This is a genomic window from Xanthobacter sp. DMC12 (assembly GCF_056314105.1).
Window position 1 is genome coordinate 338,930 of the sequence record NZ_JBQUYZ010000002.1, and the last position, 112,925, is coordinate 451,854.

A 112,925-nucleotide genomic window follows, 5' to 3' on the forward strand; every position below is an offset into this window, starting at 1 on the left:
CTCCTCAACCGCACCACGCGGCGGGTGACGGTGACGCCGGACGGGGCGGCCTATTACGAGCGGGCGCTCGCCATCCTCCACGACATCGAGGAACTGGACGGCTCCCTTTCCTCCGCCCAGGCGGCCCCGCGCGGCAAGCTGCGCATCGACATTTCCCCCTCGCTGGCGACGCAACTGCTGATGCCGGCCCTGCCGGACTTCTTCGAGCGCTATCCCGATATCGCGCTGGACGTGGGCTGCACGGACCGGCCGGTGGACCTGCTCGGCGAGAATGTGGACTGCGTCATCCGCGTCGGCGAGATCCGCGATCCGAACCTTGTGGCGCGACGCATCGGCGTGCTGCGCTTCGTCACGGCCGCGTCGCCGGGCTATCTCGCGCGTTACGGCGTCCCGAAGCACCCCCTCGACTTCGAGGAGACGCACAAGTTGATCCGCTATTTCAGCCAGCAGAGCGGCCGCTACCACCCCTTCGATTTCACCCGCGGCGACGAAGTGGTGGAGCTGACCGGGCGCTACAGCGTCGCCACCAATGATGGCAATGCCTACATCGCCGCGGCGCTGGCCGGCATGGGCGCGATCATGTCACCCACCTTCCAGGTGGAGGAGCACCTCGCCTCCGGAGCGCTGGTGCCCATCCTGCCGGACTGGGAGGCGGGCGAAATGCCCATCCATGTGGTCTATCCGCCGAGCCGCCACCTCACCAGCCGGCTGCGGGTGTTCGTGGACTGGGTGGCCGAACTCTTCGCCCGCTCCGAGGTCACCCGCCGCCGGGCGGCGTGAGGGCGCGGACTAGTCGTCCGAATAGCGCTGCTCGGCCCACGGGTCGCCGCGCATGTGATAGCCGCGCTCCTCCCAGAAGCCGGCCTTGTCGCGGGCGATGAACTCGATCGCCTTGATCCACTTGGCGCTCTTCCAGAAATAAAGGTGCGGCACCACGAGCCGCGCGGGGGCACCGTGTTCCTGAGTCAGGGGCCGGCCTTCCCAGCTATGGGCGATGAGGGCGTCCTCCGAGGCGAAATCGGCCAGCAGAAGATTCGTCGTGTAGCCGTCATAGCTGTGCAGCATCACCGCCGCCGCATGGGGCGCCGGGCGCACGACCTCCAACAGGTCGCGCGTCAGCACCCCTTCCCACGTGTTGTCGTAGCGCGACCAGGTGGTGACGCAATGGATGTCGCTGAGGCTGCGGCTCTGGGGCAGGGCGGAGAACGCCGCCCAGTCCAGCGAGAGGGCGGACTCCACCGCGCCGGTCACGTCCAGGCGGAAGGATTCCCGCGTCACCACGGGCTGGAGGCCGAGGTCGAGCACCGGCCAGTCGCGCACCAGATGCTGGCCGGGCGGCAGACGCTCGGCATCCGGGCGGGCGATGCGGCCGGTGAGGAAGCGTCCTTCCTCGGCCCAGCGTTGCTTGGTGGTGGTGAGCTTGGTGTCGGGCGGAAGCGCGTCTTCGCTCATGGTGGGCAGCTCCAGGCGAATGGAGCCGCATGATGCCACGTCGGTGGTCGCGGAGGAAATCAGGTTACCGACGAAATCGCCCGGCTTGCCCTGTCGCCGCTTGTGTGGGAGAGGCACGCCCGAAGGACCGGTGACACCATGAGCATGGCCGAGACCAGCGGGGCGGCCCCCGCCGCATTCCCTGATCTTCTGCCTGCCTTGCGGCCGCTCCTGCCGGAGCTGCGCGGCACGCTCACCGCCAATGCGCCGCTCGCGGACTTCACTTGGTTCCGCGTCGGCGGCCCGGCCCAGATCCTGTTCCTGCCGGCCGATGCCGACGACCTCGCCTATGTCCTGAGCCATCTCCCGCTAGATCTTCCGGTGACGGTGATCGGCCTCGGCTCCAACCTCATCGTGCGCGACGGCGGGGTGCCCGGCGTGGTGATCCGCCTCGGCCGCGGTTTCACGGATGTCGCCGTGGAGGGCCCGCGCATCGTCGCCGGCACCGGCGTGCCCGATGTGAAGGTGGCCCGCGCGGCGGCGGATGCGGGGCTGGCCGGCTTCTCCTTCCTGCGCGGCATTCCGGGCGCCATCGGCGGCGCATTGCGCATGAACGGCGGCGCTTATGGCGGCGAGACCAAGGACGTGCTGGTGGAGGCCGAGGGCGTCACCCGCGCCGGCGCCAAGGTGCGCTTCACCAATGCCGAGATGGGCTTCACCTACCGCCATTGCGGCGTGCCGGATGACGTGATCTTCACCCGCGCCCTCTTCGAGGGCCGCCCCGGTGATCCCACGGAGATCGCGGCCGAGATGGCCAAGATCACCGAGAGCCGCGAGGCGACCCAGCCCATCAAGAGCCGCACCGGCGGCTCCACCTTCAAGAACCCGCCCGGCACCAGCGCCTGGAAGCTGGTGGACGCTGCCGGCTGCCGGGGCCTCACCATCGGCCGCGCCCAGGTGTCGGAGCTGCACACCAATTTCCTCATCAATCTCGGCGGCGCCACGGCGTCCGAGATCGAGGGGCTGGGCGAGGAGGTGCGCCGGCGGGTGAAGGACAATTCCGGCGTGACGCTGGAATGGGAGATCAAGCGCATCGGCCTTCCGCTCTCCCCCGCCTGAGCCATTAGCAAAACCTAAAACCGGACCGCGCCATGGTGCTGGCGCAAAGCTGCTCTCTTCAGGGCGGGCGCCGGCGCGCGCCGGTAACGGAACGGGAATGACGTCGATGGCCAAACACGTGGCGGTGCTGATGGGCGGCTGGTCCTCCGAGCGGGAGGTCTCGCTCAATTCGGGCGCCGCCTGCGCCGCCGCCCTGGAAGGCGCCGGCTACCGGGTGACGCCCGTCGATGTGGGCCGCGATGTTGCCGAGGTGCTGGCCCGGCTGAAGCCGGACGTGGTGTTCAACGTGCTGCATGGCGCGCCGGGCGAGGACGGCACCATCCAGGGCATCCTCGAAATCCTGCGCATCCCCTACAGCCATTCCGGCGTGCTGGCGTCCGCCCTCGCGATGGACAAGGCGCAGGCGCGCATCATGCTGGCCGCGGCCGGCGTGCCGGTGGCCAGGGGCGGGCTGGTCAGCCGTGCCGCGGCCGCCAAGGCCCATGCCATGGAACGGCCCTACGTGCTGAAGCCCAATACCGGCGGCTCCAGCGTCGGCGTCTTCATCGTGCGCGAGGACCAGGAGCACCCGCCGCAGGAATTGACGCGCGAGGACTGGACCCTCGGCGAAAATCTTCTTGTGGAGGAATTCATTGCCGGGCTCGAGCTGACCTGCGCCGTGATGGGCGACAAGGTCTTCGATGTCATTGAAATTGAATCGACCCAGGCGTTTTACGATTACGAAAGCAAGTATGCACCGGGTGGCTCGCGCCACATCCTTCCGGCCCGCATTTTACCCGAAATTTACCAACGGGTGCAGATGTTAAGCCTCACGGCGCATCGAGCTCTCGGGTGCCGGGGGGTGTCGCGGAGCGATTTTCGCTTCGACCCGTCGAAGGGCGATGCCTCCGGCCTCGTCTGTCTCGAGGTCAACACCCAGCCCGGCATGACGCGGACGTCTCTGGTGCCAGAACTGGCCGCTCACGCGGGCATCTCATTCGGCGAGCTTGTGACATGGATGGTGGAGGACGCGTCGCTGGATCGCTAGGACCCCGCCCCGGCGCGGGCAGGCGACCCCCGCAGCGCCCCGGAGAGCGCCCAGGAGCAGGCTATGGGTCACGGCCCGATGCCGTCCCCCGCGCCGCTGCGCCGCCCCCCGGGCGGCACAAGCGCCTCGCCATCGATCCCCGGCCGGCCAGCCGCTTCGCGCTGTTCCTGCGCCGCCTGTCGGTGCGCATGTCCACCTCGCGCCTCGGCCGGCGCAGCGCCAGCCTCCTCGCCATCGCGGTGGTCGGCGGCTTCTCCGCCTACGGCACCGTGCTCGGCGGGCATGTGGAAGAGGCGAAAAGCATCGTCATCGACGTGGCGGACGCCGCCGGCAACCTCGCCGGCTTCAAGGTGAAGGAAGTCAACATCGCCGGGCACAATCACGTCACGCCCGCGCAGATTCTCGCGACGGCGGGCATCAAGTCCTCCACCTCCATCCTCTTCCTGAACGCCGACGAGATGCGCGCGCGGCTCGAATCGCTGCCGTGGATCGCCAGCGCCAGCGTGCGCAAATTCTATCCCGACCGGATCGAGATCGCCGTCTCCGAGCGCCAGGCCTATGCGCTCTGGCAGGTCAACGGCGAGCTGAAGGTGATCGCCCGCGACGGCATTCCCATCGCCCCCTATTCGGACGATCCGCGCTACGTGCAACTGCCCATCGTCGTCGGCGAGGGGGCGCAGAACCATGTGGGCGAGATCGTCGACGTGCTCGCCCGTCTGCCCGCCCTCAAGGAGCAGGTGCGCGCCGCCATCTTCGTCGCGGAGCGGCGCTGGACGCTGAAGACCCGCAACGGCATCGACGTGCGCCTGCCGGAAGAGAATCTGGAAGGGGCGCTGGTCGCCCTCATGGACCTCGACCGCGAGAAGAAACTGCTCAGCCGCGACATCACCATCGTCGACCTGCGCCTGCCGGATCGCGTGGTGGTGCGCCAGTCCGACGCTGCCGCCGCCGCCCGCGCCGAAATGCTCAAGGCCCGCGCCAAGGCAAAGAAGGGAGGCCCCGCATGAGGGGACGGCTCGCCCAGGGCTTCGCGCCGAAGATGCGCCCGCTGCCGCCGAAGAAGGGTGGCATCGTGGGGGTGCTCGACATCGGCACCAGCAAGGTGGTCTGCGCCATCGCCCGGCTGAAGCCGCGCGGCGCATCCGACGTGTTGACGCGGCGCACCCACGCCATCGACGTGCTCGGCATCGGCCACACCCGCGCCCACGGAATCAAGGGCGGCGCGGTGGTGGACATGGCCAAGGCCGAACTCGCCATCCGCCAGGCGGTGGACATGGCCGAGCGCGCCTCGGGCGTCCAGATCGCCTCGGTGGTGGTCGGCGTCTCCGGCGGCCGGCTCGCCTCGCAGCATTACGAGGCGGCGGTGCGCCTCTCCGCCCCGGCGGTGGAGGAATTCGACATCCGCCGCGTGCTGGAAGCCGCCTCCACCTACGCGGTGGGCGACGGCCGCGCCGTGATGCACGCGCTGCCCGTGGGCTATTCGCTGGACGGCCGGCGCGGCATCGGCGAGCCGTGCGGGATGCTCGGGCGCGAACTCGGCGCCGACATGCATGTCATCACCGCCGACCTCACCGCGCTGAAGAATCTCGTGCTGTGCGTCGAGCGCTGCCATCTCTCCATCGAGGCCATGGTGGCGGCGCCCTATGCGGCGGCGCTCTCCTCGTTGACGGACGATGAGATGGAACTGGGCGTCACCCTCATCGACATGGGGGCCGGCACCACCACCTTCTCCATCGTCGCCGGCGGCCATTGCCTCTATGTGGACGGCGTGGCGCTGGGCGGCCAGCACATCACCAACGACGTGGCCCGTGGCATGCCCGCGCGCCTTGCCGATGCCGAGCGCCTGAAGGCGCTGCACGGGGCCGTGGTGGCGGTCTCCTCCGACGACCACGACATGCTGACCGTGCCGCCCTTGTCGGGTGATTCGCGCGACCAGCCGCACATGGTTCCCAAGTCCCGGCTCGTCACCATCGTGAAGCCGCGGGCGGAGGAAATCGTCGAACTGTTGCGCGATCGCCTCAGGGCCTCCGGCCATGCCGGGGATGCCGGCCGGCGCATCGTGCTCACCGGCGGCGCGGCGCAGCTTCAGGGGCTTGCCGATCTGGTGGCGCGGGTCATCGGCCCGCAGGTCAGAATCGGCCGCCCGCTTGGCGTTTCCCGTCTTCCCGAGGCGGCGCGCGGCGCGGCCTTCGCGGTGACGGCAGGTCTTCTCGTCTATCCGCAGGTGGCAGGGCTCGAACACTTCGAGCCGCGCCGGCGGCAGGCGGCAGTGGGCGAGGGACCGGGCTATTTCGGTCGCGTCGGCCGCTGGCTGAAGGACAGCTTTTAGACATGGTTAACGAAAGCTGCCGTAACAAAGAGGTCATCAAGGATTCGCGAGCGGCGGACAGGGCCGATCGGGACGGAGCAATAGCATGACGATCAACCTTCAGATGCCCGACATTCGTGAGCTTCGTCCCCGGATCACGGTGTTCGGTGTGGGCGGCGCCGGTGGCAACGCCGTTAACAACATGATCACCTCCGGGCTCCACGGCGTGGAGTTCGTGGTGGCGAACACCGACGCCCAGGCCCTCGCCCTCACCAAGGCCGAGCGCGTGGTGCAGATGGGCGTGGCGGTGACCGAGGGTCTCGGCGCCGGCTCCCAGCCGGAAGTCGGCCGCGCCGCCGCCGAGGAAGTCATCGACGAAATCCGCGATCACCTGTCCGGCTCGCACATGGTCTTCATCACCGCCGGCATGGGCGGTGGCACCGGCACCGGCGCTGCCCCCGTGGTGGCCCGCGCGGCCCGCGAGCTCGGCATCCTGACCGTCGGCGTGGTGACCAAGCCCTTCCACTTCGAGGGCCAGCGCCGCATGCGCGTCGCCGAGCATGGCATCAGCGAGCTGCAGAAGAGCGTCGACACCCTCATTGTCATCCCGAACCAGAACCTGTTCCGGGTGGCGAACGAGAAGACCACCTTCGCCGACGCCTTCGCCATGGCCGACCAGGTGCTCTATTCGGGCGTCGCCTGCATCACCGACCTGATGGTGAAGGAAGGCCTCATCAACCTCGACTTCGCCGACGTCCGCGCCGTGATGCGCGACATGGGCAAGGCCATGATGGGCACGGGCGAAGCCTCCGGCGACAAGCGCGCCATCCAGGCCGCCGAGGCCGCCATCGCCAACCCGCTGCTGGACGAAACCTCCATGCGCGGCGCCGGCGGGCTGCTGATCTCCATCACCGGCGGCAAGGACATGACGCTGTTCGAGGTGGACGAGGCGGCGACCCGCATCCGCGAGGAAGTGGACCCCGACGCCAACATCATCCTCGGCGCCACCTTCGACGAGATGCTCGATGGCATCATCCGCGTCTCGGTGGTGGCCACCGGGATCGACCCGGCGGTGATCCCCGAGCAGCTCCAGCCGGTCGCCGACCGCTTCCCCGACCTTGGCGGCCGCAAGATCTCGAACGCCGGACGGGCCGCCGTGGAAGCCACCCGCGAGGCGCAGATCCGCAGCGCCGTGGCGGCGATCCAGGCCGAAGACCTCATCGCCATGGAAGACGCCGCCCAGAAGGGCCAGGCGCCGCAGGCCTATGGACAGCCCCAGGGCTACGCCCAGCCGCAGGCCTATGCGCCTCAGGCCTACGCCCCGCCGGCTCAGCCCCAGCAGGCCCCGGCCGAGCGCGCCGTCGCCATCGACGACGTGACCATCCGCACCGCGCCGCCCAAGCCCACCTATTTCGCCGAGCCGGAGCCCGCGCCCCAGCCCGCGCCCATGGTGGAGGACGAGTTCGCCCCCTACATCCCGCCGGCCGGCCAGCGTCCGCGCTCCCCGCGCATGCCCCGCGTCGACGAGCTGCCGCTGCCCGCGCAGAACCAGATCCGCGCCCAGCGGGGCGAGCCGCCGGTGGAGCAGGCCCAGCCGGACAAGAAGCGCATGACCCTCCTCCAGCGTCTTGCGCACGTTGGTCGCCGCGAGGAGCCGGAAGCCGAGCCCGCCCGCCGCGAGCAGCCGAGCATGCGCGCCCCCGAGCGCCGCCCCGAGCAGCGCCCCGATCCCCGCGGTGAAGGCCGTGGCGAGCCGCGCGATGCCCGCCCGACCATGCCCTCGCGCGGCGGTGAGCCGCCGGTGTCCGAGTTCGCCAAGCGTCCGCCCATGCGCCCGGCCGCCGAGGTGCCCTCGCGTCCCGGCCCGCACCATGACGACGACCAGCTGGAAATCCCGGCTTTCCTCCGCCGCCAGGCGAACTGAAGTTCGATGAAGGCTTAGCCGGCGCCGGTCTCCCCGGTGCCGGCTCCCGGCCGCCCTCCCGCCCATTACGCGTCCATTCCGCGGCAGCCGGTCATGCGCCGAAGCGCTGGCTTCAGCACGTCGCAACCCTGTGGCTTTCGCGCCACATCTCTCCCGATTCGTGTGGCTTCACCCCCGCGGAAGGCTGTAACAGAGGCCTCTCCGGCGCCTTGAAACTTGCCGCTAACTATCTGATAGTTAATGGGAAATTGAGAAAGGGCGTTCGTAACAGAGGGTAAGCAAGCGTGATTTGGCGTCACCCCCCGTGACGACTAGGGTGCACCCATCCTGAGGCACCGACTCGCCGACCGTGTTGACAATTTCTTTGTACAACCGGGGCGAAAGTTGGGACCCAAGGTGAAGGTTTGAGGGAAGCAGTGCGGCAAGCGGGTCACACCCGTTAGCCGGAAACTTCCCCGAAACGGGACGCACCAAAGATGCAGACCACTCTGGCTCGCGAAATCGCACTCAAGGGTGTCGGCGTTCACGCCGGGGTCGAAGCGACCATCACCCTGAAGCCCGCGTCCGCGAACACCGGTGTCGTCTTCATCCGCTCCTTCGCCGATCAGGCGCCCCGCAAGGCCACCGTCAGCCGCCGTTCCGTGCAGGCCACCGACCTCGCCACCGTTCTCGGCGATCGCTCCGGCGCCCTTGTCTCCACCGTCGAGCACGTCCTTGCGGCCCTCAGCGGCCTCGGCGTGGACAATGCCACGGTCGAGATCGACGGACCCGAGGTTCCGATCCTCGACGGCAGCGCGGGCGATTTTGTGGCCGCCATCGACGCCGCCGGCGTCGCCGAAGTGCGCGGCCGCCGCAAGTTCCTCAAGGTGCTCAAGCCCGTCCGCGTCGAGAACGGCGCTGCCTTCGGCGAGCTTCTGCCCTACGAAGCCGGCTTCCGCCTTGAAGTTGAGATCGAGTTCGGCCACGACATGATCGGCCGCCAGCGCTTCGCCGCCACCATGTCGCCTGCCGTGTTCCGTCGTGAGCTGGCTTCGGCCCGCACCTTCGGCTTCCTCAAGGATGTCGAGCGCCTGCGCTCCGCCGGCTACGCCCGCGGCGCCGCCCTGGAAAACACCATCTGCCTCGACGAGAGCGGCGTGCTGAACCCCGAGGGCCTGCGCTTCTCCGACGAATTCGTCCGCCACAAGGCGCTCGACGCGGTGGGCGATCTCGCCCTCGCCGGAATGCCCCTGCTGGCCCGCTACCGCTCCTTCCGCGGCGGCCACAAGCTGAACTTCCAGGTGGTGGACGCCCTGCTGGCCGACCGCGCCAACTATGCCATCGTCGAGGCTCCGGTCCGGCCCGTCCGCGAGACCGTTGGTGCCGAGATCGGCGTGTCGAGCCCGGTGCCGGTGTTCGCGCCGGAAATCTGATCTTCCGGGTCTTCCTTCCGCGTATTTTGCAACTGCGGCGCCCCCTCGGGCGCCGCTTTTGTTTGGGCCATAGTCGCTTACGTCATCGGCCTGTGTCTTGGGTGGCGTGCGCTCGCGAAGTGTTAACCCCATTCCGATTTAGATGCCGCGCGCCCCTCGCGCTGCGTGAGCCGGCGTGGCGGGGCGGCCACACACCGGCGCAGCAGGCGCGGGGAAGCGGTCGCCGCCACATTGCCGACTGAAAGCACCGATAGCGCGGAGGGGCCGTTTCCTGCCGTGGCCATGGGCGCGGGGGCCGAGGCATTCGGACCTGTCGCGGGCATCGCCCGCGGCGGTACGCGGCAGGGGCAAGCAGGGGAGCGTGCCGAGGAATGGGGCGGAGGCGCCCGGCCGGGAGACAGCCGGCCGTGCGGTTTTCCCGGCACGATCCTTCGGGTACAAGCAACGCCGTAAGGCGCGGGACGGAAGCTGAACCGTGATGCGATTCTTGAACGATGTCCTGCCCATGCGCGCCTTTCTCCGCGGCGGCGCGCTGGTGCTCGCGCTGGCCATGGGCCTCCTCGTCTCCGGCTGCGCCAGCGACAAGGATGACACCATCCCGCCCGATGAGCCGGCCGAGAAGATCTACAACGAAGGCCTGACCCTGCTGCGCAGGCAGGAGCCCGAGAAGGCCGCCAAGCGATTCGAGGACGTGGACAAGGCCCACCCCTATTCGGAGTGGGCCCGCAAATCGATGCTCATGACCACCTACTCCTATTTCGAGGCGGGCAAGTACGACGAGGCGATCGGCGTCGGAAGGCGCTACATCGCGCTCTACCCGGGCTCCGCCGACGCGGCCTATGCCCAGTATCTCGTCGCCTCCGCGCTCTACGAGAACATTCCCGACATCACCCGCGACCAGCGCAAGACTCGGCAGGCGCTCGATGCCCTCCAGGACGTTGTGCGCAAGTATCCGAACACGGAATACGCCGCCACCGCGAAGCGCAAGATCGAGGTGGCCCGCGACCAGCTCGCCGGCAAGGAGATGGCCATCGGCCGTTACTATCTGGAGCAGCGCAACTACACGGGCGCCATCAACCGCTTCAAGGTGGTCGTGACCCAGTACCAGACCACGCGGCAGGTGGAGGAAGCCCTCTATCGCCTGACCGAGTGCTACATGGCCATGGGTATCGTTGGCGAGGCGCAGACCGCCGCCGCCGTGCTTGGCTATAACTTCCCCGACAGCTCGTGGTATAAGGACGCCTACAAGCTGGTTCAGTCCGGTGGGGCGGAGCCGCAGGAGAACAAGGCGTCCTGGATCAGCCAGGCGTTCAAGAAGATGGGGCTTGGCTGATCATCCATGCTGGCGACGCTCTCGATCCGGGACATCGTCCTCATCGAGAAGCTCGATCTCACCCTGTCCGAGGGCCTCACGGTCCTCACGGGTGAGACGGGTGCTGGCAAGTCGATCCTGCTCGATGCCGTATCCCTCGCCCTCGGCGGGCGGGGCGACGGCGCCCTCGTTCGACACGGCCAGCCCAAGGGGCAGGTGACGCTCACCTTCGATCTCGCACCCGACCATCCCGCCCACGCCATCCTCGCCGCCGCCGAGCTGCCCGACGAAGACCAATTGGTGATTCGCCGCATCCAGATGGCCGACGGGCGCACCCGCGCCAGCGTCAACGAGGAGGCGGTGAGCGTGCAGACGCTGCGCCTCATCGGCGCGAGCCTCATCGAACTGCACGGCCAGCACGCCGACCGCGCCATGGTGGATGCCGCGAGCCACCGGCTGCTGCTCGACGCCTTCGGCACCCTCACCCCCAAGGTCGCTGCCGTGGGTGACCTGTGGCGCGCGTGGCGGACTGCGCTCACCGAGGCGAAGGACGAGCGGGAGCGGCTGGAAATCGCCGCCCGAGAGGCCGATTTCATCCGTCATGCGGTGGAAGAGCTTTCCGCCCTCTCTCCCGAGCCGGGCGAGGAACTCGCATTGTCCGAGCGGCGCACCTCCATGATGCGCTCGGAGAAGATCGCCGGCGATCTCGACGAGGCGCTGGATGCCGTCTCGGGCGGCAGTTCGCCCATACCGTCCCTGGCAGCCGCCGTGCGCCGGCTGGAACGCCGGGCTGGCGACGCACAGGCGCTGGTGCGTCCGGCCGTCGAGGCCATCGATCAGGCGCTCGATGCGCTGGAGACGGCGCGCCAGCTTCTGGAATCCGCCCGCGCGGACGCCGACTTCGATCCCCGTGAGCTGGAGCGCATCGAGGAGCGGCTGTTTGCGCTCCGGGCCGCTGCCCGCAAATATCACGTCGGCGCCGACGACCTTCCCGCCTTGGCCGCCCGTTACCAGTCCGATCTGGAGCGCCTCGACCGCAGCGCGGCGACGCTCGCGCGTTTGGAAGCAAGCGTGACTGCGGCGGAGGCCGCCTATCGGGCCGCGGCGGAGGATCTGTCCCGCGCCCGCCACAGCGCGGCCGCCGTCCTCGACAAGGCGGTGGCAGCCGAATTGCCGCCGCTCAAGCTGGAACGGGCGAGCTTCATCACCCGCGTCACCAGCGATCCCGCCGCGGCAGGACCGGCCGGGCACGACCAGGTGGAGTTCTGGGTCCGCACCAACCCCGGCACACGGCCCGGTGCAATGATGAAGGTGGCCTCCGGCGGCGAGCTGGCCCGCTTCCTCCTGGCGCTGAAGGTGGTGCTGGCGGATCGCGGCTCGGCACCGACGCTGATCTTCGACGAGATCGACACCGGGGTGGGCGGTGCCGTGGCCGACGCCATCGGCCAGCGCCTCGGCCGTCTCGCCGAGCGGGTGCAGGTGCTGTGCGTGACCCACGCGCCGCAGGTGGCCGCCCGCGCACGCAACCACCTCCTCATCGCCAAGGCGAGCGCCCAGGACGTGGTGGATCCCGACGCGCCCGTGACTACCCGTGTCAACGCCCTCACCGCCAGCACGCGGCGCGAGGAGATCGCCCGCATGCTTGCCGGCGCCACCGTGACGCAGGAAGCCCGCGCCGCGGCCGACCGCCTGCTGAAGGCGGCGCGCTAGCGCCTCTCAGTCCGCGTCGGGCTTCGATTGCCGCATGGATTTCACCTGTCCGCGCCGGTCCTTGGCGGCGAGGCGCCGTTCCTTGGAGGCGAGGGTGGGGCGCGTGGGCCGCCGCACGGGCATGACAACCGTGGCGGCACGGATCAGCTCCACCAGGCGCTCGATGGCGTCTTCCCGGTTCCGCTCCTGGGTGCGGAAGCGCTGGGCCTGGATGACGATGACGCCATCCTGCGTCATGCGTCGGCCGGCGAGGCGGGCAAGGCGCATCTTCACGCCCTCCGGCAGATTGGGCGAGCGCGCCGCATCGAAGCGCAGCTGGACCGCGCTCGACACCTTGTTGACGTTCTGCCCGCCGGGCCCGGACGCGCGCACGAAGGCGAGCTCTATCTCGTCCTCGGCGATGGCGATGCGGGGCGTGATCTCGATCATGGCGCCATCTCCTGAGGGCGCAGCTTATGCACGGCCCGGCGCGGCCTGCCAACGCTCAGATGGCGTGGCGATTTGCGGTCGGCCCGAAATGCTCCACGTAGCGCGGGCTGATGACCGACACCGGCAGGATGATGAGCACGTCGGTGGTGCCGAACTGGTGGTCCACCACCGCGCCGTCGCCGACGAAGCCGCCAAGCCGCAGATAGCCCTTGATGAGGGGCGGCAGGGCCTGAAGCGCCTTCTTCATGTCGATGTCGGCCTTGGCCATGCGGTCCATGGAGACGTGCCGCCCTTCGACGGCCCGCGCGCGCCACTCTTCCGGGGCCATGGCGTTGTGGTGGAGGAAGGACAGCGGCAGGTCGAGTTCCGCCGGGTCGGTGCCCTCGAGGCTGGCGCAGCCGAACATGGCGTCGATCTTGTTGCGCAGGATGTAGGTCCACACCCCGTGCCACAGCAGCTCCACCGTGCGCTTGTTGCGGTAGGGCTTGAGCACGCAGGAGCGGCCGAGCTCCAGGAAGCGCAGGGTGGGATGGGCGGCGATGACCCCGCCCACGTCGAACTCGCCCTGAGTGTAGAAGCCGCCGTGGCGGTTCGCCACCTCCTGCCGCAGCAGGCGATACGTGCCGACCACCTTGGGCTTGCGCCGGCCGAGCACGATCTTTCCGGCGTCGTGGTCGAGCACCAGGATGTGGTCGCAGATGGTGTCGAAGCTGTCCATGTCGCGCCGGGCGAGGCGCGTCGGAGCGTCGGGGGTCGCCGACATTTCCTCGTAGAACACCTTGTAGCGCAAGCGCTGGGCGCGGCGCACGTCGCGGGCGGTGCGGGCAAGCCGCACCTCCAGCGCGCCGAGCCGGCCGAGAACGATGCTCTCCGGCTCCGTCGGGACGGCATCCCGGTGGCGCAGGCCCGAATAGGCGCGGAAATCCGTCACCAGCTTCTGCGGCCCCGGCATCGCCGGGCGGCCGGCGGGCTGCTGCGCCCGAAGGAAGGGGAAAGCGCCGGGCTCGGTGCCGAACAGGGGGGCGGCGCCCTCGCGGCCAAAATCCTTCTTGAGGTCCTTGGCGAAGTCGCGGGCGAAATCCCGCGCGGCGTCGCGGGCGACGTCGAAGCCGCGGCCGAACAGGGCGGGCAGGTTGAAGCCGGGATCCGGTTGTCCCATTCTTTTCATCGCAACGACCCCCACTCCGGGCCGCCGCCGTTGGCGGGCGCGCCTCACCCAACGCTTGGTATCGCCCTGCCGCCGCGTACCGCCCGGGCGTTCTGCCCGGCTGGTGCGCCTCAATGGCTGCGATGAGCGACCTGGAAGATGCCCCGCTTCGGGCGGGTGCCCAGGACTTGAACGCCAGCATCACCATAGTTTTCCGACGTGACTGTGACAATGGGCGACCCCCGGGCGCCACTGCGCATCGATCGCGCCTTGCCGCGACGGCATCCTAGGTGATAGCCGCAGGCTTCCGGCGCGTCAGCGCCTGTGATTCGTCTGGGGGACGACATGATTTCCACGCGCATGCAGCTTTCGGTCGCGCTCTTTGCCGGCTTCACTTTCCTCGCGCCGGCGGGCGTGCAGGCGCAGCAGCGCCCCACGGCGGTCGAGGTCACCCAGGTGCTCGTCCAGGGCATCGGGCAGGTCAACGTGCTCACCTACAAGGCCAAGTTCGTGTCGGCCGATCCCGCCACGCGCCGCGTGGTGCTCGAGGATCCCGCCGGCCGTCGCTGGGCGGTGGTCGCGCCCCCGCTGCTCGGAGACCTCTCCCTATTCCGGGTGGGTGAGAACCTTCTTATCCGCGTGGCACCGGGCGTCGTCACGGCGCTCGGCAAAGCGCACCAGGGCCGTCCGGGCGAGGTGATGGCCGAGGTGGCCATCAACGACGGCCTGCCGGGCTGGCCGGAGGGCTTCGGCATCCGCGAGGTCACGCTGACCTCCATCTTCGTGGGCGTCGATCCGGCGGCCGGCACCGTCACCTTCGAGGGGCCGGACGGCAATGTCCGCGTGGTGCGCGCGGCCAACGACAAGGTGCTGGCGGACGTGCAGAAGGTGCAGCCGGGCGACCTCGCCCAGATCACCTATATCGAGGGCCTCGCCGTCAACGCGATGCGCTGAGCCGGCGCTCCACGAGAGGCTCGTCCGGCATTGCGATGGTGCCGGACGCTCCCCGGTGTGCGCGGTGGGTCTGCGCCGCCGCCAACCTTAAGCTGCCGCCCTCGGCCGCTCGGCTGCCGCGCGATAGGCGAGGGCTTCTGCCAAATGGCGGCGGCCCACCCCCTCCGCGCCGTCGAGATCGGCGAGGGTGCGCGCCACCTTCAGCACGCGGTGATAGCCGCGCGCGCTGAGCCGCATGGCGTCGGCGGCATCGCGCAGCAGGATCGCTCCGCTGGAATCGGGCGTCGCCACGGCTTCCAGCAACGGCCCGGAGGCCTCGGCATTGGTCCGCACATCGGGGCGGCCCAGGGCGGCATAGCGTTCCAGCTGAATCTCGCGTGCCAGGGCGACCCGCGCCGCCACTTCCCGCGAACCTTCGGCAGGCGCCGGCAGCACGAGGTCGGAGGCGGAGACCGACGGCACCTCCAGATGGATGTCGATGCGGTCGAGGAACGGCCCGGAGAGCCGCGCCTGATATTCGTCGGCGCAACGCGGCCCGCGCTTGCAGGTGAAGCCGGGCTCGCCGGCGCGGCCGCAGCGGCAGGGGTTCATGGCGGCGATGAGCTGGAAGCGCGCGGGATAGGTGACGCGATGGTTGGCGCGGGCGATCAGCACCTCGCCCGTCTCCAGCGGCTGGCGCAGGGAATCGAGCACCTGTGGCGTGAATTCCGGCAGTTCGTCGAGGAACAGGACGCCGTTGTGGGCGAGCGAGACCTCGCCCGGCTTCGCCTTGGCCCCGCCGCCCACCATGGCGGCCATGCTGGCCGAGTGATGCGGGGCGCGGAACGGGCGGCGGTCCATCAGCGCGCCGTCCTCGATGGTGCCGGCCACCGACGCGATCATGGACACATCCAGCATCTCGACCGGCGACAGCGGCGGCAGGATGGAGGGCAGGCGCTGCGCCAGCATGGACTTGCCGGCGCCCGGCGGGCCGACGAACAGGAGATTGTGGCCCCCGGCGGCTGCCACCTCCAGGGCCCGCTTGGCGGTCTCCTGGCCCTTCACGTCCCGGAGGTCGAGCATGATGTCCCCCGGCGGCTTCATCCGCGGCTCGGGCCGGCCCATCACCTGGCGGCCGGTCATATGGTTGGCGAGCTGGATCAGCGACTGGGGGGCGAGAATTTCCATGTCGGGGCTGGCCCAGGCGGCCTCGGCGCCGCACGGGGCGGGGCAGATGAGGCCGTGGCCGCGGGCATTGGCGCCGATGGCCGCCGGCAGCACGCCGGCCACGGCCGCGATCGCGCCGTCCAGCGCCAGTTCACCCACCACCGTGAAGCCTGCGAGGGCATCGCCGGGGATGGCACCGATGGCGGCCATCAGGCCCAGCGCGATGGGCAGATCGTAATGGGAGCCCTCCTTCGGCAGGTCGGCGGGCGCCAGATTCACCGTGATGCGCCGCGCCGGAAGGGCAAGCCCTGACGCGATGAGCGCGGCGCGCACCCGCTCCTTGGCCTCGGTCACCGCCTTGTCGGGCAGGCCGACAATGGTGAAGGCCGGCAGGCCCGCGGCCACATGCACCTGCACATCCACCGGGCGCGCCTCGACGCCCTCGAACGCGACTGTCGCCACCCGCTGGATCACAGCCGCCCCCTGCCTGCTGCCCGTCTGCACCTCAAGGTAGCGGAGCGTGGGCGTGCCCGCAAGAACGAAAGAGGAACGATCGTGCTTGCGCCCTGCGCCGCCCCGGCTATGCTGGAGGTAGCAAAGGGATCAGGGAGAACCGCCATGGCCGCCGAGGGTGCAGGCGCGCGCAGTCATGAGGCCCATGTGGTCGAGATGTTCGGCCCGCAGGCCGCCGCCTATGTGGCGAGCGCGGTCCATGCGCGCGGCGCGGACCTCGATGCACTCAAGGGCCTCGTGGAAGAGGCGCAGCCCGCCCGGCTGCTGGACCTCGGTTGCGGCGGCGGGCATGTGAGCTTCACCGCCGCGCCGTTCGCGGGCGAGGTGGTGGCCTACGATCTGTCCGAGGAGATGCTGGGTGCCGTCGCGGCGGAAGCCAAGGCGCGCGGCCTTGCCAACATCGCCACGCAGCAGGGCGGCGCCGAGCGCCTGCCGTTCGCTGATGCGAGCTTCGACATGGTGGCGTCCCGCTACAGCGCGCACCATTGGCGCGACGTGGCCCGGGCGCTTGCAGAGGTGCGGCGGGTGGTGAAAGAGGGCGGGCAGGTCATCGTGATGGACGTGATCGCCCCCGAATGGCCGGTCGCCGACACCTTCCTGCAAACTGTGGAATTGCTGCGCGATCCCTCCCACGGGCGGGACTACAGCGCCTCCGAATGGACGCGCTTTGCCGAGGAGGCGGGGTTCCGGGTGGTGCGCACGGCACACCGGCGCCTGAGGCTAGAGTTTGCCTCCTGGGTGGCGCGCATCCGCACGCCGGAGCTGCATGTGGCCGCCATCCGCTCGCTGATGGCGGGCGCGAGTGCGGACGTGGCAACCCATTTCGAGTTCGAGCCCGACGGCTCGTTCTCCATCGATACGCTGACGCTGGAGCTGGAGACCGCCTGAGCCGGCCTATTTCTTCTCCAGCATCAGGCGGCCCTGCTTCTGGATGAGGTCCTTCGCCTTGCGGGCGATGAGATCCAGCATGAAGGGCAGTTCCACGGAAAGATGCACGGCATCGTCCGCCACCTGAAGCTTGCCGCTCGCGGTCTGGCCAAGGGCGGCGATGCGGAAGTCCAGATGCTCACCCGTCCAGGTTTCCTCCAGGATGGAGATGTGGCGGGAGAAGCGGTCGCGCACGCCGGTGAGCCCCGTCTGCAGGCGCCGCGTCGCCTCGGCCTTGCCGAGGCGGTGGGGGATGGAGGCGGTGAAGGGCTGTCCCATGAATCGGTCCTGCAATGTCCGGCGGTGTGTCCTGACGGAATAACGCCCGCAGCCGCATAGCGGTTCGCGCGGCGGGCCGGTGGCGCTGCCGCATCGGTCTTGATGGGAAGGCCGGGCCTTCAGGCGGCGCGGCGGGCCTCGATGCGGTCCCAGATCTGCGCGGCGATATCCGGCCCGCCCAGCCGCTTGATGGCGCGCAGGCCCGTGGGGGAGGTCACGTTGATCTCGGTCAGGTTGCCGTCGATCACGTCGATGCCCACGAAGATGAGCCCCTTCTCCCGGAGTGAAGGGCCGATGCGGGCGCAGATTTCCAGCTCGCGGTCGGTGAGGTCGGTGGGCTTCGCTGCGCCGCCACGCACCATGTTGGAGCGCAGGTCGCCCTCGCTCGGCACCCGGTTCACCGCGCCCGCCGCCTCGCCGTCCACGAGGATGATGCGCTTGTCGCCATGCTTCACCGCCGGCAGGAAGCGCTGGATCACCCACGGCTCGCGGAAGGTGGCGGAGAAGAGGTCGTAGAGCGAGCCGAAATTGAGGTCGTCGGCGGTGAGACGGAAGACAGCCGCCCCGCCATTGCCGTAGAGCGGCTTCATCACCACGTCGCCGAACTCGGCGCGGAACGCCTTGATCTCGTCGAGGTCGCGGGAGATCAGGGTCGGCGGCATCAGGTCCGGGAATTCGGTGACGAAGATCTTCTCCGGCGCGTTGCGCACATGGCCGGGGTCGTTCACCACCAGCGTCTTGGGGTGGATGCGCTCCAGAAGGTGGGTCGCCGTCACATAGGCCATGTCGAAGGGCGGATCCTGGCGCATCAGCACCACGTCCATCTCGGTGAGGGGAATGCGCTCGCGCGCGCCGAGGGTGAAGTGGGCACCGGCCTCGTCCTTCACGGTCAGCGGCTCTACGGCCGCGAACACTTCGCCGTCGCGCATGGCCATGCGGTCGGGCGTGTAGTGGAACAGCGCATGGCCGCGCCGCTGGGCCTCCAGAAGGAGGGCGAAGGTGGAATCGCCTTGAATGTTGATGCTGGCAATGTGGTCCATTTGGACCGCGACCTTCAGGGCCATGGCAATCTCCCGCTGGCCTCTCAGGCCACGCTCTCTGTCGGCTCTATCTATAGGCGGGCGCCGCCCACCGCCACTCGGCTCACAATTCCATCTCGAAGGCGCCGGGCAGGTGCTCGGCCTCGCCCGTGCGGGCGAGGAGCACCGCGTCGAAGCGCATGTTCAGCGTTGAAAGCTCGGGGTGCTCGGCGAGGTAGGCTTCCGCCGCCGCCGCGATGCGCCGGCGCTGGCGGGGCTGGAGGGAGAAGGCGGCATCGTCCAGCCGCGCCCGCAGCTTCACTTCGCAGAACACGAGCAGATCGCCCTGCCGGGCGACGAGGTCGATCTCCCCCGCCTTGGTGCGCACCCGCCGGGCGAGGATTTCAAACCCGCGGGCGCCGAGCAGGATCGCGGCGCGCTCTTCCGCGGCGACCCCGCGATCGTGAGCCGCGCGGCGGCGCAGCTTTCCCGCGTCGGGCGGAGGGCTGGCCGGCGCTTCAGGCATCCTCGCCCGGCGCCTCGGCCTCTTCCCCGCCCTTCGCCTGCGTGAGGGCGAGGGCGCGCGCATAGACCTCCCGCTTCGGCCGGCCCGTGGCCCCGGCAACGGCCGCGACGGCATCCTTCAGGGACGTATCCTTCAGGGCGCGCAAGAGCGCCGCGTCCACGTCCGCATCGCCGGCGGCCTCTTCCAGAGGCGGCCCGATGACGAGGACGATCTCCCCCTTGGGGTCTTCTGCGTCTGCATAGTGCGCGGCGAGGGCGGGCAGATCGGCGCGCCGCACCTCCTCGAACGCCTTGGTCAGTTCGCGGCACACGGCGGCGCGGCGGGGGCCGAGCACCTCGGCAAGGTCCGCGAGGCTCTCGGCGAGGCGCGGGCCGGTCTCGTAGAACACGAGGGTGCCCGGTACGGCGGCGAGGGCGGCGATGCGGTTGCGCCGCTGGCCGGACTTGGGCGGCAAAAAGCCGTCGAACAGGAAGCAGTCGGTGGGCAGCCCCGCCGCCACCAGCGCCGCAAGCAGAGCCGAGGCGCCGGGCACGGGATGCACGGGGAAGCCCAGTTCCGCCGCCTCCACCACCAGCTTGAAGCCGGGGTCCGACACCAGCGGCGTGCCGGCATCTGAGATGAGCGCCACCCGCTCCCCGGCGGCGAGGCGGGCGAGCAGCTTCGGCCGGGCGCTGGCGCCGTTGTGGTCGTGATAGGCGACGAGGTGGGTCTGGATGCCGTAGCGGTCGAGCAGCCGGCGGGAGATGCGGGTGTCTTCGCAGGCGATCACATCGGCCGCCGCCAGTGTCTCCAGCGCGCGCACCGTCACGTCGGCGAGGTTGCCGATGGGGGTCGCGACCACATGCAGTCCCGGGGCAAGGCCGGGGGCGGGCAGGGTGGAGCCGGCGAGGAGGAAGGTTTTCACGGCAGCCGCGGCGCGGCCTTCGGGGCGGCTGTGCGGATGCGGACGATGGGGCGTGGTCATGGCCCCACCATAGTCCCGCCCGCGCCGGACGGGAACGGCTCCCCCTGCATGGCTTTACGCCAAGTTGCTTTACTCCATGTGTCGCGCCGCCGCGACCACCGCCTGACCGAAGGCGAGGCCGCCGTCGTTGGCCGGGACCTGTGAAGGGATGAGGGGCGTCAGCCCACGCACCCGAAGCCGGGTGACGGTCTCCGCCAGCAGTCGGGCATTCTGGAACACGCCGCCGGAGAGCGCGACGGCCGGGGTGCCGGCCTCGTCTGCCGCCCGTGCGGCGAAGGTGACGAACGCTTCCGCCAGCCCGGCATGGAATGCAGCGGCGATTTCAGGGAGCGGCCGGGCAGCGGCGCGATCCGACACAAGCGCGCGCCAGAGCGGGGCGGGATCGATCTCGGTGAGGTCGCCCTGTGCCGAGATGTCGAAGGGGTAGGGCTCCGCCTGCCGTTCCGCGATGGCCTCCAGCGCCATGGCCGCCTCTCCCTCGTGGGAGAGCCGGTCGGGCGCGAGCCCGAGGAGCGCTGCGACGGCATCGAACAGCCGGCCGGCGGACGAGGCGCGGGGGGCGTTGAGTCCCTTGTCCATCATGGCGCGCAGGGTGGGCACCGGCTTGCCGGCGAACAGCGCGGCGAGGCGCGCATCTGCGTCCACCGCTGCCCGGCCGAGCGCCCGGTCGAGATGCGCGAGCAGCACCCGCCACGGCTCGCGGCTCGCCGCATCCCCACCGGCGAGGGGGACGGGCGAGAGGCGGGCGATGCGGCGGCTCTCGCGATAGTCGCAAACCAGCACCTCGGCACCCCACACGGTGCCGTCGTCGCCCAGCCCCAGCCCGTCGAGGGCGATGCCCACCACCTTTCCGTCCGCCTGCCGCCAGCCATTCTCGGCCATGGCGGCTGCGATGTGGGCATGGTGATGCTGCACGCGCTCCAGCTTCAGCCCGCGCGCTTCGGCGAGGGCGGCGCCGAGGCGGCTGGCGCGGTAGTCCGGGTGAAGATCGGCCGCGATCACCTGCGGCACATGGGCGAAGAGGGCGGAATAATCGGCCAAGGCGGTCTCGAAGGCGTCGCCCGTGGCCGGCTCGTCGAGGTCGCCGAGATGATGGGAGAGGAGGGCGCGGGCACCGTGGGTGAGGCAGAGCGCGCTTTTCAGTTCGCCGCCCATGGCGAGCACCGGCGGGGCGTCGGCGAAATCCTCCGGCAAAGCGAGGGGGAGGGGCGCAAGGCCCCGCCCCCGCCGCATCACGCGGAGCCCTCCGGCGGCGTGGCGCGCCACACTGTCATCCAGCCGGCGGGCGATGGGGCGGTCGTGCATGAGGAAGGCGTCCACGATGCCGGCGAGGCCGGATCGGGCTTCCTCGTCCCGGAAGATCTGCGGCTCGCTGGAGCGATTGCCGGAGGTCATCACCAGCGGGCGCCCGGCCGCCTCCAGCAGCAGATGGTGCAGCGGGGTGTAGGGCAGCATCAAGCCGAGGTGGCTCTGGCCCGGCGCAATCCCGGGGGCGAGGTCCGCATCCGGTCGCGTCGGCAGAAGGAGGATGGGCGCGGCGGGGGTCAGCAGGGCCGCTTCCTCTTCCGGCAAGATGACGCAAAGGCGGTGCGCTGTGGCAAGGTCCGCCATCACCGCCAGCGGTTTGGTGGGGCGGTGCTTGCGGGCGCGCAGGGTGGCGACGGCCTCGGGGTTGGTGGCGTCACAGGCGATGTGGAAGCCGCCGATGCCCTTGATCGCGAGGATATGGCCGGCGCGCAGAAGTTCGGCCCCGTCGCGGATGGGGTCGGACGACACCATCTCCGCCCCCTCCCGCTCCAGCCACAGGCGTGGGCCGCAGGCGGGGCAGGCGATGGGCTGGGCGTGGAAGCGCCGGTCAGCCGGGTTCTCGTATTCCGCACGGCAGGCGGGGCACATGGCAAAGCCGGCCATGGTGGTCGCGGGCCGGTCGTAGGGGAGCCCTGCGACGATGGAGAAGCGCGGGCCGCAGTCCGTGCAATTGGTGAAGGCGTAGCGGTGCCGCCGGGCGGTGGGATCGGCGATCTCGGCAAGGCAGGCCGGGCAGGTCGCCACATCCGGCACCACGCCGATGGAGACCGTGCCAGCGCCGCTCTCGATGATGCGGAAGCCGGGCTCGGGCCGTTCGGCCGGCTTGCGCTCAACCCGCTCGATGCGCGCCAGCGGCGGCGCCTCCGCGATGAGCGCGGCAGCGAAGGCGTCGAGGGCCGCGCGCGGCCCGCCCGTATGGATCAGCACCCGCCCGCCTGCGTTGGACACTGTGCCGTTGAGCCCGAGGCGCAGGGCGAGGCGATAGACGAAGGGCCGGAAGCCCACTCCCTGCACAATGCCGGAAATCTCGATGATCTCGCCCTGAGCCGCTCCCATGGCCGCTCAATGCACCGTGCAGACCATGCAGGGATCGAACGAGCGCACGATGTGCTGCACGGCGAGCGGCGTCGTCTCCCCCTGCCGCACCGGCGCGCCGACGAGGGCGGTTTCCAGCGGTCCCGGCTGGCCGGAGGCGTCGCGGGGGGAGAAGTTCCAGGTGGTGGGGGCAATGATCTGGTAGCGGGCGATGCGGCCGCGCTCCACCACCATCCAGTGGCCGAGCGCGCCCCGCGCCGCCTCGGTGAGGCCGAAGCTGCGGCCCGCCTGCGGCATGGCGCCCTGCGCGCACCAGGGTTCGCCGGGCCTCAAGGCCCGCACCCAGCCTTCCATGGCGATGAGCGTGCGCGCGGTCTCGATCAGGCGGCCGACCACTCGGGCGCGCACGTTGGCCCCTTCCTTCGTGGCGAGGTCGCGGGCGAGGGGCTGTCCGGCGATGACCTGCCGGGCGAAGGCGCCGGTCTCGAAGGGCAGGCCGGCGAGGCGGGGCGCCTTGCACCAGGTGTAGCCGGTCTCGTCCGCGCCATCGGGAAAGGTCGAGCCCTCGAAGGGATGATGCGGCACCTCCCGCCCCTCCATGCGGGCGAAGGAATGATCCTCGGCGATGGCGGCGGGATCGACCGTCCCCAAACGTCCCGCCGCGAAGGTCCCGCCCGCATAGAGCCGGCCCTCTTCCTGCGGATAGGCGCCATAGGAGAGGAAGCGGTCGTCGGCCCGGCCCAGCGCGGCGAGGTCGAGGTCTTCGGCGATGGTGAGGAACAGGCGGAAATCGCCGTCCGGCCCCGTGCGGCGCCAGGCGTCCAGCTCTTCCGTGTCGGCCAGCGCGGCGATGCGCTCCAGCGGGGCGCCGTAGAGGCCGGCCTCAAGGTCCGCGCGCACCGCGCCGAGGGTGGCGAGCAGACGCATCTTGTCCCGCGCATCCGCCCCCTTGGCGACCCCGCCGGGCTGGAGCGCCAGCGTGTGCGGCCAGCGGCCGGCGAGAAGGCCCATGACGTGGAGCAGCGTCGTGCGGGTGGCGAGAGCATCGCGCACGCTCACCCCCTGCGCCGCCTTGAACCGCCGCTCCGCCTCCGCGAACCACGGCCGGTCGGCATAGGCTGCGCGGGCGAAGTCCGGCATGAAGAAGACGTGGAAATGGGTGAGGTGGTCGGCCACATTCTCGGTGGCGAGGATGAGGTTGGTGGCGACGCGCCCGTTGTCGGTGGGGACTACCCCCTCCAGCGCCGCCAGCGCCAGCGCCGCCGCGTGGGATTGTGACACCGAGCAGATGCCGCAGATGCGGGGCGCGATGACGAGGGCGTCACGCGGGTCCCGCCCTTCCAGGATGCGCTCGAAGCCGCGAAACAGGGGCGAGGAGACGAAGGCCTGCTTGACGGCCCCGTCCGCCACGTCGAGGCGCACCTCCAGGTCGCCCTCCACGCGGTTGAAGGGGCCGACCACCAGCCGTTTCGTGCCGTTGCTCATGGTGCCCGGCTCATCGCTTCTTGATGTCCCGGACGGCAGGTGGGGTCACCACGTGGTCGCTCACAGCATTGCGGCGCAGGCGCTCGGGCGTCGCGGCCTTGGCGAGGGAGGAGAGGGCGATGAACCACGCTTTCGGCATGTCGGTGGGCAGGCCCACGGGGATGCCGCCGATCTTCGGCGTCTCGATGAAGGCGTGGCCCGGCTCCTCGAACTCGGGCGCGGTGCAGTTGATGCAGGCGTGGCCGCCGCGGGTGCAGGAGCCTTCGCCGTTCCACAGGCGGGTGTTGCAGTCCGCGTGGGCCTGGGTGCCGAGGCAGCCGAGATGCTCCATCATGCAGCCGAGGTCGCTCATCTTCTCGGCGCTGGCCTTGTACTCGTAATATTCGTTGCGCGGGCAGCCGTGGTGGACGAGGTGGTCGGCGTAGAAGCGCGGGCGGCCGTAGCTGTCGAGGTCGCCACCGTGCAGCAGGCCGGCGGAGAGCAGCATCAGCGTTTCCGTCACCCAGTTGGGATGGGTCGGGCAGCCGGCCACATTGATGACCGGCAGGCCGGCGCGGGCGCGGAAATCAGCGCCGAGCGCGCCCCCGGGCCGGCGCCCGTCATATTGCAGGCCGCAGGCGTCGGCCGGATTGACCCCCGCCGCCGTCACTCCGCCATAGGCCGCGCAGGTGCCCACCGCCACCACGTGCTCCGCCACGGCGGCGAGCCGGCGCACCCAGTCGATGGTGGCGGTGTTGGTACCCGCGAGCATGTGGAAGCGGCCGGTGCCGTTCGGCCCCCGCAAAAGCGCGCCCTCGATGCACAGGGCATCGAGCCTTATATCGCCGGAAAGCACCGCCTCGAAAACGGCGATGGCCTCGTCTCCCGTCTCCTCGGAGAGGGTGGGGTGCCACAGGAAGCGGATATTGGCGGAGGCGAGCGTCGCGGCGAGGTCCGGCGCCTCGGCGCAGAGCAGCGACATGGTGCAGCCGCCGCAGCCGCCCGACTGCAGCCAGAGCACGGTGAAGGGCGCGTTCAAGTCCCGCATCATGGCGCCGCCGGCAGCACGAGGGAGAGGATGGCACCGCCCTCGGGGTGGTTCGCGGCTTCGAGCCGCCCCTCGTGCTCCTCGGCGATGCGGTAGCAGATGGAGAGGCCGAGGCCGGTGCCCTTGCCCACCGGCTTGGTGGTGAAGAAGGGGTCGAAGATGCGGTCCATGAGCGCGTCGGGAATGCCCGGCCCGGTGTCACGCACGCGCACCGCCACCTGGAGCCCGTCCGGCGTGTGGAAGCGGGTGCCGGTGATCTCGAGGCGACGGTCGGGGCGCCCCTCCATGGCGTCCACGGCGTTCTGCACGAGGTTCATCATCACCTGATGGATATGGCCGGGATGGCCCACCGCTTCCAAGCCCTCGGGCACGGCGACGGTGATGGGCAGGTCTGGCATCTGGGATTTGGCCACCCAGTCCACCGCCGAGCGCACCACGCCGGCGAGGTCGAACACCTCCCGCGCCTCGCGCCGGTCGGAGGAGAAGCGGCGCAGGTCCGCCACGATGTCGCGCACGCGCTCGGCACCCTCCAGCATGCCGGAGAGGGTGGCGGGGATGTCGGACAGCGCACGGTCGATGCGCAATTCGCCCCGCGCCTTCGCCAGCGCCGCGCCGTCCGCGCCCGCATGGACCTGATCGAGATAGGCGATCAGCCGCTCGGCATAGCGCTTCATCGCATGGGCGTTGCCGTAGACGAAGGAAATGGGATTGTTCAGCTCATGGGCGACGCCGGCCACCAGGCGGCCGAGGGAAGCCATCTTCTCGGCATGGACCAATTGCTGCTGGGTGCGCTTCAGGTGCTCGTGGGCCTTGGCGAGGGCGCCGTAGGCGGCGCGCAGCTCGCCGATGGGGCGGCCCACCAGCACGATGCCCACCGCGCGCCCGCGCGGATCGAACCGAAGCGCGCCGTTGACGGCGATGGCGAGCGGCCCGTCCGGCGTCGCCAGAGTGAACTCGCGATCGGCGATGCGCTGGCGCCGCGCGACGGTGGCGAGCACGTCCGCCGCCGTGGTCTCGGAGGAGGCATCGAGCAGATCGGACAGGGGACGGCCCAGCAGAGCCTCGGCCCTCTGGCCGAAGGCGCGTTCCGCGGCGAGGTTCACCTGCTCCACCCGGCCGGAGAGGTCGCACGCCACCAGCACGTCGGTCATGGAGCCGAGGAGGCCGGCGATGAAGCCCTGCGCTTCTTCCAGCGCGGTGTTCTTGGCCTCCAACTCCACCTGCTGGCGGACCAGCTCCGCGTAGGTCTCGTCCATCTTGCGGATGACGGCGATCCACGCCTCGTCCGCATCGATGGCGCCGAAGTCCGCCCCCGCCCGCGGCAGGGGGAGCGCGCTGTCGGGCAGCGGATCCCTCAGTGTATCCTTGGGCCCGGACATGGGCATGAGCGGTCCCCGGCGGAAAAGTGACCGCGAAGGGTAATCCCGCTTGCGGTACCGGCGCAATGCGCCCCTCAGCGGGACTCCACGCCGTCCCGGAGCGCGCGCAGGCGGTCGTAGACGTCGGGGAAGGCGTCGAGCTTGGTCACGCCCACCATGCGGATATAGGCGGTGGGTCCGAAGCGGATCCACTGCACCACCTTGATGGGCACGCCGGTGCGGGCGTCGGCGCCGGTGGCCATCACCTCGAAGCCGGCCTGTCCATTGATGCGCTGGGGCTCGGCGCGGTCGAGCTTGAGGTCCTTCACGCCGGGAATGGTGGAGAGGGCGCGCAGCGCGAACTGGCGGCGCTCGTCGTCGCGCGGCGCCCCGCCGGCGATGGAGACGACGAACACCGGCTGGTCGGGGCCGTCGAGGGCATCCTTCGGTCCGTCGGTGAGCAGCAGCGTCGTGCCGCCCAGCGCCCGCACCGGGCGGAAGCCGGCGAGGTTGGTAACCGCGAAGGGAAGGGAGCCCGCCTGATCGGCCACGTTGCGGAAAGTGATGCTCGCCAAAGCCTCCCGCACCACCTTGTCGGGATAGGCCGCGGCGCCCGTCTCCGGCACCTGCACGGTGACGATGCCCGTTCCCTTGTCGCTGCCCACCAGCAGCACCCATTTGCGCACGGTGACCGGCCCGGCGGTCTGCCGGCCGATGAACAGGACCGCCTTCGCGTCCTTGAGCGGGAAGTCCTCGCGGTCTTCCAGGGTCACGCCCCTCGTACTCAGGGCCTGTGCGCTGAAGCCGGGCAGGAGCTGATCATAGGCATCGGCCGGCATGTCCACGATCAGGATGGAGGACTTGGTGTCGTCGTCCTCGAAGCCGGCGAACTGGTTACTCTCCACCATGCCCGGCGGCGGCACGAGGCCGAGGGCGGAGCCGCGCGGATACATCAGCTCCACGGCTCCAGCCGGCAGCGCCAGCGTGACGGCGAGCAAAAGGGCGAAGGCTGCGGAGAAGAAGGCGGAGAAAGAGGCGGACTTGGAGACGAGGCGCATCGAGGGCTCCGGCGGGAACCCGGCCCAAGCGGGCCTTCGCCAGCGGGCCGGTTCAACTGTGTCCGGTGATAATCCGGCTTTTCTGTGAATGACGTGGCGGAAAAGTGGCCGATCACGCGGCGGTGACGCGTCGCAGCGTGAGGTTGAAGCGCCCACCCTCCGCCAGCAGGCGGGACGTGCCGGGCAGCAGGCGGTCGATGCCGTGGAACGCGAGGCGGCTCGGTCCCGACAGCAGGAAGACGTCGCCCGAGGCGAGGTGGATGGAGCGCGTCGGCCCCCGCCGCGTCTCGCCGCCCACGCGGAAGACGGCGGTGTCACCCAGCGACACGGACAGGACCGGCGCGGTGAAATCGGCCTCGTCGCGGTCCTGATGCAGGCCCATGCGGGCGTCGGGCGCATAATAATTGATGAGGCATGCCTCGGGCGGCGGCGCCCCGCCGGCAAGGCGCTCCCATAGTTCCAGCAGCCGCGGCGGCATGGCTGGCCAAGGGCGGCGCGTGTCCGGATGGAAGCTCTGGTAGCGGTAGCCGGTGGCATCCGACACCCAGCCGAGCGGCCCGCAATTGCTCATGCGCACGGAAAACGGCTGGCCGGAGCGAGGCATGGTGGGGGTGAAAAGAGGTGCGTCGTCGAGCACCAAGCGGATGTCGGCGAGCAGCGCCGCCTGGGCTTCCCGGTCCAGCGCCTCGCGGAACCAGAGGGCGCCGGGCTGGAGTTCGAGGGCGCCCGCCAAAGATCCCGTCATCCCTCAAGCCACGCGATGGTGGCGAATTGAAGAGGAAGCGGCAGCGGCATGGTGGCTTTCCCTTGTCCCGGCGCCGGTTTTAACAAGGTAGTAACTATATATTTCATCTGAAGTTTCGGCCATATGCCGACAGAATCCACGCGGACGATGCCTCCCGGTGCTGGGGTCGGGAAGAGGAGTTGTCGTCATGCGCAATCATCTCCTGTCGATTGGTCTTGTCTCTCGCGGCGTCGTGCTGTCCGGCCTCGCCGCCGTCGCTTTCGTCCCGCTGGTCGTCGCCGGAAGCGTCGCGCCCGCCGCAGCCCAGACCACGGTGGCGGTCCCGGGCGGCTATGTGACGTTCACGCCGGTGCAGCGGCGCTACATCGAGACCTATGTGGTCCGCCACCCGGTTCCGCCTGCGTACATTCCCGGCGGCTTCGTGGCGGAGGTTGGCGCGGTGGTGCCGCCGGATGTGGACCTGCGCCGCTTCGGTCCCGCACCGGAGCCTTATGGCCGCTACGGACAGGCGGTGGGGCGGCCGGGCTATGGCCAGCCGGCCTACGAGCCGGATTTCGGCGACGATGACGGCTATCAGACCTTGGACCAAGCGGGCTATGCGCCGGACCCCGGCCTCTCCCAATACCGCTACGTCACGCTCCCCGGCAACGAGGCGGCGGTGGTGGAGCCGCGCTCGCGCCGGATCATCCTGATCGTGGAGTAAGCCTCGCGCCGCGTGGCGGCGGCGCCGTGCCTCGGGCATAGTGCCGCCGGCCATCCGGCCGTTCGAGGGAGGCGCCATGGGCCCGCACGGGAAATTCTACTGGAACGAGCTGATGACCGACGACGTGGAGAAGGCCCAGGCCTTCTATGCCGCGACGCTGGGCTGGACCTTCAGCGAAATGCCCATGGACGGCGGCCACGCCTATTATGTCGCGACCCTCGGCGGCGAGCCGGTGGCCGGGATGATGGACAAGACCGACATCTTGCCGCCGCAGGTGCCGCCCCACTGGTTCAGCTACATCAATGTGGACGACGTGGCCGCGCGCGTGGAACGGCTGAAGGCGGCGGGTGGGCAGGTGATCCGCGAGCCTTTCGACATTCCCGGCGTCGGCCGCATCGCCATCGTCTGCGATGCCACCGGCGCGCCGTTCGGCATGATGACCGCCGCCGATCAGGACTGACCGGGCGTCAGGCGAGCAGGTCCGTCGTCGCCAGCCGGCGGACCGCGACCCGCTCCATGTCGGCAAGGGCGGCCGCGAGCGAGCCGTCCACGTCGATGGACCGGCAGGCGTCCTCGATCACATAGGTGGTAAAACCGTGCCGGGCGGCATCCACCGCCGACCACGACACGCAGAAATCGAGGGCGAGGCCGGCGAGATACACCGTATCGATCCCTCGCTCCCGGAGGTATCCAGCGAGGCCGGTGGGGGTGGTGCGGTCCGCCTCGTAGAAGGTGGAATAGCTGTCGATGGCCGTGTGGTGGCCCTTGCGGACCACCAATTGGGCGTGCGGCACGTCGAGGCCAGGCGCGAAGGCAGCGCCCGGCGTGCCCTGCAGGCAGTGGTCCGGCCAGAGGATCTGCGGGCCATACGGCAGGTCGATCATGTCGTAGGCCGCCCGGCCCGCATGGGTCGAGGCGAAGGAGACGTGGCCGCGCGGGTGCCAGTCCTGCGTCAGGATCACGTTGCGGAAGCTTGTGGCAAGCCGGTTTGCGAGGGGCACCACCTCGTCGCCGGCGGGTACCGCAAGGGCGCCGCCAGGCAGGAAGTCGACCTGCAGATCCACGAGCACGAGGGCGGCGTGCGGATCGGCGCCGGGACCCGGCCCGGCGGCTGGCTTCGAGGGGGCCATCCGATTTCCTCGCGCGGCTGTGAAAAATGGAGCGTGGCGCCTGCTACCACGCCTTGCGGGGCCAAATCACCCCCCCTATATGCGCCTCGATCGCCGTTTTCGCGGCGAACCCCAATTCTAAGTTTCAGGGGGCCGGCGGACCGGTCGCGGGAGGGGCTCGCGACGTTCCACCTCGGGTGCCGAAAGGGCCCGGTCGGCCTGCCGGCAAGGAGAACCATATGGCCAAGATCATCGGTATCGACCTCGGCACCACCAATTCCTGCGTCGCGGTGATGGAGGGGTCCACCCCGAAAGTCATCGAGAACGCCGAGGGCGCGCGCACCACGCCCTCCATCGTCGCCTTCACGGAGGACGGCGAGCGTCTCGTCGGCCAGCCTGCCAAGCGGCAGAGCGTCACCAATCCCGAGCGCACCTTCTTCGCGGTGAAGCGCCTCATCGGCCGCCGCTATGACGACCCGACCGTCGCCAAGGACAAGAACCTTGTGCCGTACCAGATCGTGCGCGCCGACAACGGCGACGCCTGGGTGGAAGCCGACGGCAAGAAGTATTCCCCCTCGCAGATCTCCGCCTTCATCCTGCAGAAGATGAAGGAGACGGCCGAGTCGTTCCTGGGCGAGAAGGTGGAAAAGGCGGTCATCACCGTCCCCGCCTACTTCAACGACGCCCAGCGCCAGGCCACCAAGGACGCCGGCAAGATCGCCGGCCTCGAGGTGCTGCGCATCATCAACGAGCCGACCGCGGCGGCGCTCGCCTACGGCCTCGACAAGAAGTCGGCCGGCACCATCGCGGTCTATGACCTCGGCGGCGGCACCTTCGACGTGTCGGTGCTGGAGATCGGCGACGGCGTGTTCGAGGTGAAGTCCACCAACGGCGACACCTTCCTCGGTGGCGAGGACTTCGACATGCGCCTCGTCGGCTACCTCGCCGACGAGTTCAAGAAGGAGCAGGGCATCGACCTGCGCAACGATAAGCTCGCCCTCCAGCGGCTGAAGGAAGCCGCCGAGAAGGCCAAGATCGAGCTGTCGTCCGCGACGCAGACCGAGATCAACCTGCCGTTCATCACGGCGGATGCGACCGGCCCGAAGCACCTCACCATGAAGCTCACCCGTGCCAAGTTCGAGGCGCTGGTGGACGACCTCATCCAGCGGACCGTCGAGCCCTGCCGGCTCGCGCTGAAGGATGCCGGCCTCACCGCCGGGCAGATCGACGAGGTCGTCCTCGTCGGCGGCATGACCCGCATGCCCAAGGTGCAGGAAGTGGTGAAGCAGTTCTTCGGCAAGGAGCCCCACAAGGGCGTCAACCCGGACGAGGTGGTCGCCATCGGCGCCGCCATCCAGGCGGGCGTGCTCCAGGGCGACGTGAAGGACGTGCTGCTGCTCGACGTGACCCCGCTGTCGCTGGGCATCGAGACGCTGGGCGGTGTCTTCACCCGCCTCATCGACCGCAACACCACCATCCCCACCAAGAAGAGCCAGGTGTTCTCCACGGCGGAAGATGGCCAGACCGCGGTGACGATCCGCGTGTTCCAGGGTGAGCGCGAGATGGCGGCGGACAACAAGATCCTCGGCCAGTTCGACCTCATGGGCATTCCCCCGGCGCCCCGCGGCGTGCCGCAGGTGGAGGTGACCTTCGACATCGATGCCAACGGCATCGTGCAGGTCTCCGCCAAGGACAAGGGCACCGGCAAGGAACAGCAGATCCGCATCCAGGCCTCGGGCGGCCTGAATGACGCCGACATCGAGAAGATGGTGAAGGACGCCGAGGCCCACGCGGCCGAGGACAAGAAGCGTCGGGCCCTGGTGGAAGCCAAGAACCACGCGGAAGCCCTCGTCCACTCCACCGAGAAGGCCGTCGCCGAGCATGGCGACAAGGTCGGCGCGGCGGAGAAGGGTGCCATCGAGGCGGCGCTCAATGACCTCAAGTCCTCGCTGGAAGGCGACGACGTGGAGGCCATCACCGCCAAGACCAACACCCTGGCCCAGGCCTCCCTCAAGCTCGGCGAGGCCATGTACGCGGCCCAGCAGGGCGGCGCGGAGCCCGGCGCGGCCAAGAAGGACGACGTGGTGGACGCCGAGTTCACCGAGGTCGACGACGACAAGAAGAAGTCGGCCTGATCCTTCGCCCAAACGGACGAGAGTCCAGAAAGATGCCTGCCCCGGCGCGAACCGGGGCAGGCATTGGATCGCGGTATGACGATGAAGCGTGCGGCAACGGTCTTGATAGGCGCCGCAGCGGGCGCCTTTATCGTTTCATCGGCAGGTGCGGACCAGCCAAGGCGCCTGACCGCCCAATATCATTACGACCGGGCGATCACCGCGGAAATGGTGCTCCTCGACGCGATCAAGACCAACAAGCCTCGTCGCCTCATGACACTTCATCTCGCGCTACTCGACGAGTTCGATGTGCTGCGCGGCAAGGCGGTGGTGGACGAGGGTGGCATCTTTTGTACAGGGTTGATCGCGTCTTTGGCCGCGGTTGCCCTCCTCGCCCATGAGCATTTGGACAAGCGCACGTCGCCGACAAGTATGGCCAATGGCGCCTGGATGAATTATCGGCGAAGCATGGCGCAATGCGAAAAGCAGCCCGGAGTGACGATCATCGATCGGACGCTGCCGGAGAAATTGAGTGAGGTCTTCTGAGGCCATGGCCAAGCGCGACTATTACGAAACCCTCGGCTGCGATCGCGGCGCCGACGAGACGGTGCTGAAGGCCTCCTACCGCAAGCTCGCCATGAAGTGGCATCCGGACCGCAACCAGGGCGATGCGGAAGCCGAGGTGATGTTCAAGGAGGTCAACGAGGCCTACGAGGTCTTGAAGGACCCCCAGAAGCGCGCCGCCTATGACCGCTTCGGCCATGCCGCGTTCGAGAACGGCGGCGGCGGCCCCGGCTTCGGCAACGATTTCGCGTCCTCCTTCGCCGACATCTTCGACGATCTCTTCGGCGGCGCCATGGGCCGCGGGCGCGGCGGCGGCGGTGGCCAGCAGCGCGGGCGTGGCTCCGACCTGCGCTACAACATGGAGATCACGCTGGAGGACGCGTTCGTCGGCAAGACGGCGCAGATCAAGATCCCCACCTCGGTGTCGTGCGAGGCCTGCAACGGCTCCGGCGCCAAGCCCGGCACCCAGCCGAAGGCCTGCCGCACCTGCGGCGGCGCCGGCAAGATCCGCCACGCGCAGGGCTTCTTCACCCTGGAGCGCACCTGCCCCACCTGCCAGGGCCGCGGCAGCGTCATCGAGGACCCGTGCGGCGCCTGCGCCGGCGCGGGGCGCGTGACGCGCGAGCGCACCCTCTCCGTGCAGATTCCGCCCGGCGTCGAGGACGGCACCCGCATCCGCCTCGGCGGCGAGGGGGAGGCCGGCGTGCGCGGCGGGCCGGCGGGCGACCTCTACATCTTCCTGTCCATCGAGCCGCACGCCTTCTTCCAGCGGGAAGGGGCGGATCTCTATTGCCGCGTGCCCATCTCCATGGTCACGGCGGCCCTCGGCGGCTCGGTGGAGGTGCCGACCATCGACGGCGACAAGACCAAGGTGAAGATCCCCGAGGGCACCCAGTCGCAGAAGCGCTTCCGCCTCTCCGGCAAGGGCATGCCCATCCTGCGCTCGCGCTCCGCTGGCGACATGTATGTGCAGGTGGTGGTGGAGACGCCGCAGAAGCTGACCAAGCGTCAGAGGGAACTGCTCGCCGAGTTCGACAAGGAAAGCTCCGGCGAGACCCATCCCGAATCCGCCGGCTTCTTCGCCAAGGTGAAGGAGTTCTTCCAGGGCGCGGCCGGCGAGGGGGCGTGATCCCCGCCGGCGGTCAGCCGGCGCGCGCCGCGGCCACGCACTGCGCAATGCCGTCCGCATAGGACGTCTTCGCGATGGGGCCTATGGCCCGTTCGAGGGCACTGCCGTCGAAGATGACCGGCGTGGTCATCAGATAGTGCATCTCGACCAGCTCGCGCATGACCGGATCGAACAGGCCGGCGAGGCGCAGCATCGTCTTGCCCGCCACCATCAGCTTCGGCGTGCTTCCCGCAAGGGCATAGGCCTGCCGCGCCACCTCCCGCACCGTGATCGTTCCGGCGCCAGCGAGATTGTAGGTGCGGCCGAAGGTGTCCTCCCGTTCCAGCAAGGCCCGCACCACCGGCCCCACGTCCGGCACGAAGACGAATTCGTGCGGGGTGTCGATGGGCCCCACCACCTTGGCCCGGCGCCCCGTCACGGCGGCGGCGAAAAGGTCGGCGAGGAAGCTGCGCTCCACGCCCGGGCCGTAGAAATCGGGGAGGCGCAGGATCGCGCCCTGGAGCGCGCTACGCGCGTCGGCCTCCATGAGGATGTCCTCCTGCTCCTTGCGCATCCGCCCCTTGAAGGTATGTGGGTCGCGCGGATGGCTCTCGTCCACCCGCTCCGCTTGCGGCCGGCCGAAGGGATAGGCGGTGCCGATGAGCAGCACCCGCCGCACGCCTTCCGCCTCGGCCGCCTCGACCACGGCCCGCATGAGACGGGGGTGGAGGTGGAAGGCGTCATAGGGCACGCCCACCATGTGGACCAGCGTATCCATCCCGCGCACCGCCGCGCGCAGGCTTGCGGCATCGTCCGGGTTCCAGATGCGCGGTGAGGCGAGGGGGAGCGCGCCGAAAGCGGCCGAGAGGCCGGCGGCGGAGCGCCCGGCCACCGCGAACGGCGTGTCGGCCGCGCTTAGGGCCTGGGCGATGCTCGCGCCGATGGCGCCGGTTGCGCCCAGGAGAGCGATTCGGGGCGCGTCGGCCGCTTGCACGGGAGAGGGGGAGATCATATTGGTAAAGTCCTGAACAGTGTTCACTAAACATCGTTCATAAACTGAACATCGTTCATGTCAAGCGCCAAGGGTCCGTCGTGTCCGAAGTGAAGTCGTCGTCCCCGCCCGCCGGCGGTTCGCCCCGCGCCCGCCGGAAGGAGGATGCCCGCGCACGCATCCTCGCCGCAGCGCGCCGCATCGTGCTCGACCAGGGGTTCGAGGCGCTCACCATGCGAAGGATCGCCGACGCCGCCGGCTATTCCGCCGCGGCGCTCTATCTTCATTTCGAGAATCGCGAGGCCATCGCCCATGAATTGGGCGAGGCCGGCATGCGCGCGTTGCTCGATGGCCTTGCCGAGGCCGGGAAGAGCGCGGACCCGCTGGACCGGCTCAAGGCCCTGGCGCTGGCCTATGCGGCGTTCGGGCGCGCCGAGCCCGAAACCTACCGGCTGATCTTCATGGAGCCGGGCTTCGCGGCCACCGCTCTGGGGGGGAAGGACGCGGCCGGGGCGGCGGCGTTTGCGCTCATCGGCGGCGTGTTCCAGGATCTCGCGACCGCCGGTCGGCTGAGGGAGGGGCTCGACCCGGAGGGCCTTGCCCTGACGTTCTGGATCGTCCTGCACGGCGTGGTCAGCCTGAAGCTGACCTGTTCCGCCTTTCTCGTCGCGCCCGAGGAGGATCTTCTTTCGGGAGCGCTCGACAACCTGCTACACGGGGCCTTGCGCGCGGACCGCGAACCTTGACCCCGCCCCCTTTCCCGTCTAAGCGCCTGATATCCGACCCGCTCGGGCGCCCGAGGTGCAGTTGATGCTCCAGTCCCACGACCACCGCAGGCCGCTTCAAAAGCCCCTGCTCCAGAAGCCGAACCTCAAGGATGAGGTGCGTTTCCTGCAGTCGTGGTTCCAGAATCCGCTCAAGACCGGCGCGGTCGCGCCCTCGAGCCCGGCACTCGCCAAGATGATGGCGAGCTATCTCGATCCCAAGATGGACGGCCCGGTCATCGAGCTTGGACCCGGCACCGGCCCGGTCACCAAGGCGCTGATCCAGCGCGGGTTTGCCCCCGAGCGCCTGTTCCTGATCGAGTACAACCCCGAATTCTGCGCCCTGCTGCGCCTGCGCTATCCCGGTGTCACCGTCATCAACGGCGACGCCTACCAGCTCGGCAAGACGCTGAAGGACCGCCTGCCCGGCAAGGCGGTGGGCACCATCTCCTCGCTCCCGCTCTTCACCATGCCGGAGAGCGAGCGCCATCGGATGGTCAACGAGGCGTTCGACCTCTCCCATCCCGGCACGCCCTTCGTGCAGTTCACCTATGCGGTGGTTTCCCCCGTGCCGCTGCTCCCGGGCGCCATCGAGGGCGAGCGCTCCCCGCGCGTGTGGCGCAACATTCCTCCGGCCCGCGTCTGGGCCTATCGCCGGCCCTGATCCTCTTTCCGGCCGGTCCGGCGCCGGACCTCAGTTTCGCCGCCGCGAGCCTCGCGGCTGCAAGTCTCGCCGGTGCCGCCCGTGACGGATTTCCTCTATCTGACCCATCCGCAGGTCCAGGTGGACCCGGCTGTGCCCGTGCCGCGCTGGGGGCTGTCGGCCGTTGGCCGTGCGCGCACGCTGGCCTTCGCCGCGCGCTTCGATCTCTCCGGCATCAGCCATGTGATCTCCTCCACCGAGGAGAAGGCGAAGGAGACGGCGGCCCTCATTGCCGCGCCGCTGCGGCTTCCGGTCGTGATCCGCGACGGCATGGAGGAGAACGACCGCTCCGCCACCGGCTACCTGCCCGAAGCCGAATTCCAGCAGATGGCCGACGCCTTCTTCGCCCGCCCCACCGAGAGCGTGCGCGGCTGGGAGCGGGCGGTGGACGCGCAGGCCCGCATCGTCGCGGCGGTTGAGGCAGCGCTGGCGACCCTCGGCGGGGCCGGGCAACGCCTGCTCTTTGTTGGCCATGGCGGGGTGGGCACCTTGCTTCTGTGCCACCTGGCGGGCTACCCCATCTCCCGCGTCCACGACCAGCCACCGGTCGGGGGCGGCTGCTGGTTCCGCGCCGGTCCGGCGCGGCGGCCGGACCGCTGGCGCGCAATGGAGGAGACGGCATGACGCAGGTTGCTCAGGACACCCCGATCCGCGCGGATGTCCGCGACAAGCTCATCGTCGCCCTCGACTATCCCTCCGTCGCCGCCGCAGAGGCCGCCGTCGCGCAGCTCGGCGATGTGGTGAGCTTCTACAAGATCGGGCTGGAGCTGGCGGTCTCGGGGGGCATCGACCTTGCCGGCGACCTCATCGCCGCCGGCAAGAAGGTGTTTCTCGACCTCAAGCTCCACGACATCGGCAACACGGTGGAGCGGGCGACCGCCGCCGCCGCCGAGCGGGGCTTCGACATCCTCACCGTCCATGCCTACCCCATGACCATGGCTGCCGCCGCGCGCGGCGCCGCCGGCAGCAAGCTGGAGGTGCTGGGCGTCACCGTGCTCACCTCCTATGACGATGCGGACCTCGCTGCGACCGGCGTCGTCGGCGGTGTGACCGAGACCGTGCGCCTGCGCGCCGGGCAGGCGCGGGAGGCAGGCATCGCCGGCGTCATCTGCGCCCCCACGGATGCCGCCATGGTGCGCGGCATCCTCGGCCCCGACATGCGGGTGGTGACGCCGGGCGTGCGGCCCAAGGGCGCCGCCGTGGGCGACCAGAAGCGCTTCGCCACGCCGGCCGAGGCGCTGGCGGCGGGCGCCGACCGCATCGTGGTGGGCCGGCCGGTGACGGCGGCCGAGGACCCGGTGGCGGCGGCGCGGGCGATCCTTGCCGAACTTCAGGGTGCGTGACGGGGGCGGAGCGATGGCAAAGGGCTACTGGTTCCTCAATCTCGATGTGGTCAATCCGGTGGACTACATCACCTATCGCGAGGCGAATTTGGCCTTTGCGCGCTCGCACGGCTTCCGCTTCGTGATCCGTGGGGGCGATTTCGAGCAGCTCGAAGGCATCAAGCGCCATCGCAACGTGCTTGTGGAGCTGCCCTCCTACGAGGACGCGCTAAGCACCTACAACTTGCCCGAATACCAGACCGTGCGCGACCTGCGCCGGGCCACTGCCATCGCCGACCTTGCCGCGGTGGAGGGCTTCGAGGGTCCGCAGTTCTCGCCGGAGCCGCCGGAGGGCACGCCCGAGCACCCTCGCGGCTACTGGATGGTCAAGGTGGATGTGACCGACCCTGATCGCTACAAGGACTACGCCGCGGCGGCCGCCGAAGCCTTCACCGAATACGGCGCGTGGTTCCTGGTGCGCGGGGGGCGCAATCATCTCCTGGAAGGCCGCGGCCGTTCGCGGTATGTCGTCACCGCATTCAAGGATGTGGCGACGGCGCGCGCCTGCTATTTCTCGCCCGCCTACCAGAAGGCGCGGGCCATCCGGCAGGAAGCGTCGGAAGCCGACTTCCTCATCATCTCCGGCTATACCGGGCACGAGCTGCCCCCCGCCTGAACGCGACCATTCAAAGGACCTCACCCGTGACCGATCTGCGCATCGTCATCGCCGGGGCCGGCGGCCGCATGGGCCGCACCCTCATCCGCGCCATCGCCGAAAGCGAGGGGCTGAAGCTCGTGGGGGCGCTGGAATATGCCGGCTCCGCCCATCTCGGCGAGGATGCCGGCCTGATGGCGGGCGCGGGCCCGAACGGCGTCACCGTGGAAAGCGACGTCGCCCCGGCGCTCAACGGCACCGACGTTGTGATCGACTTCTCGACCCCCGCCGCCACGGTGCGCCTCGCCGGCCGCCTGGCCGAGGCCGGGATCGCCCATGTGATAGGCACCACGGGCCTGTCCAACGAGGACAACGCCGCCATCGCCGATGCGGCGCTGCGCACGGTCATCGTCAAGTCCGGCAACATGAGCCTCGGGGTGAACCTGTTGGCCGCCCTCACCCGCCGGGTGGCGGCGACGCTGGGCGACGATTTCGACATCGAGATTGTCGAGATGCATCACAACCGCAAGGTGGATGCGCCTTCGGGCACCGCGCTGCTCCTCGGCGAGGCGGCGGCGGCGGGCCGCAAGCTCAAGCTGGACGACTGTTCCGAGCGCGGCCGTGACGGTCTCACCGGGCCGCGGGTGAAGGGCAATATCGGCTTCGCCAGCCTGCGCGGCGGTTCCGTGGTGGGCGAGCACATGGTGATCTTCGCTGGCGCCTCCGAGCGCATCGAGCTGGTTCACAAGGCCGAGGACCGCACGCTCTTCGCCAATGGCGCGCTCACCGCCGCCCGTTGGACGAAATGCGGAGAGACCAAGCGGGAGCCGGGGCTCTATTCCATGGCCGATGTGCTCGGCCTCGCCGATTTCTGAGCGTCTGGAGACTTTTCATGTCGGATCGCATCCTCGTCCTCGTCCGTCACGGGCAGAGCGAGTGGAACCTGAAGAACCTTTTCACCGGCTGGCGTGACCCAGGCCTGACCGAGCAGGGCGTCGCGGAGGCAAAGCGCGCGGGCGCGCTGCTGAAGGCCGAAGGCCTGAAGTTCGACGTGGCGTTCACCTCGCTCCTGTCCCGCGCCCAGCGCACCCTGTCGCTGGTGCTCGGCGAGATGGGGCAGGAGGGCGTCGAGACGCTGACCAGCCAGGCGCTGAACGAGCGGGACTATGGCGACCTCTCCGGCCTGAACAAGGACGACGCCCGCGCCAAGTGGGGCGAGGAGCAGGTGCACGTGTGGCGTCGCTCCTACGACATTCCCCCGCCCGGCGGCGAGAGCCTGCGCGATACGGTGGCCCGCACGCTGCCCTATTACAATCAGGAGATCCTGCCGCGCGTGCTGAGGGGCGAGACCACGATCGTGACCGCCCACGGCAATTCGCTGCGCGCCCTCATCATGGTGCTGGAGAAGCTCTCTCCCGAAGGCATCATGAAGCGCGAGGTGCTCACCGGCGTGCCGATGGTCTACCGCCTGCGGGCCGATTCCACCGTCGAGGACCGGCGCGACCTCGCCGCCTGAGGACGGCCCTCTGAGGACGCCTTTGGAGGCGGCCGGCTCGCCGGCCGCTCCCTTCTGAAAATGCGCTCAGCTGCGCCGCGCGGCGACGAACCGGGCGGCCTCGGCGAGGATTTCGCCGCGCGCGCCGAACGGCGCCAGCGCCTCGGCGGCCTCCGCCACCAGACGGTCCAGCAGCCGGCGGGCCTCGGGCAGGCCGAGGCGGGAGACCAAGGTCGCCTTCCCGGCGGCGGCATCCTTGCCCACCTTCTTGCCCACCTCTTCCGCCGTGCCTTCCACATCCAGAATGTCGTCGGCGATCTGGAACGCCGCGCCCAGCGCCCGCCCATAGGCGAGGAGCGCCGCGCGCTGGCCCGCATCGGCGCCGCCGAGGAGCGCGCCCGCCTCGGCCGAGACGGCGAGCAGGGCGCCGGTCTTCATGGCCTGCAGGTCGCGGATGGCGTCCTCGCCGTGGGCGAGGGGCGTGCCGCCGGAGAAGCGCCCTTCGGCGGCGAGGTCCAGCATCTGACCGCCCACCATGCCGCCGATGCCCGCCGCCCGGGCCAGCGCCCGCACCAAAGCGATGCGCACGGCCGGGTCGGGATGGGCGTCCTCGCCCGCCAGGAGGTCGAAGGCGAGGGTCAGCAGCCCGTCGCCGGCCAAGATGGCGGTGGCCTCGTCATACGCCTTGTGGACCGTGGGCCGGCCGCGGCGCAGGTCGTCGTCGTCCATGGCCGGCAGGTCGTCATGGACGAGGGAATAGCAATGCACGCACTCGATGGCGGTGGCGGCGGTCACGGCGGCGTCCGGCGCGAGGCCGAACAGGGCCGCCCCCTCGATCACCAGGAACGGCCGCAGCCTTTTACCGCCACCCAGCGCGCCGTGGCGCATGGCGGCCATCAGGCGCTCCGGCCGCAGCCGTTCGCCGGGGAGCGCCGCATCGCCGAGCGCGGCGGCGAGCCGGGTTACGGTGAGGGTGGCGGCGGCGTCGAGACGATCCTTGAGGGAAGAGGTCACCGGGTGGCCTAGCGTGGCTGAGAAGGGCAAGGTGGGAACGCCCGCGCCGGGCGCACCGTTGACGGGGCCACCGGGTGCCTCAACCAGGGGGCAAGGTCAAGCCGCATGGCGGCGGGGAGGACTGGGGATGATCCGTCTGGTGCTTCGGGTGGTGCTCGTCCTCGCCGCCATCCCGCTGCTGCTCGCCGTCCTCTACAACGTCGTCAACCCGGTCTCCACGCTGATGATCGGCCGCTGGATCACCGGGGAGCGGGTGGAGCGCATCTGGACCCCCATCGAGAAGATGTCGCCGGCGCTGGTGCGCACCGTCATCGCCTCGGAGGATGCGAGCTTCTGCCAGAACATCGGCATCGACATCGGCGAGCTGCGCGAGGCCCTTGAGAAGGCCGACGATCTGGAAGACACCCGCGGCGCCTCCACCATCCCCATGCAGATCGCCAAGAACCTGTTCCTGTGGCCGGGGCGGGACTACATCCGCAAGGCCATCGAGATGCCGCTCGCCATCTGGCTCGACCTGGTGGTGAGCAAGAGGCGGCTGATCGAGATCTATCTCAACATCGCCGAATGGGGGCCGAACGGGGAGTTCGGCGTGGAGGCCGGCGCCCGGCGCGCCTTCGGCATCCCGGCGGCGCAGGTGGAGGCGCGGCAGGCGGCGCTGCTGGCGGTGATGCTGCCCAATCCCCACCGGCGCGATGCCGGCAATCCCACCGCCGGCGTCCAGCGCCTCGCGTCCCGGTTGCAGGCGCGGGTGCCCAAGGAGGGGCCGGAACTGGTCGCCTGCCTCGGTCCGCTGCGCTGAACCCGCACGCGGCTTGATTGTTGGCCCGACACGCGCCACATGGGGGACGTCGCGCCGTTCCGGCTGAACCGCCGGGCCCGGCGGTATTTTTCTCCTGCCGGCCCGCCTGAATGACCCAATCGCAAGTCCCTTCGCCCGCGCCTGCCTCCGCGCCCGCTCCCCGCAAGATGAGCCCGTGGCTCAAGATCGGCCTGGAGATCGGCCCGCTGGTGCTGTTCTTCATCGCCAATGGGCGGGGCGGCATCTATGTGGCGACCGGCGTCTTCATGGTGGCGACGCTGCTCGCGCTCGGCGCCATGTGGGTGCTGGCCCGGCGCATCGCGGTGATGCCGCTGGTGTCGGCGCTGGTGGTGATGGTGTTCGGCGGCCTGACGCTGTGGCTGCAGGACGACCATTTCATCAAGCTGAAGCCGACCATGGTGAATGCTCTGTTCGGCGTGCTGCTGCTCGGCGGGCTCTGGTTCCGTAAGCCGCTCCTGCCCTATGTCTTCGACGGCATGGTGAAGCTCACTGACGAGGGGTGGCACAAGCTCACCATCCGCTGGGGCATCTTCTTTCTGGTGATGGCGGTGCTGAACGAGATCGTCTGGCGCTCGGTCTCCACCGACACCTGGGTCACCTTCAAGACCTTCGGCTACCTGCCGATGACCTTCGCCTTCGCCATCGCCCAGGCCCCGCTGATGAGTCGCTATGAGCTGAAGGACGGCTCCGGCGCCAAATGATGCCGGATAGAATTTCACACGCCCGCCGTTGACGGCGGCGCGCCCAGTCCCCATAAGCCCGAAAGAGGGCGCTCCATGCTGACGAAAAAGGGAAAATACGGTCTCAAGGCGGCGGTCCACCTGGCGCGTCTGCCGCCGGGCGGCTCCACGCAGGTGGCGGACATCGCCGAGGCCAACAATATCCCGAAGAAATTCCTCGACGTGATCCTCGGCGAGCTGCGCAACGCCGGCTTCCTGTCGTCCAAGAAGGGCAAGCTCGGTGGCTACCGGCTGGCCAAGCCCGCGGACGACATCATCGTCGGCGAGATGATCCGCGCCTTGGATGGCCCGCTGGCGCCCTTCCCCTGCGCCAGCCGCAACGCCTACGAGCCGTGCGAGGATTGCGACATCGCCACTTGCGAGGTGCGCCTGCTCATGGTGCGGGTGCGCGACGCCATCGGCACGGTGCTCGACACCTACACCCTCGCCCAGATGCGGGACCTCTCCCAGGAACAGCTCGCCTCTTTCGTGGACTACATCTGAGCCCCACCCTTCCTCACTGCTGCGCGGCGAGGAAGGTGCGGAAGCGGGCCAGCGCCACGGCGAAGAACAGCGCGCCGATGCCGAAGGTGGCGGCGAAGCGCGGCCATACCGTCTCCAGCCCCGCGCCCCGGTAGAGAATGGCCTGCGCGAAGGCCACGAACTGGGTGGAGGGCGAGGCCTGCATGGCCACCTGCAGCCATTGCGGCATGCTCTCCAGCGGCGTGAAGCCGCCCGACAGCATGTTCATGGGCAGCACCACGAGGAAGAACAGCAGCCCGAACTGCGGCATGGAGCCGGCCAGCGTGCCGAGGAAGATGCCCAGCGACGCGGTGAAGAAGAGATAGAGCGCGGCCCCCGCCAGGAACAGCGGGATCGAGCCCGCGATGGCGACGCCCAGCACCCCTTTCAGCACGGCGATGAGGCTGACCAGGGTGGCGACGAGGATCACCGCCCCGTTCGCCACCACCTTCGCCAGCATGATCTCGGACGGACGCACCGGCAGCACCAGCAGGTGCTCCAGCGTGCCGTGCTCGCGCTCGCGGATCAGCGCCGCACCGGCCAGCAGCACCGAGAGCATGGTGATGTTGGTGATGAGACCCATGGTGCCGGTGAACCAGGAGGATTCCAGCCCCTGGTTGAAGGCGGCGCGGATCTGGAGGTTGACCGGGCTCGCCACGCCTTCGGAATGGCGCAGCACGAAGCGGTTCACCTCGGTCTGGAAGATGGCGGAGATGTCGTTGGCCCCGAGCCCGGCCTGCATCAGCGCCGTGGCGTCGATGAGCAGTTGCACCTCGGGGCTGCGGCCGGCGAGCACGTCCGCCTGGAAGTTGGGCGGGAAGTTGAGCACGAAGGTGTAGCGCGCCGCATCCATCACCGGGTCCACGTCCTGCGGGGCGATGGGCACCGGGCGCTGGAAGGAGGGCGGCAGCAGCGCGTCGAGGATGGCGTTGGAGAGGGCGGAATTGTCCTCGTCCACCACCGCCACGGCGGCGCGGTTGAGATCGTGCTTCATGCCGTTCGCCTGCAGCACGATGGCGAGGGTGAAGGCGTAGACCACCAGCACCAGCAGCGCCCGGTCGCGCCACAGGCCGAGCAGTTCCTTGCCCACCAGCCAGTGGACATTGGCCAGCGGCAGGCGGCGGGGCGTCTTCGCCTTGAGGGGGGAGGGGGCGGGCGCGGCCATGTCAGGTCTCCTGCTTGCGCAGGATGAGGAAGGCGATGGCGAGCAGCGCCGGCCAGAAGGCGGCGGTGGCCAGGATGAAGGGCACAAGCTCGGTGAAGCTCAGCCCCTTGGTGAAGGCGCCGACGCTCACCCGCATGAAATAGGTGGTGGGGAAGAAGGTGCCGAGCACCCATCCCCCGCCCTCCAGCGAGGCCACCGGCTGGAGCATGCCGGAGAATTGGGTGGCGGGCATCATGGTGCCGATGGCCGTGCCGAACAGCGCCGCCACCTGCGTGTTGGTGAGGGTGGAGGAGACGAGCCCGATGGCGGTGGTCGCCAGCACATAGGCGAAGGCGCCCAGCGCCAGCCCGAGGAACGAGCCCTTCAGCGGCACCCCGAACAGGAACAGCGCCATCAGCACCATGACCACGAAGTTGAACAGCGCCACGCCCACATAGGGCGCCTGCTTGCCCAGGAGGAATTCCAGCTTCGTCACCGGGGTGACGTAGAGGTTGGTGATGGAGCCCAGCTCCTTCTCCGTCACCACCCCGAGCGCGGTGAGGATGGCCGGGATGAAGATGAGCATCAGCGCGATGTTGGCCGGCACCATGGCATCGAGGCTGCGGAAGGACTGGTTGTAGCGGTAGCGCATCTCCAGCCCGGCGAAGGCGGAATAGGCGCGCCCCGCCGCCTGCGCCGCATCGGCGAGGAAGAGGGTGTGGACCGCCTCCACATAGCCCTTGATGGTCTCCGCCCGGAACGGCATGGCGCCGTCAATGGTCACCAGCACTTCCGTCTGCCGCCCGGAGCGCAGGTCTGCGCCGAAGCTCGGCGGCAGCTCGATGGCGAAGGCGATGGCGTTGGATTTCAGCCGCTGGTCGAGGTCGTCCGGCGAGGTCAGCGGCGGCTGGATGCGGAAATAGGTGGAGTGGGCGAAGCCGTCGATATAGGCGCGGCTTTCCGGGGTCTGGTCGCGGTCGAGCACGGCGAAGCGCAGGCGGTCCACGTCGAGCGTGATGCCGTAGCCGAAGATGATCATCAGGAACGCGGTGCCGAGCAGCGCGAAGGCGAGGCGCACCGGGTCGCGCTTCAGTTCCAGCGTCTCGCGCCAGGCATAGGCGGCGAGCCGGCGGGGCGAGAAGGCGGACGGCTTGCCACCGGGTCGGGGCTGGGGCGGCGGCAGCCGGGCTTCGGTGCCGGCGGCGCGGCCGCCCATCTCCATATAGGCGACGAACGCTTCTTCGAGGCTGGCGGCCTGCTTTGCCGCCTTCAGCGCCTCCGGCGTGCCGGTGGCGATGACGCGGCCAGCGTGCATGAAGGAGATGCGGTCGCAGCGCTCCGCCTCGCCCATGAAATGGGTGGAGACGAAGATGGTCACGCCCTCCTCGCGGGAGAGCCGCTGGAGATGGTCCCAGAAGCCGTCGCGGGCCACCGGATCGACGCCGGAGGTGGGCTCGTCGAGGATCAGCACCTCCGGCTCGTGCAGCACCGCCACCGCCAGCGACAGGCGCTGGCGCACGCCCAGCGGCAGGCCGTCAGAGAGGTCGTCGAGATGGTCGGTGAGGTCGAAGGTGGCGACGAGATCGGCGATGCGCTTTTTCGCTGCCTCCTCGGGCAAAGCGAACAGGCGCGCGTGCAGCTCCAGATTCTGCCGGACGGTGAGTTCGCCATAGAGCGAGAAGGCCTGCGACATGTAGCCGACGCGCCGGCGCGTCTCGATGTCCTTGGGGTCCACCGGCACGCCGAAGAGCAGCGCCTCGCCGGAACTCGCCGGCAGCAGTCCGGTGAGCATCTTCATGGTGGTGGACTTGCCGCAGCCGTTGGAGCCGAGGAAGCCGAAGATCTCGCCGCGGCGGATGGTGAAGCTCACATCGTCCACCGCGACGAAATCACCGAAGCGGCGGGTGAGGCCGCGGGATTCGATGGCCACCGGCGCGTCGGCCGGAATGGCCGCCACCGGCAGGGCTGCTTCGCCGTCGCCGCGCTGGCCTTCCGGGAGCAGGGCGATGAAGGCGCGCTCCAGGGTCGGCTGGCCGGTGCGGGCGAGATGCTCGGCGGGGCTGCCGTCGGCGAGGATGCGGCCGTTGTCCATCAGCACCACCCGGCCGAAGCGGGCGGCCTCCTCCATATCGGCGGTGGCGACGAGGAGGGTGAGGTGCGGGCGGTCGGCGCGAATGGTGTCCACGAAGTCCCAGAACTGCCGTCGGGAGAGGGGATCGACGCCGGTGGTGGGCTCGTCCAGCAGCAGAAGGTCGGGGTCGTGGACCAGCGCGCAGCACAGGCCAAGCTTCTGCTTCATGCCGCCGGAGAGCTTGCGCATGAGCCGGTCGGCAAACGGGTCGAGCCCCGTGGCGGCGAGCAGCGGCGCGACGCGCGCGCCCTTGGTGGCGGCATCCTCGCCGAACAGGCGGGCGAAGAAGGCGATGTTCTCGGCCACCGAGAGGTTGGGGTAGAGGTTGCGTCCCAGCCCCTGCGGCATGAAGGCGATGCGCGGCTGCGCCTCTTCCCGCGCGCGGCGGGACGAGAAGTCCGCCCCCAGCACCTCTACCTGGCCGGTCTGCATGCGTTTCGCCCCGGCGATGAGGCCGAGCAGGGTGGACTTGCCCACCCCGTCCGGCCCGACGAGGGCGACGGCGGCGCCTTCCTCAATGGCAAGGTCCACCCCGTCCACCGCCTGCGTCTTTCCATAGGCGTGGCGGATGCCGGCGAGCCGGACGGCGCTGGCGCGCGCCGCCTCAGCGGCCTCGCTCACTTTTGCGCTCCCGTATCCTTGGCTCCCGCGTCCTTGGCGTCGGCATCGGCGGCGTCGCGCACGAGGTCGGACTCAAGCCACGCGGGCCACTGGGCGGCGGGATCGAGCCGCACATAGCCGACGCCGGTGACGCCGGTCTTCACATGCTCCAGATACTTCTCGACCAGCGGCCGGGAGATGCGCAGCTTCACGCGGAACATCATGCGGTCGCGCTCGCGCTGGGTTTCCACCTGCTTGGGGGTGAACTGGGCGCGGGCCGAGACGAAGGAGACGGCGGCCGGCACCGCGCGGTCGGGCAGGGGCTCCAGCAGCAGCCGCGCCGGTGTGCCGAGGCCGATGCGCCCGGCGTCGGCGGCGGGCATGAAGATGGTCATGTAGACGTCGGAAAGGTCGATGAAGGTCATCACCTTGCCGCCCGCGCCCAGCACCTCGCCCGGCTCGGCGAGCCGATAGATGACCCGGCCCGACTTGGGGGCGATGAGGGTGCCATCGGCCACGAGGCGCTTCAGGCGGTCCACCTCGGCTTCCGCCGCGCGGATGGCGCTCTCGCTCGCCGCAAGGCTCGACTGGGCGGCGGCCAGCGCGGCGGCGGCGGTGAGCTTGGTGGTGCGATACTGGTCCACCTTCTGCTCGGTGGCGAAGCCCTTGGCGACGAGGGTTTCCTGCCGCTCCAGCTCCTTGGTGGCGAGGTCCAGCTCGCCCTTGCGCTGCTCCACCACATGGAAGGCCGTGTCACGGGACTGGCGCGCCTGCGCGGCCTGCGCGTCCGCCGTGCGCAGGGCCGCCTCGAGGTCCGAGACGTCCATGTGCGCGACCACCTGGCCCTGCTTGATGAAGTCGCCTTCCTCGGCGAGCACGTCCAGCACCCGGCCGGCGGCCTTGGTGGCCACGTCCACCTCGGTGGCCTCGATGCGTCCGTTGCCCTCGGCAAAGCCGGGGGGCAGGGCGCGGCTGCGGTGCGCGAGATACCACGCTCCGGCGCCGCCTGCGGCCGCGAGGGCGACGATGACGGCAAGAATGGCGAGGGAGCGCTTCATAGGGACACCTTCAGGGGGCTGGCACGCCCCCGCGATGCCGATCGAGAATGGCACTCCCGCGGGGCGTCGGGGACCGTCTCTGTGTCAACACTTTACCGCAGCGCACACGTCTGGCGTTGATTGAGGTCAACGGCTGTTCACCCGCCGTCCGCCTCCCGCTGCAAGGCGATGGCGCCCGCCGGGTTGCGCACTTTGGCACCGGCGATGAGGTAGAGGAAGACATCGCGTTTGGCCGCCTTCTTCCCCTTCGCTTTCTTGTCGGGCGTACCAATCTCGGGCAGCCCATCGGGCACCTTGCCGTCCTCCCACGCCTTGGCCGCCTTCGCCCAGCGGGTGAGATCGGCGGCGCCATAGCCGGTCTCGATCTCCTCCTGGGTCTGCTGGAGGCGGGCGTAAGTGAAGTTCGCCGTCAGGTCGGGGATGGCGGGATAGGTCTCGTGGTCGGCGAAGACGATGGCGACGCCATGCTTGCGGGCCAGTTCCACGAACTCGGGCACCACGAACGAGGGGTGGCGCACCTCCAACGCATGGCGCAGGGCGACGCCTTCGTGCGCCTTCGGCAGCAGCGCCATGAAGGCGGCCATGTCGTCCGGGTCGAACGCTTTCGTCGCCGCGAACTGCCAGTTGATGGGGCCGAGCCGGTCGCCCATCTCGACGATGCCGCTGGCGATGAATTTGCCGACGCTCTCCTCCGCCTCCGCCAGCACGCGGCGCTGGGTGACGTAGCGCGTCGCCTTGAGCGCGAAGACGAAGCCGTCCGGCACTTGCCGCGCCCAGTCGGCGCAGGATTTGGCCGAGGGTGTGCGATAGAAGGTGCCGTTGATCTCGATGGTCTTCAGCACGGAGGCGGCGTGCCGCAGCTCCTTCGCATGGGGCAGGCCTTCCGGATAGAAGACGCCGCGCCACGGCTCGAACGTCCAGCCGCCGATGCCGACGCGTATGGCCATCTCTTCCTCCTCTGGCGTCCCGGCCGTCACGGCAGCGGCAGGACGTGGGAATATTTCACCTGTTCCAGCGCGAAGGAGCTTTCGATGGAGGCGATGCCGTCGAGCCGCGTGAGCTTCTCCTTCAGGAAGCGCTCATAGGCATCGAGATCGGCCGCCACCACCCGTAAAAGGTAATCGCGCGGGCCGGTCATCAGATAGCATTCCAGCACCTCCGGCCAGCCCCGTATGGCCGCCGAGAAGGCATCCAGCGCCTCCTCCTGCTGGCGTTCCAGCTTGATGGAGACGAACACGCTCACCGGCAGCCCGGCCTTGCGCTGGTCGAGGACCGCGGCATAGCGCGAGATCAGGCCTTCCTCCTCCAGCGCCTTCACGCGCCTGAGGCACGGCGACGGGGAGAGGCCCACTTCGCCCGACAGTTCCGCGATGCTCTTGCGCCCATCCGCCTGCAGCGCGGCGAGGATCTTCCGGTCGATTGCGTCGAGGCGCATGATCCTGCTCCGGTGGCTGCGGTCCGCAGCATTTTATGGCGCAGATCGCGGCGAGGTAAGGCCGATTCGGCCGGAAACGCCGCTTCGGCCACGCTACACTCGGCGCCGGGCCGATGCTCCGGTCCCGAAAACATCCGCGCCGAGGAAACGCCATGGCCTCCCCCCGTTCCACCCCACCCGCCCTCAAGACCCCGCCGTCGGCCGCCGATCTCGCGGTTTTGGCCGAGCTGGAGAAGAAGGTGCTGTGGCTGGCGAGCTGGATGATCCACAACGCCAACCATCTGCGGCCCGGCACGGACGGCCTCAAGGTCGGCGGTCATCAGGCCTCCTCGGCTTCGCTGGCCGCCATCATGAGCGCGCTCTATTTCCACGTGCTGCGCCCCGAAGACCGGGTGGCGGTGAAGCCCCATGCCAGCCCCATCTTCCACGCCACCCAGTATCTGCTCGGCCGGCAGGACCGCGCGCGGCTGGAGAATTTCCGCGGCTTCAAGGGCGCCCAATCCTACCCCTCGCGCACCAAGGATGCCGACGACGTGGACTTCTCCACCGGCTCGGTGGGCCTCGGCGTGGCGCAGACGCTGTTCGCCAGCCTCGCGCAGGATTACGTCCACGCCCACGGCCTCGCCGGCGACCGGCCCAAGGGGCGGATGATCGCCCTCGTGGGCGATGCGGAGCTGGACGAGGGCAACGTCTTCGAGGCCCTGCTGGAGGGCTGGAAGCACGAGGTGCGCAACACCTGGTGGATCATCGACTACAACCGCCAGAGCCTCGACGGCGTGGTGCGCGAAGGCCTCTACGAGCGCTTCACCGGCATCTTCGAGGCCATGGGCTGGCAGGTAGTCGTGCTGAAGTACGGCACCCTGCAGCAGGCCGCCTTCGCCGAGCCGGGCGGGGAGGCTTTGAAGCGCTGGATCGACACCTGCCCGAACGCCGAATATTCGGCCCTCACCTTCCAGGGCGGGGCCGCGTGGCGCAAGCGCTTGATGGACGATCTCGGCGACCAGGGGGACGTTTCCGCCCTCATCGCCCGGCGGACCGATGCCGAACTCTCCGCGCTGATGACCAATCTCGGCGGCCACGACATCGCGTCCCTCATCGCCGCCTTCGATGCCATCGACCACGACCGCCCGGTGGCCTTCCTCTGCTACACGGTCAAGGGCTTCGGCCTGCCGCTGGCCGGCCACAAGGACAACCACGCCGGCCTCATGACCCCGACCCAGATGGAGGCGCTGCGCGCGTCCATGAACGTGGGCGCCGGCCGCGAGTGGGAACCCTTCGAGGGGCTGACGCACCCTGAAGGCGCGCTGCGCGCCTTCCTCGATCGCGTGCCCTTCGCGCAGGGCGGCCCGCGCCGCTATGCCGACCCGGCGCTCGCCGTGCCCGCGCTCGCCCCGCCGCCCAATCCCAGCATCTCCACCCAGGCCGGCTTCGGCCTCATCCTGCAGGATCTGGCGAAGGGCGACAGCCCGCTCGCCGACCGCATCGTCACCACCTCGCCTGATGTGACCGTCTCGACCAACCTTGGCCCGTGGGTGAACCGGCGCGGCCTCTTCGCCCATGAGGCGCTGGCCGACGTGTTCCGCCGCGAGCGCATTCCCTCCACCTTCGCCTGGGAGTTCTCGCCCAAGGGCCAGCACATGGAGCTCGGCATCGCCGAGATGAACCTGTTCCTGACCCTCTCGGCCTTCGGCCTGTCCCATTCCCTGTTCGGCGCCCGCCTCGTGCCGGTGGGCACGCTCTATGACCCCTTCATCTGCCGCGGGCTCGATGCGCTGAACTATGCCTGCTACCAGGATGCCCGCTTCATCCTCGTCGCGACGCCCTCCGGCATCACGCTGGCGCCCGAGGGCGGGGCGCACCAGTCCATCGCCACACCGCTCATCGGCATGGCGCAGGATGGCCTCGCCGCCTTCGAACCGGCCTTCGTGGACGAGCTGGCGGTGCTGATGGAATTTGCCTTCGACTATGTGCAGCGCGACGGGGAGGGCGCCGCCGACGAGCGCAACTGGCTGCGCGACGAGACCGGCGGCTCGGTCTATTTCCGCCTCTCCACCCGCCCGCTGGAGCAGCCGAAGCGCGTGTTCACCGAGGCGCAGAAGCGCGCCATCGTGGATGGTGCCTACTGGCTGCGCGAGCCGGGTCCCAATTGCGATGTGGTGATCGCGGTGCAGGGGGCGGTGACGCCCGAGGCCATCGATGCGGTGGCCCTCATCGCCGAGGACCGCCGCGATGTGGGCCTCCTTGCCGTCACCTCCGCCGACCGCCTCAACGCCGGCTGGACGGCGGCCGCCCGCGCCCGCGAGCGCGGGTTCGCGGCGGCTGAGAGCCATGTGGAGCGGCTGCTGGCTCCCCTGCCGCGCCATTGCGGGCTCGTCACCGTCATCGACGGCCATCCCGCGACGCTCGGCTGGCTCGGCGCCGTCGCCGGCCACCGGGTGCGGGCGCTGGGCGTGGAGCATTTCGGCCAGACCGGAACGCTCGCCGATCTCTATGCCCATTACGGCCTCGACACCGCCGCCATCATCGCCGCCGCGCAGGGCATCTCGTCCGGCCGGCCGCTGCGGCACCTGAAGGCGGTGTGAGGGGCCGCGCCTCACCTACTGGTGGCGCTGGACTCCGGCGTTTCCCTGCTCCGGCTGCGAAGATCCGTTCATGTTCCCGCGTGACCTTCGCGCGACCGCTTGTCCTCCGCCCAAACGTCCGCTAGAAGCGCACGACCACGCCACCGGCGTCATGGATATCCTCGCGGATTTCCTCCGGCGCCGGCTCTGCGGAGAGGTGGCAGAGTGGTCGAATGCACCGCACTCGAAATGCGGCATACGGGCAACCGTATCGGGGGTTCGAATCCCTCCCTCTCCGCCAGTTTCCCTGTAGGCGCCTGATTTCACTGGCGCCAATCGGCCAACTCGTTCGCGCAGCCCGTCTTTGGTACAGCAAGACGGTACAGCACGGTAGCCAATTACAAGCTCCCCATCTTATGCGAGGGCGGGCCGCCTACGGCTCGGCCGAAACCGGTCTTTCGTTCGTCGACTTGGATCATGCCGGTGGCGCAGACATTCTCCTGTCTTCTCAGCACGGCTGCGACGGCATGGGTAAAGGAGTGGACTGCTCGACCGGCGGCTGCAAGCTGATCATCTGGAAGCAGGTCGGTCCCCGGGAGTGGCGGCGGGTGTTCGAGGAGACCGTCGCGCCCGCCCCTTTGATCGCCACGGATAGCCAGAACCGGTTCGGCGGCTTGATCGTCACACGTGGGACCTGATCTTGATTGTCCCAAATCCACCCAGGCGTGCTGTATCGGCCAATTCCTGATAAAGTGGAGCCTGTAAGTAGAGAAACGAAAGCTATTTAATAATAAATAACGCCTTCCTTCAGTGCTGTATTTTAAAATAACTCAATCAATATTTACAGATCCAATCCGATTTGAAATCATTTCCCAAGGCTTTCAACAAGCAAATCCCCTGTAGCAAGGATGTGAATCCGCAACGTATCGCAGGCGCGCTCAATGTCCCTCATTTCGCAGCGCTGCAATATTTCACGATGCTCGATCTGTGATTGCTCGGAGTGATGGGTCTCCTCCCATGTAAAGCGCAGGTACCTCTCGAAATTCAGCCGTAAATTCTTGATGAGCTCAAGCGTGCGCTCCTTGCGTGCGGGCGCGTAGAGAAGCTCATGAAATCGGGCGTTCAGAAGAATTCTGGCGTCTACGGTGCCGGCGGCGTCGAGATCGTCCAATGTGCGCCCGCACTGCTGAAAGTCGGACCTCACCATGTTGGGGATCGACCATCGCAGGGCCTGGCATTCCAGCAGGGCGCGCAATTGGGTGATTTCCCAGGCTTCGTCGGCGCTCAGCTTCGCCACGCTGACCCCGCGCCGCGGCTCCGCCTTGAGGAAGCCTTCGGCCGTGAGCTGGCGAAACGCTTCGCGGACGATCATCTGGCTGACGCCATATTGCGTGGCCAAGGCATCCTGCCGGAGCCTTTCCCCGCCTTTGAGCCGATTGTGCATGATCGCGTTGCGCAGTTCATCGCACACGATGGCCGAGGCCGTGCGGCCGAGCGTCGGCGTCTCGCGGCTTTTATCCACCTCATGCAGATCGACCATTCCGCCTTCACCTTCAAGCGATAGTGCCTCGCGTCCGCAGTGCGGCACGATACCCGTGTCTTGGTGAGTGATAGCCCCGGTTCGATCCTGACGAAAGCCCTGTAGGGCCATTCCGTGCCGTTTGCGGGGCGACATGGCGCGCAGGTCCTTGACGGGGCGGAGCCGTTTCCGTAATTAGCGATTATCGCTAATTTAGACGGACAGCTTCTCTCCATGATCCGCCTCGCCGACTTTGATGCCGTGACCTTTGACGTCTATGGCACGCTTATCGATTGGGAGCCCTCCATCGCCGCCTTTCTCGGCCGCTGGGCGGAGCAATCCGGCGTCGTCGCCAGCGATGAGGATCTCATCATGGCGTTCGACCGCGCCCGCGCGGACATCCAGAAAGAACGCCCCGCACACCTTTATCCTGAGGTTCTGCGGCGCTGCTTCGACCGCATCGCCAGCGAACTGCAACTGCCTGCCGACCCTGACCTTCGCGAAGCCTTCGCCGCCACCCCCCATCACTGGCCCGCGTATTCCGACGTGCCTCAGGGGCTGAAGGCGCTGCAGGCCCGCGCCAAGATCGGCGCACTGTCAAATATCGATAATCCGTCCCTCGCATCCTCCTGCGCGAAGATGGGCGTTACCTTCGATATCGTGGTCACCGCAGAGCGCGTGGGCGCCTACAAGCCAAGCCCGGAGCATTTTCAGACTGCGCTCGCGGACCTCGCCGTACAGGGAATCGATCCCTCGCGCATTCTTCATGTGGGCCAGAGCCTGCGCGCCGACATCACACCCGCCAACCGGTTCGGCCTGACCTCCATCTGGATCAACCGGCCCAACCGTCTGCTCGGCCTCTCCGGCGAGGGGGCGGCGGAGGCGCGGCCGGACCTCACCGTCTCGAGCCTTGCGGAAATGCTCGAAGCCATCGGTTGAGTGCCCACATAAAAACCAGAGGGGACACCATGAACCATGCCTTGTCGGCCGCCATTGGCGCGGTCATCGCCTCGCTCCTTTTCCTCCCCGCCGCGCAGGCCCAGTCGAGCGATGGGGTGCTGGATCGCATTCGCGCGAAGGGCGCCATCTCCATCGGCTATCGCGACGCTTCCATTCCCTTTTCCTTCGTCGATGCCCAGGGCAAGCCGCAGGGCTATTCCACCGACATCTGCCTGGAAGTGGCCCAAACGGTGAAGGCGGCGCTCGGCCTCCCCGATCTTCAGGTCAAGATGGTGCCGGTCAACCTGCAGAACCGCATTCCACTGGTGGCCAATGGAACCGTCGACATTTCCTGCGAGTCGGCGGTCAACACCATCGCCCGGCAAGGTCAGGTGGATTTTTCCTATCCCTTCTTCATCTCCCACACCCGCCTTCTGGTGAAGGACAAGTCGGGCATTGGCGAACTGAAGGACCTGGGCGGCAAGGTCATTGCCCTGCCCATCAATTCGGTGCCCGAGCGCCTGATCCGTTCGCTCATCGAGAAGGACAAGCTGAATATCCGCATCGTGCCGGTGAAGGACAATGCGGAAGGCTTCCTCGCCCTCTCCACGGACCGCGTGGACGCATTCGCCACCGACGACATCCTGCTCTTCGGCCTGCGCGGCAAGGCGCCCAATCCTTCCGACTACAAGGTGGTCGGTGCGCCATTGTCTTATGATTACTATGGGCTTCTGGTGCAGAAGAACAGCACCGTCTTCCTGTCCCTGGTGAATGCCACCCTTTCGCGCATGGCGCGCGACGGCCGGCTCCAGGCGCTCTACACCAAATGGTTCGGGCCCATGGGAGTTCCGCTCTCGCCGGATCTCGAGACCGTTTTCCACATCATCGCCGTTCCGGAATAGCGCGTCCCGCCAACGTCTTGCGCCCTGACAGAAGAATGCCGCGATGACCTATTCCTGGAACTGGGGCGTCCTCCTGCAGGAGCCCTATCTACAGTGGCTTGGCTGGGGCCTCGCCCTCACGCTCGCCATCTCCCTGAGCGCGCTGGTGATTGCGCTCTCGGTGGGGACCGCGGTCGGTGTCCTGCGCAGTTCGGACCATGCCGTCCTTCGTGCGGTGACCGGCGCCTATATCAGCGTATTCCGCAATATTCCCCTGCTGCTGCAGATGTTCCTGTGGTTCTTCGTGGTCCCGGAACTGCTGCCCGCAGGCGCCGGCCACTGGCTCAAGCGCGATCTTCCCTATCCGGAAATCGTCACCGCCATCGTCGCGCTCGGCCTGTTCACCAGTTCCCGCATCGCTGTCCAGGTGAGTGCGGGCATCGATGCGATGCCGCGCGGCCAGCGCATGGCGGCGAAGGCGGCGGGGCTGTCGCAGCTTCAGGCCTATCGGCTGGTGCTGTTGCCGCAGGCGCTGCGCATCATCATCCCGCCTTTGACCTCCGAAATCCTGACCATTTTCAAGAATTCGTCGGTGGCCCTCACCATCGGCGTCTATGAACTGACGACCCAGACGCAGCAGATCCAAAGCATCACGTATCAGGGCTTCGAGGCCTTCACGGCGGCCACGATCCTCTATGTGGCCATCGCCATGACGGTCACGGTGATCATGCGGGCCATCGAGCGGCGCGTCGCGCTGCCGGGCACCACTTCAGGGGGCCTCCATGTCCGCTTCTGACCTTGCGCCCATCACCAATTCCCTGCCTTTCCTGCTTCAAGGCCTGGGTCTCAGCGTCTTGCTCACCGCCATCGCCATGGCGGGGGGCATCGTCCTCGGGCTTGCGATCGCGCTGGTGCGGCTGACCCGCGTGCCGGTGCTCGCGCCTTTCGCCGCGCTCTATGTGAACGGCTTCCGCGCCGTTCCGCTGATCCTGGTGATCTTCTGGTTCTATTTCCTGGTTCCCCTTTTGCTGGGGCGCTCGGTCGGTGCGCTGTACTCGGTGCTCATTGCCTTCGTCATGTTCGAGGGGGCCTATTATTCGGAGATCATGCGGGCGGGCCTGCAAAGCGTCCGGGTGGGCCAATGGCAGGCGGCCAAGGCCTCGGGGCTCGGCTATCTGCAGACGGTGCGGCTCATCGCCTTGCCCCAGGCCCTGCGCAACATGGCGCCGCTCATGGTCACCCAAGGCGTGATCCTGTTCCAGGACACGGCGCTCGTCTACGTGGTATCGCTCCACGATTTCATGACATCTGTCAGTATTGTTGCGAACAATACGAGCAGCCCCGTCGAAATGTACGTGTTCGCGGCGCTCGTCTATCTCGCCATCTGCCAGCTCGGCAATGCGCTCGCTGGGCGGCTGAAGCGCGCGTCCCGGCCCGCATGATGCCCTGCCTTGGACCCACACACCCTCCAGCCATGGATGTGCCGATGACCTCGCATGAAATGATCAAGGTGGAAGGGCTGAGCAAGAGCTTCGGCCCTCTGGAGGTGCTGAAGGAGTGCAGCCTCACCGTGCGCCGGGGTGAAGTGGTGGTCATCTGCGGCCCGTCGGGGTCCGGCAAGAGCACCCTCGTCAAGTGCATCAACGGCATCGAGGAGTTCGAGCGCGGCCAGGTGTGGATCGAGGGCGAGGCGCTGCCCTCCCGCGGGCGGGCGGCGGCCCGGATGCGGGCGCGGGTGGGCATGGTGTTCCAGCATTTCGAGCTCTATCCGCACCTGACCGTGCTGGAGAATATCTGCCTCGCCCCGGTCCATGTCTTGAAGCGCCCGCGGACGGAGGCTGAGGCCAAGGCGCGCGCGCTTCTTGCCCGTGTCGGCCTCGCGGATAAAGAAGCCGCCTATCCCGCGCAATTGTCCGGCGGCCAGCAGCAGCGCATCGCCATCGTGCGGGCGCTGGCCATGGACCCGGTGGCCATGCTGTTCGACGAGCCCACGTCCGCGCTCGATCCGGAAATGATCGGCGAAGTGCTCGCGGTCATGCTGGAACTCGCCCGCGACGGCATGACCATGATCGTGGTCACCCACGAGATGGGCTTCGCCAAGTCCGCCGCCGACCGGGTGGTGTTCATGGACAAGGGCGCCATCGTCGAGATCGACGAGACGCAGGCCTTCTTCGCGGCGCCGCGATCAGAGCGGGCCCGCCTCTTCCTCTCCCGCATCCTGGCGCACTGACATGAACCCTTTTTCTATCCCGACCGCCGAGGACATTCTCGACGCCCGCCGCGCGCTTGCCGGCGTTGCCGTGGAAACACCGCTGCTGCGCTCCGACGCGCTGGACCGGCTGACCGGCGGCTCCGTCTTCCTGAAATGCGAGAACCTCCAGCGCACCGGCGCCTTCAAGTTCCGCGGCGCCTATAATTGCCTGTCGCGGCTCGACCGGGCGGCCTATCCCGGCGGGGTCGTGGCCTATTCCACGGGCAATCATGGCCAGGCGATTGCCACGGTGGCGCGCATGCTGGGCCTTTCCGCCACCATCGTCATGCCGCAGGACGCCCCCGCCGTGAAGATCGCCAAGGCCCGCGCGGCTGGGGCGCAGATCGTGCTCTATGACCGAAACCGCCAATCGCGCGAGGAGATCGCCGCCGAGATTGCCGCCCGCGCCCCCGTGGCGGTCATTCCGCCGGGCGACCATCGCCACATCATCGCGGGCCAGGCGACGGTGACGGCCGAGAGCCTTCAGCAGATGGGGGCGCAGGCACCCCATGCGATCCTGGTGCCGTGCGGTGGCGGCGGGCTCTCCGCCGGCACCTGCCTCGCGGTGGAGGCCGTTGGGGCGCGGTCGGAGGTCTGGGCGGTGGAGCCGGAGGGTTTCGACGACACGCGCCGCTCACTGGCCAGCGGCGTGCGGGAGAAGAATGCCGCCCTGTCCGGCTCCCTCTGCGATGCCTTGCTGGCCCCGCTACCGGCCGAATTGCCCTTCTCCATCAACCGCAGGCGCCTCGCGGGGGCGTTGACCGCCTCGGACGCGGATGTGCTGCGGGCCATCCGCTTCGCCTATGAGGAATTGCGGCTGGTGACCGAGCCGGGGGGCATCATCGCGCTCGCCGCCGTGCTGAACGAGCCCACCCGCGTGCGTGGGAAAACAGCGCTCGTCATCGTCTCCGGCGGCAATGTGGACCCCGGCGTGTTCAAGGCCGCCCTCGACCTCGATCCCGCCCCGCTCGGCTGGGCCGCGTAAGTCCCGGATCGCTCCAGCGCCATCTCACTCTTCTGTATCAAGGACACCTCGATGCCTTCCGCCCTCGACACGTTCGCCGCCCTCGCCACGGACAATGCCCCCGGCCAGGAGGTCCGCCAGGGTGCGGGTGACATGTCGCGTCTGATGCGCGGCGAGACGATGCCCGGCCAACGGGTGGACTTCTCCCACGGCGACGTGGACGCCTTCACCCCGACGCCGGGCGCGCTTGAGGCGTTCTCCGAGGCGGTGGAAGCGGGCGGGCGGCAGGCCTACACGGAATATCGCGGCGCGGCGGACATTCGCGCGGCGCTCGCGGAAAAGCTCGCCGCCTTCACCGGCGCGCCGGTGTCGCCCGATGCGGGGACCATCGTGACGCCGGGCACCCAGGGCGCGCTCTTCCTGGCACTCGGGGCGCTGGTGGCACCCGGCGACAAGGTCGCCATCGTCCAGCCCGACTATTTCGCCAACCGCAAGATCGTCCAGTTTCTGCGCGGGGAGCCGGTGCCCGTCCCCATGAACTATATGGCCACCTCGGTGGAGGCGGGCATTGACCTCGATCGCCTGCGGGAGGTGTTCGCGGCGGGGGCCAGGGTGTTCCTGTTCTCCAATCCCAACAATCCCACGGGCGTCGTCTATTCCGCCCGCGAGATCCGGGCCATCGCCGATCTTGCGGTGGAGTTCGATGTCACGGTCGTCGCCGACCAGCTCTATTCACGCCTGCTCTATGATGGCGAAACCTATACGCACCTGCGCGCCTGCGGCCTCCCGGAGGAGCGGGTGGTCACCATCATGGGGCCGTCCAAGACGGAGTCGCTGTCCGGCTACCGGCTCGGCATCGCCTTCGGCGCGCCCTCCGTCATCGATCGCATGGAGAAACTCCAGGCGATCGTCTCGCTGCGGGCGGCGGGCTACAATCAGGCGGTGCTGCGCACGTGGTTCAGCGAGCCGGAGGGCTGGATGGCGAACCGCATCCGCCTGCACCAGGCCATTCGCGACGACCTGCTCCAGCTGTTCCGCGATGGGGGCCTGCCCACACGCACGCCGAAGGCCGGGAGCTATGTCTTCCCCACCTTGCCGGACCTCGCGGTGAGCCTCCCGGATTTCGTGCGCCTGCTGCGGCACCAGGCGCATGCGATCGTCACGCCGGGCACGGAGTTCGGTCCGCACGGCCACAGCATTCGCCTCAACTTTTCCCAGGATCACGCATCGGCCATCGCCGCCACCAAGCGGATCGTCGCCATGGCCCACCTTTATGCCAAATGACGCCATGCCAAATGACGCCACGCAAATCGACCCGATGACCGGCGACCGTCCCGCGCGCCAAGCTATCCCGCCCCAGGGGCTCTATGTTCCTGCGAGGCGCCACAACGACCTCGTTTTCGTCTCGGGCATGACACCGAGGCGAAATGGGGTGCTGCTCCATGCGGGACAGGTCGCCGTCGATGCGCCCGTGGACCTCTATGAGGAGGCCGTGCGGCTTGCCACAGGCAATGCCCTGCAGGCCGCAGAGGCGCAGCTGCGAAGCGGAGAGCGGATCGCGTCCGTCCTGAGCCTGACGGTGTACGTGAACGCCCTGCCGGGCTTTACGCGTCATTCTCAAATCGCGGATATCGCCTCACGCCATATCCAGGACCGCATCCATGCAGCCCTGCCGAGCCGCGCCGCGATTGGCGTCGCGTCCTTGCCCGGAAATGCCGTGGTGGAAATCTCCATGATTGCGAGTGTGCAGTCCGACGTTTAGCCACGCGTGGAGCGCGCCAGTCGGTCGGGCCGCACAACGATGAGCACGTCTTGAGACGGACACATCGCACGGGATGACCACCCTTCAGCCAAGGCCGAACGTCTTCCTCAGTCCCTTCTCCACGGGGCCGGCGGGCATGAAGCGCCGCAGCTTCGAGAGGAGGGACGCCTCGCCCTTCGGCGTATGGCGCATTTTCCAGCCGTCCAGCGCGGCGCGCACAATCGTGGCGGCAACTGCATCAGGCGCCGGGGCCTTCTGAACGTTCTTCTGGATCGCTCGGGACACCACGCCGCGCTCGTTCTTGTATGCGGGAATAGTGGACGCGGTCTGCGGGGCGTTCAGATCAAGGTTGGTCTTGGTGAAGGACGGCTCGACGAGCGTCACACGAACGCCGAACTGGCGCACTTCGTGATCCAGGGTCTCGGACAATCCCTCAACGGCATGTTTGGAAGCCGCATACAGCGCCATGTAGGGCGCGGGCAGGAAGCCCAGGACCGAGCTGACATTGACGATGCGCCCGGACTGCTGGTCGCGCATGTATGGCAGCACGGCCTTGATCGTGCGCAGGAGGCCGAAGAGATTTGTGTCGAAGAGAGTCTGGGCCTCAGCGATCGACGTCTCCTCGGTCGCGCCAAGAAGGGTCACGCCCGCGCTGTTGACGAGCACGTCGATGCGATTGTCCTGCGCGATGATGGTCTGGATGCAGCGCTGGATCGAGGTCTCGTCGCGGACGTCCATCTCGACGAGCGTAACGCTTGGGATGGCTTGCGCTTTGGCAAGGTTCCGCACGGTTCCGTAGACGCGGCAGCCCCGTGCCGCGAAGTTCAGCGCGGTGGCGCGACCGATGCCGGATGAGACTCCGGTCACGAGGACGATTTTCTCGGACGACATGATTACTCCTTGGGTGTGCGGCTTGGATTCAGAGCGGCTGGAGCCTTCATGCGGCGGCGATCGCAGGGTGCGGTGCGTGGACAGGCGCGGCGCCCGCCTGGGCCTCATCCGGCGTTGCCTTGATGCGGAACCAGGCGGCGTACAGCGCGGGGATGAACAAGAGGATCAGCGCCGTGCCGACGGCGGTGCCGCCGATCAGCGTGTAGGCCATGGACCCCCAGAACACCGAGTGGGTCAGCGGGATGAAGGCGAGCACCGCCGCCAGCGCGGTCAGGATCACCGGCCGCGTCCGCTGGACCGTCGCCTCAATGACGGAATGATAATCGTCCAGCCCGGCGGCCTTGTTCTCCTTGATCTGCTCGGTCAGGATCAGCGTGTTGCGCATGAGGATGCCGGCCAGCCCGATCAACCCGAGGATGGCGTTGAAGCCGAAGGGCTGGTTGAACAGCAGCAACGTCGGCACGACGCCGGCGAGCCCCAGCGGCGCCGTCATCATCACCATGGTCATGGTCGAGAGGCTGCGAACCTGCAGGATGATGACGATGAGCATTGCGGCGATCATCAGCGGGAAGATTTTCACCAAGGCGACATTGGCCTTGAGGGATTCCTCGATGTTGCCGGCCATCTCGATGCGGTAGCCGACGGGTAGCGAGGCGATCAAAGGCTGGAGGGCCTGCATCACCTGCCGGGAGACCTCCGGCGGCTGCGTCGCTTCGTTGACATCGGCGCGGACGGTGATGACGGATGTGCGGTCGCGCCGCTTCAGGATCGGCTCCTCGAAGCGGATCTCGGAATGGCCCACCTGGTCGAGCGGAACCTGTCGGCCGGCGCGGCTCATCAGCGAGAAGTCCGCCAGCCGGGACGGGTCGAGCCGATTGTCGCCAGCGCTGCGCGCCACCACCGGCACGTTGCGAATATCCTCGCGCACCTGCGTCACGGTGAGGCCGGTCAGCAGCAATTGCATCTGCTGGGCCGCCTCGGCAGGGGACAGGCCAATGAGGTTGAGCCGGTCCTGGTCGGGAACGAAGCGCAGGACGGGCGCGCGGTTGCCCCAGTCGCGATTGGGCTGCCGGACGTCCGACACGCCGTTCATGAGCGTGAGGGCCTCCTGGGAGATGCGATAGAGTTCCGCCGGATCGGGACCCATGATGCGGAACTCGACCGGGAACGGTGTGTAGGGACCGAACACCAGCTGCGTCGCCCGCACGGAGGCTTCCGGCGCAAGCCCCCCGGCGATGGCCGTCCGGAGGTCGTGCTTGAGCTTTTCCCGCGCCTCGGCGTCCGGTGTCAGCACCACGATCTTGGCGAAGGACGGATCGGGCAGTTCCGGCGCCATGGCGAAGAAGAAACGCGGTGCGCCCTGACCGATATAGCTCGTGACGATCTTCGCCTCGGACTGCTTTTTCAGCCAGCGCTCCAGCTTTTCCACAGTCGCGGTGGTGGTCTCGATGCTGGTGCCTTCCGGCAGGCGCACTTCTACAAGAACCTCGGGACGATCCGAGGTGGGGAAGAACTGCTGCTTGACCGCTCCCATGCCCATGACGGAGAGCGCCATGGCGACACCCACGATCCCGCAGGTCATGAACTTGTGACGCACGGCGAACTTGATCACCGCGCGCAGGCGCCGGTAGTTGGGCGTGTTGTAGATCGCGTGGTGGCCGCCCTCGATCGGCTTGATCGCGGGCAGCATCTTCACCCCGAGATAAGGCGTGAAGACCACGGCGACGATCCACGACACGACGAGCGCGAAGCCGACCACCCAGAAGATGTTGCCGGCATATTCGCCGGCGGCGGACGCGGCGAAGCCGACCGGCATCAGGCCGATGATGGTCACGAGCGTGCCCGACAGCATCGGCGCCGCCGTATGGCTCCAGGCATAGGCGGCCGCCTTGGTGCGGTCCATGCCCTCTTCCATCTTCACCACCATCACCTCGATGGCGATGATCGCATCATCGACGAGCAGGCCGAGCGCGAGGATCAGCGCGCCCAGGGTGATGCGGTCAAAGAACCGGCCGGTCTCCAGCATGATGAGGAAGACGACGGCCAGAGTCAGCGGCACGGCGAGCGCCACGACGATGCCGACGCGCCAGCCCAAGGCGAGCAGGCTCACGAACAGAACGACGCCAAGGGCCATGACGAACTTCAGCATGAACTCGCCGACGGCCGCGTCGATGTTCACGGCCTGGTCGCTGACCTTGGCGAGCGTCATGCCAAGCGGAAGCGTTTCGGCAATCGCGCTGGAACGCGCCTCCAGCGCCTTGCCGAGCTCGAGGCCGTTCCAGCCCTGCTGCATGACCACGGCGAGCATGATGGCAGGCTCACCATCATGGCGGATGATGTAGGTTTCGGGGTCCTGATAGCCGCGGCGCACCTCGGCCACATCGGAGAGCTTGAGCGTCCGGCCGCCGGCCACGATCGGTGTGTCCGCGATGGCTTCGATGCTGTCATAGGCGCCATCGAAACGCAGGAACACCTGCGGGCCGCGCGTGTCGATGGAGCCGGCCGGGGTCACGGTGTTCTGGCGCTGGAGCGCGCTGGCGATATCCTGAGCCGAAACGCCGAGCGTCGCGAGCTTGGCATAGGAGAATTCGACGAAGATCTGCTCGGGACGCTCGCCCAGGATGTTGATCTTCTTGACGCCGGGGACGTGCAGAAGATCCTGCCGGATCACCTCGGCCTGCCGTGCCAGCTGGCGCATGGGCATGCCCTTCGCCTTAAGGGCGTACAGGGCGAAACTGACATCGGAGAACTCGTCATTGACGAACGGGCCGAGCACGCCGGGAGGGAGGTTGCGCGCCTCGTCCCCCAGCTTCTTGCGCGCCTGGTAGAACTCCTCCTCGACGGCCGAGGGAGGCGTGTTGTCCTTGAGCGTGACCGTCAGGAAGGCAAAGCCGGGGCGCGCGATGGTCTCGACCCGGTCATACCAGGTCAGCTCCTGAATGCGCTTTTCCAGCGGCTCGGCGACGAGGTCCTGCATCTCGCGGGCGGTGGCGCCCGGCCAGGCCACGGTGACGGTCAGGGTCTTGATGGTGAAGGACGGGTCTTCCGCCCGGCCGAGCTTGACGAAGGCGTAGACGCCCGCAGCCGCCAGAAGAACGATGAAGAAGAGGGTGACGGCCCGTTCGCGTACCGCAAGGGCCGAGAGGTTGAAGCTCATTTGGATTTCCCCTCGACCAGGGCGGACGTTCTCACGGCCGCGCCGTCCTTCAGGAGATGCGCGCCAAGCGCGACGACTTCCGCGCCCAGTTCGACGCCGGTGACGGTGGCCACTTCGCCGCCCAGGCGCTTGATCTGGACCGGCGTGAAGCGGACGGTGGACGCGTTGCGGTCGAGAACCCAGACGCCGGTGCGGGAGCCGTCGTCCAGAACCGCGCCGATGGGCACGGTCACGGCGGCCTGCCTTTCGGGATTCAGGATGGTGATCGTCACGGTCGAGCCGAGCGGCGCCATGGCCGCGGCACCGTCCAGGACGTAGCGCGCCTCATAGGTTCGCGTCTGGGCGTCGGCGGCGTCCGACATCAGCCGCAGGTGCGCCGTGCTCGGCGCGGTATCACTGCCGTAGACGCTGGCCTTTGCCTGCGATCCCAGCACTGGCCGGATCGTTTCGGGAAGCGCCACGACGGCTTCGCGCGGTCCGGCGTGCGCCAGTTGGACCACGGTCTGGCCTGCCGTCACAACCTGACCCGGCTCGCCGAGGGTGGCGACAACGGTGCCGTCCGCGCCTGCCGTCAGCGTGGAATAGGTGGCTTCGTTCTCGGCGACATCGGCTTCGGCCAGGGCCGCGTCCAGCTGTGCTTGCGCGGTGTCCAGCGCCGCCTTGGCCTGCTCGTAACGCTGAGGGGTCGCGGCAAGGCCGCCCTTGACCAGCGTGGCGTACCGCTTTTCGTCTGCGGTTGCCTGGACGACCAGGGCGCGCGCAGCGGCTGCCGCGTTGCGTTTGGCGGTCAGGGCGAGGCGCAGGTCGGTGTCGTCGATCCGCATCAGGGGTTGCCCCGCCTTAACCTGCTGGCCGACATCGACCAGCCTCTCGATGATCTTCCCCGGGACGCGGAAACCGAGATTGCTCTGCACCCGCGCCTCGATGCGACCGGTAAGAGCGCGCTCGGCGCCTCTCACCGGAGCGGCCACCGCCACACGAACAAGCGGAGAGTTCTGCCGGGGGTCGCTCACAGACCCGGCATGGGGCGCTGAAAGCGACAGCACGATCGCGGCACCCACGCCGACAACCGCCATCGCTCCGCCGGCCACTACGAGAACGGGCTTCTTTTTCATGTCCGTCGCCACGTCATATTAGATTGCATTTGACCGCTATATCCGATATAGAAATCGAACGCAATCTAATTAGAGGAGATCAGGCATGCGCGTCAGTCGCATTCAGGCAGAGGAAAACCGGCAGGCCGTGATCAAGGTGGCGAGCCGCCTCTTTCGTGAACACGGCTTTGACGGCATCGGGCTCAAGGACCTGATGGCGGGTGCCGGCATGACGCAGGGCGCCTTTTACAAGCAGTTCGAATCAAAGGAGGATCTGGTCGCGCAGGCGTCCCGTCGCGCCTTGCAGGAGGCGCTTGACCGCTGGTCCGCCGCGGCCGCCTCCCGGCCTGACGATCCGCTCGCCGCCGTCGTCGATTTCTATCTCAGCGAAGGCCACTGCAGCGAAAGGTCCGAAGGCTGTCCCGTTGTGGCGCTCGGCTCGGATGCTGCGCGGCGCGGCACAGATGTGCGAGCGCCGTTTGAGGCGGGCCTCAAAGAGTATCTCGCTTTGCTGGGCGGATGGATCGGCGGCTCCGATCGCGGCGAGTCAGAGAGCAAGGCCATGGCTGTTCTTGCAACCATGGTCGGCGCCGTGCTGCTCGCCCGCGCGGTAAACGACCCGCAACTCTCGAAGAGCTTCCTGCAGGCTGCCGCCCAACAGGTGGCGACCATTTCCCCCGCCCCACACGCTCCCTCCGGCAAACACGCATGACGGACCAGGCGGGCCGGTGCGTCCACTTTAGAGCCAGCCGCGGCCCGAAAGGGGCGCCGGGGGTGTTCATCGACAGCGCCTGTCGCTCAGGCACGTGCGGAACCTGCATGGTGAAGGTGGCGAGCGGCAGGGTGCGGATGGGAACGGACGAGGCCCTCACGGCCGAGGAACGGCAGGCAGGCTACGTTCTCGCATGCCAGGCGACGCCGGACGGACATGTGGAGGTCGTCGCATGAGGGTCCCCCAATTCGGTCCGCGGGTCAAAGACGCCTGGGTCAACAAGCGGATCAAACTGAAGAAGAAGCGGAGCAAGAAAGTGGAAATGGTCGCGCGCCGTGACGTTCTGAAAGCAACGGCGACAATGGCCGCGGTCATCCCTGTCATCAGCGCGTCAACGTCAACGGGCGCGCAGCAGCTTGAGGCACCGGAACATGTCTCCCCGCAAGCGGCTCCGGCCACGACCCTCGGGGGGATCGCGCCCGGCCCCGATGTGCGGCTGACCATCGAACGCCGGGGGCCGGTCGTGCTGTTCGGCCTCAACCGTCCGCACCTTCAGAACCGGATCGATCCCGAGACGTTCCGGGCTCTGGCCAGGGCGATTTATGAGTATGACCACGACCCGTCACTGCGCGCCGCGGTGCTGTTTGGCCACGGCGATTGCTTCTCGCGCGGGATCGACGTCGAGGCCTATCGCGCGGTCGCGAATTCCGGTGGGCCTCTGGCGGGGCTGACCGACGTCATCAATCCCCTGAATTATGGGGTTCGGCGCACAAAGCCGCTCATCGCCGCCGTCCATGGCGACACCTGGAACCTGGCGCACGAGCTGTTCCTGGCAGCTGATATCCGGGTTGCGGCGGCGGACACGAATTTCGGTCAGGATGAGAATTCCCATGGGCGCTTCCCCGGCGGCGGCTCGACGGTTCGCTTTGTCCGCGAGGCCGGCTGGGGCAATGCCATGCGCTACATGCTGACGGGCGAGCATTGGAGCCCGGCCGATGCACGCCGCATGGGGCTCGTTCAGGATATTGGTGCCACGCCCCAGGACGCGATCCATTTGGCAGCGGCCATTGCGAACAAGGTCGCCGCCTGCGCGCCTCTCGGCATCCGGACGACCCTGATCTCTGCGCATCTGGCCATCGATGCCGCCGAGGCCACGGCATTCTCCAAGCTCAGCGCCCAGTATGGCGCGCTCTACCGCTCCCATGACTTCGTCGAGGGTCTTGCCGCCCTGGCCGAAGGACGGCCGCCCACGTTTCACGGCGATTGAGGTGGCCTCATGTTATCCAATGATCCTGGATCACGGAGGTTTCCGTGAATCGTTCGGTCCGAACACGACCCGATCGAAACGAAGTGCGCGCGCGCATCCTGGAGGTGGCTGAGGACCAGTTTCGCCGCACGGGCTATCAGAAGACGTCGGTGGCCGACATCGCCCGCGAGCTTGGGATGAGCCCGGCAAATGTCTACCGGTTCTTTCCGTCCAGAGAGGCGATCAACACGTCCATCTACGAGCGGCGGCTGAACGAGATCGCTGCCATTGCACTTGCAATTGCGCGGACAAACGAACGCGCAGGAAAGAAAATCGAGCAATTTTTGAACTCCGTATACCGGAGCAACAAGAGAATGCTCGTCCATGAAAAATACATGCATGATCTTATTGCAGACGCCACAAGAGAGAATTGCGCGGTGATTCATGCGCATTCCGAACGGATGGTCGCGATCTTGGAAGCAATCATACGCCAGGGCATCGAAACGGGCGAGCTCGATGTCCAAGATGCCGCGGAAGCCGCACGCGCGGTCACGTTCGCTTGCACGCCGCTCTTCCATCCGGTTCTGGTCGAGCAACATGTCCGGCACAGCGAAGATGCCGATACGTGCTTGCGCAACCTGATTCCCTTCATCCTGAAAGCTCTTGGTCAGATGGGTCGGTGACCGCCTCCGCGCGGCGACCGCCGCATGGCCCATTGCGAGCCATGCGGGTAATGCCCCAATGTTCGGTTGAAGGCCGTCTCAAGGGTCGAGAGGAGAACGGTCTCCACAGCCTCGAACCTGCTTAGAGGACGGGGCGCTTGAGCGGGGAGGGGCGATGACCGAGCAGGGCGTGCTGCGCATATCCATCGGTGTCACCCTGCTGCTGGCGCTGCTGGGCATCGTGTTCGGGCTGATGTCGGGCTCCTACGCCATCGTGTTCGATGGCGTCTATGCACTGACCGACGCCAGCATGACGGTGCTGGCCCTCGTGGTGGCGCGGCTGATCGCGACCTCCACCGCGCCGGGGGCGCCGGCGAAGGGGTTCATCGCGCATTTCACCATGGGGTTCTGGCATCTGGAGCCCATGGTGCTCGGGCTCAACGGCATCCTGCTCATGAGCGCGTCGGTCTATGCGCTCATCAATGCCGTGGGCAGCCTCATGTCCGGCGGCCGGGCGCTCGATTTCGACCAGGCGATCCTCTACGCCGTCATCACCGTGGCGGTGGCGCTGGCAATGGCGCTGTTCGTGCGGCGGGCGAACCGGGCGATCAAATCCGACTTCCTCGCCCTCGATGCCAAGGCGTGGCTGATGTCGGCGGGGCTCACGGCGGCGCTGCTCGTTGCGTTCATCGTCGGCCTTGCGGTGCAGGGCACGCCGCGGGCGTGGATCTCGCCCTATATCGATCCGGTGGCGCTGGCCCTCGTCTGCCTCGTCATCATCCCCCTGCCGTTCGCCACCGTGAAGCAGGCGCTGGCGGACATCCTGCTCGTGACCCCGCCGGCGTTGAAGGAGCATGTGGATCAGGTGGCCGCCGGCATCGTGGCGCGCTACGGCTTCCTCGCCTTCCGCTCCTATGTCGCGCGGGTGGGACGCGGGCGGCAGATCGAGCTTTATTTCATCGTGCCCCATGGCTGGCCGCCCATGCGGCTGGAAGACTGGGACGTGATCCGCGACGAGATCGGCGCCGCCATCGGCAACGACACGCCGGACCGCTGGCTGACCATCGCCTTCACCACCGACCCGGAATGGGCGGATTGAGGTCGGCAGTCCGGGAAAATTGGTCAGGCCAATATTCCGCTTGCGGCCTGACCAATCTCAAGCCATAGAGATTTCGCGCGCCAGCTGCCGATATTGGACTGACCAATATCCCGGTGCCGCCGCAGCCGCGAGGGGCGCTCTTGGCCGACCTAACCGACACCATCGAAGCCCTCATCGCCGAACGCGGCCTTCAGCCCGGCGCGCGCCTGCCGGCCGAGCGGGCACTGGCGGCGGAGCTGAACGTGTCGCGGCCGACCCTGCGCGAGGCCATCCGGCATCTTGCGAGCCGGGGCCGGCTGGTGAGCCGCCGGGGCGGGGGCACCTATGTGGCCGTGCCCGCGGACGCCCCGCTCGCCGAAACCCCGCTCTCCGTGGCGCTCGGGCCGCTGGCCGAGGTGGCGGCGGGAGAGCCGGGCTACTGGCACGACGTGATGGAAATCCGCAAATCGCTGGATGCGGACATGGCGTATCACGCGGCCCTGCGCGCCGGCCCGCAGGACAAGACGAACCTTCAGGCGGCGCTGGAGCATGTCCTCTCCGCCGCCGCCACCGATGCGCAGACGCAGGCCAAAGCGGATTCCGCCTTCCACATGGCGGTGGCCGAAGCCTCCCAAAACGTCGTGATGCGGCAGGTGATGGCGGGTCTCTTCGACCTGCTGCGCGCCTCCATCTCCCGGAGCCTCGAAAAGCTCTACCTCATCCCCAGCACCGCGCAGGCGCTGGATGACCAGCACCGCGCCATCGCCGCCGCCATCATCGAGGGCCGGCCCGAGGAGGCGCGCAAGGCCGCGCTGCTGCATCTCGAATTTGTCGAGGAAACCCTGCGCGGGATCGAGGACGACGCGGCCCGCCGCCTTCGCTCCTCCCGCGTCGCCCAACGCCAGCAAGAAAACCAGCAACAGAAAGAACTGACGCCGTGATCATCTCCTCCGCCTCGGACTATCGCGAAGCCGCCCGCCGGCGCCTGCCGCCCTTCCTGTTCCACTACATCGACGGCGGCGCCTATGCGGAGACGACGCTCGGGCGCAACGTCTCCGACCTCACGCTGCTCGCCCTGCGCCAGCGGGTGTTGAAGGGCGTGGGCGAGGTGGACCTGTCCACGACGCTGCTCGGCGAGAATCTCGCAATGCCGATGGCCCTCGCGCCGGTCGGCCTGTGCGGCATGTTCGCCCGGCGCGGCGAGGTGCAGGCGGCGAAGGCGGCGCTCGACAAGGGCATCCAGTTCACCCTCTCCACCGTCTCCGTCTGCCCCATCGAGGAGGTGCGCGCCAAGGTGGAGAAGCCCTTCTGGTTCCAGCTCTATGTGCTGAAGGACCGGGGCTTCATGAAGAACGCGCTGGAGCGCGCCTGGGCGGCGGGCATCCGCACGCTGGTGTTCACCGTGGACATGCCGGTGCCCGGCGCGCGCTACCGCGACGCGCATTCGGGCATGTCCGGCCCCAACGCCGCCGTGCGCCGCATGGTGCAGGCCGCCCTTCACCCCTTGTGGGCGTACGACGTCGGCCTGATGGGCACGCCGCACGATCTCGGCAACGTCTCCGCCTATCGCGGCCACAAGACCACGCTGGAAGACTATGTGGGCTGGCTCGGCGCCAATTTCGATCCCTCCATCGCCTGGCGCGATCTCGAATGGATCCGCGAGTTCTGGCAGGGGCCCATGGTCATCAAGGGCATCCTCGATCCCGAAGACGCGGAGGACGCGGTGCGCTTCGGCGCCGATGGCATCGTGGTCTCGAACCATGGCGGCCGGCAGCTCGACGGCGTGCTCTCCTCGGCCCGCGCGCTGCCGCCCATCGCCGACAAGGTGAAGGGCCGCCTCGCCATCCTCGCCGATTCCGGCATCCGCTCGGGTCTCGATGTGGTGCGCATGGTGGCGCAGGGGGCGGATGGCGTGCTGCTGGGCCGCGCCTTCATCTATGCGCTGGCGACCCACGGCCAGAAGGGCGTGGAGAATCTGCTCGACCTGTTCGCCAAGGAGATGCGGGTCGCCATGACGCTCACCGGTGCCCGCAACCTCTCGGAAATCTCCCGCGAGAGCCTCGTGCGCGACGTGGAGCAGCCGCTCAAGCATCTCTCCGCCGCGGCGGAGTGAGGGCGCGGGAGGAAAGTTCGGCCCCTTCGGACCGCTATACCGCAAGTCCCCGCGCCGCCATCTGCGGCGCGTAGCCGGCCCGCAGCACCTGCACCGTGGGCCGGGGCGTGAGCACGGTGGCGTCTGTCCCTGGCATCGGGATGGGCGGGCCGTACCCGGCGTGGCTCCAGCGGTGGAGCGCGCCGTGATCGACGAAGAAGGCGTCTTCCGGCCGCTCGTCGAGCGCGACGAAGGTGCCGGCCGGGAGATCGCGCAGGGCGGCGCGGAAGGTCACCTTCCGGCCGCGCGCAATGCGGGCCGCGTGCAGCGCCGTGTCCATGGCGCCGGCGGTCAGGGGCGCGCTCTCGGGCATGGCGAAGGCGCGCCGCCAGGCCTGCTTGAAGGCCTGATAGTCCGCGTGCCGGCATTCCCCGCAGGGCCGGTGGCCGGCGGCAAGGGCGACGGCCTCGTCCATGAAGAAGAGCGGCGTATAGCGGCGCGGATCATCGAGATCGAGACGCCGGCCCCGGAAGGACGTGACGCAGCAGACCCAGCCGCGCGCGTGCCAGAGCTTCTGCGTGCCGTCCGGCCGGCGCAGGTTGCCCCGGTTGCCCATGAGGAGGCCGCGTTCGGGCACCGCCTCGATGGTGCCGAAGGGTGTCACCCGGTTCTGCCGGTGCGTGCCGCCTGCCATGTCCCATGCCTCCGGGGATGCCCGGCGTCGGGAATAGGGGGAAGGGCGCGCCGCGCCAACCCGCTTCAGCCGGCGGGCTTGTCCTTCGGGCCGTAGGCGGCAAGGAACACCCGCACCGCGCGGCCGACCGTCCGTTCGATGTCCTCGGGCGTCGGCCCTCCGGACACGCCGAACATCAGCCCCTTCACCTGATTGCCCTGGCACAGGTTGAAGAACTCGAAGGCGGCGGCCTGGCAGTCGTCCACGTCGAGCCGGCCCAGTTCCACCTGCTTCTGCAGCAGTTCGGCGAGGCGGCGGCCGCCATAGCAGGGGCCGCTCTCGAAGAAGGTCTGGCCGATGGCCGGAAACTTCTCCGCCACGCCGAACACCATGCGCACGAGGCGGATGTGGTTCGGCCGGATCATCATGCTCATGAACGTGACGCCGATGCGTTTCAAAACGCTCCCGACGTCCGCATCGGCCTCGTCGAACTCGAACAGGCGCTCGGCGGACTGCCGGCGGTCGGCCTCCACCAGCGCGCGGAACAGGTCCGCCTTGCTCTGGAAATAGACGTAGATGGTGGCCTTGGAGACCGCAGCGGCGCGGGCGATCTCGTCCATGCTGGCGCCGTCGAAACCCTTGTGGAAGAAGACGCGTCGGGCGCCGTCGATGATGTCGAGACGCTTCTTCGCCTCCAGATCCTGCTCGGCGGGGGAGGGGGTGTCCGTCGCCTTCGCGCGTTCGAGTGCCTCGTTCATGTCCGCCCTCCTTCGGCGGTCTCCTGCATGGAACCCTTCCAGCATTTTGTCAAAGTAATTGACTAAACCGTTCAGTTCAATATAGTGGCTGCAGATTTTGACTAAACCGTTCAGTCAGGCCCCAGCTGGCCGGGAGAGACCAAGGTGGCTCAGATCAACAGGAAAGAGGCGGCAGCGCCCGCCATCACCCCCGAACCGCAGACGGATGCGCAGGCCGAAACCCCCTCGGCCGGCGTGACCGTGCTCAAGGCGCGGCGGGAGGAGACCCCTCCCGCCGCTGCGGTGGCGGAAGCCGAGGCCCCGGCCCCGGCCCCGGCCAAGGCCCGCTCGCGCAAGCCCCTCATCTTCGGGTCGGTGCTCGCCGTTCTGCTCGCGGCCGGCGGCTGGTACGGCACCCATTGGTGGCAGGTCGGCCGCTTCCAGGTCTCGACGGACGATGCCTATGTGGCGGCCGATACCTCGGTGATCGCGGCCAAGGTCGGCGGCTACGTGAAGAGCGTGGACGTGGACACGAACCAGTGGGTCAAGGCCGGCGACGTGATCGCCCGCATCGATGACGGCGACTATCGCCTCGCCCTCCAGTCTGCCGAGAACAAGATCGCCACCCAGCAGGCAACGCTGGCCCGCTTCGACCAGCAGGAGACGGCGGCCCGCGCCACCGTGGACCAGATGAAGGCGCAGCTCACCTCGGCGGAGGCCGACCAGAAGCGGGCGCAGGCGGAATTCGACCGGCAGGACAAGCTCGCCCGTTCCGATTTCGCCAGCCGCTCCACCCTGGACAATGCCCGCGCCGACAAGGACAAGACCGCCGCGAGCGTCGAGGCCGCCAAGGCCGCGATCGCGTCTGCCGAGGCGCAGGTGGTGGTGCTCGGTGCCCAGCGCACCGAGGCGGCGCACGTGCTCGACGAGCTGAAGACCGCCCGCGACCAGGCCAAGCGCGACCTCGATTTCACCGTGGTGCGCGCGCCCATCGACGGCGTGGTCGGCAACCGCGCGGTGCAGGTGGGTCAACTGGTGCAGACCGGTACACGCCTCGTCGCCGTGGTGCCGCTGGAGGGCGTCTATGTGGACGCCAACTTCAAGGAGACCCAGCTCGGTCGCCTGAAGCCCGGCCAGAGCGTGGATGTCTACGTCGATGCCTATCCGGACCATGAGTTCGCCGGCAAGGTGGTGAGCGTGTCGCCGGCCTCGGGCTCGGTGTTCAGCCTGCTGCCGCCGGAGAATGCGACCGGCAACTTCACCAAGATCGTGCAGCGCATCCCGGTGCGCATCGCCATCGATCCCAAGGTGCTCGCCAAGCGCGAGCTGCGCCCCGGCATGTCGGTGACGGCGACGGTGGACACCAAGTCCGCTCCCGCCACCTCCACCGCCGCCGCGCCCACCCCCTCGCCCGCGTCCTGACGCGCGCATCCCGAGCCTCGACAGGAGGCGGCCATGGCCGACACCCTGACCCTGAAGCCATCCGCGGCGGGAGCGCCTCCTGCCGCCCCCGCCGCGCACGTGGACGGGCGGCGCATGTTCGCCTTCCTGTGCATGGTGTTCGGCATGTTCATGGCGATCCTGGACATCCAGATCGTCTCCGCCTCCCTCGCCGAGATCCAGGCCGGCCTTGCCGCGTCGTCGGATGAAATCTCCTGGGTGCAAACCAGCTACCTCATCGCCGAGGTGGTGATGATCCCGCTCTCGGGCTTCCTGTCGCGGGCGCTGTCGACGCGCTGGCTGTTCGCGGCCTCGGCGGCGGGCTTCACGCTCATGAGCTTCATGTGCGCGACGGCCTCCTCCATCAACGAGATGATCGTCTACCGCGCGCTGCAGGGCTTCCTCGGCGGCGGTATGATCCCCACCGTTTTCGCGGCCGCCTATTCGGTGTTCCCGCGCGAGAAGCAGCCCATCGTGGCGCCCATGATCGGCCTCGTGGCGACGCTGGCGCCCACCATCGGCCCGACCGTGGGCGGCTATCTCACCGACCTGTTCTCCTGGCACTGGCTGTTCCTCATCAACGTCATCCCCGGCATGTTCGTGGTGCTGGCGGCGGTGACGCTGATCGATTTCGACGAGCCGGACTTCGCGCTGCTCGACAAGTTCGACTGGTGGGGCCTCCTCTTCATGGCGGGCTTCCTCGGCAGCCTTGAATTCGTGCTGGAGGAGGGGCCGACCAACGACTGGTTCGAGGACCAGTACATCGTCGCCTTCGCCATCGTGTGCGGGGTGTCGTCCCTCGCCTTCTTCGCGCGGGTGTTCTCCACGGACCATCCGGTGGTGGACCTGCGCGCCTTCGAGAACCGCAATTTCTCCATCGGCTCGGCCTTCAGCTTCATCATGGGCATCGGGCTCTACGGGCTCACCTATCTCTATCCCGTCTTCCTCGGCCGGGTGCGCGGCTACTCGGCGCTGCAGATCGGCGAGACCATGTTCGTCACCGGCATCGCCATGTTCCTCACCGCGCCCATCGCCGGGCGGCTGATGACCAAGATCGATCCGCGCATCATGATGGGCGCCGGTTTCGCCGCCTTCGCGGTGGGCACCTGGTGGGTGACCTACATCACCAAGGACTGGGATTTCTGGGAGCTGTTCGTCCCGCAGATCCTGCGCGGCGTCGGGCTGATGATCGCGATGATCCCCATCAACAACATCTCGCTCGGCACCATGCCGCCGGCGCAGCTGAAGAACGCCTCCGGCCTGTTCAATCTCATGCGCAACCTCGGCGGCGCGGTGGGGCTCGCGCTCATCAACACGGTGCTGAACAACCGGTGGGACCTGCACCTCGCCCGCCTGCACGAGCATGTGGAATGGGCGAGCGCGGCGGCCGTGGAGCGGCTCGACACCATCACCGCCGGCTTTGCCAAGCTCGGCTCGGATGCCTCCGCCGCGGCGCTGAAGCAGATGGCGGCGATCGTGCGCCAGCAGGCGCTGGTGATGGCCTTCTCGGACGTGTTCTATCTGCTCACCTTCCTGTTCGTCGCTTTGGTGCTCGCCGCGCCTTTGATGAAGCGGCCCAAACCCGGCGCCGGAGGCGGCGGGGGGCACTGAGAGGTTCCGGCGCCGGAGGCGGCGGGGGGCACTGAGAGGTTCCCGGCGAGGCCATAAAGGCGCCGCCCGCAGGCTCCCTTCGCCCGGCATCGTCGTCTGGGCCTGGCCCCGCGCGGCCGGGTGATGACGCCACCAGACCACTCCTCAATGACCGCCTGACGTTTCCGTGATCCCGCAGTGCGGAACCGCACGTGCGCGGTCGCGTTGGACGCCGGTTCGGCTGCGACCTCTGGCCGGCCGGCCCCATCCATGCGCATCCTGAGGCAACGGCCACGCTTGGGCCGCGCCCCATCCGATTCCATCAGCCACAGGCCCCCGTCCGAAGGAGGATCAGGCACCCATGGCGAGCTCCCCCGATCTCGATATCAACCGGCGTGAGGTCATCCTCGCCGGGGCCGCCGCGGCGGTCGCCTCCTCCCTTCCCGGCGGCGCCGAGGCCCAGCCCGCGCCGCTGCCGGCGGGGACCGGACCCAACCACGCGACGGTCTCCCTCACGGTCAACGGCGTCATCCGCGAGGTGGAGGTGGACACGCGCACCACCCTCCTCGACCTGCTGCGCGAAACCCTCCACCTCACCGGCACCAAGAAGGGTTGCGACCACGGCCAGTGCGGCGCCTGCACGGTGATCGTGGACGGGCGGCGGATCAATTCCTGCCTCTCCCTCGCGCTCATGCACGAGCACCAGAGCATCACCACCATCGAGGGGCTCGGCTCGCCCGACCAGCTCCATCCCATGCAGGCGGCCTTCGTGGAGCATGACGGCTACCAGTGCGGCTATTGCACCCCGGGGCAGATCTGCTCAGCGGTGGCGGTGCTCGCGGAGGTGAAGGCCGACATTCCGAGCCACGTCACCGGCGACCTCACCGTGCCGGTCGGACTCACCGAGGCGGAAATCCGCGAGCGCATGAGCGGCAACATCTGCCGCTGCGGCGCCTATTCCAACATCGTGGAGGCCATCGTCGAGGTGGCCGGGAGGCGCGCATGAAGCCCTTCACCTACGAGCGCGCCCTGAGCCCGGCCGATGCCGCGGGCGCGGCGGCGGCGACCCCCGGCGCGCGCTTCATCGCCGGCGGAACCAATCTCCTCGATCTCATGAAGCTGCAGATCGAGACGCCCGCCCACCTCATCGACGTGAATGGCCTCGGCCTCGACCGCATCGAGGCGACGGACGACGGCGGCCTCAGAATCGGGGCGCTGGTGCGCAACACCGACCTCGCCGCCGACGCACGGGTGCGGCGCGACTATCCGGTGCTGTCCCGCGCCCTGCTGGCGGGGGCTTCCGCCCAGCTGCGCAACAAGGCGACCACGGCCGGCAACCTGCTCCAGCGCACGCGCTGCCCCTACTTCTATGACCCCGCGCAGGCCTGCAACAAGCGCGTGCCCGGCAGCGGCTGCGCGGCGCTCGGCGGCTATTCGCGCCAGCTCGCGGTGATCGGCGGTTCGGACGCCTGCATCGCCACCCATCCGAGCGACATGGCGGTGGCCATGCGCGCCCTCGATGCGGTGGTGGAGACCGTGCAGCCCCACGGACGCACCCGCCAGATCGCCATCGCGGACTTCCACCGCCTGCCCGGCGACACGCCGCACATCGAAACCGCGCTGGAGCCCGGCGAGCTCATCACCGCCGTGACCTTGCCGAAACCGGTGGGCGGGCGGCAGGTCTACCGCAAGGTGCGGGACCGCGCCTCCTATGCCTTCGCCTTGGTCTCGGTGGCGGCGGTGATCCAGGAGGACGGCACCGGGCGCATCGCGCTGGGCGGCGTGGCGCACAAGCCGTGGCGGGTGGAGGCGGCGGAGGCCGAGCTGCCGCGCGGCGAGAAGGCCGTCTCCGAGCGCCTGCTCGCCGGCGCGAAGCCGACCAATGACAACGCCTTCAAGATCACGCTCGTGGAGCGCACCCTCGGTGCCGTGCTGGCGGACGGGAGGAACTGAGCCATGAAGTTCGAGACCCCTGCCGCCGACAATCCCATCGATCAGCTGAAGGTCATCGGCCGTCCGCTGCCGCGCATCGACGGGCCGTTCAAGACCACGGGCACGGCGCCCTATGCCTATGAGCGGCACGACGTGGCGCCCACCGCCGCCCACGGCTTCGTGGTGGGCACGACCATCGCCAAGGGCCGCATCACCGGCATCGACACGGCTGCGGCGGAAGCGGCCCCGGGCGTGCTCGCTGTCGTCACCGCCGCCAATGCCGGGCCGCTCAAGAAGGGCAGCAACAACACGGCCCAGCTCATCGCCGGGCCGGAGGTGGAGCATTATCACCAGGCCGTGGCGCTGGTGGTGGCGGACACGTTCGAGCAGGCCCGCGCGGCCGCCGCTCTGGTGAAGGTGGACTATGCGCCCGCCGAAGGCGCCTTCGACCTCGCCAAGGCCATGGACAGCGCCGTGAAGCCTGAGAAGGGCGACGGCATGGGCGGGGCGGCCGACACGGCGGTGGGCGACTTCCACGGCGCCTTCTCCGCCGCGGCGGTGCGCCTCGACGCCACCTATTCCACCCCCGACCAGTCCCACGCCATGATGGAGCCGCACGCCTCCACCGCCGCCTGGGAGGGCGACCGGCTGACGGTGTGGACCTCCAACCAGATGATCGAGTGGGGCCGCAGCGATCTCGCGAAGATGCTCGGCCTGCCCAAGGACAAGGTGCGGCTGGTGTCGCCTTTCATCGGCGGCGGCTTCGGCGGCAAACTGTTCGTGCGCGCGGACGCTCTGCTGGCGGCCTTGGGTGCGCGGGCGGCCAGGCGGCCGGTGAAGGTGGCGCTGCACCGGCACCTGATCGCCAACAACACCACCCACCGCCCGGCCACCATCCAGCGCATCCGCATCGGCGCGGGGCGGGACGGGCGCATCACCGCCATCGGCCATGAAAGCTGGTCCGGCGACCTGCCCGGCGGCGGGCTGGAGACGGCGGTGAACCAGACGCGCCTGCTCTATGCCGGTGCCAACCGCCTCACCGCCATGCGGCTCGCCACCCTGAACCTGCCCGAGGGCAATGCCATGCGCGCTCCCGGCGAGGCGCCGGGCATGATGGCGCTGGAAATCGCCATGGACGAGATGGCGGAGAAGCTCGGCCTCGATCCCGTCGAGTTCCGCATTCTCAACGACACCGAGCGCGACCCCGAGCACCCGGACCGCCCCTTCTCCCAGCGCCAGCTGGTGGCTTGTCTTCGGCTCGGCGCGGAGCGGTTCGGCTGGAGCCGGCGCAATCCCAAGCCGGGACAGGTGAGGGACGGCGACTGGCTGGTGGGCCTCGGCATGGCCGCCAGCTTCCGCAACAACCTGCTCATGAAGTCCGGTGCGCGGGTGCGGCTCGATGGCGAGGGCCGGGTGACGGTGGAAACCGCCATGACCGACATCGGCACCGGCAGCTACACCATCCTCGCCCAGACCGCGGCGGAGATGATGGGCGTTCCGCTCGACAAGGTGCGCGTGGTGCTGGGCGATTCCGATCTGCCGGCCTCCTGCGGCTCCGGCGGCCAGTGGGGCGCCAACAACGCCACCTCCGGCGTCTATGCGGCGTGCGTGAAGCTGCGCGAGGAGGTGGCCCGCAAGCTCGGCTTCAATTCGCAGGAAGCCGTGTTCGCCGATGGCGAGGTGCGCGCCGGCAACCGGGCCGTGCCCCTGGCCCAGGCGGCTGGCGCGGAGGGGCTGACGGCGGAGGACACCATCGAATATGGCGACCTCGGCAAGCGCTACCAGCAATCCACCTTCGCCGGCCATTTCGTGGAGGTGGCGGTGGACGCGGCCACCGGCGAGGCGCGGGTGCGCCGCATGCTGGCGGTGTGCGCGGCGGGGCGCATCCTCAACCCCAAGACGGCGCGCAGCCAGGTGATCGGCGCCATGACCATGGGCGTCGGCGCCGCCCTGTTCGAGGAGCTGGCGGTGGACACGCGCCACGGCTTCTTCGTCAACCACGACCTCGCCGGCTACGAGGTGCCGGTGCACGCCGACATCCCGCACCAGGAGGTGATCTTCCTCGACGAGACCGATCCCATGTCCTCGCCCATGAAGGCGAAGGGCGTGGGCGAGCTGGGCCTGTGCGGGGTCGGCGGGGCGGTGGCCAACGCGCTCTACAACGCCACCGGGGTGCGGGTGCGGGACTATCCCATCACCCTCGACAAATACATCCACCGCCTGCCGCAGGTGGGGTGAGAAAAAGCGCGCATCCGTGTCGGCCTCCTCGTGCGCCGTCCGTCCTTGGGATGACGGGCGGCGCCGCCGCCTCTGACAGGGAGAAGAGACATGCCCGGCTCCGTCCGCCTGCACCGCATCCTCACCACCAGCCCGGAGAAGGTCTATCGCGCCTTCATCGAGGCTGATGCGCTCGCCAAGTGGCTGCCGCCCAACGGCTACACCTGCACGGTGCATCACCTCGACGCCGTGGTGGGCGGCACCTTCCGCATGTCGTTCCGCAACTTCACCACCGGCCACAGCGATGCCTTCGGCGGCGAGTTCCACGAGCTGATCCCCGGCGAACTCGTGCGCTACACGGACCGCTTCGACACGCCCGCTCTGCCCGGCGACATCCATGTGACCATCGCATTGAAGAAGGTCGCCATGGGCACCGAGCTGGAGATCACCCAGAGCGGTATCCCGGACGTCATTCCCGTCGAGGCCTGCTATCTCGGCTGGCAGGAGTCGCTGCGCAATCTGGCCCGGCTGGTGGAGCCCGAGATCAAGCAGTAGCAGGGGCTTTGTCGTTGCCTACGCTCAGGCGCTGCGCGGGCTTTACCGTTGCCTTCGCTCAGGCGCCGCGCGGGCTCTGCCGTTGCTTTCGCTCAGGCGCCGCGCGGGCTTTACATCTGCGCCCAGCTTCGCAGCAGGTTGTGATAGACGTTGGTGAGCTGCAGCACGGCCGCCTCGTCGTCCGGCAGCCGGCTGCGCACGGCCATGATGGCGAGGTCGAGGTCGTAGAGCAGGGCGCGGCGGCCGTCGTCCGGGATCATGGACTGGGTCCAGAAGAAGGAGCCCCAGCGGCTGCCGCGGGTGATCTCGCGGACGCTGTGCAGGCTGCTCGCGGGATAGACCACCGCATGGCCGGCGGGCAGCTTCACCTCATGGACGCCGTAACTGTCCTCGATGAGCAGTTCGCCGCCGTCATAGTCGGCGGGATCGGTGAGGAAGACGGTGGTGGAGACATCCGCCCGCATGCGCCGCCCGGCGCCCGGCACGGCGCGGATGGCGCCGTCCACATGGGCGCCGAACTTCATGCCCACGTCGTAGCGGTTGAATAGGGGCGGCAGCACGTGGAGCGGCATGGCCGCCGAGTTGAACACCGGGTTGCGGCCGAGCGCGCGCAGGATGAGGTCGCCCAATTCCAGCGCCTCGGCCGACTCCACCGGGATCTGCAGATTCTGCTTGGACTTCGCCGCCTGCTCCCCGGCCGTCACGCGGCCGTCCACCCAGGGGGACGCTTCCAGCACACGGCGGCAATGGGCGACCTCGGCGGCGGTGAGCAGATCGGGAATTTGAACGAGCATCGCGCATCCTGAAACAGGGCGGCGGCCCGGCCTCATCGACCGCGCCGCCGCATCGTGACTTCTCAGAAGGTGTAGCCGACGCTCAGCGTGAACGAGCGGCCCGGAGCCGGAATGGCGCGGTTGCCCCAGCCGGATGAATAGTTGAGCGCGTTGGTGAGATTGTATCCGTTCAGCGCCACGCGATACTTGTCGTGCGTGTAGGAGATCAGCGCATCCAGCGAGAACGTCTCGGGAATGATCGAGGAATTGGCGCTGTTGGTGAAGTAGCCGTCGGCATAGGTGATGCCACCGCCCACCAGCAGCTGGCCCGGAATGGCCCGCACGACGCCGCCCTTGATGAGATCATAGGTGGTCCAGAGGGTGAAGTTGTTGGGCGAGACGAAGGGCACCTCATTGCCCACGTAGCTCAGCGTGGTGGAGGTGAGGATCTCGCTGGAATAATAGGCGTAGCCGGCCTGGATGGTCCAGGCGTCGGTGATGTTGCCGGTGATGCCCAGCTCCACGCCCTGCACCCGCTGGTTCTCGCCGGTGGGCACCGAGCTGAAGGTGACGGGATCGGTGTAGAAGACGTTGCTCTTGTCGACCCGGAACACCGCCGCGGTGAGCCCCAGCTTGCCATCCAGCACCGAGACCTTGGCGCCGGCCTCCCATGTCTCGTTGTCTTCCGGCTGGAGATTGTTCTGCACCGGGTTGACCACGGTCACGTCATTGGTGGGGAAGGCGCCCTGCGGAGTGAAGGACTTGGCGTAGGAGACATAATAGGTCTGGGTCTTGGTGGGCTCCCAGATCAGCGCGGCCTTGGGGCTGAAGAATCGGGTGTTGGACTCGGCGTTGATCCAGGTGCCCTTGCTGTTCTTGCAGCCCGGCACGGTGGAGGTGCCCTGCGCGTCCACGCACCAGTATTTGTAATCGGAAGAATAATTGTCCCAGCGGATGCCGGCGAGGATGGAGAGCTGGTCGGTGAACCAGATGCGGTCGCTGGCGAAGGCGCCGAAATCGTAGCTGTTGCTGATCTTCTGGCCGCTGTTGCCGAACGGGTTCTCGTACAGATAATAGCCGGTGGTGTTTTCATAGACCGGCAGCCAGATGGTCGACAGGCCCTTGGTGCCGGAGACCGACAGCGCGGTGCGGTTGTCGTTGACGAAGTAATAGTCGATGCCCGTCACCAGCTCGTGCCGCAGGAAGCCGGTGTTGAACTTGGCGACGAGGGTCGCGACATTCTCGGCCGCCAGACTTTCCTGCAGATAGCCGGGATTTCCGCCGCCGAAGGTGATGGCCGGGTTGTTGCCCGCGAAGAACTGCCCCGTGCAGCTCGCGGCATAGGTCTTCGGCGTCGCCGGGACGGTGGTGGTGGAGCCGTTGCTGCAGCCGGGGACGGAGGTGGCGAAATCGCGGGTGTAGTATCCCACGCGGCTGTCATTGGTGAAGGTCAGCCAGTCGTTGATCTCGTTCTTGTAGTTCGCCGTGAACATGTTGGTGTCAGTGATGTCGCGGTCCGTCACCTTGCCGTAGAAATTGGAGCGCGGAACGCCCCATTCGGTCACCGGCTGGCCGAGGGCGCCGAACTTCTTCACGTCGTTGAACAGCGGCGTCACGATGGGCACGCCATAGTCCGGCGTGCGGTCCCCGTGCTGGTAGAGATAGTTGAGGTAGAGCGTCTGGTTGGTGCCGAGGCCGAAGCCGAGCGAGCCCATGAGGCCCCAGCGATCGGCCTCCACATGGTCGCGCCCCACCACGTCCTGCTCGTTGAACATGCCGACGATGCGGGCCGCCGTGGTGTCGTCGATCTGCTTGTTGAAGTCGAACACGCCGCGATAGAGCGGGCCGGAGCCGAACTGGCCGTCCACGTCGTACTTGTCGCCGCGGTGCGCCTGCTTCAGCTGCATGTTGATGGCGCCGCCCGTGGTGCCCGAGCCGAAGCTTTCGGAGCTCGGGCCCTTGAAGACCTCCACGTTCTCGTAGGCGAAGCTGTCGCGCACATAGACGCCGAAGTCGCGCAGGCCGTTGACGAAAAGGTCTCCCTTGGCCTGGAAGCCGCGGATGCGGAACTGGTCGCCGTTCATGCCGCCGCCGCCCTCGCCGATGCCGACGGTGACGCCCGGAACGTTGCGCAGCGCCTGCTCCAGCGTCGTCACGCCCTGCTGCTGCATGGTCTGCTGGGAGATGACGGTGACCGTCTGCGGCGTGTCCTGGAGGGTGCCGGGCAGGCGCGACAGGCCGGTGGTCGCCTCCAGCGAATTGACCGGCTCGCCGTCGGCGTCGACGACGATGGTCGGCAGGTCCGTGTCGGTGCCGGCGGGCGCGGTCGCCTGCTGGGCGAACGCCTCCATGAATGGCACCGCCGACAGGCCCATCACGAGGCCGGCGCCCACCGTCGTGCGCGACATGCTGGGCCGAAGTGTGCTCAACGCTCCCATGATCTTTCCCCGTAAGGTGAGACGGCCCGGCGATGCTTGCGGCGGCGCGCTGCGGGCTGGTTTTGGCAATAGTCGAGCGCTGACGGAACAGGCGTCAGGGCGGTGTCTGCAATAATGATCGAAGTAGAAGTGATCTAAGGTCTGGTTTGGACCATGATGCGGCAAGCCTGACTGTAGGCGTGCTGCCCCTCAACCCGGCGACGGCACGCATATGGAAGTCATCATTCTGTTACGGGAGGTATAGAGGCCCATCCTTCCGCAGCGCAACCATTATGTTTTTGATCTGATCCAAGGTGGGCGGAAAAGGGGCGGATGGTGATATCGCAATACTGAATGTTACATCTCGCGACACGGTCTGAAATAATTCAAAACAAGAACTGTTCCATTTAAGAACTGCGCGCCCTTGGTTGACATTGTGGGCCGAGGCGATGGTCTATCGCGCTGGCGCACCTCTGCGGGCCGGGCATGAGCGACGAGCGGATTTCCTACAGCGCCCTGAAGGGCATGAGCGTGGACGACCTGCGTGCGCGGCTGTCTGCCGAGCCGGCGCGCAGCGTCGCGCTGGTGCGGGCGGCGGCGCACAACGGCATCAAGAGCGCGCAGGTGGTGTTCGGCCAGATGCTGCTGGACGGCACCGGCGTCGCGCGCGATCCAGAGGCCGCATACCGCTGGTTCGTCATCGCCGCCGATGCCGGCAGCCTCGACGGCGTGAACATGGTGGGGCGCTGCCACGAGAAGGGCTGGGGCGTGCCGCGCGATCTCTCCGAAGCTGAACGCCGCTATCGCGCGGCGGCGGAGCGGGGACATGCGTGGGCGCAGTTCAATCTCGGCTCGCTGCTGGTGAATGCGGAGGATTTCGCCGCCGATCCCGGGCGCGCCCTCCACTGGTTCGTGCGGGCGGCGCGGCAGGGGCACCCCAAGGCCATGGCCATGGTCGGCCGTTTCCTCGAGCAGGGCTGGGGCCGGCCGCCCGATCCCGTGGCGGCGCGCCGCTGGTATCGCCGCGCGGCGCTGGGCGGGGATTATCGCGGCCAGTTCGATTATGCCCGCACGCGCTATGACGACGACGCGCGGGAGGAGGCGCTCGCCTGGTTCGCGCGGTGCATCGAAAATGCGGTCCCGGATTTCTGCCGGATGGCGGCGGAGGGCCTGCGCGCCTCGGGCGATCCCGCGCTCTCGGCGCTGGCCGATCGGGCGATGGAGCGGGTGCGGGAGGCCGAGGAGGCGCAGGCGGAGGCGGACCGGCGGGAGGCCCAGGAGACGGCGCAAGCGCGCGCGGCCCGTGCCGCTCGTCCCCGCCGCGGCTTCGGGCGCTGGCTGCGGATGCGGTAGTCATACCAAAGGCGCTAGAGCTTGGCTCAAGGGCCTTTGGTCAAGCCCGCGCGGCGCCTGAGCGTGGCCCGCCGATCTCAATCCCGCGCCAGCGCCGCCACCGGGTCGAGGCGGGAGGCGTTGCGCGCGGGCAGATAGCCGAAGCCCACCCCGATGAGGCTGGAGCACACCACGGCGGCGACGATGGACGACGCCGAATAGATCAGCGTGAAGTTGGAGCCCGAATAGGCGAACAGCACGCCGAAGCCCAGCGCCAGCCCGATCCCGGTGACGCCGCCCACGAGGCACACCAGCACCGCCTCGATGAGGAACTGGTTGAGGATGTCGCTCTGCCGGGCGCCCACCGCCATGCGCACGCCGATCTCGCCCACCCGCTCCGACACCGACACGAGCATGATGTTCATCACGCCGATGCCGCCGACGATGAGCGAGATCACCGCAATGGCGGCGATCAGCACCGTCAGGGTCTCGGTGGTGGCGGTGATGGTGTTGCGGATGTCGTCGGTGTTGATGATGAAGAAGTCCTTGGTGCCGTGGCGCTGCGTGAGGAAGCGTGTCACCTGCTGCTCGGCCACGTCCATGGGCGCATCGTCGGCCACCTTCACGGTGATGGAGCGCAGCGAGGTGGAGCCCACGAAGCGGGACTGCACCGAGGTGTAGGGCAGGTAGACGGAGAGGTTCTGGCTGGAGCCGAATCCGCCCTGCTGCGGCGCCGCCACTCCCACCACGCGGGCGAACACGTCGCCGATGAGGATGACCTTGCCGAGCGGCCCGCCGGGCACGTCCTGGAACAGGGTGCGGCGGGTGTTCTCGTCGATCACCGCATCAAGCTCGCGCCCGCGCACGCTGTCCGCGTCGAACAGCCGGCCCTGGGTGAGCTTCACGCCCTTGGCGGCGAAATAGCCGTCGCCGACGCCGTTGATGAGCGCGCTGGCCTCGGTGCCGCCGTAGCGCACGGTGGTGGATTTGGAGACGGTGGGTGTCACCGCCGCCACATAATGCTGGCGGGCGAGGGCGTCGGCATCCGCCACCACCAGCGTCGTGATCTTGCCCGAGCGCGTGTCGCCGAAGGTGCGGCCGGCGAAGATCTCCAGCGTGTTGGTGCCAAGGCTGGAGATGTTGGCGAGCACCTTCTGCCGCGAGCCCTCGCCAAGCGCCACCACGCACACCACCGAGGCGATGCCGATGATGATGCCGAGCATGGTGAGGAAGGTGCGCAGCCGGTGGGCGTTCATGGCCAGCAGCGCCATGATGAAGGCCTCATAGAGCCGGTCGCCGAAGGCGCGCCAGCGGGCGAGGCGCGAGGCGGGCGCAGCAACGGGCTTCGGCACGCTCACCATGCGGGTGCGGGCCGCGGCCGAGGGCCGGTCGGCGACGATCTCGCCGTCGCGGATCTCGATGACGCGCTGGGCCCGCTCGGCCACCTTCATGTCGTGGGTGACGATGATGATGGTGCGGCCTTCCGCGTTCAGCTCGTCGAGGATGCGCAGCACCTCGGCGCCGCTCCTGGAATCAAGCGCGCCGGTGGGCTCGTCGGCGAGGATCACGTCGGCGCCGTTCATCAGCGCGCGGGCGATGGAGACGCGCTGCTGCTGGCCGCCGGAGAGCTGGCCCGGCCGGTGGCCGGTGCGGTCCGCCATGCCGAGCCGGGCGAGGATGGCCTCGGCCCGTTCGCGCCGCGCCTCGGCATTGGCGCCGGCATAGACCGCGGGGATCTCCACATTGCCCAGCGCCGAAAGCTCGCCCAGGAGGTGATAGCGCTGGAAGATGAAGCCGAAATGCTCGCGCCGCAGGGCCGCCAGCTCGTCCGGCTCCAGCGCCGCGGTTTCCTTGCCGCTCACCCGGTAGCTGCCGGAGGTGGGCCGGTCGAGGCAGCCGAGGATGTTCATGAGCGTGGACTTGCCCGAGCCCGAGGCGCCGACGATGGCCACCATCTCGCCGCGGGCGATGTCGAGGTCGATGCCCTTGAGCGCGGCAATGGTGCCCTCGCCGGAGGGATATTCCCGCCACACGCCCTTGAGCTGGATGAGCGGCGCCTCGCCGGTTTCCGCCACGGGCGGAGGAAGAGACACGTTCATGCCGGGCGCCTCCTCACAGGCCGCCCATGGGCGGCGGCCGCCGCGGCGCCCCGCCGGCGCCAGCCGCGCCGGCCACGGCCTCGCCCGTCACCACGCGCTCACCCTCGGCGAGGCCGGAGCGGATCTCCGCCGTCACCTTGTCGTTGAGGCCGACCTCCACCGGGCGGCGTTCCACCGTGCCGTCGCCATGGAGCACGCGCACGCGCCAGCCCTTGCCGGCCCGCTCCAGCGCCGTGGAGGGCACGGTGAGCACGTTCTCGGCCCGGCCGAGGATGATGTGAACCTCGGGCGTCATGTAGGTCCGCAGCCGCCCCTTGGGGTTCGGCACGTCGAACACGCCGATGTAGTAGATCGCCGACGACGTGGTGGAGGAGGACGACGAGGACGACGAGCTGCTGCTGGTGGTGGAGAAGCTGCTATCGTTCTTCAGGCTCTCCGGCGCCGGCTCGATGAAGCCGAGCTTGGCGTTGTGCCGTTCGTCCGGAGCGCCCACCACCGTGAACCACAGCGGCATGCCGGGGGCGACCTTGATGATGTCGGCCTCGGAAATCTCGGCGCGCACGGTCATCACGTCGAGCTGGCCGAGGATGGCCACGGTGGGCGCGGTCTGCGTGGCGTTCAGCGTCTGGCCCTGCTGGGCCACGAGGGCGAGCACGGTGCCGTCCGCCGGGGCGGTGATCTGCGTGTAGCCGAGATTGGCGCGGGCGGTGTCCACCGCCACCTGCGCCGAGATGATCTGGGCATCGAGCGCCGCGAGCTGCGCGCGGGTCACCTTCACGGCGGAATCGGCCGCCTCGAAGTCCGCCTGGGAGACCGCCTTCTGCGCCACCATGGTCTTCTGGCGGGCGAGGGTCTGCTCGTTCAGCACGAGGGTCGCCTCCTTCTCCGCCTTCTGGGCGCGGGTGTTGGCGAGGGAGGCTTCCGCCGTGCGCAGGGCATTCTCCTGCGTGACCGAATCGATCTGGGCGATGAGATCGCCCTTCTTCACCTGGTCCCCCAGCTTCACCTTGATGGCGATGATGCGGCCGGAGGCCTGCGAGCCCACCGCCACGAGGTTGGAGGGCTTCAGCGTGCCCGAGGCGAGCACCGTCTCCTCCAGATTGCCTCGCGTGACGGGCGCGGTCATCAGCCCGGCGCCGGGTACCGGGGCGGTGTAGCGGCTGTAGCCATAGGCGCCGGCGGCGATGAGGAGCGCGAGCAGCCCCCAGCGCCACAGCCGGCGGGGCTTCTTCTTCGGCCGGGTGGTGGTGGCGGGCGCGGCGCGGGTTTCGTCGAGGGGAGGCAAGGCGTTCACGGCAGCACCGTCATGGCTGGGCGCTCCCGTCAGGGCGCGCGAGCGGCGCGATGCGGGCGAAGTGGGGGCCGGTGTTCTGGTCCACCACCTCGGGCCTGGAGGTGTCGACACCCCCGTCCCAGCCGCCGCCGAGCGCCTTGTTGAGGGCGATGTAATATTTCGTGGTCGCGACCCGGCTCTGGATGAGCTGGGTCTCGGCCGCATAGAGCGAGCGCTCCGCGGTGAGCACGTCGAGGAAGCTCGTGGAGCCGTTTTCGTAAAGGGTGCGGGAGAGCCGCGATGCTTCCCGGTACGAGGTGACGGCGATGGTCAGCTTGCCGGTCTTGAGACGCTGCTGGGAGAGGGAGACGGAGGCGTTCTCCACATCCTCCAGCGCCGTGAGCACGCTCGCCCTGTAGGCGATGAAGGAGACATCACGATTGGCCTCGGCGAGGTCCACCAGCGCCTTCAATTGCCCGCCGGTGAAGATCGGCACCGTGAGCGTCGGCCCGAATGCCCAGCTGATGGACGAGGCGCGGCCGAGATCGCCGAGCCGCGAGCCGGTGGCGTCGATGTTGCCGGTGAGGCTGATGGCGGGATAGCGGTTCGCCTCCGCCTGACCGATGAGGGCGGTGGACTGGCCGAGCTGCCGCTCGGCCGCGCGCACGTCCGGCCGGTTGATCAGCACGTCGGCGGGAATGCCGCGCGGCACCGGCAGGCGCGGCGATGGCACGGGCTTCACCCGCGACAGCCGCAGCATGAGCGCCGCCGGCGGCTGGCCGGTGAGCACCGAGATGCGGTGGATGGCGGCTGCGAGGGAGGCCTCCAGCTCCGGGATGTTGGCCTCGGTGGAGGCGACGAGGCCGGAGGCGTTGGCGAGGTCCACGGCCGAGGCGGCGCCGGCATCCAGCTTGCGCCGGGTCAGCGCCTCCGTCTCCTTCTGCGAGGCGGCGGTGCGGCGGGCCAGCGCGATCTGCGCCTGATAGCCGCGCACGTCCGCATAATAGGAGGCGACATCCCCCACCAGCGTCAGCAGCACCGCATCGAGGCTGTTGACCACCGCATCCACATTGTAGGCCGCCGCCTCCACCCCCCGGCGGTTGGCGCCGAACAGGTCGATCTCCCAGCTGGCATCGAGGCCGGCCTGGTACTGGCCGTAGCCGTTGGACACGGTGATGTCGCCATTGGGGCTGACCCCGCCGCCGCTGTCGCCCCGCGTGCCGGAGGCGTTGCCGGTGATCTGTGGGAACAGCGTTCCCATCTGCTGGTGGTAGGAGGCGCGGGCGGCCCGGACATTGGCCTTGGCGGTGGCCACATCGAGATTGCCGGCGACCGCCTCCGCCATCAGGGCATCGAGCATGGGATCACCCATGCGCCGCCACCAGGCCTTGAGGTTGGGTGCCGGCTCCCCGGTCTTCGCCGTCGCCCCCCAGTGGCCGGGGAGGGTCAGCTCCGGCGTGTCGTATTCCGGCCCGACCGCGCAGGCGGAGAGCATGAGCGCGACGAGGACGCCCAACGTGGCCCGCACGGATCTCGCCCTCAAGGATCGCTCCCCCGCCGGTCTCGCGACCGGGGGGGCGGCGGCCGGGGCGGGGGCCGTCGGGGTGGTCTGGCCGTCTATACGATGCACGCGCAACCTGCCTCCCCGCCCCCGAATCTCGATCTCGACTCGAACCTTGTCCCGAACCTCTACCGAATGCCGCCCTGACACCCACCGGAAACCCGGTGAAAGTGCGCCAATATGCGCCATCAGTTGAACGTGTCCACGCGAACCCGCCCCTCGGCGACCCACCGTCCGATCTCCGCCCGCGCCGCCTCCGGCTTCAGCCCGCCTTCGGTCACGAGAACCTCCCCAAGGGCCTCCAGCACCGCCTCCGACATGGCCCGGCGACCGCAGATATAGACGATGGCCTTCGTCTCAACGAGCCATTCAAATACCTCCGCAGCGTGCTCCCGGAGCCGGTCCTGCACCCGCGCGCCGTCGTTGGAATCGCGCGAAAATGCAGTATCCATGCGGGTTAGCGTGCCATCGGCCAGCGCGGTTTCGAACACATCGCGCCACAGGAAATCGCCGTCACGATGGCGGTTGCCGAAGATCAGCCACGCCGGCCCCGCCCGCCCCGAGGCGCGGCGCTCCGCGATGAAGCCGGGGAAGGGGGCGATGCCGGAGCCGGCGGCGATCATCATGATGGGCCAGGAAGGGTCCGCAGGCGGGTTGAACCCGGGGTGGGGATCGAGCCGGGCCTCGACCGTAACCCCTTGCTCTGCCTCACGTAACAGGAACCCCGAGACCCGTCCGAGCCGTCGCGCGCCATCCTCTGCGGTCCAGTCATGCAGCCGGACGGTAAGTGCGATGCGGCCGGGATCGACCAGGCTGGAACTGCCCACCGAATAGGAGCGCGGCCGCTCCCCCGCCCCCGCGGCGATGCGCACCAGATCCCCGGGACGGAAGGGGAGGTCGTTCGCCCCCTCCAGGAAAATCCGCCATGTTTCCTGAGTGTTACCGGTGCCCGGCACATCGAGGCGCTGGCGGCCGGCGACCGTGAGGGCGACCGGCGGCGAGACCGGAGGCAGGCCGGCGATGGCGCAATTCAGGGCCAGTTCGCTGCGCACCGTGTCCACCCAGGCCATGAAGACGCCGGAGGGATCGCCGTCGGCCTCCCGGAGCGGCAGTGCCTCCACCGCCCCCGCCGCCAGCAGGGCCGCCCTGACCCGTTGGCCACCGCCGCAGAAATGGGCATAGCTGCGGTCGCCGAGGGCGAGCATCGCGAAACGTATCCCCTTGAGGTTGCTGGATTTCAGCTGCCTGATCAGCGCACGGGCGCCGTCCGGCACCTCGCCCTCGCCGGTGGTGGAGGCGACGAGAAGCAAGAGGGGAAAGCCGGCGATATCGGCCGGCTTCAGCCCGCCGAGGGGGGCAAGCGTCGCCTTTTCCCCGCCCGCGATCAGCCCCTCGAACACCGCCCCCGCAAGCCGCATAGCGGTGCCGGTCTGGCTGGCGTGCGCGACCAGGATGTCGCCGCCCGCCGCCACCGGCCGCACCCGGTTGCGCGCCTTGCGCCTCACCCAGGACCACAGGCCGGTGACCGTAAGGCCCAGAAGCACAAAAGAAATTCCGAAATTGAGCACACCCGACCATGCCCCGCCCCAGGTGCCCTCGTGGATTTGCTTGACGAGGCCCGGGCCGCCGACCAGCGGCGTAATCCCCGCATCCGTCACCACGAAGCCACCCCCGTTCCGGCCGGCCGCATCCGGAGCGATCTGCAGCATCACCGTGCCTCCGCGGAACTTTCGGGCACCGGTGAGACGGTTCAGGTCGAGGTCGCGCCCGGCAATGGAAAGGGCCTGGCTGATGGTCACCGGGCGCTTGGTCCGCGGCAGTTCAGGCCGCGAGCCGGTGCCGATGTGGAGCGAGAGCATCACCGCCGTCACCGGCGAGGTCAGCGTGAGCGGCAGCAGGAGCCATCCCACGGCGGCGTGCCAGCCCATCAGGCTGTTGCGGAAGCGGAGCCAGGCGAGGAAGGGCCCGGCCACCATGATGCCGAGCATGAGGAAGCTCGCCACCTCCACCACGATGCCGAGGCCCAGCAGCAGCGTCTTGTGCAACCCTTCCGCCGTGCGGAAAATGTCGCTGCCGCCAGCCGGAGCCGGGGTGTGGGCGCCGGTGGCCATGTCCCAGCGACCGGCGACCGACGGGTCCTGAGACATGACCTGAAGCGCGCGGCCAGCCTCCGCCACGCTGATCCCGCCGGGTTGTCCCGCCTTCTCGATGGTCCCGACCAGCTGGCTCAGGGCGGCGACGTCCACGACGGCGCCGGGTCGCGGTCCCCGCAAATCATTGAGAACAGGGCGGAAAGACAGCACCGCGCCAGTCAGGATGATGACGAGGAAGATGGGCGTCAGGATCAGCGCGATCCAGCGATGCAGAAGGATCAGCGTGCGGCGCACGGCGGCAAACGACATCTGTGCAACTCCAGACGAAACCTGAGCGTGCTGGCTGGACGCGCGGGGCGGTCTGGCTACGGGTTCGTTGCGGATGTTCATGCCTCATCCGCGTCGGGAAAATTTGTCCGGCCGCGGTCGCTTCGTAAATGTTCGTCCCATGCGGCGGCGCTGATACAGTTGGATACAATTTCGCGGTGGCGGGGCGCGGACCTCTCGGCTCAAGTCACGCCGGAAGGGCACGTGGCCGGCGCCCGCATCCCAGAGAACGGCAGCCCAACGGCAAAATGGAACGCACGCCGCACATCCTCGTCGTCGACGATCATCGCGAGATCCGCGAACTCCTGGCCAAATACCTCACGCGGAACGGCTTTCGGGTCAGCGTCGCATCCGGCGGCGTGGACATGCGCCAGCAGATGCGCACCGGGACCTTCGACCTCGTGGTGCTCGACATCATGATGCCGGGCGAGGACGGGCTCACCCTGTGCCGCCAGCTGAGGCAGGCAAGCGACATTCCCGTCGTGCTCCTCACCGCGGTGGCGGAGGAGACGGACCGGATCGTCGGATTGGAACTGGGCGCGGACGATTATGTCACCAAGCCGTTCAATCCGCGCGAGCTGCTCGCCCGCATCCGCGCCATCCTGCGGCGGGCGCAGGGGCCGGCACGGGCGCAGCAGGGGGAGCCGGCGCTCTACCGCTTCGATCGCTGGCAGCTCGATCCCGGCCGGCGCGTGCTTTTGGACGAGACCGGTAATGATGTGCGGCTCGGCAGCGCCGAATTCCGCCTTCTGCTCGCCTTCGTCACCCGCCCCTCGGTGGTGCTCTCGCGCGACCAGCTGCTGGACATCACCGCCGGCCGACCGGCCCAGGTGTTCGATCGCAGCATCGATAACCTTGTGAGCCGTCTGAGGCGCCGGATCGAGCGCGACCCGCAGAACCCCACCCTCATCAAGACCGTGTGGGGCGATGGCTACGTCTTCGCGGCTCCGGTGGAGGTGGAGGCGTGAGTGGCCGGCTGAAGGGGTTGCTGCGCTTCCTCTGGCCGGGCAGCCTCGCGGGGCGGCTGGTGCTGCTGCTGGTGGCAACGCTGGCGCTGGCGCAGGTGCTCCTGGTGCTGGTCCTCCAGAACGAGCACGACGCCGTGGTTGCGGGCATCGTACGCGGGCAGGCCCTCAGCCAGACGGTGACGCTCACCCGCCTCATCGAATCCATGCCGCAGGAGCAGGCCGATCGCCTGGCCGGCGCCTTCACCACGCGCGGCACCTGCGCCTGGGTCTCCGCCGATCCTCCCGACCCGCACGAGATGACCTCGACGGAAGACGGCCTCGCCCGCCTGCTGTCGCGGCGCCTGCATGGTGTCGGCAATGGAGCGCCGGCCGTACACATCGATACCGACGGCCTGTGGGATCGCCGCTGCCCCGAGCGCAGCAGCGATGATTTTCCCTGGCTGCGCCGTGGCACGGGCGGCCCCGCCCAGCCGCTGCGGCCGGGGCTCGGCGTGGTGGCGCTGAGCGTACCACTTTCGGGCCAGCGCTGGCTGCATGTGGATGCTGTGGTGGGCCTGCCGGGCATCTGGAGCCGGCCCATCGTGCTGTCCTTCCTGATCTCGGCGCTGGCCGTCTCGCTGGTGACGGTGGCCTGCGTGCGCCTCCAGACCCGATCCCTGCGCTCGCTGGCCGATGCCTCCGAGCGCTTCGGCCGCGGCGAGAGCGTTGAGCCGCTTGATGTGCGCGGTCCCTCCGAGGTGGCGGCGGCGACGCGGGCGTTCAACACGATGCAGCAGCGCCTCAGCCAGTTCGTGCGCGACCGCATGCGCCTGCTCGCGTCCATCAGCCACGATTTGCGCACGCCGCTCACCACGCTGCGTCTCAAGGCGGAGTTCGTGGACGATGCGGAGGTGCGCAACGACATCGTCGCCACCATCGATGAACTGGTGGCCATCTGCGAGGCGACCCTCGCTTTCACGCGCGCCGAGGCGACGAGCGAAGAAACCCGGACGGTGGACATCGAAGACCTGTGCGCGGACGTGGTGGAGGAATTCGCCGGCGTTGGTGCCGATGCCCGGATGGCGGATCGGACGGCCGCTCCTGTCCGGTTGCCGTGCCGGCCGGTAGCGATGCGGCGGGCCTTGCGCAATCTGGTGGACAATGCGGTGCGCTACGGGCGCGGCGCGGTCGTGTCCGTGCGCCACCCTGTCGACGGCACGGTCGCGATCCGGGTGGAGGACGACGGTCCCGGCCTGCCGGAGGATCGCTTCGAGGAGGCGTTCCAGCCCTTCGTGCGACTGGAACCCTCGCGCAGCACGGAGACCGGCGGCATCGGCCTCGGCCTCGCCATCGCCCGCAGCATCGTCAAGGCGCACGGCGGCGAACTGACCCTCGCCAACCGCCCCGGCGGCGGCCTGTGTGCTGAGATCGTGCTCCCGATGGCCGGCTCTGCATCAGGACGGGGCTGAGCTTACGGCTGTGGGGCTTCGAGCGAAAGGGTGACGAGCAGCCCCGTGTGGTCCGAGAGGCGTCGCCCGTCCTCCGTCTGGTTGGGCAACGCCACGACCGAGATCGACGCGAGGGCGCTGCCGTGCGCGACGTGGTCGATGGTGGCGGAGAGCCCGGAAATCTCGCCCGTCGTTGCGACTGCAAAGCGCGGTCTGAGGATATTCTCCAGTCGCTCGAACACCGCCTTCGGGGCGTGCCGGCGCGGGATCGCCTGGTTGAAGTCGCCGAGCAGGATGGTGCAGGCGGCATCATGCGTTCGGTCGAGAATCTGGCCGAGCCCATCCAGGAAGCGCACATGCTCCTGCCAGGGACGGCTGTCGCGCCGCCCGCTGCCGACATGGGCATCGCGCCAGGGGATGCAGACGCCGATCACGTCGAGCGGCGCATGCGGTGTCACAAGCCGGGCGCGCACAAAGCGGCCGGTGGGCAGGGCGGCGTCGCCGGTGCTGTCGATGGCCTGCCATGGCCATCGACTCCAGAGGAGAACCTTCCTGCGATCCTCACGCACCGGTCCGCCGAAATCCACGGACGAAGTGATCCGGCCGGTCTCGTGCAGGAGATCGAGATTGCTTTCGGTGAGGCAGATCAGGTCCGGGTCATGGGCGGCGATAATGGAGCGGATCGCGGCGCCGCGATCCGTGCCGGCCCGTTGCCACTGGACGTTCCAGAGAAGGATTCTGATCGAGTGCATGGCCGCCACTACGGACCGGGCATCGGCCCCGGCCGGGTGTTAGCCCGCGTCCACAGCGGCGGCAATGCCTCAGTCGTCCTCCATTTCCAGCCCGTAGAGCGAAGCGTCGGGCGTCGCGAGCGGGGCGGAGAGGGTGGCCTTGAGGGCGGTGGCGAAGAACAATGGTGGAGCCATGGTGCGGGCGAGCTCGACCACCTTCTCTTTCAGTTCGGCCACCTTCGCAGGGTTTTGTGCCGAAAGGTCGTTCTTCTCCTCCGGGTCGGCGTCGAGGTCGAACAGCTCCACCTTCGGCGGCAGCAGCACGTGCCAGACGAGCTTCCACTTGCCCTGGCGGACGCCACCGGTGGTCGGCTCCACGTTGTAGATCACCTCGTCGCGACCGGGGGCGCCGGCCGTCAGGGCAGCCCAGGCATCCTTGCCGTCGAGGGGCTTGGACTGCTTGAGCTCAGCGCCCGCGAGCTTCGCGAAGGTGGGCAGCATGTCCACGATATGCATCACGCCGTCCGCCTGCCCCGGCTTGATGTGCCCCGGCCAGTTGGCGAGCGCCACCACGCGGGTGCCGCCTTCATAGAGGGAGCCCTTGCCGTCGCGGTAGGGGGCGTTGTTGGGGGGCGGATCTCCGGCCAGCGCGCCTTCACCCACGAACATCTTGTTGCGGGTGCCGCCGTTGTCCGAGTGGAAGAGGATGAGGGTGTTCTCGCGCATGCCGCGGGCGTCCAGCGCCGCCACCACCTTGCCGATCTGGTCGTCCATGGCGGTGACCATCGCCGCATAGGCGCGGCGGGAGGGGTCGGCGATGTTCGCGTACATGTCGAGATAGCGCTGCGGCGCTTGGTAGGGCGTGTGCGGCGCGGTGAACGCGAGGTAGAGAAAGAGCGGGGTCTTGGGGTCGTGGGCGCCCAGCTGTCGCACGGCCTCGGCGCCGAACAGGTCGGTGTCGTAGCCCTTTTCCTTCACCAGCGTGTTGTCGCGATACCAGTCGGTGACGCCGTGCGCCTCGTGCTTGAAATGATCGATCTCGCCCACCAGCGGACCGTAGAAGCTGTCGAAGCCGCGCTGGCGGGGCCAGTATTTCCGGTCCGCATGGCCGAGGTGCCACTTGCCGACCAGGGAGGTGCGGTAGCCCACGTCCTTCAGTGCCTGCGGCAGCAGGAATTCGTCGGTGGCAAGTCCGTAGGTGCCGCCGGAGGGGATCACGCCCACCTGCAGGCCGTAGCGCATGGGATAGCGGCCGGTCATCAGCGCCGCGCGCGTGGGCGTGCAGAGGGGCTGGGTATAAAACTGGGAAAGCTTCGCGCCGCCTGCCGCGAGTCGGTCGAGGTTCGGCGTCTTGATGTCCGAGCCGTGGAAGCCCACGTCGGCGAAGCCGAGGTCGTCCGCAAGAATGTAGAGGATATGGGGTCGCGGCGCGCCCTGTGCCCGCGCGCCCGGGGCGAGCAGGGAGAGGCCGGCAACGGCGGCGAGAAAGCCGGCGCCGCCAGCCAGGACGTCGCGTCGGCTCGGAGCCTGCTCTTCAGTCTTCTCGTTACGATCGGTCACGTGAATCCTCGTCAGCTGGTGAGGCGACGCACACAGCGGAATCCGATGTGCGCGGAGCCCGTATCGACGGATTGAGGCTGGCGCGCGGCAGGCCGATAGCGCCGGCAATAGCTGGGCGCACAGAGGTGTGAACCGCCCTTGAGCACCTTGCGCGGCAAGGCGAGACCGGGAGCGGCCCATTCCAGGCTGTCCGCGATCGTCCCGCCGCGCGGGTTGCGCGGCAGGCAGCAGGCCTTCGCCGCGGGCGCTGGATGGCGCGGGCGATACCAGTCGTCGGTCCACTCCCAGACATTGCCGATCATGTCGAGCAGGCCGTAGCCGTTGGGCGGGAACGCGGTGACGGGCGAGGTGCCGACGAAGCCGTCCTCCGCGAGGTTCTCCACCGGAAAGCGCCCTTGCCAGGTGTTGGCGCGATGAACACCGCCGGGGGCGAGTTCGTCCCCCCAGGCGAAGGCCGCTCCGTCGAGCCCGCCCCGCGCCGCGAACTCCCATTCCGCCTCCGTGGGCAGGTCCTTTCCGGCCCAGGCGGCATAGGCGGCCGCGTCGGTGTGGCAGACATGGACGACGGGATGGTCCTCGATGTCGGAAAGATCGCTGCCGGGACCCTGCGGGTGGCGCCAGGATGCGCCGGGCACGAACTGCCACCAGCGCGTCCAGTCGTCGGGATCGCCTGCATCGGCCGGCATTCGAAACACCAGAGAGCCCGGCACCAGAAGTTCGGGATCGGCGCCCGGATAATCCTCTGCGCGCGGGGCCTGCTCGGCCACGGTGACATAGCCGGTGGCGTCGACGAAGCGGGCGAACGCGCGGTTGGTGACGGGCGTGCGATCTATGAGGAAGGCGTCCACATGCACCTGATGGACCGGGGCCTCTTCCGGATAATGATCGTCCGATCCCATGCGAAACAGCCCACCGGCGACCCGGATCATCTCCGGATCGCCGGCCGCGGCTGGTACGTCCTCGACGGAGCCAGTCCCCTGATGTGCGACGGTGCAGCTCTGCCCGTCCATGACCTCTCCGCCAGCGACCGTTCCGCTCTCGGCCTGCGCCCGTTCATGTCCCCCGCATGCGACGGTCTTAGCCACGTTCTGCTCTAGCGGGAGGGGCGGGGGCTTCTCAATTGCCATTTGGCGCCACGTCTGACGTCACCGGGCTATCCGCGCGGAGGTTCGGAACGCGAGGGGCGTGCGGCCCTCCCAGCGCCGGAACGCGCGGACGAAATGCGCGGGATGGCCGTAGCCGAGGGCGCGCGACACCGAAGAGACCGGGGCCGTCGAGCCGCCGAGATGCAGCCGCGCCTGCGCGTGCCGCCACGTGTCGAGCAGTCCTTCGTAGGACGTGCCGAGCCCGGCAAGCCGCCGCTGCAGCGTGCGGGGCGACAGGCCGAGGCTGCGCGCCGTATCCACAAGGGAAAGGGCGCCGGTGAGGGCCGCGCTGTCGAATAGCGCTTCGATCATGGCGATGAGCGCGTCGTCGTCGAGGGAGACGGGCGCGGGAGGCAGCCCTGTGGCGGCGCCGTCGGGGGCAGGCGCAAAGAGCAGGTTGGTCTGGTCGAGCCAGCGGGCGTCGAACGAGATCTCGATGCCGTCGCCCGCACCGAAGCTGACGCCGGCCTGGAGGCGATCCTCGTAAAGCGATGCCGGCGCCTTGGCCCGATGGGCGAACCGAAGGTGGACCGGCGCGGCGTCCGCCCCCGTGATGGCCCGCAGCGCGCGCAGGACAAATGAGGCGATGCCCTCGTTCAGCACCTGCGCATGCTCGGGATCGCTGTCGGCGAGGCGATGGCGCCAGCGGGCGATGCCGTCGCGCTCCTCGATCGCAACCGAGACGCCGCCCTGCAGGTCCGGCATCTGGTGGTGCAGGGCGCCAAAGCAGTCGCGCAGGGTACGGCCGGCGAACAGGGCGCGGCCGGCGAGTCCGAGCTGCATGGGATCGGCGGCGGCGGCAAGGTCGAGTCCGATGGCGGCCTCGCCGCTGCGCCGGGCGAGGTGGAACAGCAGGGTGGAAATCTGGCCGCGGGCGACCACGCGATCGCCGCCGAGCGAGGTGTCGTCGAGCGCATTGTCGCGGGGTGCCGCATCGGCAAGTCCCGCCCGGCCGAACAGCGGCGCGAGCGGCACGCCCTGGCCGTCGGCGACCTTCGGTAGCATGTGGACGAGCGAGAGCCGGATCGGATGGCGGTCCCACATGGGCTGCGGACTCCAAATCGGCAGGGATCAGGGGCCGATGCGTCGGGCATGCCTCGCCCGCGACCGGTCTCCGGATGACCCGGCGCCCCCCTTTCTGACTTTGAACCCTACCTGCAATGGCGTGGTCAAGTTGCGCTTGCGTTACTCAGGTCCGGCGGCGCGCGGATCGATGGATCGTTTCAGGGATGGCCGGCGCCGCGATAGCCGTTCCGGCTCAGAGAAGCTCAGAGGCCGCCGAACCATGCGCCGAAATAGCCGGCATAAAGCTCCGGGGCCTCCAGATTCATGGAATGGCCGATGCCGGGCACGGCGACGAAGCGGCAATCGGGCATCAGAGCGGCCATCTCCTTCATGTCCGCTTCCTTGATCACGCCGTCCCGCATGCCCCAGACGACGAGATGAGGATGGGCGATGCTGGCCATCTTCCCCTTCAGCTCACCACTCCTCGCCTCCTTGGTGAGGGTTTCAGGCGTGCCGAACCAGATGCCCTCCGACACCGCCCAGACCTGATCCACGATCCGGTCGAACAGGCCGGCGCGCGCTCCGGCCTCGGCGACGAAGCGGGCGGGGCCGTTCGCGAGGGTTTCGTCCACGAACAGGCTCGGCGCAGTCGCGGCCATGATCTGGCGGGTGAGGTCGTAGCTCTCCTTCATCTGGCCGAAGAAGGCGGTCTGCTCGGGCCGGAAATCGATGCCCTGCGGGCCGACCGGAGACAGGGAAAACACCCGGCCGAAGCGGTCGGGCTGTTTCAGGATCATGCGCGTGGAGATGATGCCGCCGGTCGAGTGGGTCGCCAGGTGGCAGAAGGAGATACCGAGGGCATCCAGCGCCGCGATCATGTCGTCGGCATGCTGGGCGATGGAATAGTTGGAGAAATCGGCGGCGGGGGCCGGCTTGTCGCTGTCGCCGCAGCCGCGCCAGTCCACTGCGACGGTGCGCACGCCGCGCGGGAAGTGTGGCGCCGCCAGCTCGATCCAGTCCTTGCTGGCGAGATTGCCATGGATGAAGAGGACCGTCGTGTCCCCGGCGCCCCATTCCCGGTAGGCGAGGCGAAGGCCGTTCACGTCGAGCGTCTGCATGGAGGCCTCGTTCTAGAGGGAACGGCTTGCGCCCGGATGCCGGAGCGCAAGCCCGCTGCTTCGTCCGGCGCCTACTTGTTCAGCCCGGTCGGTGCCGCCGCCTTGGCCGGGGTGGCCTCTGCGGCAGCGGGCGCGCCGTGGATGAGCCGGTCGATGGTGGCGGGCGCGCCGGTGGGGACGCGACCGGTCTCCACGAAGTCCACCACATCCTCGGCGAAGGCGACCGGCTCGTCCGTGTGGATGAAGTGGGCGGTGCCGGGATAGATCTTCACCTGCACGTCACGCCCCGCCGTGTTCATGCGGCGCATGAAGGGCAGCACGAGCTGGCGCGAAAGATCGGTGAGCCCGTTGAAGGCGGTGCCGGGGATGAAGGGCTCCTTGTCGCCGAAGGCGAGGAAGATGGGCACCTTGATCTCGGTCAGCCGCTTGTAGAGGCTCTGCGGATCTTTTTCCTGCAACTCCGCCACCATGGCGTAGATGTCGAAGGTGAAGACATCCACCCACTGCTGCAGCTCGCGCGGATCGCCCTTGATCATGCCGATGCGCTGGGCCGTGTGGAGGCGGGCATATTCGCTGTCGCGCAGGAAGTAGCCGTTGCGCTGGGGCGTCACCGCCCCGGTGACGGGATCGCGGCTGCGGAAGTGATAGAAATCGTCGATCTGCTGGGCGGTGAGGTTCTTCTCCCGCTCGCGCAGGCCGGTCTGGTCCCACGCCTTCTTCCACGCGTCGAAATCGTGGGCGAAGGCGGGATCGAACAGGTCCAGCTTCTTGCCCGGCGCGATGGTGACCTCGCGCGGATACTCCTCAAGGCCGGCGGGCGCCTCGAGGACCAGCTTCGTTACCGCATCTGGCCAGGAAAGGGCATAGCCGAGCACGATCTGCCCGCCCATGGAATGACCGAGATAGGCGGCCTTGGGAACCTTCAGCTGGTTCACCACCACCTCATGCAGCACGTCGCGCATGTCCTGCAGGGTGCGGGCGGGGCTCTTGTCGAGGTTGCCCGGCCCGGACATGCCATAGTGCGGCATGTCCACGGCGATGACGCGCAGCCCGCGCTCCAGCGCAATGCGCATGATGTTGCCGTAGTGGCCGCCGAACGCGCCCTTGCCATGGACGATGACCAGCACGTCGGGATTGGCCGCCGTGCCGGCATATTCGTCCATGTAGCCGATGTCCCACTCGACGCCGCGGCCGTCTTTCGCCTTGGTCTTCTTCACCGGGAAGGGATAGGTGACGAAGCTGTTCCAGAACGACTTGTCGGGGGTGATGTCCGCCGCGACCGAGGGGGTGCGGTAGGTCTTGGCCGCCATCTCGCGATTGCGGGTGAGGCGGGAAACGTCGCCGAGGAAGGCGGCCACGGTCGGATCGAACTGGCGGTTCTTCAGGATGGGGAAGACACCGTAATGGGCGACCGGGCTCGTCTCATGCACGAAGTCCGCGCCGGGCACTTTCTCCACCGTGCGCTTGGCGCGGTCGAAGGTGAGCCACTGGTCATTCTCGATGTGCATCACGAGGGTGCGCGCCTTGATGCGCTTCAGCTCGGCATTGATGTTGTAGGTCTCGCCGGCGCGGTTGCGCCATAGCAGGTCGACCGCATCGAACAGCAGCGAGCGGGCGGCGATGGAGGCGCCGGCCTGCGGGTTGGGCGGGTTCCAGTAGAAGACGTCCCGCTGCACCGTCGACCAGTCCTGCTGCGAGCGGTGCTGGAAGTCGAACCCCGTTAGGTTGAGGATCGACCAGCCGAAGGCAACGCCCTGGTTGGGATGCTTGTCCTTGGGCAGGTTGTAGTAATTGCCGCCGGTCGCGCGCCACTGCGGATCGCTCTCGATGGCGGCGGACATGAGCTGGAAGGTCCAGTTGCCCACCGGATCCTCGCCGTCCGACTGGCTGGTGCCGCCGATGGGCATCAGGCCGTCCATGAAGTCCGGATGCATCACGCCCCAGACATAGGTCTGGGTCGCGCCCATGGAGACGCCGGTGACGAGGGAGGCGCGGGCGACCTTCAGATGATCGCGCAGCATCCGGTAATTGGCCTGCACCATGTCCTGATAGCTGTATTGCGGGAATTTCTGCCCGAGCCCTTCCGAGGGCTTGCTGGTGCCCCACAGGCCGAGGGCATCCACCAGCACCACGTAATATTGGTCGGTGTCGATGGGCTTGCCCGGCCCGATGACCGAACCGCCGGAGAGGGCCGTGCCCTCCACCCATTGGGCGTACATGTCGGTGGCGTCGCCGGAATAGAAGGAGTTCACCACTACCGCGTTGGTGATCTCGCCGGCGGCGTTGCGCTTCGGTGTGCCAAGGGCGATGTAGGCGGTCTTGGCCGGGCCGGCACCGAGGGATTCCAGCGTCGTGCCGCCTTCGCCGCCGTTCGTCCATTTGTCCGGGCTCGACAGGTCATAGCGTCCGCCGATCCGGAAGTTCGCGACCTCGTAGAATTTCTTGAGTTGGCAGAGCCTTTGCTGCGAGCAGGTGCCGGTGAGGGGCGGTTGCGGCGCCTGAACAGCCGGGGCCGGTGCGGCTGGCGTCTGGGCGTAGGCGGCAGGGGTGGTCGCGGACAGGGCCGTCGCGGCGAGCGCAAGGCCCAAGGCTATGGCATACCTCATGTTTCCTCCTGCGGCCGGTCTTTGTCATCGCCGCCGTCTGGAGGAGAGAACAGCACGCCCCCGCGCCCAAGGGAAGCGCTGCCGTTCTGATGAGGGATGCAACCTATGGGCGGCGCGATTCCTTAGCCGCCGTAGCGTCGCGCCGCCTCGATGGCGAGGCCGGTGCCCACGGAACCGAAGGTGTCGCCCTCGATCACCCGGGCCTGCGGGACGCAGGCGCAGATGGCCGCGCGCACATGGGCGAGGCGGGTCGAGCCGCCGGTGAGGAACAGGGCATCGATGGCGTCCGACTTCAGCCCGGCCGCAGAGAGGCAGGATGAGATGCGCCCGGCGATGCGCTCGGCGAGGAGCCCGGTGTGCGCGATGAGATCGTCGTGGGAGATGCCGACCGAAAGCCCGGCCTCCAACACCGCGAGATCGAGCACCGTGGCACCTTCCTCCGCCACCCGGATCTTCGCCGCCTCCACATCGAGCGCGAGACCATGGCCGCGCTCTTCCTCCACCGCGCGGGCGAGGCGCGAGACCAGCTCCGGCTGCGCCGCGGCGCGCTCCAGCTCGCGGATGGAGCGCGCGGTGCGTCCGTCATACAGCCGGTTGATGGCCGACCAGGTGGCGAGGTCGTGGTAGAGCGCCGCCGGCATGGCGAGGCCCTTGCGCTTCAGCGGGCTGCCGTGGCCGAGCAGGGGCATCACTACGGCGAGCGAAAGCTGCCGGTCGAAATCCGTGCCGCCGATGCGCACGCCCTCATTGGCGAGGATGTCGGAGGCGCGGTCCGCGCGGTTCTGGTGCCCCCGATCGATGCGCACGATGGAGAAGTCCGAGGTGCCGCCGCCGATGTCGGCTATCAGCGCCAGCTCTTCACCAGCCACCTGCCGCTCGTAGTCGAGGCTGGCGGCGATAGGCTCGAACTGGAACGAGAGAGCGGTGAAGCCGATGTCGCGGGCGATCGAGCCGAGGGTCTCCTCCGCGCGCTTGTCGCCGTCTGCGTCGCCATCGACGAAATGCACCGGCCGGCCGAGCACCACTTCGCGCAACGGCCCGTTGGCCTCGGCCTCGCCGCGTGCCTTCACCTCGGCGAGGAATTCCCCGATGACGCCCTTGAAGCCGAGCCGGCGGCGGCCGAGCGGCGTTGTTTCCTCGATGAGGGAGGTGCCGAGCACCGATTTCAGGGCGCGCATGAGGCGCCCCTGTTCGCCGCCCACATAGGCGGCCATGGCGGCGCGGCCCACCAGCGGCGCGCCGCTCCAGGGGAAGAAGATGGCGCTCGGAAGCGTATCCGCGCTGCCCTCCAGCCGCGCGAGGCGCGGGCCGTTGGGTCCGTTCAGTCCGAGTGTCGTGTTGGAGGTGCCGAAATCGAGGCCGCAGGCGGTCATCGGGCCTCCTTGCCGTATGCGGGTGCGGAAGGCCGGGCTAGCTAAAGCAAGTCTCGCTGCAGCGCAAGAGAAGCCGCGAGCGAAAGCGGCGGGAGCCGCCCGGGTGCCATGTCGTCGCCCGGGCGCTATCCGAACTCAGAAATGATAGCCGATGCTCATGAACGGCCCGTGCATGGTGGTATTGTAGCGGAAGTCGCGCGTGGGTGACGTGACGGACTGGTAGTCGGTGTACAGTGCCCGATAGCCGAGCGCGGTCGACCAGGATTCATTCCAGTTGTACCCGATGGCGACGAGGCCCTGCGAGGAGAGCTTCGAACTCGCCGGCAGCCCGAAGCCGCCCACGTCGGCCAGCGCGTTCAGGAACCACTGCTTGTTGAGCTTCCACTGAAGCGCGAGGCCGAAGGTCGGATCCAGCCAGTCCTTGGAGTCGGACTCCGAAAAGGCGAAGGGAACGAAGAGCGAGCTGATCGAGGTGTTGGCCGACAGGCGCTGATAGCGGAAGCCGGCCGTCGCGGAGAGATCGAAATCGGCATCGCCGACAGGCAGTCGATAGCCGGCGGCGCCGGACAGGATGAACAGGCGCTGGGAGAAATCGACGAGGGGCTGGCCGGCCGTCGACAGGTTCTTGCTGGTGCCGAGCTGCGACCAGAACACGTCCGCGAACAGCGTCCAGTTGTCCTTCTTGGCGATGAAGTTGCCCATCACCGCGCCCTGGAAATTCTGCATCACGTCGCCGAAGGTGATGTCCACCGGGATGGCCGGCAGGCGCCGGATGCCGATGTCGCCGTCGATGCCGGTCGCCCAGAGGTACAGGGTCGCCTGATACTGCCAGCCCGAGTTCGTCTGGGGCTGTGGTGCGGGTGTCGCCGCCGGTGCCGCGCCAAGATCCGCGGCTCGAGCGCTGTGGCCCGGCGCCGCCGCCAGCGCTGCGCCGGCGACCAGCATGGCGATCGCCGCGCGCACTCCCATACGCCTGCTACGGTGCGTGCCGGCCACGGCATCGGCGCGGCGCGAGCGATCCGCGACCTTCATTCCGAATTGATACCCCCCGCCCATAATTCCCCCGTCTTGACCCGGCGCCGCACCGCGGCGTCTCGCGGCGCGGTTCGTCACCCGCCACTTGGCCCCCGCCAATGGCCGCACTCTAGCGCAAGCACGGCTGTGGAACTGCCCCTTCAGCGCTATTCCCGGCGACGTGTGGCGCCGACGCCACGGCATTGGTTGGGCTTGCGCAAGGGCATGCCTGGGAACGTCGAGTTTCGCGTCCGCGTCTTGCAATCCTTGACGATGGGTCATGTCGGCCAGCTTCGCGCGGGTGTGAACACAAGTCCGCACGCCAGGCGGGATTTGACCTTGCGCGCCACGACGAAAATATGGGAACAAGCATAGTCACGGTTCAGCTTGAGCGGCGTCCGCCCCACCTCAGTGGGTTTCGCGGGGGCAGAACCGCTTCGTCGGAAAGAGAGCGAGAGAAGATCGTTCGTGACCACCACTCTGCCCTTGGTGCGCGCGGCCGCCATCGCACCGATCATGGTCTGGCTGCAGGATGGCGGCCATCCGCTCGATCGGATGCTCCGTGATGCCGGATTGCCGGCCGGCCTTATCGAAGATCGCGATCGTCCGATCCCCCTGATGGCGGGAATCCGACTGCTGATGGATGTGGTCCGGCGCGAAGGCCATGACGTGCCGTGCCGTATGGTGGCCCATGCCGGGATCGAGGAACTCGGTTTGCTGGGGCAGGTCGTCATGTCGTCCCGCACGCCGCGCGAGGCCTTTATCAAGGTGGAGCGCGCCTATCAGCATCACGGCTCACACGAGCTGTTCACTTTGACGCCATCTCCCGGCGGCGGCGCGGTGCGTCATGCCTTTCGCGTGCCCGTGGATCTGGAGCATCTGTCCTACGTGCAACAATACGTGGCCGCGCTGATCCGCACTGTGGTTCAGCGCACTGGACTTGCCGGGTCACTGGTCGAGCGGGTCGAGTTGAGCCCTCACCCGCTTCACGGCGTGGAGGGAATGGGCACACAATTCGGCTGCGAGACGGTGCCCGCGGCGAACCGGACGGTGACCATGCATTTCTCCGATGCGGTGCTCGACCGGCCCTATGTGAACGGCCGTCAGCTTGCGGACGCGGTCGTCCCTCCGGGAGCCGCGGTGATCCGCGGCGACGGCACGTTGGCGGGCTCGATCGCCGCCATCCTGCCCGGCCTCATCGAGGCGGGCGCGGAGCCGGGCCTCGCCAGCATCGCAGAGCTTGCCTTCATGAGCCGGCGCACGCTGCAGCGTCGATTGGCGGGGGAGGGGACCAGCCTCTCCGAGTTGGTGGACAAGGTGCGCGCCGAGCAGGCGATCGCCCGTCTCACAGCCAGCGGCAGCGCCATTCGCGCCGTAGCGGCGGAGGTGGGCTATGGGTCCAACGCCAGCTTCAGTCGCGCCATTCGCCGCTGGACCAGCACATCGCCGAGCCGGCTCCGACGCAGCGCGTCGGCGGGGCGGCTGCGCAGCGGTGAAGAGGCGGAGTAGAGCCTCTAGCGTCGGCGTGCCCCCTTGCTGGTACGGGCCTGCGTCACCGGATGCGGGTCAGCTCCCGGCGTAACCTCTGGCCCGCCATGAAATGTGCATTGGCCATGATCGGCCAGTGTCTCGATCACGCGGCATTCCGCCACCCGGCCGTGCGCGCAGGCATGGACCATGTGCTCCAGCTCTGCCTCCAGTGCCTTGAGCGAGGAGATCCGCCGCCGCACTTCGTCGAGCCGGGCGCCGGCGATGGCGTCGGCTTCGGCGCAGGGCTGGTCGGGGCGATCCTGCAAGGTCAGCAGCGTGCGGATGGCGTCGAGGCCGAAGCCCAGTTCGCGGGCATGGCGGATGAAGGCGAGGCGCTTGACCTGCGCATCGTCGTAGAGCCGGCGGTTGCCTTCGCTGCGCGGCAGGTGCAGCAGCAGGCCGGTTTCCTCGTAGAAGCGGATGGTGGGCACCTTTACGCCGCTGATGCGGGCGGCTTCACCGATGGTCAGGTGAGCAGGGACCGGTGCTGCTGCCATGGGGCTTGCTCCTCTAGTCGCTAGAGCATCTAGGCTGCCACCATGACCAAAGGAAAGGCGGCATCATGACAGCCAGTCAGGTTCAGACCCGGTATCGCGTCTCGGGCATGGACTGCGCCTCCTGCGCAGCGAAGATCGAGGCCGTTGCAAGCCGTCTGGACGGGGTGGCGGAGGCGCGCGTGTCCGTGGCGGCGGCGACCTTGGTCGTGCGGCACGCTTCTGGTGCCGATCTTTCTGCCTTGCCAGCGCGGCTGAAGCCTATGGGCTATGGCCTCATGCTCGCGAATGCCGAGCCCGCCCAAACGCCGGCTCCGGTTGCGGCACGCGAGGCCTGCTGCGGGCACGATCATGGGCCCGACCTCGGGAGCCACGATCACGGCGGCCACGATCACACGGCGCATGGCCACGGCGGGCAAGATCGCGCAGGGCAAGATCACGCCCGGGAAGCCCATGCCCGCCACGATCATTCCGGTCATCCAGATGAGACGGCGCCCGCTGCCCGCGACGACCACGCCCATGGCGCCGAACTGGGCGAGGGCGGTTTCTGGTCCAACGGCAAGCTGCGGCTGACCCTCGCCAGCGGCGCCGCCTTTGCGGCGGCCTTCCTCGCGGGACTGGTGCTGCCGCAGGTCCAGACGCCGCTGTTCATCGCCGCCATGCTGGTCGGCCTGGTCCCCATCGCGCGCCGGGCGTTTGCGGCCGCGGCCGTCGGTATGCCCTTCACCATTGAGACGCTGATGACCATCGCCGCCGTGGGTGCGGTCATCATCGGCGCGGCGGAGGAGGCTGCGGCCATCGTGTTCCTGTTCCTCGTTGGCGAATTGCTCGAAGGCTTCGCCGCCGGCCGCGCCCGCGATGGCATCAAGGCGCTCGCGGCCCTGGTGCCGAAGACGGCGCTGGTGGCGCGGGGCAGCGATTTCGTGGAGGTGCCGGCCACGCAGCTCGCCGTGGGCGACACCATCCTCGTGCGCCCGGGCGACCGCATCGCGGCCGATGGCGCGATCCTCGCGGGAGAGGGCGGGATCGACGAGAGCACGGTCACCGGCGAGAGCGCCCCCGTGACCAAGGGTGTGGGCGCGAACGTCTTCGCCGGTACCGTCAATGGCGATGCGGCGCTGACCGTGCGCGTGACCGCGACCGCCGAGGACAACACCATCGCCCGGGTGGTGAAGCTGGTGGAAGAGGCGCAGGAGGCCCGGGCGCCCACGGAGCGGCTCATCGACCGCTTCTCGCGCGTCTACACCCCCGCTGTCGTGGTGATCGGTGCGCTGGTGGCGACCGTTCCGCCGCTGCTGCTGGGCGGGGAGTGGGGCGAATGGATCTACAAGGGCCTCGCCATCCTGCTTATTGGCTGTCCGTGCGCACTGGTCATCTCCACTCCCGCGGCCATTGCCTCCGGTCTTTCCGCGGGCGCGCGTCGGGGCCTGCTCCTCAAGGGTGGAGCAGTGCTGGAGACGGCGGGCAAGGTCACCATGGTCTGTCTCGACAAGACCGGCACCCTGACCGAGGGGCGGCCGAAGGTGACGGACGTGATCGGCGTTGCGCTACCCGAACTGGAGGTGCTGCGCCTTGCTGCGGCTTTGGAGGCCGGATCGAGTCATCCCTTGGCGAAGGCCATCCTCGACCGCGCTGCTGCCGATGGCCTCTCCATTCCCGCCGCGAGCGATGCCCGCGCGCTGGGCGGCAAGGGGGTGACGGGGATCGTGGAGGGACGCGCGGTGTTCCTCGGTTCCGTCGCGGCGGCGGCTACGCGGGTGGCGCTCGATCGCGCGCTGGAGGCTCGCCTCGCGGCGTTGAACGACGAGGGCAAGACCGTGTCCCTCCTCATCGTGGACGACGCGCTGGCGGGTGCCATCGCCATGCGCGACGAGCCGCGCGCGGATGCGGCGGCGGGACTTGCGGCGCTGAAGGAACGTGGGCTGCGCACGATGATGCTGACGGGGGACAATCCGCGCACCGCCGCCGCCATCGGCCGGGCGCTGGGCATCGAGGTGCGCGCCGGCCTCCTGCCGGAGGACAAGCAGCGCATTGTCTCCGAGCTGAAGCAGAAGGGGGAGGTCGTCGCCAAGGTGGGTGACGGCATCAACGACGCGCCGGCGCTGGCCGCGGCCGATATCGGCATTGCCATGGGTGGCGGTACCGACGTGGCGCTGGAGACGGCGGACGCCGCCGTGCTGCATGGCCGCGTGCGCGACATCGCCGGCATGATCGACCTGTCGCAGCGGACCATGCGCACCATCCGCCAGAACATCGGCCTCTCGCTGGGGCTGAAGGCGGTGTTCCTGGTCACCACCATCGCTGGCATCACCGGCCTGTGGCCGGCGATCCTGGCCGACACCGGCGCGACCGTGCTCGTCACCGCAAACGCGCTGCGGCTTCTGCGGCGGACGGAGGGATGATTTCCCTCATCACGTCGGGATGCTGAGGCTCCACATGGCATCGAACATGGACGCCTGGAATGCCGCGAACTCGGCGCTGTCGATGATCATGCCGTAGCTTTCGCGGGCGGAGGAGATCAGCGCGACCTTGTTGCCATAGATGAAGCAGGTCATCGCCAACTGGTGGGCGGGCGGCGCGTAGCGCAGTTCGCGCCGCTGCTCCTGGCTCGACGGCCAGATGGGGGCGATGTCGCGCTCCGCCGAGCGGATCACGTGCAGCCAGATGCCGCGGCGCGCGCGCTCGGTCAGATATCGCTCCATCTCGTCGAGGCCCGGCTCGGCCATTAGCTCCTTCATGGAGAGGGTCGCCCGCAGCACCGTGTCGCCGCCGGAGAGCGTATCCCACAGGGTGGTGCGGATGCCCTCCGGGCCGGGATGGAAGCGCACGTTCGGCTTGCCGGTCTCGTGGTGGTACATGGACCTGAGCACCGGCATGACATCTTCCAGCATCTGCCGGCGCGCCTCGATGCGCTCCAGCAGAACGCCCGGATCCTGGGCGACCACGAAGCGCCTTTTGCCGTGGTCGACGAACCGGATCAGCCCCTCTTCCTCCAGCTTCGCCAACGCGTCGTGCGCCGTGGTGCGCGCCAGCCCCGCCTTCGCCGCCACCTCCGTGATGGACGCGCCGCCGAGGCCGACCGCCGTCAGATAGAGCTTGTAGAGCGTCCCGGTGATGCCGATCCGGGCCAGCTTCTCTTCGATGTCCGCCGTCACTGTCACTTTCCCCCGATGAATGCAGCATGTCCGATCTTGGCGGCAAGGTCTATCATCGGTTTTAACCGATAAAAATACCGACGTATCGCCCAAAGAATGAGCGCGCTGATGCGCGTTTGATCGCATTTGTCAGCAAAATTGCCGCATCAATCATCAAATTGTGGGCCGATCGCAATTGACGGAAATGACCGACATATCTTAGCCTCTGGTCATGGCTGATCGCACTGACGAGCCGCCGGTTGGCGGGCTGAAGGAGGATGTCCCGATGGGAGCGAACGCGGAAGCGGGTGCGATGACGGCGGTTCCCGACAGATCGACGCCGACGGCGCGGCAGATGCCTTGGTCGCGGCTTCTCGCCGACAAGTCGGTCCGCGCCGGCCTCGGGCTCGCGGCCTTCTTCGCCTTCTGGCAGGCGGTGACGGGGCTTGGCCTCGTGGACGGCTTCCTCCTGCCGTCGCCGTTCGCCGTGGCGCAGGCGCTGTGGGACATGGCCCTCGACGGCTCCTTGTGGATCCATCTCGCCGCCAGCCTCCAGCGCGTCGCCGTCGGCTTCCTGCTCGCCTGCGTGGTCGGGCTGGCGCTGGGCCTCGTCTGCGGCTGGTGGCGGTCAGTGTCGGATTTCGTGCGCCCGGTGGTTGAAGCCCTGCGGCCCATTCCGCCGCTGGCCTGGATCCCGATCACCATCCTCTGGTTCGGCCTCGGGGACGCGGCGTCCTATTTCCTCGTCTTCCTCGGCGCCGTCTTCCCGGCCTTCGTCGCGACCTACACGGCGGTGCGCGGCCTTGATCGCAACCAGATGAACGCGGCCCTCTGCCTCGGCGCCAAGCCTTGGCAGCTGTTCTGGGACGTGCTGATCCCCGCCTCGCTGCCGATCATCCTGCCCGGCCTGCGCATCGCGCTCGGCGTCGGCTGGATGTGCGTGGTGACGGCGGAACTGATCGCCGCGCAGACCGGCCTCGGCTACCTGATCCAGCAGTCCCGAATGCTGTTCCAGATCAATAACGTGGTGGCCGGCATGGTCACCATCGGCCTCGTCGGCTTCGCCATGTCCGCCATCCTCGAGCGCATCGAGCGGCGGGTGAACGCCTGGGCGCCCTCCGAGCGCAGCTGAGGACAGCGAAAGGAACAGCCATGCTTGCCAGCGCCTCCCTCATGTCTTCCTCCGCTCCGGGCCTCGCGCCCCAGCTCTCGCCCGAGGATGTGCAGATCGACATCCGTAATGTCGGCAAGGTCTACGGGTCCAAGACCGAGGAGCCCGTCACCGCTCTCGATGGCGTGACGCTCCGCATCCGGCGCGGTGAATTCATCTCGCTGCTGGGGCCGTCCGGCTGCGGCAAGTCCACCCTGCTCGGCATCATCGCCGGCTTCCAGTCGGCCACCAGCGGGCAGCTGCTGCAGGATGGCCGGCCGATCACCCGGCCCGGTCCCTCACGCACGGTGGTGTTTCAGGACTACGCCCTGTTCGGCTGGATGACGGTGCAGCAGAACGTGGAATTCGGCCTCAAGGCCAAGGGCATGGGCAAAGCCGAGCGGGCCGAGATCGCCCGGTCGCTCATCGCCATGGTCCGCCTGAACGGCTTCGAGGACAAGTTTCCGCACCAGATGTCCGGCGGCATGAAGCAGCGCGCCGCCATTGCCCGCGCGCTCGCGCCCGATCCCGACATCCTGCTCATGGACGAGCCGTTTGGCGCCCTCGATGCGCAGACCCGCGTGCTGCTGCAGGAGGAGATCGCCCGCATCTCCTCGGAGGCCGGCAAGACGGTGATCTTCGTCACCCACGGCATCGACGAGGCGGTGTTCCTCGCCGACCGCGTGGTGGTGATGAGCCCGCGTCCGGGCCGCGTGCGCGAGGAGGTCCTCGTGCCGCTGCCGCGGCCGCGTACGGCCGAGATGCGGTCCGATCCATGGTTCGTCTCCACGGTCAACGACCTGTGGGAAACGCTCAAGCCGGAATGGCAGAAAGGGGAATAATCGTGACCTCAGGACTTTCGCGCCGCCGGTTCGGCCAACTGGCCGCCGGCTTCGCCGCCTCCCTTCCCTTGGCCGCCCCTTCGATCCTGCGCGCGCAGGAAGGGGACGTGGTGCGCATGTGCTGGTTCAACACGACCACCGTGTCGGCCCAGATCGCCCATGTGCTGATGCGCACGGACATCGCCGCGCGCAACGGGCTGAAGATGGAGATGATCCAGCTCGCCGCCTCGCCCGCCATCACCGAGGCGCTGGTGTCCGGCGCCGGTGACGTGGGCACGCTCTCCGATTTCGCCGCCGTCACCACCATGGCCATCGGCGCGCCGGTGACGACCGTGTCCTCCCAGGCCCGCTTCCGCTCGGCAGTGCTGGCGACGAAAAAGTCCGGCATCACCAAGATGGCGGACCTGAAGGGCAAGCAGGTCTACGGCACCTTCGGCATCACCGCCTTCCAGAATGCGCAGGATGCCGTGTTGAAAGCCGGCCTCGTACCGGGCAAGGACATGACCTTCGTGAACGTCGGCCCGGCGGAACTCGCCGATGCGGTGGGTGCCCAGCGCATCGATGCCTTCTTCACCTACGATCCTTTCGTGAGCTTCTTCGAGAGCACGGGAAATGCGGTTGTCGTCTCGGAAAACCTGAGCCCGGTCATCGTGCTCGCCGCCAACAACCGCTTCCTCCAGAAGCCGGATGTGCTGCGCCGTCTGCTGCTCGCCAATGCGCAGGCCCTGTTCTTCGCCGCGCAGAACAATGACCTCGCCAACAGCTGGTTCCGCTCGCTGGAGCCGGCCAAGAACATTCCCGAGCCCGTGCTCCAGAAGGCGTCGAGCTACGATCCGGCGTGGAGCGCGAAGACCTTCACCGACATT

At 68.5% G+C, this 112,925-nt stretch carries 101 protein-coding genes and 1 tRNA gene (2 of these 102 running past the window's edge); 58 read left to right on the top strand and 44 right to left on the bottom strand.

The genetic code is table 11. From position 1 onward, the window contains the following. Positions 1-780, top strand: partial view of a LysR family transcriptional regulator gene (locus tag ACT535_RS09740; protein ID WP_168458478.1) — the 3' portion only. Its footprint begins 141 nt before the window's first position; only the last 780 of its 921 coding nucleotides appear in the window; its start codon lies beyond the left edge, outside the window; the stop codon is at positions 778-780. Between the two features lie 9 nt (positions 781-789). Here ACT535_RS09740 and ACT535_RS09745 read toward each other — a convergent pair whose 3' ends face one another. Next, on the bottom strand, positions 790-1,452 hold the full coding sequence (locus ACT535_RS09745; protein ID WP_476364206.1) for a sulfite oxidase-like oxidoreductase: 663 nt from the start codon (positions 1,450-1,452) through the stop codon (positions 790-792). Positions 1,453-1,590: 138 nt separating this feature from the next. Here ACT535_RS09745 and murB point away from each other — a divergent pair, with 138 nt between their 5' ends. From murB to recN, 8 genes are all read left to right on the top strand, one after another. Next, positions 1,591-2,550, top strand: a complete 960-nt coding sequence (gene murB, locus ACT535_RS09750) for a UDP-N-acetylmuramate dehydrogenase (protein ID WP_476364207.1) — start codon at positions 1,591-1,593, stop codon at positions 2,548-2,550. A gap of 106 nt (positions 2,551-2,656) precedes the next feature. Next, positions 2,657-3,577: a D-alanine--D-alanine ligase gene (locus tag ACT535_RS09755; protein ID WP_393972467.1), complete on the top strand. Its 921-nt coding sequence runs from the start codon at positions 2,657-2,659 to the stop codon at positions 3,575-3,577. Between the two features lie 188 nt (positions 3,578-3,765). After that, positions 3,766-4,584, top strand: coding sequence for a cell division protein FtsQ/DivIB (locus ACT535_RS09760; protein ID WP_168458475.1), 819 nt, complete (start codon positions 3,766-3,768; stop codon positions 4,582-4,584). Continuing rightward, positions 4,581-5,906 (top strand): cell division protein FtsA, encoded by a 1,326-nt coding sequence (gene ftsA, locus ACT535_RS09765; RefSeq protein ID WP_024281276.1) that lies wholly within the window; start codon positions 4,581-4,583, stop codon positions 5,904-5,906. The genes ACT535_RS09760 and ftsA overlap by 4 nt, the downstream gene beginning before the upstream one ends. Positions 5,907-5,991: 85 nt before the next feature. Further along, positions 5,992-7,809 carry a cell division protein FtsZ gene (gene ftsZ / locus ACT535_RS09770; protein ID WP_168458474.1) on the top strand — a complete coding sequence of 606 codons (1,818 nt, stop codon included), beginning with the start codon at positions 5,992-5,994 and terminating at the stop codon, positions 7,807-7,809. A gap of 476 nt (positions 7,810-8,285) precedes the next feature. Next, positions 8,286-9,221, top strand: coding sequence for a UDP-3-O-acyl-N-acetylglucosamine deacetylase (gene lpxC, locus ACT535_RS09775; protein WP_168458473.1), 936 nt, complete (start codon positions 8,286-8,288; stop codon positions 9,219-9,221). A 505-nt stretch (positions 9,222-9,726) separates the two neighbouring features. After that, positions 9,727-10,554, top strand: coding sequence for an outer membrane protein assembly factor BamD (locus ACT535_RS09780; protein WP_476364208.1), 828 nt, complete (start codon positions 9,727-9,729; stop codon positions 10,552-10,554). A 6-nt stretch (positions 10,555-10,560) separates the two neighbouring features. Next, complete coding sequence (gene recN, locus ACT535_RS09785; protein WP_476364209.1) at positions 10,561-12,243, top strand: DNA repair protein RecN; 1,683 nt, start codon at positions 10,561-10,563, stop codon at positions 12,241-12,243. A 6-nt stretch (positions 12,244-12,249) separates the two neighbouring features. On the opposite strand, the gene arfB is transcribed toward recN, so the two are convergent. Together arfB and olsB are read right to left on the bottom strand one after the other, a co-directional pair. Further along, positions 12,250-12,672 (bottom strand): alternative ribosome rescue aminoacyl-tRNA hydrolase ArfB, encoded by a 423-nt coding sequence (arfB, locus tag ACT535_RS09790; protein ID WP_169122096.1) that lies wholly within the window; start codon positions 12,670-12,672, stop codon positions 12,250-12,252. A 55-nt stretch (positions 12,673-12,727) separates the two neighbouring features. After that, entirely contained in the window at positions 12,728-13,840 is a 1,113-nt protein-coding gene (olsB, locus tag ACT535_RS09795) for a l-ornithine N(alpha)-acyltransferase (protein ID WP_476364210.1), read from the bottom strand. Between the two features lie 324 nt (positions 13,841-14,164). Between olsB and ACT535_RS09800 the strand changes: the two genes are divergently transcribed. Then, the gene (locus ACT535_RS09800; protein WP_168458471.1) at positions 14,165-14,773 is read left to right on the top strand and encodes a hypothetical protein; all 609 of its coding nucleotides are present in this window, start codon (positions 14,165-14,167) and stop codon (positions 14,771-14,773) included. An 87-nt stretch (positions 14,774-14,860) separates the two neighbouring features. On the opposite strand, the gene ACT535_RS09805 is transcribed toward ACT535_RS09800, so the two are convergent. After that, positions 14,861-16,393: a YifB family Mg chelatase-like AAA ATPase gene (locus ACT535_RS09805; protein WP_476364211.1), complete on the bottom strand. Its 1,533-nt coding sequence runs from the start codon at positions 16,391-16,393 to the stop codon at positions 14,861-14,863. Positions 16,394-16,537: 144 nt separating this feature from the next. Here ACT535_RS09805 and ACT535_RS09810 point away from each other — a divergent pair, with 144 nt between their 5' ends. After that, a complete protein-coding gene (locus tag ACT535_RS09810; protein WP_168458469.1) occupies positions 16,538-17,320 on the top strand; it encodes a class I SAM-dependent methyltransferase in 783 nt (260 codons plus the stop codon). Positions 17,321-17,326: 6 nt separating this feature from the next. Here ACT535_RS09810 and ACT535_RS09815 read toward each other — a convergent pair whose 3' ends face one another. The 10 genes from ACT535_RS09815 to ACT535_RS09860 form a co-directional block, all read right to left on the bottom strand. Then, positions 17,327-17,638, bottom strand: a complete 312-nt coding sequence (locus ACT535_RS09815) for a polyhydroxyalkanoic acid system family protein (protein WP_168458468.1) — start codon at positions 17,636-17,638, stop codon at positions 17,327-17,329. 119 nt (positions 17,639-17,757) lie between these two features. Beyond that, positions 17,758-18,702: a glutathione synthase gene (gshB, locus tag ACT535_RS09820; protein WP_476364212.1), complete on the bottom strand. Its 945-nt coding sequence runs from the start codon at positions 18,700-18,702 to the stop codon at positions 17,758-17,760. Positions 18,703-18,781: 79 nt separating this feature from the next. Next, positions 18,782-19,183: a YraN family protein gene (locus ACT535_RS09825; protein WP_476364213.1), complete on the bottom strand. Its 402-nt coding sequence runs from the start codon at positions 19,181-19,183 to the stop codon at positions 18,782-18,784. After that, complete coding sequence (rsmI, locus tag ACT535_RS09830; protein ID WP_476364214.1) at positions 19,176-20,147, bottom strand: 16S rRNA (cytidine(1402)-2'-O)-methyltransferase; 972 nt, start codon at positions 20,145-20,147, stop codon at positions 19,176-19,178. Before rsmI ends, ACT535_RS09825 begins: the two co-directional genes overlap by 8 nt. Before the next feature lie 69 nt (positions 20,148-20,216). After that, positions 20,217-22,511 carry a carbamoyltransferase HypF gene (gene hypF, locus ACT535_RS09835; protein ID WP_476364215.1) on the bottom strand — a complete coding sequence of 765 codons (2,295 nt, stop codon included), beginning with the start codon at positions 22,509-22,511 and terminating at the stop codon, positions 20,217-20,219. A gap of 6 nt (positions 22,512-22,517) precedes the next feature. Beyond that, entirely contained in the window at positions 22,518-23,975 is a 1,458-nt protein-coding gene (locus ACT535_RS09840; protein WP_476364216.1) for a nickel-dependent hydrogenase large subunit, read from the bottom strand. Between the two features lie 10 nt (positions 23,976-23,985). Continuing rightward, a complete protein-coding gene (locus tag ACT535_RS09845; RefSeq protein ID WP_476364217.1) occupies positions 23,986-25,005 on the bottom strand; it encodes an NADH-quinone oxidoreductase subunit B family protein in 1,020 nt (339 codons plus the stop codon). Continuing rightward, positions 25,002-26,387: a sensor histidine kinase gene (locus ACT535_RS09850; protein WP_476364218.1), complete on the bottom strand. Its 1,386-nt coding sequence runs from the start codon at positions 26,385-26,387 to the stop codon at positions 25,002-25,004. Before ACT535_RS09850 ends, ACT535_RS09845 begins: the two co-directional genes overlap by 4 nt. A 68-nt stretch (positions 26,388-26,455) precedes the next feature. Next, positions 26,456-27,418, bottom strand: a complete 963-nt coding sequence (locus ACT535_RS09855) for a hypothetical protein (RefSeq protein WP_476364219.1) — start codon at positions 27,416-27,418, stop codon at positions 26,456-26,458. A gap of 112 nt (positions 27,419-27,530) precedes the next feature. Next, a complete protein-coding gene (locus ACT535_RS09860) occupies positions 27,531-28,163 on the bottom strand; it encodes an alpha-ketoglutarate-dependent dioxygenase AlkB (RefSeq protein WP_210254435.1) in 633 nt (210 codons plus the stop codon). Between the two features lie 187 nt (positions 28,164-28,350). Here ACT535_RS09860 and ACT535_RS09865 point away from each other — a divergent pair, with 187 nt between their 5' ends. Both ACT535_RS09865 and ACT535_RS09870 read left to right on the top strand, forming a co-directional pair. Then, complete coding sequence (locus ACT535_RS09865; RefSeq protein ID WP_476364220.1) at positions 28,351-28,866, top strand: hypothetical protein; 516 nt, start codon at positions 28,351-28,353, stop codon at positions 28,864-28,866. A 76-nt stretch (positions 28,867-28,942) separates the two neighbouring features. After that, entirely contained in the window at positions 28,943-29,326 is a 384-nt protein-coding gene (locus tag ACT535_RS09870; RefSeq protein WP_476364221.1) for a VOC family protein, read from the top strand. Between the two features lie 7 nt (positions 29,327-29,333). Here ACT535_RS09870 and pncA read toward each other — a convergent pair whose 3' ends face one another. Then, positions 29,334-29,996 (bottom strand): bifunctional nicotinamidase/pyrazinamidase, encoded by a 663-nt coding sequence (gene pncA, locus ACT535_RS09875; RefSeq protein WP_476364222.1) that lies wholly within the window; start codon positions 29,994-29,996, stop codon positions 29,334-29,336. Positions 29,997-30,214: 218 nt separating this feature from the next. Between pncA and dnaK the strand changes: the two genes are divergently transcribed. The 3 genes from dnaK (at position 30,215) to dnaJ (ending at position 33,782) form a co-directional block, all read left to right on the top strand. Continuing rightward, the gene (gene dnaK / locus ACT535_RS09880) at positions 30,215-32,110 is read left to right on the top strand and encodes a molecular chaperone DnaK (protein WP_168458457.1); all 1,896 of its coding nucleotides are present in this window, start codon (positions 30,215-30,217) and stop codon (positions 32,108-32,110) included. 75 nt (positions 32,111-32,185) lie between these two features. Next, positions 32,186-32,635: a hypothetical protein gene (locus ACT535_RS09885; protein ID WP_168458456.1), complete on the top strand. Its 450-nt coding sequence runs from the start codon at positions 32,186-32,188 to the stop codon at positions 32,633-32,635. Between the two features lie 4 nt (positions 32,636-32,639). Continuing rightward, complete coding sequence (gene dnaJ / locus ACT535_RS09890) at positions 32,640-33,782, top strand: molecular chaperone DnaJ (protein WP_168458764.1); 1,143 nt, start codon at positions 32,640-32,642, stop codon at positions 33,780-33,782. A 13-nt stretch (positions 33,783-33,795) separates the two neighbouring features. Here dnaJ and ACT535_RS09895 read toward each other — a convergent pair whose 3' ends face one another. After that, positions 33,796-34,773 carry an NAD-dependent epimerase/dehydratase family protein gene (locus ACT535_RS09895; protein WP_476364223.1) on the bottom strand — a complete coding sequence of 326 codons (978 nt, stop codon included), beginning with the start codon at positions 34,771-34,773 and terminating at the stop codon, positions 33,796-33,798. Between the two features lie 80 nt (positions 34,774-34,853). Here ACT535_RS09895 and ACT535_RS09900 point away from each other — a divergent pair, with 80 nt between their 5' ends. From ACT535_RS09900 to ACT535_RS09930, 7 genes are all read left to right on the top strand, one after another. Then, positions 34,854-35,498 carry a TetR/AcrR family transcriptional regulator gene (locus ACT535_RS09900; RefSeq protein ID WP_476364224.1) on the top strand — a complete coding sequence of 215 codons (645 nt, stop codon included), beginning with the start codon at positions 34,854-34,856 and terminating at the stop codon, positions 35,496-35,498. Positions 35,499-35,562: 64 nt separating this feature from the next. Then, positions 35,563-36,180, top strand: a complete 618-nt coding sequence (locus tag ACT535_RS09905) for an rRNA adenine N-6-methyltransferase family protein (protein WP_168458454.1) — start codon at positions 35,563-35,565, stop codon at positions 36,178-36,180. A gap of 81 nt (positions 36,181-36,261) precedes the next feature. Continuing rightward, positions 36,262-36,843 carry a histidine phosphatase family protein gene (locus ACT535_RS09910; protein WP_476364225.1) on the top strand — a complete coding sequence of 194 codons (582 nt, stop codon included), beginning with the start codon at positions 36,262-36,264 and terminating at the stop codon, positions 36,841-36,843. Continuing rightward, a complete protein-coding gene (gene pyrF, locus ACT535_RS09915; RefSeq protein WP_476364226.1) occupies positions 36,840-37,562 on the top strand; it encodes an orotidine-5'-phosphate decarboxylase in 723 nt (240 codons plus the stop codon). The genes ACT535_RS09910 and pyrF overlap by 4 nt, the downstream gene beginning before the upstream one ends. A gap of 13 nt (positions 37,563-37,575) precedes the next feature. After that, positions 37,576-38,217 carry a DUF1330 domain-containing protein gene (locus ACT535_RS09920; RefSeq protein WP_476364227.1) on the top strand — a complete coding sequence of 214 codons (642 nt, stop codon included), beginning with the start codon at positions 37,576-37,578 and terminating at the stop codon, positions 38,215-38,217. A 26-nt stretch (positions 38,218-38,243) separates the two neighbouring features. Next, a complete protein-coding gene (dapB, locus tag ACT535_RS09925; protein WP_168458451.1) occupies positions 38,244-39,071 on the top strand; it encodes a 4-hydroxy-tetrahydrodipicolinate reductase in 828 nt (275 codons plus the stop codon). A gap of 17 nt (positions 39,072-39,088) precedes the next feature. After that, on the top strand, positions 39,089-39,712 hold the full coding sequence (locus ACT535_RS09930; RefSeq protein ID WP_168458450.1) for a 2,3-bisphosphoglycerate-dependent phosphoglycerate mutase: 624 nt from the start codon (positions 39,089-39,091) through the stop codon (positions 39,710-39,712). 66 nt (positions 39,713-39,778) lie between these two features. Here the strand turns inward: ACT535_RS09930 and ACT535_RS09935 are convergent, their stop codons facing one another. Next, a complete protein-coding gene (locus ACT535_RS09935) occupies positions 39,779-40,705 on the bottom strand; it encodes a polyprenyl synthetase family protein (protein ID WP_476364228.1) in 927 nt (308 codons plus the stop codon). Positions 40,706-40,832: 127 nt separating this feature from the next. On the opposite strand from ACT535_RS09935, the gene ACT535_RS09940 reads away from it, so the two are divergent. From ACT535_RS09940 to ACT535_RS09950, 3 genes are all read left to right on the top strand, one after another. After that, positions 40,833-41,504 (top strand): transglycosylase domain-containing protein, encoded by a 672-nt coding sequence (locus ACT535_RS09940; RefSeq protein WP_476364229.1) that lies wholly within the window; start codon positions 40,833-40,835, stop codon positions 41,502-41,504. Positions 41,505-41,671: 167 nt separating this feature from the next. After that, complete coding sequence (locus ACT535_RS09945; protein ID WP_476325769.1) at positions 41,672-42,226, top strand: septation protein A; 555 nt, start codon at positions 41,672-41,674, stop codon at positions 42,224-42,226. A gap of 75 nt (positions 42,227-42,301) precedes the next feature. Then, positions 42,302-42,748, top strand: coding sequence for an RrF2 family transcriptional regulator (locus ACT535_RS09950; protein WP_168458447.1), 447 nt, complete (start codon positions 42,302-42,304; stop codon positions 42,746-42,748). 13 nt (positions 42,749-42,761) lie between these two features. On the opposite strand, the gene ACT535_RS09955 is transcribed toward ACT535_RS09950, so the two are convergent. The 5 genes from ACT535_RS09955 to ACT535_RS09975 form a co-directional block, all read right to left on the bottom strand. After that, positions 42,762-43,931, bottom strand: a complete 1,170-nt coding sequence (locus ACT535_RS09955) for an ABC transporter permease (RefSeq protein ID WP_168458446.1) — start codon at positions 43,929-43,931, stop codon at positions 42,762-42,764. Between the two features lies 1 nt (position 43,932). Continuing rightward, entirely contained in the window at positions 43,933-46,662 is a 2,730-nt protein-coding gene (gene rbbA, locus ACT535_RS09960; protein ID WP_476364230.1) for a ribosome-associated ATPase/putative transporter RbbA, read from the bottom strand. Continuing rightward, the gene (locus ACT535_RS09965) at positions 46,659-47,699 is read right to left on the bottom strand and encodes an HlyD family secretion protein (protein WP_476364231.1); all 1,041 of its coding nucleotides are present in this window, start codon (positions 47,697-47,699) and stop codon (positions 46,659-46,661) included. Before ACT535_RS09965 ends, rbbA begins: the two co-directional genes overlap by 4 nt. Before the next feature lie 137 nt (positions 47,700-47,836). Continuing rightward, the gene (locus ACT535_RS09970) at positions 47,837-48,646 is read right to left on the bottom strand and encodes a DUF72 domain-containing protein (RefSeq protein ID WP_476364232.1); all 810 of its coding nucleotides are present in this window, start codon (positions 48,644-48,646) and stop codon (positions 47,837-47,839) included. A gap of 26 nt (positions 48,647-48,672) precedes the next feature. Then, positions 48,673-49,137 carry an Lrp/AsnC family transcriptional regulator gene (locus tag ACT535_RS09975; protein ID WP_168458761.1) on the bottom strand — a complete coding sequence of 155 codons (465 nt, stop codon included), beginning with the start codon at positions 49,135-49,137 and terminating at the stop codon, positions 48,673-48,675. A gap of 149 nt (positions 49,138-49,286) precedes the next feature. On the opposite strand from ACT535_RS09975, the gene ACT535_RS09980 reads away from it, so the two are divergent. The 3 genes from ACT535_RS09980 (at position 49,287) to ACT535_RS09990 (ending at position 52,393) form a co-directional block, all read left to right on the top strand. Next, positions 49,287-51,716 (top strand): transketolase, encoded by a 2,430-nt coding sequence (locus tag ACT535_RS09980; RefSeq protein ID WP_476364233.1) that lies wholly within the window; start codon positions 49,287-49,289, stop codon positions 51,714-51,716. 190 nt (positions 51,717-51,906) lie between these two features. Beyond that, a tRNA-Ser gene (locus ACT535_RS09985) sits at positions 51,907-51,996 on the top strand. A 115-nt stretch (positions 51,997-52,111) separates the two neighbouring features. Continuing rightward, positions 52,112-52,393: a hypothetical protein gene (locus tag ACT535_RS09990; protein WP_476364234.1), complete on the top strand. Its 282-nt coding sequence runs from the start codon at positions 52,112-52,114 to the stop codon at positions 52,391-52,393. A 167-nt stretch (positions 52,394-52,560) separates the two neighbouring features. On the opposite strand, the gene ACT535_RS09995 is transcribed toward ACT535_RS09990, so the two are convergent. Next, positions 52,561-53,235, bottom strand: coding sequence for a GntR family transcriptional regulator (locus ACT535_RS09995; RefSeq protein WP_210254432.1), 675 nt, complete (start codon positions 53,233-53,235; stop codon positions 52,561-52,563). A gap of 213 nt (positions 53,236-53,448) precedes the next feature. Between ACT535_RS09995 and ACT535_RS10000 the strand changes: the two genes are divergently transcribed. The 8 genes from ACT535_RS10000 to ACT535_RS10035 are packed head-to-tail and all read left to right on the top strand — an operon-like array spanning position 53,449 to position 60,011. Further along, positions 53,449-54,153 carry an HAD-IA family hydrolase gene (locus ACT535_RS10000; protein WP_476364235.1) on the top strand — a complete coding sequence of 235 codons (705 nt, stop codon included), beginning with the start codon at positions 53,449-53,451 and terminating at the stop codon, positions 54,151-54,153. Between the two features lie 29 nt (positions 54,154-54,182). Next, on the top strand, positions 54,183-55,055 hold the full coding sequence (locus ACT535_RS10005; RefSeq protein WP_476364236.1) for an amino acid ABC transporter substrate-binding protein: 873 nt from the start codon (positions 54,183-54,185) through the stop codon (positions 55,053-55,055). Between the two features lie 43 nt (positions 55,056-55,098). Beyond that, positions 55,099-55,830, top strand: coding sequence for an amino acid ABC transporter permease (locus ACT535_RS10010; RefSeq protein ID WP_476364237.1), 732 nt, complete (start codon positions 55,099-55,101; stop codon positions 55,828-55,830). Then, positions 55,817-56,476, top strand: a complete 660-nt coding sequence (locus ACT535_RS10015) for an amino acid ABC transporter permease (RefSeq protein ID WP_476364238.1) — start codon at positions 55,817-55,819, stop codon at positions 56,474-56,476. The genes ACT535_RS10010 and ACT535_RS10015 overlap by 14 nt, the downstream gene beginning before the upstream one ends. Before the next feature lie 44 nt (positions 56,477-56,520). Continuing rightward, positions 56,521-57,264 carry an amino acid ABC transporter ATP-binding protein gene (locus ACT535_RS10020; RefSeq protein ID WP_476364239.1) on the top strand — a complete coding sequence of 248 codons (744 nt, stop codon included), beginning with the start codon at positions 56,521-56,523 and terminating at the stop codon, positions 57,262-57,264. Between the two features lies 1 nt (position 57,265). Beyond that, complete coding sequence (locus ACT535_RS10025; RefSeq protein WP_476364240.1) at positions 57,266-58,270, top strand: threonine ammonia-lyase; 1,005 nt, start codon at positions 57,266-57,268, stop codon at positions 58,268-58,270. A 51-nt stretch (positions 58,271-58,321) separates the two neighbouring features. Then, complete coding sequence (locus ACT535_RS10030; RefSeq protein ID WP_476364241.1) at positions 58,322-59,533, top strand: pyridoxal phosphate-dependent aminotransferase; 1,212 nt, start codon at positions 58,322-58,324, stop codon at positions 59,531-59,533. 4 nt (positions 59,534-59,537) lie between these two features. Beyond that, positions 59,538-60,011, top strand: a complete 474-nt coding sequence (locus ACT535_RS10035) for a RidA family protein (protein WP_476364242.1) — start codon at positions 59,538-59,540, stop codon at positions 60,009-60,011. Between the two features lie 84 nt (positions 60,012-60,095). Here ACT535_RS10035 and ACT535_RS10040 read toward each other — a convergent pair whose 3' ends face one another. The 3 genes from ACT535_RS10040 to ACT535_RS10050 are packed head-to-tail and all read right to left on the bottom strand — an operon-like array spanning position 60,096 to position 65,174. Then, positions 60,096-60,902, bottom strand: a complete 807-nt coding sequence (locus tag ACT535_RS10040; protein ID WP_476364243.1) for an oxidoreductase — start codon at positions 60,900-60,902, stop codon at positions 60,096-60,098. A gap of 46 nt (positions 60,903-60,948) precedes the next feature. Continuing rightward, entirely contained in the window at positions 60,949-64,059 is a 3,111-nt protein-coding gene (locus ACT535_RS10045) for an efflux RND transporter permease subunit (protein WP_476364244.1), read from the bottom strand. After that, on the bottom strand, positions 64,056-65,174 hold the full coding sequence (locus ACT535_RS10050) for an efflux RND transporter periplasmic adaptor subunit (protein WP_476364245.1): 1,119 nt from the start codon (positions 65,172-65,174) through the stop codon (positions 64,056-64,058). The genes ACT535_RS10045 and ACT535_RS10050 overlap by 4 nt, the downstream gene beginning before the upstream one ends. Positions 65,175-65,259: 85 nt before the next feature. Between ACT535_RS10050 and ACT535_RS10055 the strand changes: the two genes are divergently transcribed. The 7 genes from ACT535_RS10055 (at position 65,260) to lldD (ending at position 70,964) form a co-directional block, all read left to right on the top strand. Continuing rightward, positions 65,260-65,865 (top strand): TetR/AcrR family transcriptional regulator, encoded by a 606-nt coding sequence (locus ACT535_RS10055; RefSeq protein WP_168458432.1) that lies wholly within the window; start codon positions 65,260-65,262, stop codon positions 65,863-65,865. Further along, on the top strand, positions 65,862-66,101 hold the full coding sequence (locus ACT535_RS10060; protein WP_476364246.1) for a 2Fe-2S iron-sulfur cluster-binding protein: 240 nt from the start codon (positions 65,862-65,864) through the stop codon (positions 66,099-66,101). Before ACT535_RS10055 ends, ACT535_RS10060 begins: the two co-directional genes overlap by 4 nt. Continuing rightward, positions 66,098-67,132 (top strand): enoyl-CoA hydratase-related protein, encoded by a 1,035-nt coding sequence (locus tag ACT535_RS10065; protein ID WP_476364247.1) that lies wholly within the window; start codon positions 66,098-66,100, stop codon positions 67,130-67,132. Before ACT535_RS10060 ends, ACT535_RS10065 begins: the two co-directional genes overlap by 4 nt. 44 nt (positions 67,133-67,176) lie before the next feature. Next, complete coding sequence (locus ACT535_RS10070; protein WP_476364248.1) at positions 67,177-67,794, top strand: TetR/AcrR family transcriptional regulator; 618 nt, start codon at positions 67,177-67,179, stop codon at positions 67,792-67,794. 154 nt (positions 67,795-67,948) lie between these two features. Next, entirely contained in the window at positions 67,949-68,872 is a 924-nt protein-coding gene (locus tag ACT535_RS10075; protein ID WP_476364249.1) for a cation diffusion facilitator family transporter, read from the top strand. Positions 68,873-69,012: 140 nt separating this feature from the next. Then, positions 69,013-69,792 (top strand): FCD domain-containing protein, encoded by a 780-nt coding sequence (locus ACT535_RS10080; protein ID WP_476364250.1) that lies wholly within the window; start codon positions 69,013-69,015, stop codon positions 69,790-69,792. Then, on the top strand, positions 69,789-70,964 hold the full coding sequence (lldD, locus tag ACT535_RS10085; RefSeq protein ID WP_476364251.1) for an FMN-dependent L-lactate dehydrogenase LldD: 1,176 nt from the start codon (positions 69,789-69,791) through the stop codon (positions 70,962-70,964). The genes ACT535_RS10080 and lldD overlap by 4 nt, the downstream gene beginning before the upstream one ends. 34 nt (positions 70,965-70,998) lie before the next feature. Here lldD and ACT535_RS10090 read toward each other — a convergent pair whose 3' ends face one another. Together ACT535_RS10090 and ACT535_RS10095 are read right to left on the bottom strand one after the other, a co-directional pair. Beyond that, on the bottom strand, positions 70,999-71,637 hold the full coding sequence (locus ACT535_RS10090; protein ID WP_476364252.1) for a hypothetical protein: 639 nt from the start codon (positions 71,635-71,637) through the stop codon (positions 70,999-71,001). 65 nt (positions 71,638-71,702) lie between these two features. Then, complete coding sequence (locus tag ACT535_RS10095; protein ID WP_476364253.1) at positions 71,703-72,374, bottom strand: TetR/AcrR family transcriptional regulator; 672 nt, start codon at positions 72,372-72,374, stop codon at positions 71,703-71,705. A gap of 144 nt (positions 72,375-72,518) precedes the next feature. Here ACT535_RS10095 and ACT535_RS10100 point away from each other — a divergent pair, with 144 nt between their 5' ends. The 6 genes from ACT535_RS10100 to ACT535_RS10125 all read left to right on the top strand — a co-directional run bounded on the left by ACT535_RS10100 (position 72,519) and on the right by ACT535_RS10125 (position 80,087). Then, positions 72,519-73,775: an HlyD family secretion protein gene (locus ACT535_RS10100; protein ID WP_476364254.1), complete on the top strand. Its 1,257-nt coding sequence runs from the start codon at positions 72,519-72,521 to the stop codon at positions 73,773-73,775. 33 nt (positions 73,776-73,808) lie between these two features. Beyond that, complete coding sequence (locus ACT535_RS10105; RefSeq protein ID WP_476364255.1) at positions 73,809-75,404, top strand: DHA2 family efflux MFS transporter permease subunit; 1,596 nt, start codon at positions 73,809-73,811, stop codon at positions 75,402-75,404. Between the two features lie 340 nt (positions 75,405-75,744). Continuing rightward, the gene (gene paoA / locus ACT535_RS10110) at positions 75,745-76,389 is read left to right on the top strand and encodes an aldehyde dehydrogenase iron-sulfur subunit PaoA (protein WP_476364256.1); all 645 of its coding nucleotides are present in this window, start codon (positions 75,745-75,747) and stop codon (positions 76,387-76,389) included. After that, positions 76,386-77,336, top strand: coding sequence for an FAD binding domain-containing protein (locus ACT535_RS10115; RefSeq protein WP_476364257.1), 951 nt, complete (start codon positions 76,386-76,388; stop codon positions 77,334-77,336). The genes paoA and ACT535_RS10115 overlap by 4 nt, the downstream gene beginning before the upstream one ends. A 3-nt stretch (positions 77,337-77,339) precedes the next feature. Next, positions 77,340-79,553: an aldehyde oxidoreductase molybdenum-binding subunit PaoC gene (gene paoC / locus ACT535_RS10120; protein WP_476364258.1), complete on the top strand. Its 2,214-nt coding sequence runs from the start codon at positions 77,340-77,342 to the stop codon at positions 79,551-79,553. Positions 79,554-79,643: 90 nt separating this feature from the next. Then, on the top strand, positions 79,644-80,087 hold the full coding sequence (locus tag ACT535_RS10125; protein ID WP_168458419.1) for an SRPBCC family protein: 444 nt from the start codon (positions 79,644-79,646) through the stop codon (positions 80,085-80,087). 110 nt (positions 80,088-80,197) lie between these two features. Here ACT535_RS10125 and ACT535_RS10130 read toward each other — a convergent pair whose 3' ends face one another. Together ACT535_RS10130 and ACT535_RS10135 are read right to left on the bottom strand one after the other, a co-directional pair. Continuing rightward, positions 80,198-80,881: a Fe2+-dependent dioxygenase gene (locus ACT535_RS10130; protein ID WP_476364259.1), complete on the bottom strand. Its 684-nt coding sequence runs from the start codon at positions 80,879-80,881 to the stop codon at positions 80,198-80,200. A gap of 62 nt (positions 80,882-80,943) precedes the next feature. Beyond that, positions 80,944-83,298: a TonB-dependent receptor gene (locus ACT535_RS10135; RefSeq protein ID WP_476364260.1), complete on the bottom strand. Its 2,355-nt coding sequence runs from the start codon at positions 83,296-83,298 to the stop codon at positions 80,944-80,946. 465 nt (positions 83,299-83,763) lie between these two features. Between ACT535_RS10135 and ACT535_RS10140 the strand changes: the two genes are divergently transcribed. Further along, the gene (locus ACT535_RS10140) at positions 83,764-84,630 is read left to right on the top strand and encodes a tetratricopeptide repeat protein (protein ID WP_476364261.1); all 867 of its coding nucleotides are present in this window, start codon (positions 83,764-83,766) and stop codon (positions 84,628-84,630) included. 77 nt (positions 84,631-84,707) lie between these two features. On the opposite strand, the gene ACT535_RS10145 is transcribed toward ACT535_RS10140, so the two are convergent. From ACT535_RS10145 to ACT535_RS10160, 4 genes are all read right to left on the bottom strand, one after another. Further along, entirely contained in the window at positions 84,708-86,708 is a 2,001-nt protein-coding gene (locus ACT535_RS10145; RefSeq protein ID WP_476364262.1) for a MacB family efflux pump subunit, read from the bottom strand. Positions 86,709-86,721: 13 nt separating this feature from the next. Then, the gene (locus tag ACT535_RS10150) at positions 86,722-88,002 is read right to left on the bottom strand and encodes an efflux RND transporter periplasmic adaptor subunit (protein ID WP_476364263.1); all 1,281 of its coding nucleotides are present in this window, start codon (positions 88,000-88,002) and stop codon (positions 86,722-86,724) included. A 10-nt stretch (positions 88,003-88,012) separates the two neighbouring features. Further along, on the bottom strand, positions 88,013-89,509 hold the full coding sequence (locus ACT535_RS10155) for an efflux transporter outer membrane subunit (protein ID WP_476364264.1): 1,497 nt from the start codon (positions 89,507-89,509) through the stop codon (positions 88,013-88,015). 221 nt (positions 89,510-89,730) lie between these two features. Continuing rightward, positions 89,731-91,944 carry a PepSY domain-containing protein gene (locus ACT535_RS10160; RefSeq protein ID WP_476364265.1) on the bottom strand — a complete coding sequence of 738 codons (2,214 nt, stop codon included), beginning with the start codon at positions 91,942-91,944 and terminating at the stop codon, positions 89,731-89,733. Between the two features lie 266 nt (positions 91,945-92,210). Here ACT535_RS10160 and ACT535_RS10165 point away from each other — a divergent pair, with 266 nt between their 5' ends. Together ACT535_RS10165 and ACT535_RS10170 are read left to right on the top strand one after the other, a co-directional pair. Next, the gene (locus tag ACT535_RS10165; RefSeq protein WP_168458414.1) at positions 92,211-92,930 is read left to right on the top strand and encodes a response regulator; all 720 of its coding nucleotides are present in this window, start codon (positions 92,211-92,213) and stop codon (positions 92,928-92,930) included. Continuing rightward, entirely contained in the window at positions 92,927-94,378 is a 1,452-nt protein-coding gene (locus ACT535_RS10170) for an ATP-binding protein (RefSeq protein WP_476364266.1), read from the top strand. The genes ACT535_RS10165 and ACT535_RS10170 overlap by 4 nt, the downstream gene beginning before the upstream one ends. 2 nt (positions 94,379-94,380) lie before the next feature. Here the strand turns inward: ACT535_RS10170 and ACT535_RS10175 are convergent, their stop codons facing one another. From ACT535_RS10175 to ACT535_RS10210, 8 genes are all read right to left on the bottom strand, one after another. Beyond that, positions 94,381-95,109: an endonuclease/exonuclease/phosphatase family protein gene (locus ACT535_RS10175; RefSeq protein ID WP_476364707.1), complete on the bottom strand. Its 729-nt coding sequence runs from the start codon at positions 95,107-95,109 to the stop codon at positions 94,381-94,383. Between the two features lie 69 nt (positions 95,110-95,178). Beyond that, a complete protein-coding gene (locus ACT535_RS10180) occupies positions 95,179-96,648 on the bottom strand; it encodes an arylsulfatase B (RefSeq protein WP_476364267.1) in 1,470 nt (489 codons plus the stop codon). Between the two features lie 11 nt (positions 96,649-96,659). Next, complete coding sequence (locus ACT535_RS10185) at positions 96,660-97,658, bottom strand: formylglycine-generating enzyme family protein (protein ID WP_476364268.1); 999 nt, start codon at positions 97,656-97,658, stop codon at positions 96,660-96,662. A gap of 135 nt (positions 97,659-97,793) precedes the next feature. Continuing rightward, complete coding sequence (locus tag ACT535_RS10190; protein ID WP_168458411.1) at positions 97,794-98,837, bottom strand: AraC family transcriptional regulator; 1,044 nt, start codon at positions 98,835-98,837, stop codon at positions 97,794-97,796. A gap of 224 nt (positions 98,838-99,061) precedes the next feature. Continuing rightward, entirely contained in the window at positions 99,062-99,916 is an 855-nt protein-coding gene (locus tag ACT535_RS10195) for an alpha/beta fold hydrolase (protein WP_476364269.1), read from the bottom strand. A 71-nt stretch (positions 99,917-99,987) separates the two neighbouring features. Continuing rightward, positions 99,988-102,522 carry an alpha/beta hydrolase gene (locus ACT535_RS10200; RefSeq protein WP_476364270.1) on the bottom strand — a complete coding sequence of 845 codons (2,535 nt, stop codon included), beginning with the start codon at positions 102,520-102,522 and terminating at the stop codon, positions 99,988-99,990. 122 nt (positions 102,523-102,644) lie between these two features. Continuing rightward, on the bottom strand, positions 102,645-103,895 hold the full coding sequence (locus ACT535_RS10205; protein WP_476364271.1) for an Hsp70 family protein: 1,251 nt from the start codon (positions 103,893-103,895) through the stop codon (positions 102,645-102,647). Positions 103,896-104,030: 135 nt separating this feature from the next. Beyond that, positions 104,031-104,864 carry a hypothetical protein gene (locus tag ACT535_RS10210; protein WP_476364708.1) on the bottom strand — a complete coding sequence of 278 codons (834 nt, stop codon included), beginning with the start codon at positions 104,862-104,864 and terminating at the stop codon, positions 104,031-104,033. Between the two features lie 513 nt (positions 104,865-105,377). On the opposite strand from ACT535_RS10210, the gene ACT535_RS10215 reads away from it, so the two are divergent. After that, entirely contained in the window at positions 105,378-106,418 is a 1,041-nt protein-coding gene (locus ACT535_RS10215) for a helix-turn-helix transcriptional regulator (RefSeq protein ID WP_476364272.1), read from the top strand. A 5-nt stretch (positions 106,419-106,423) separates the two neighbouring features. On the opposite strand, the gene ACT535_RS10220 is transcribed toward ACT535_RS10215, so the two are convergent. After that, positions 106,424-106,936, bottom strand: coding sequence for a MerR family transcriptional regulator (locus ACT535_RS10220; RefSeq protein WP_476364273.1), 513 nt, complete (start codon positions 106,934-106,936; stop codon positions 106,424-106,426). Positions 106,937-107,001: 65 nt separating this feature from the next. Here ACT535_RS10220 and ACT535_RS10225 point away from each other — a divergent pair, with 65 nt between their 5' ends. Next, positions 107,002-109,335, top strand: a complete 2,334-nt coding sequence (locus ACT535_RS10225) for a heavy metal translocating P-type ATPase (protein WP_476364274.1) — start codon at positions 107,002-107,004, stop codon at positions 109,333-109,335. A gap of 9 nt (positions 109,336-109,344) precedes the next feature. Here ACT535_RS10225 and ACT535_RS10230 read toward each other — a convergent pair whose 3' ends face one another. Further along, the gene (locus ACT535_RS10230) at positions 109,345-110,088 is read right to left on the bottom strand and encodes a TrmB family transcriptional regulator (RefSeq protein WP_229645477.1); all 744 of its coding nucleotides are present in this window, start codon (positions 110,086-110,088) and stop codon (positions 109,345-109,347) included. Positions 110,089-110,380: 292 nt separating this feature from the next. On the opposite strand from ACT535_RS10230, the gene ACT535_RS10235 reads away from it, so the two are divergent. The 3 genes in view from ACT535_RS10235 to ACT535_RS10245 are tightly spaced (at most 41 nt apart) and all read left to right on the top strand, a layout consistent with a single transcriptional unit that may run on beyond the window. Then, complete coding sequence (locus ACT535_RS10235) at positions 110,381-111,199, top strand: ABC transporter permease (RefSeq protein WP_476364275.1); 819 nt, start codon at positions 110,381-110,383, stop codon at positions 111,197-111,199. A 41-nt stretch (positions 111,200-111,240) separates the two neighbouring features. After that, complete coding sequence (locus ACT535_RS10240) at positions 111,241-112,059, top strand: ABC transporter ATP-binding protein (protein ID WP_476364709.1); 819 nt, start codon at positions 111,241-111,243, stop codon at positions 112,057-112,059. 2 nt (positions 112,060-112,061) lie between these two features. Further along, positions 112,062-112,925, top strand: the 5' portion of a protein-coding gene (locus ACT535_RS10245; protein WP_476364276.1) for an ABC transporter substrate-binding protein. Its footprint extends 189 nt past the window's final position; 864 of the gene's 1,053 nt are visible here — the first part of the coding sequence; its start codon is at positions 112,062-112,064; its stop codon lies beyond the right edge, outside the window.

What these genes read in the sequence shown, in the direction of transcription:
- ACT535_RS09745 (WP_476364206.1), bottom strand. Translation starts at nt 1,452, where the DNA reads ATGAGCGAAGACGCGCTTCCGCCCGACACCAAGCTCACCACCACCAAG.
- murB (WP_476364207.1), top strand. Translation starts at nt 1,591, where the DNA reads ATGAGCATGGCCGAGACCAGCGGGGCGGCCCCCGCCGCATTCCCTGAT.
- ACT535_RS09755 (WP_393972467.1), top strand. Translation starts at nt 2,657, where the DNA reads ATGGCCAAACACGTGGCGGTGCTGATGGGCGGCTGGTCCTCCGAGCGG.
- ACT535_RS09760 (WP_168458475.1), top strand. Translation starts at nt 3,766, where the DNA reads ATGTCCACCTCGCGCCTCGGCCGGCGCAGCGCCAGCCTCCTCGCCATC.
- ftsA (WP_024281276.1), top strand. Translation starts at nt 4,581, where the DNA reads ATGAGGGGACGGCTCGCCCAGGGCTTCGCGCCGAAGATGCGCCCGCTG.
- ftsZ (WP_168458474.1), top strand. Translation starts at nt 5,992, where the DNA reads ATGACGATCAACCTTCAGATGCCCGACATTCGTGAGCTTCGTCCCCGG.
- lpxC (WP_168458473.1), top strand. Translation starts at nt 8,286, where the DNA reads ATGCAGACCACTCTGGCTCGCGAAATCGCACTCAAGGGTGTCGGCGTT.
- ACT535_RS09780 (WP_476364208.1), top strand. Translation starts at nt 9,727, where the DNA reads ATGCGCGCCTTTCTCCGCGGCGGCGCGCTGGTGCTCGCGCTGGCCATG.
- recN (WP_476364209.1), top strand. Translation starts at nt 10,561, where the DNA reads ATGCTGGCGACGCTCTCGATCCGGGACATCGTCCTCATCGAGAAGCTC.
- arfB (WP_169122096.1), bottom strand. Translation starts at nt 12,672, where the DNA reads ATGATCGAGATCACGCCCCGCATCGCCATCGCCGAGGACGAGATAGAG.
- olsB (WP_476364210.1), bottom strand. Translation starts at nt 13,840, where the DNA reads ATGAAAAGAATGGGACAACCGGATCCCGGCTTCAACCTGCCCGCCCTG.
- ACT535_RS09800 (WP_168458471.1), top strand. Translation starts at nt 14,165, where the DNA reads ATGATTTCCACGCGCATGCAGCTTTCGGTCGCGCTCTTTGCCGGCTTC.
- ACT535_RS09810 (WP_168458469.1), top strand. Translation starts at nt 16,538, where the DNA reads ATGGCCGCCGAGGGTGCAGGCGCGCGCAGTCATGAGGCCCATGTGGTC.
- ACT535_RS09815 (WP_168458468.1), bottom strand. Translation starts at nt 17,638, where the DNA reads ATGGGACAGCCCTTCACCGCCTCCATCCCCCACCGCCTCGGCAAGGCC.
- gshB (WP_476364212.1), bottom strand. Translation starts at nt 18,702, where the DNA reads ATGGCCCTGAAGGTCGCGGTCCAAATGGACCACATTGCCAGCATCAAC.
- ACT535_RS09825 (WP_476364213.1), bottom strand. Translation starts at nt 19,183, where the DNA reads ATGCCTGAAGCGCCGGCCAGCCCTCCGCCCGACGCGGGAAAGCTGCGC.
- rsmI (WP_476364214.1), bottom strand. Translation starts at nt 20,147, where the DNA reads ATGACCACGCCCCATCGTCCGCATCCGCACAGCCGCCCCGAAGGCCGC.
- hypF (WP_476364215.1), bottom strand. Translation starts at nt 22,511, where the DNA reads ATGGGAGCGGCTCAGGGCGAGATCATCGAGATTTCCGGCATTGTGCAG.
- ACT535_RS09840 (WP_476364216.1), bottom strand. Translation starts at nt 23,975, where the DNA reads ATGAGCAACGGCACGAAACGGCTGGTGGTCGGCCCCTTCAACCGCGTG.
- ACT535_RS09845 (WP_476364217.1), bottom strand. Translation starts at nt 25,005, where the DNA reads ATGATGCGGGACTTGAACGCGCCCTTCACCGTGCTCTGGCTGCAGTCG.
- ACT535_RS09850 (WP_476364218.1), bottom strand. Translation starts at nt 26,387, where the DNA reads ATGCCCATGTCCGGGCCCAAGGATACACTGAGGGATCCGCTGCCCGAC.
- ACT535_RS09855 (WP_476364219.1), bottom strand. Translation starts at nt 27,418, where the DNA reads ATGCGCCTCGTCTCCAAGTCCGCCTCTTTCTCCGCCTTCTTCTCCGCA.
- ACT535_RS09860 (WP_210254435.1), bottom strand. Translation starts at nt 28,163, where the DNA reads ATGACGGGATCTTTGGCGGGCGCCCTCGAACTCCAGCCCGGCGCCCTC.
- ACT535_RS09865 (WP_476364220.1), top strand. Translation starts at nt 28,351, where the DNA reads ATGCGCAATCATCTCCTGTCGATTGGTCTTGTCTCTCGCGGCGTCGTG.
- ACT535_RS09870 (WP_476364221.1), top strand. Translation starts at nt 28,943, where the DNA reads ATGGGCCCGCACGGGAAATTCTACTGGAACGAGCTGATGACCGACGAC.
- pncA (WP_476364222.1), bottom strand. Translation starts at nt 29,996, where the DNA reads ATGGCCCCCTCGAAGCCAGCCGCCGGGCCGGGTCCCGGCGCCGATCCG.
- dnaK (WP_168458457.1), top strand. Translation starts at nt 30,215, where the DNA reads ATGGCCAAGATCATCGGTATCGACCTCGGCACCACCAATTCCTGCGTC.
- ACT535_RS09885 (WP_168458456.1), top strand. Translation starts at nt 32,186, where the DNA reads ATGACGATGAAGCGTGCGGCAACGGTCTTGATAGGCGCCGCAGCGGGC.
- dnaJ (WP_168458764.1), top strand. Translation starts at nt 32,640, where the DNA reads ATGGCCAAGCGCGACTATTACGAAACCCTCGGCTGCGATCGCGGCGCC.
- ACT535_RS09895 (WP_476364223.1), bottom strand. Translation starts at nt 34,773, where the DNA reads ATGATCTCCCCCTCTCCCGTGCAAGCGGCCGACGCGCCCCGAATCGCT.
- ACT535_RS09905 (WP_168458454.1), top strand. Translation starts at nt 35,563, where the DNA reads ATGCTCCAGTCCCACGACCACCGCAGGCCGCTTCAAAAGCCCCTGCTC.
- pyrF (WP_476364226.1), top strand. Translation starts at nt 36,840, where the DNA reads ATGACGCAGGTTGCTCAGGACACCCCGATCCGCGCGGATGTCCGCGAC.
- ACT535_RS09920 (WP_476364227.1), top strand. Translation starts at nt 37,576, where the DNA reads ATGGCAAAGGGCTACTGGTTCCTCAATCTCGATGTGGTCAATCCGGTG.
- ACT535_RS09930 (WP_168458450.1), top strand. Translation starts at nt 39,089, where the DNA reads ATGTCGGATCGCATCCTCGTCCTCGTCCGTCACGGGCAGAGCGAGTGG.
- ACT535_RS09940 (WP_476364229.1), top strand. Translation starts at nt 40,833, where the DNA reads ATGATCCGTCTGGTGCTTCGGGTGGTGCTCGTCCTCGCCGCCATCCCG.
- ACT535_RS09945 (WP_476325769.1), top strand. Translation starts at nt 41,672, where the DNA reads ATGAGCCCGTGGCTCAAGATCGGCCTGGAGATCGGCCCGCTGGTGCTG.
- ACT535_RS09950 (WP_168458447.1), top strand. Translation starts at nt 42,302, where the DNA reads ATGCTGACGAAAAAGGGAAAATACGGTCTCAAGGCGGCGGTCCACCTG.
- ACT535_RS09955 (WP_168458446.1), bottom strand. Translation starts at nt 43,931, where the DNA reads ATGGCCGCGCCCGCCCCCTCCCCCCTCAAGGCGAAGACGCCCCGCCGC.
- ACT535_RS09965 (WP_476364231.1), bottom strand. Translation starts at nt 47,699, where the DNA reads ATGAAGCGCTCCCTCGCCATTCTTGCCGTCATCGTCGCCCTCGCGGCC.
- ACT535_RS09970 (WP_476364232.1), bottom strand. Translation starts at nt 48,646, where the DNA reads ATGGCCATACGCGTCGGCATCGGCGGCTGGACGTTCGAGCCGTGGCGC.
- ACT535_RS09980 (WP_476364233.1), top strand. Translation starts at nt 49,287, where the DNA reads ATGGCCTCCCCCCGTTCCACCCCACCCGCCCTCAAGACCCCGCCGTCG.
- ACT535_RS09990 (WP_476364234.1), top strand. Translation starts at nt 52,112, where the DNA reads ATGCGAGGGCGGGCCGCCTACGGCTCGGCCGAAACCGGTCTTTCGTTC.
- ACT535_RS09995 (WP_210254432.1), bottom strand. Translation starts at nt 53,235, where the DNA reads ATGGTCGATCTGCATGAGGTGGATAAAAGCCGCGAGACGCCGACGCTC.
- ACT535_RS10000 (WP_476364235.1), top strand. Translation starts at nt 53,449, where the DNA reads ATGATCCGCCTCGCCGACTTTGATGCCGTGACCTTTGACGTCTATGGC.
- ACT535_RS10005 (WP_476364236.1), top strand. Translation starts at nt 54,183, where the DNA reads ATGAACCATGCCTTGTCGGCCGCCATTGGCGCGGTCATCGCCTCGCTC.
- ACT535_RS10010 (WP_476364237.1), top strand. Translation starts at nt 55,099, where the DNA reads ATGACCTATTCCTGGAACTGGGGCGTCCTCCTGCAGGAGCCCTATCTA.
- ACT535_RS10015 (WP_476364238.1), top strand. Translation starts at nt 55,817, where the DNA reads ATGTCCGCTTCTGACCTTGCGCCCATCACCAATTCCCTGCCTTTCCTG.
- ACT535_RS10020 (WP_476364239.1), top strand. Translation starts at nt 56,521, where the DNA reads ATGACCTCGCATGAAATGATCAAGGTGGAAGGGCTGAGCAAGAGCTTC.
- ACT535_RS10025 (WP_476364240.1), top strand. Translation starts at nt 57,266, where the DNA reads ATGAACCCTTTTTCTATCCCGACCGCCGAGGACATTCTCGACGCCCGC.
- ACT535_RS10030 (WP_476364241.1), top strand. Translation starts at nt 58,322, where the DNA reads ATGCCTTCCGCCCTCGACACGTTCGCCGCCCTCGCCACGGACAATGCC.
- ACT535_RS10035 (WP_476364242.1), top strand. Translation starts at nt 59,538, where the DNA reads ATGCCAAATGACGCCACGCAAATCGACCCGATGACCGGCGACCGTCCC.
- ACT535_RS10040 (WP_476364243.1), bottom strand. Translation starts at nt 60,902, where the DNA reads ATGTCGTCCGAGAAAATCGTCCTCGTGACCGGAGTCTCATCCGGCATC.
- ACT535_RS10045 (WP_476364244.1), bottom strand. Translation starts at nt 64,059, where the DNA reads ATGAGCTTCAACCTCTCGGCCCTTGCGGTACGCGAACGGGCCGTCACC.
- ACT535_RS10050 (WP_476364245.1), bottom strand. Translation starts at nt 65,174, where the DNA reads ATGAAAAAGAAGCCCGTTCTCGTAGTGGCCGGCGGAGCGATGGCGGTT.
- ACT535_RS10055 (WP_168458432.1), top strand. Translation starts at nt 65,260, where the DNA reads ATGCGCGTCAGTCGCATTCAGGCAGAGGAAAACCGGCAGGCCGTGATC.
- ACT535_RS10060 (WP_476364246.1), top strand. Translation starts at nt 65,862, where the DNA reads ATGACGGACCAGGCGGGCCGGTGCGTCCACTTTAGAGCCAGCCGCGGC.
- ACT535_RS10065 (WP_476364247.1), top strand. Translation starts at nt 66,098, where the DNA reads ATGAGGGTCCCCCAATTCGGTCCGCGGGTCAAAGACGCCTGGGTCAAC.
- ACT535_RS10075 (WP_476364249.1), top strand. Translation starts at nt 67,949, where the DNA reads ATGACCGAGCAGGGCGTGCTGCGCATATCCATCGGTGTCACCCTGCTG.
- ACT535_RS10090 (WP_476364252.1), bottom strand. Translation starts at nt 71,637, where the DNA reads ATGGCAGGCGGCACGCACCGGCAGAACCGGGTGACACCCTTCGGCACC.
- ACT535_RS10095 (WP_476364253.1), bottom strand. Translation starts at nt 72,374, where the DNA reads ATGAACGAGGCACTCGAACGCGCGAAGGCGACGGACACCCCCTCCCCC.
- ACT535_RS10105 (WP_476364255.1), top strand. Translation starts at nt 73,809, where the DNA reads ATGGCCGACACCCTGACCCTGAAGCCATCCGCGGCGGGAGCGCCTCCT.
- paoA (WP_476364256.1), top strand. Translation starts at nt 75,745, where the DNA reads ATGGCGAGCTCCCCCGATCTCGATATCAACCGGCGTGAGGTCATCCTC.
- ACT535_RS10115 (WP_476364257.1), top strand. Translation starts at nt 76,386, where the DNA reads ATGAAGCCCTTCACCTACGAGCGCGCCCTGAGCCCGGCCGATGCCGCG.
- paoC (WP_476364258.1), top strand. Translation starts at nt 77,340, where the DNA reads ATGAAGTTCGAGACCCCTGCCGCCGACAATCCCATCGATCAGCTGAAG.
- ACT535_RS10125 (WP_168458419.1), top strand. Translation starts at nt 79,644, where the DNA reads ATGCCCGGCTCCGTCCGCCTGCACCGCATCCTCACCACCAGCCCGGAG.
- ACT535_RS10130 (WP_476364259.1), bottom strand. Translation starts at nt 80,881, where the DNA reads ATGCTCGTTCAAATTCCCGATCTGCTCACCGCCGCCGAGGTCGCCCAT.
- ACT535_RS10135 (WP_476364260.1), bottom strand. Translation starts at nt 83,298, where the DNA reads ATGGGAGCGTTGAGCACACTTCGGCCCAGCATGTCGCGCACGACGGTG.
- ACT535_RS10140 (WP_476364261.1), top strand. Translation starts at nt 83,764, where the DNA reads ATGAGCGACGAGCGGATTTCCTACAGCGCCCTGAAGGGCATGAGCGTG.
- ACT535_RS10145 (WP_476364262.1), bottom strand. Translation starts at nt 86,708, where the DNA reads ATGAACGTGTCTCTTCCTCCGCCCGTGGCGGAAACCGGCGAGGCGCCG.
- ACT535_RS10160 (WP_476364265.1), bottom strand. Translation starts at nt 91,944, where the DNA reads ATGTCGTTTGCCGCCGTGCGCCGCACGCTGATCCTTCTGCATCGCTGG.
- ACT535_RS10165 (WP_168458414.1), top strand. Translation starts at nt 92,211, where the DNA reads ATGGAACGCACGCCGCACATCCTCGTCGTCGACGATCATCGCGAGATC.
- ACT535_RS10175 (WP_476364707.1), bottom strand. Translation starts at nt 95,109, where the DNA reads ATGCACTCGATCAGAATCCTTCTCTGGAACGTCCAGTGGCAACGGGCC.
- ACT535_RS10185 (WP_476364268.1), bottom strand. Translation starts at nt 97,658, where the DNA reads ATGGACGGGCAGAGCTGCACCGTCGCACATCAGGGGACTGGCTCCGTC.
- ACT535_RS10190 (WP_168458411.1), bottom strand. Translation starts at nt 98,837, where the DNA reads ATGTGGGACCGCCATCCGATCCGGCTCTCGCTCGTCCACATGCTACCG.
- ACT535_RS10195 (WP_476364269.1), bottom strand. Translation starts at nt 99,916, where the DNA reads ATGCAGACGCTCGACGTGAACGGCCTTCGCCTCGCCTACCGGGAATGG.
- ACT535_RS10200 (WP_476364270.1), bottom strand. Translation starts at nt 102,522, where the DNA reads ATGAGGTATGCCATAGCCTTGGGCCTTGCGCTCGCCGCGACGGCCCTG.
- ACT535_RS10205 (WP_476364271.1), bottom strand. Translation starts at nt 103,895, where the DNA reads ATGACCGCCTGCGGCCTCGATTTCGGCACCTCCAACACGACACTCGGA.
- ACT535_RS10210 (WP_476364708.1), bottom strand. Translation starts at nt 104,864, where the DNA reads ATGGGAGTGCGCGCGGCGATCGCCATGCTGGTCGCCGGCGCAGCGCTG.
- ACT535_RS10220 (WP_476364273.1), bottom strand. Translation starts at nt 106,936, where the DNA reads ATGGCAGCAGCACCGGTCCCTGCTCACCTGACCATCGGTGAAGCCGCC.
- ACT535_RS10225 (WP_476364274.1), top strand. Translation starts at nt 107,002, where the DNA reads ATGACAGCCAGTCAGGTTCAGACCCGGTATCGCGTCTCGGGCATGGAC.
- ACT535_RS10235 (WP_476364275.1), top strand. Translation starts at nt 110,381, where the DNA reads ATGACGGCGGTTCCCGACAGATCGACGCCGACGGCGCGGCAGATGCCT.
- ACT535_RS10240 (WP_476364709.1), top strand. Translation starts at nt 111,241, where the DNA reads ATGTCTTCCTCCGCTCCGGGCCTCGCGCCCCAGCTCTCGCCCGAGGAT.